General features: G+C 72.2%; 93 protein-coding genes, 2 tRNA genes and 1 riboswitch (2 of these 96 cut by a window edge). Of the genes, 52 read left to right on the top strand and 43 right to left on the bottom strand.

Annotated features, from left to right (window positions below):
* From N4G70_RS24155 to N4G70_RS24140, 4 genes are all read left to right on the top strand, one after another.
* A protein-coding gene (locus N4G70_RS24155; protein ID WP_261714793.1) for an ABC-F family ATP-binding cassette domain-containing protein crosses the window boundary here: on the top strand, nucleotides 1–1535 show its 3' portion. Its footprint begins 271 nt before the window's first position; 1535 of the gene's 1806 nt are visible here — the last part of the coding sequence; its start codon lies off the left edge, out of view; its stop codon occupies nucleotides 1533–1535.
* Nucleotides 1536–1839: 304 nt separating this feature from the next.
* The gene (locus tag N4G70_RS24150; RefSeq protein ID WP_261714792.1) at nucleotides 1840–3573 is read left to right on the top strand and encodes a PQQ-binding-like beta-propeller repeat protein; all 1734 of its coding nucleotides are present in this window, start codon (nucleotides 1840–1842) and stop codon (nucleotides 3571–3573) included.
* A gap of 46 nt (nucleotides 3574–3619) precedes the next feature.
* Nucleotides 3620–5485, top strand: coding sequence for a PQQ-like beta-propeller repeat protein (locus tag N4G70_RS24145; RefSeq protein ID WP_261714791.1), 1866 nt, complete (start codon nucleotides 3620–3622; stop codon nucleotides 5483–5485).
* Nucleotides 5486–5841: 356 nt separating this feature from the next.
* Nucleotides 5842–6513 carry a LuxR C-terminal-related transcriptional regulator gene (locus N4G70_RS24140; RefSeq protein ID WP_261714790.1) on the top strand — a complete coding sequence of 224 codons (672 nt, stop codon included), beginning with the start codon at nucleotides 5842–5844 and terminating at the stop codon, nucleotides 6511–6513.
* Nucleotides 6514–7061: 548 nt separating this feature from the next.
* Here N4G70_RS24140 and N4G70_RS24135 read toward each other — a convergent pair.
* Nucleotides 7062–7340, bottom strand: coding sequence for a hypothetical protein (locus N4G70_RS24135; RefSeq protein ID WP_261714789.1), 279 nt, complete (start codon nucleotides 7338–7340; stop codon nucleotides 7062–7064).
* A 27-nt stretch (nucleotides 7341–7367) separates the two neighbouring features.
* Nucleotides 7368–9038, bottom strand: a complete 1671-nt coding sequence (locus tag N4G70_RS24130; RefSeq protein WP_261714788.1) for a sodium:solute symporter family protein — start codon at nucleotides 9036–9038, stop codon at nucleotides 7368–7370.
* A 216-nt stretch (nucleotides 9039–9254) separates the two neighbouring features.
* Between N4G70_RS24130 and galT the strand changes: the two genes are divergently transcribed.
* The 3 genes from galT to galK are packed head-to-tail and all read left to right on the top strand — an operon-like array spanning nucleotide 9255 to nucleotide 12413.
* Entirely contained in the window at nucleotides 9255–10310 is a 1056-nt protein-coding gene (gene galT / locus N4G70_RS24125; RefSeq protein ID WP_261714787.1) for a galactose-1-phosphate uridylyltransferase, read from the top strand.
* Nucleotides 10307–11275, top strand: a complete 969-nt coding sequence (gene galE / locus N4G70_RS24120) for a UDP-glucose 4-epimerase GalE (protein WP_261714786.1) — start codon at nucleotides 10307–10309, stop codon at nucleotides 11273–11275. Before galT ends, galE begins: the two co-directional genes overlap by 4 nt.
* Entirely contained in the window at nucleotides 11268–12413 is a 1146-nt protein-coding gene (gene galK, locus N4G70_RS24115) for a galactokinase (RefSeq protein WP_261714785.1), read from the top strand. The genes galE and galK overlap by 8 nt, the downstream gene beginning before the upstream one ends.
* 418 nt (nucleotides 12414–12831) lie before the next feature.
* Here the strand turns inward: galK and N4G70_RS24110 are convergent, their stop codons facing one another.
* Nucleotides 12832–13275, bottom strand: coding sequence for an N-acetyltransferase (locus N4G70_RS24110; protein ID WP_261714784.1), 444 nt, complete (start codon nucleotides 13273–13275; stop codon nucleotides 12832–12834).
* 262 nt (nucleotides 13276–13537) lie between these two features.
* Between N4G70_RS24110 and N4G70_RS24105 the strand changes: the two genes are divergently transcribed.
* Nucleotides 13538–14305, top strand: a complete 768-nt coding sequence (locus N4G70_RS24105) for a response regulator transcription factor (RefSeq protein WP_261714783.1) — start codon at nucleotides 13538–13540, stop codon at nucleotides 14303–14305.
* Here N4G70_RS24105 and tamR read toward each other — a convergent pair.
* Nucleotides 14264–14761 (bottom strand): MarR family transcriptional regulator TamR, encoded by a 498-nt coding sequence (tamR, locus tag N4G70_RS24100; protein ID WP_053724556.1) that lies wholly within the window; start codon nucleotides 14759–14761, stop codon nucleotides 14264–14266. The two genes, N4G70_RS24105 and tamR, sit on opposite strands and share 42 nt — an antisense overlap.
* Before the next feature lie 131 nt (nucleotides 14762–14892).
* Here tamR and N4G70_RS24095 point away from each other — a divergent pair, with 131 nt between their 5' ends.
* On the top strand, nucleotides 14893–15741 hold the full coding sequence (locus N4G70_RS24095; protein ID WP_261714782.1) for a trans-aconitate 2-methyltransferase: 849 nt from the start codon (nucleotides 14893–14895) through the stop codon (nucleotides 15739–15741).
* A 107-nt stretch (nucleotides 15742–15848) separates the two neighbouring features.
* On the opposite strand, the gene N4G70_RS24090 is transcribed toward N4G70_RS24095, so the two are convergent.
* The 3 genes from N4G70_RS24090 to N4G70_RS24080 form a co-directional block, all read right to left on the bottom strand.
* Entirely contained in the window at nucleotides 15849–17585 is a 1737-nt protein-coding gene (locus N4G70_RS24090; protein ID WP_261714781.1) for a VCBS repeat-containing protein, read from the bottom strand.
* A 258-nt stretch (nucleotides 17586–17843) separates the two neighbouring features.
* Nucleotides 17844–18566: a TetR/AcrR family transcriptional regulator gene (locus N4G70_RS24085; protein ID WP_261714780.1), complete on the bottom strand. Its 723-nt coding sequence runs from the start codon at nucleotides 18564–18566 to the stop codon at nucleotides 17844–17846.
* Nucleotides 18563–19558, bottom strand: a complete 996-nt coding sequence (locus tag N4G70_RS24080) for a fatty acid desaturase (protein ID WP_261714779.1) — start codon at nucleotides 19556–19558, stop codon at nucleotides 18563–18565. The genes N4G70_RS24085 and N4G70_RS24080 overlap by 4 nt, the downstream gene beginning before the upstream one ends.
* 268 nt (nucleotides 19559–19826) lie before the next feature.
* On the opposite strand from N4G70_RS24080, the gene ppc reads away from it, so the two are divergent.
* On the top strand, nucleotides 19827–22556 hold the full coding sequence (gene ppc / locus N4G70_RS24075; RefSeq protein WP_261714778.1) for a phosphoenolpyruvate carboxylase: 2730 nt from the start codon (nucleotides 19827–19829) through the stop codon (nucleotides 22554–22556).
* 521 nt (nucleotides 22557–23077) lie between these two features.
* On the opposite strand, the gene N4G70_RS24070 is transcribed toward ppc, so the two are convergent.
* The 3 genes from N4G70_RS24070 to N4G70_RS24060 form a co-directional block, all read right to left on the bottom strand.
* Complete coding sequence (locus N4G70_RS24070) at nucleotides 23078–23545, bottom strand: hypothetical protein (RefSeq protein WP_261714777.1); 468 nt, start codon at nucleotides 23543–23545, stop codon at nucleotides 23078–23080.
* 186 nt (nucleotides 23546–23731) lie between these two features.
* Nucleotides 23732–24325, bottom strand: a complete 594-nt coding sequence (gene pth, locus N4G70_RS24065) for an aminoacyl-tRNA hydrolase (RefSeq protein ID WP_261714776.1) — start codon at nucleotides 24323–24325, stop codon at nucleotides 23732–23734.
* Between the two features lie 169 nt (nucleotides 24326–24494).
* Nucleotides 24495–25082 carry a 50S ribosomal protein L25/general stress protein Ctc gene (locus N4G70_RS24060; RefSeq protein ID WP_261714775.1) on the bottom strand — a complete coding sequence of 196 codons (588 nt, stop codon included), beginning with the start codon at nucleotides 25080–25082 and terminating at the stop codon, nucleotides 24495–24497.
* 293 nt (nucleotides 25083–25375) lie between these two features.
* Between N4G70_RS24060 and N4G70_RS24055 the strand changes: the two genes are divergently transcribed.
* Together N4G70_RS24055 and N4G70_RS24050 are read left to right on the top strand one after the other, a co-directional pair.
* Complete coding sequence (locus tag N4G70_RS24055) at nucleotides 25376–26326, top strand: LysR family transcriptional regulator (protein ID WP_261714774.1); 951 nt, start codon at nucleotides 25376–25378, stop codon at nucleotides 26324–26326.
* Nucleotides 26323–27207 (top strand): serine hydrolase, encoded by an 885-nt coding sequence (locus N4G70_RS24050; protein ID WP_261714773.1) that lies wholly within the window; start codon nucleotides 26323–26325, stop codon nucleotides 27205–27207. The genes N4G70_RS24055 and N4G70_RS24050 overlap by 4 nt, the downstream gene beginning before the upstream one ends.
* A 154-nt stretch (nucleotides 27208–27361) precedes the next feature.
* On the opposite strand, the gene N4G70_RS24045 is transcribed toward N4G70_RS24050, so the two are convergent.
* From N4G70_RS24045 to N4G70_RS24030, 4 genes are all read right to left on the bottom strand, one after another.
* Nucleotides 27362–28336, bottom strand: coding sequence for a ribose-phosphate diphosphokinase (locus N4G70_RS24045; protein ID WP_114039280.1), 975 nt, complete (start codon nucleotides 28334–28336; stop codon nucleotides 27362–27364).
* Nucleotides 28337–28453: 117 nt separating this feature from the next.
* A complete protein-coding gene (gene glmU, locus N4G70_RS24040) occupies nucleotides 28454–29902 on the bottom strand; it encodes a bifunctional UDP-N-acetylglucosamine diphosphorylase/glucosamine-1-phosphate N-acetyltransferase GlmU (protein ID WP_261714772.1) in 1449 nt (482 codons plus the stop codon).
* A gap of 128 nt (nucleotides 29903–30030) precedes the next feature.
* Nucleotides 30031–30101: transfer RNA gene (locus tag N4G70_RS24035), tRNA-Gln, on the bottom strand.
* A gap of 11 nt (nucleotides 30102–30112) precedes the next feature.
* On the bottom strand, nucleotides 30113–30988 hold the full coding sequence (locus N4G70_RS24030; protein WP_261714771.1) for a hypothetical protein: 876 nt from the start codon (nucleotides 30986–30988) through the stop codon (nucleotides 30113–30115).
* 165 nt (nucleotides 30989–31153) lie between these two features.
* Between N4G70_RS24030 and N4G70_RS24025 the strand changes: the two genes are divergently transcribed.
* A complete protein-coding gene (locus N4G70_RS24025; protein ID WP_261714862.1) occupies nucleotides 31154–32470 on the top strand; it encodes a sensor histidine kinase in 1317 nt (438 codons plus the stop codon).
* A gap of 427 nt (nucleotides 32471–32897) precedes the next feature.
* Here the strand turns inward: N4G70_RS24025 and N4G70_RS24020 are convergent, their stop codons facing one another.
* Both N4G70_RS24020 and N4G70_RS24015 read right to left on the bottom strand, forming a co-directional pair.
* Nucleotides 32898–33386: an SUKH-3 domain-containing protein gene (locus N4G70_RS24020; protein WP_261714770.1), complete on the bottom strand. Its 489-nt coding sequence runs from the start codon at nucleotides 33384–33386 to the stop codon at nucleotides 32898–32900.
* Nucleotides 33387–33852: 466 nt separating this feature from the next.
* Nucleotides 33853–34365: a YwqJ-related putative deaminase gene (locus N4G70_RS24015; RefSeq protein ID WP_399036672.1), complete on the bottom strand. Its 513-nt coding sequence runs from the start codon at nucleotides 34363–34365 to the stop codon at nucleotides 33853–33855.
* A gap of 290 nt (nucleotides 34366–34655) precedes the next feature.
* Here N4G70_RS24015 and N4G70_RS24010 point away from each other — a divergent pair, with 290 nt between their 5' ends.
* Nucleotides 34656–35642, top strand: coding sequence for an SMI1/KNR4 family protein (locus tag N4G70_RS24010; protein WP_261714768.1), 987 nt, complete (start codon nucleotides 34656–34658; stop codon nucleotides 35640–35642).
* A 22-nt stretch (nucleotides 35643–35664) separates the two neighbouring features.
* On the opposite strand, the gene N4G70_RS37180 is transcribed toward N4G70_RS24010, so the two are convergent.
* Nucleotides 35665–36060: a hypothetical protein gene (locus tag N4G70_RS37180; protein ID WP_399036676.1), complete on the bottom strand. Its 396-nt coding sequence runs from the start codon at nucleotides 36058–36060 to the stop codon at nucleotides 35665–35667.
* Here N4G70_RS37180 and N4G70_RS24005 point away from each other — a divergent pair.
* Both N4G70_RS24005 and N4G70_RS24000 read left to right on the top strand, forming a co-directional pair.
* Nucleotides 36014–38431: an SUKH-4 family immunity protein gene (locus N4G70_RS24005; RefSeq protein WP_399036669.1), complete on the top strand. Its 2418-nt coding sequence runs from the start codon at nucleotides 36014–36016 to the stop codon at nucleotides 38429–38431. The genes N4G70_RS37180 and N4G70_RS24005 overlap by 47 nt on opposite strands.
* Nucleotides 38432–38677: 246 nt before the next feature.
* Nucleotides 38678–39574, top strand: coding sequence for a cellulose-binding protein (locus N4G70_RS24000; RefSeq protein WP_261714766.1), 897 nt, complete (start codon nucleotides 38678–38680; stop codon nucleotides 39572–39574).
* 630 nt (nucleotides 39575–40204) lie between these two features.
* On the opposite strand, the gene N4G70_RS23995 is transcribed toward N4G70_RS24000, so the two are convergent.
* Nucleotides 40205–41791: an MFS transporter gene (locus N4G70_RS23995; RefSeq protein ID WP_399036609.1), complete on the bottom strand. Its 1587-nt coding sequence runs from the start codon at nucleotides 41789–41791 to the stop codon at nucleotides 40205–40207.
* Between the two features lie 262 nt (nucleotides 41792–42053).
* Here N4G70_RS23995 and N4G70_RS23990 point away from each other — a divergent pair, with 262 nt between their 5' ends.
* A complete protein-coding gene (locus N4G70_RS23990; protein WP_261714765.1) occupies nucleotides 42054–42842 on the top strand; it encodes an ABC transporter ATP-binding protein in 789 nt (262 codons plus the stop codon).
* Nucleotides 42839–45415, top strand: coding sequence for an ABC transporter permease (locus N4G70_RS23985; protein ID WP_261714764.1), 2577 nt, complete (start codon nucleotides 42839–42841; stop codon nucleotides 45413–45415). Before N4G70_RS23990 ends, N4G70_RS23985 begins: the two co-directional genes overlap by 4 nt.
* 23 nt (nucleotides 45416–45438) lie before the next feature.
* On the opposite strand, the gene N4G70_RS23980 is transcribed toward N4G70_RS23985, so the two are convergent.
* Genes N4G70_RS23980 through N4G70_RS23970 form a run of 3 tightly spaced genes read right to left on the bottom strand, consistent with a single transcriptional unit; the run spans nucleotide 45439 to nucleotide 47880 of the window.
* Nucleotides 45439–46887, bottom strand: coding sequence for a DUF2079 domain-containing protein (locus tag N4G70_RS23980; protein ID WP_399036606.1), 1449 nt, complete (start codon nucleotides 46885–46887; stop codon nucleotides 45439–45441).
* 29 nt (nucleotides 46888–46916) lie between these two features.
* Nucleotides 46917–47399 carry a hypothetical protein gene (locus N4G70_RS23975; protein ID WP_261714763.1) on the bottom strand — a complete coding sequence of 161 codons (483 nt, stop codon included), beginning with the start codon at nucleotides 47397–47399 and terminating at the stop codon, nucleotides 46917–46919.
* A complete protein-coding gene (locus tag N4G70_RS23970) occupies nucleotides 47392–47880 on the bottom strand; it encodes a SigE family RNA polymerase sigma factor (protein ID WP_261714762.1) in 489 nt (162 codons plus the stop codon). Before N4G70_RS23970 ends, N4G70_RS23975 begins: the two co-directional genes overlap by 8 nt.
* Before the next feature lie 497 nt (nucleotides 47881–48377).
* On the opposite strand from N4G70_RS23970, the gene mfd reads away from it, so the two are divergent.
* Entirely contained in the window at nucleotides 48378–51911 is a 3534-nt protein-coding gene (mfd, locus tag N4G70_RS23965; RefSeq protein WP_261714761.1) for a transcription-repair coupling factor, read from the top strand.
* A 188-nt stretch (nucleotides 51912–52099) separates the two neighbouring features.
* A complete protein-coding gene (locus tag N4G70_RS23960) occupies nucleotides 52100–52777 on the top strand; it encodes an HNH endonuclease family protein (RefSeq protein WP_261714760.1) in 678 nt (225 codons plus the stop codon).
* Between the two features lie 26 nt (nucleotides 52778–52803).
* On the opposite strand, the gene N4G70_RS23955 is transcribed toward N4G70_RS23960, so the two are convergent.
* A complete protein-coding gene (locus N4G70_RS23955; RefSeq protein ID WP_261714759.1) occupies nucleotides 52804–53511 on the bottom strand; it encodes a hypothetical protein in 708 nt (235 codons plus the stop codon).
* A gap of 197 nt (nucleotides 53512–53708) precedes the next feature.
* On the opposite strand from N4G70_RS23955, the gene N4G70_RS23950 reads away from it, so the two are divergent.
* The 3 genes from N4G70_RS23950 to N4G70_RS23940 all read left to right on the top strand — a co-directional run bounded on the left by N4G70_RS23950 (nucleotide 53709) and on the right by N4G70_RS23940 (nucleotide 58215).
* A complete protein-coding gene (locus tag N4G70_RS23950; protein WP_261714758.1) occupies nucleotides 53709–55895 on the top strand; it encodes an N-6 DNA methylase in 2187 nt (728 codons plus the stop codon).
* A gap of 176 nt (nucleotides 55896–56071) precedes the next feature.
* Entirely contained in the window at nucleotides 56072–56668 is a 597-nt protein-coding gene (locus tag N4G70_RS23945; protein WP_261714757.1) for a hypothetical protein, read from the top strand.
* Nucleotides 56665–58215, top strand: a complete 1551-nt coding sequence (locus N4G70_RS23940) for a serine/threonine-protein kinase (RefSeq protein WP_315904286.1) — start codon at nucleotides 56665–56667, stop codon at nucleotides 58213–58215. The genes N4G70_RS23945 and N4G70_RS23940 overlap by 4 nt, the downstream gene beginning before the upstream one ends.
* 43 nt (nucleotides 58216–58258) lie before the next feature.
* Here N4G70_RS23940 and N4G70_RS23935 read toward each other — a convergent pair whose 3' ends face one another.
* A complete protein-coding gene (locus tag N4G70_RS23935; RefSeq protein WP_261714756.1) occupies nucleotides 58259–60766 on the bottom strand; it encodes a YfhO family protein in 2508 nt (835 codons plus the stop codon).
* Between the two features lie 247 nt (nucleotides 60767–61013).
* Between N4G70_RS23935 and N4G70_RS23930 the strand changes: the two genes are divergently transcribed.
* The 11 genes from N4G70_RS23930 to N4G70_RS23875 all read left to right on the top strand — a co-directional run bounded on the left by N4G70_RS23930 (nucleotide 61014) and on the right by N4G70_RS23875 (nucleotide 73648).
* Nucleotides 61014–61688, top strand: a complete 675-nt coding sequence (locus N4G70_RS23930) for a SurA N-terminal domain-containing protein (RefSeq protein ID WP_261714755.1) — start codon at nucleotides 61014–61016, stop codon at nucleotides 61686–61688.
* A 22-nt stretch (nucleotides 61689–61710) separates the two neighbouring features.
* The gene (locus tag N4G70_RS23925; protein ID WP_261714754.1) at nucleotides 61711–62667 is read left to right on the top strand and encodes a nucleoside triphosphate pyrophosphohydrolase; all 957 of its coding nucleotides are present in this window, start codon (nucleotides 61711–61713) and stop codon (nucleotides 62665–62667) included.
* Nucleotides 62668–63134: 467 nt separating this feature from the next.
* The gene (locus N4G70_RS23920) at nucleotides 63135–64385 is read left to right on the top strand and encodes a cytochrome P450 (RefSeq protein ID WP_261714753.1); all 1251 of its coding nucleotides are present in this window, start codon (nucleotides 63135–63137) and stop codon (nucleotides 64383–64385) included.
* 143 nt (nucleotides 64386–64528) lie between these two features.
* Nucleotides 64529–65563: a transglycosylase family protein gene (locus tag N4G70_RS37050; protein WP_315904285.1), complete on the top strand. Its 1035-nt coding sequence runs from the start codon at nucleotides 64529–64531 to the stop codon at nucleotides 65561–65563.
* Between the two features lie 257 nt (nucleotides 65564–65820).
* Nucleotides 65821–65990: riboswitch (cyclic di-AMP (ydaO/yuaA leader) on the top strand.
* Between the two features lie 3 nt (nucleotides 65991–65993).
* Nucleotides 65994–66689 (top strand): LysM peptidoglycan-binding domain-containing protein, encoded by a 696-nt coding sequence (locus tag N4G70_RS23905; RefSeq protein ID WP_261714752.1) that lies wholly within the window; start codon nucleotides 65994–65996, stop codon nucleotides 66687–66689.
* Nucleotides 66690–66945: 256 nt separating this feature from the next.
* A complete protein-coding gene (gene eno / locus N4G70_RS23900) occupies nucleotides 66946–68232 on the top strand; it encodes a phosphopyruvate hydratase (RefSeq protein WP_261714751.1) in 1287 nt (428 codons plus the stop codon).
* A gap of 137 nt (nucleotides 68233–68369) precedes the next feature.
* Nucleotides 68370–68858 carry a septum formation initiator family protein gene (locus tag N4G70_RS23895; protein ID WP_261714750.1) on the top strand — a complete coding sequence of 163 codons (489 nt, stop codon included), beginning with the start codon at nucleotides 68370–68372 and terminating at the stop codon, nucleotides 68856–68858.
* A 30-nt stretch (nucleotides 68859–68888) separates the two neighbouring features.
* Nucleotides 68889–69422 (top strand): DUF501 domain-containing protein, encoded by a 534-nt coding sequence (locus tag N4G70_RS23890; protein WP_261714749.1) that lies wholly within the window; start codon nucleotides 68889–68891, stop codon nucleotides 69420–69422.
* A complete protein-coding gene (locus N4G70_RS23885) occupies nucleotides 69419–70333 on the top strand; it encodes a Ppx/GppA phosphatase family protein (RefSeq protein ID WP_261714748.1) in 915 nt (304 codons plus the stop codon). The genes N4G70_RS23890 and N4G70_RS23885 overlap by 4 nt, the downstream gene beginning before the upstream one ends.
* Before the next feature lie 369 nt (nucleotides 70334–70702).
* Nucleotides 70703–72094, top strand: coding sequence for an NAD(P)/FAD-dependent oxidoreductase (locus N4G70_RS23880; RefSeq protein WP_261714747.1), 1392 nt, complete (start codon nucleotides 70703–70705; stop codon nucleotides 72092–72094).
* A 261-nt stretch (nucleotides 72095–72355) separates the two neighbouring features.
* Nucleotides 72356–73648, top strand: coding sequence for a class I SAM-dependent methyltransferase (locus tag N4G70_RS23875; RefSeq protein ID WP_261714858.1), 1293 nt, complete (start codon nucleotides 72356–72358; stop codon nucleotides 73646–73648).
* 81 nt (nucleotides 73649–73729) lie between these two features.
* Here the strand turns inward: N4G70_RS23875 and N4G70_RS23870 are convergent, their stop codons facing one another.
* Together N4G70_RS23870 and N4G70_RS23865 are read right to left on the bottom strand one after the other, a co-directional pair.
* Nucleotides 73730–76258, bottom strand: a complete 2529-nt coding sequence (locus N4G70_RS23870) for an ABC transporter permease (protein WP_261714746.1) — start codon at nucleotides 76256–76258, stop codon at nucleotides 73730–73732.
* Nucleotides 76259–76625: 367 nt separating this feature from the next.
* On the bottom strand, nucleotides 76626–77396 hold the full coding sequence (locus tag N4G70_RS23865) for an ABC transporter ATP-binding protein (protein WP_261714745.1): 771 nt from the start codon (nucleotides 77394–77396) through the stop codon (nucleotides 76626–76628).
* A 445-nt stretch (nucleotides 77397–77841) separates the two neighbouring features.
* Between N4G70_RS23865 and N4G70_RS23860 the strand changes: the two genes are divergently transcribed.
* Nucleotides 77842–77923 (top strand) — tRNA-Leu (locus N4G70_RS23860).
* Nucleotides 77924–78078: 155 nt separating this feature from the next.
* A complete protein-coding gene (locus tag N4G70_RS23855) occupies nucleotides 78079–78954 on the top strand; it encodes a Bax inhibitor-1/YccA family protein (RefSeq protein ID WP_261714744.1) in 876 nt (291 codons plus the stop codon).
* 78 nt (nucleotides 78955–79032) lie between these two features.
* On the opposite strand, the gene N4G70_RS23850 is transcribed toward N4G70_RS23855, so the two are convergent.
* Both N4G70_RS23850 and N4G70_RS23845 read right to left on the bottom strand, forming a co-directional pair.
* Nucleotides 79033–79491 (bottom strand): nuclear transport factor 2 family protein, encoded by a 459-nt coding sequence (locus N4G70_RS23850; protein WP_261714857.1) that lies wholly within the window; start codon nucleotides 79489–79491, stop codon nucleotides 79033–79035.
* Nucleotides 79492–79505: 14 nt separating this feature from the next.
* Entirely contained in the window at nucleotides 79506–80144 is a 639-nt protein-coding gene (locus N4G70_RS23845) for an HD domain-containing protein (RefSeq protein ID WP_261714743.1), read from the bottom strand.
* Nucleotides 80145–80311: 167 nt separating this feature from the next.
* Between N4G70_RS23845 and N4G70_RS23840 the strand changes: the two genes are divergently transcribed.
* On the top strand, nucleotides 80312–81313 hold the full coding sequence (locus tag N4G70_RS23840; protein ID WP_261714742.1) for a GlxA family transcriptional regulator: 1002 nt from the start codon (nucleotides 80312–80314) through the stop codon (nucleotides 81311–81313).
* Nucleotides 81314–81316: 3 nt separating this feature from the next.
* Here the strand turns inward: N4G70_RS23840 and N4G70_RS23835 are convergent, their stop codons facing one another.
* The 3 genes from N4G70_RS23835 to N4G70_RS23825 form a co-directional block, all read right to left on the bottom strand.
* Nucleotides 81317–82513: a glycoside hydrolase family 64 protein gene (locus N4G70_RS23835; RefSeq protein WP_261714741.1), complete on the bottom strand. Its 1197-nt coding sequence runs from the start codon at nucleotides 82511–82513 to the stop codon at nucleotides 81317–81319.
* Between the two features lie 17 nt (nucleotides 82514–82530).
* Nucleotides 82531–83937 carry a glycoside hydrolase family 16 protein gene (locus tag N4G70_RS23830; RefSeq protein WP_261714740.1) on the bottom strand — a complete coding sequence of 469 codons (1407 nt, stop codon included), beginning with the start codon at nucleotides 83935–83937 and terminating at the stop codon, nucleotides 82531–82533.
* A 271-nt stretch (nucleotides 83938–84208) separates the two neighbouring features.
* Nucleotides 84209–84439, bottom strand: coding sequence for a DUF4287 domain-containing protein (locus tag N4G70_RS23825; RefSeq protein WP_261714739.1), 231 nt, complete (start codon nucleotides 84437–84439; stop codon nucleotides 84209–84211).
* A gap of 101 nt (nucleotides 84440–84540) precedes the next feature.
* Between N4G70_RS23825 and N4G70_RS23820 the strand changes: the two genes are divergently transcribed.
* The gene (locus N4G70_RS23820) at nucleotides 84541–84867 is read left to right on the top strand and encodes a hypothetical protein (RefSeq protein ID WP_261714738.1); all 327 of its coding nucleotides are present in this window, start codon (nucleotides 84541–84543) and stop codon (nucleotides 84865–84867) included.
* A 45-nt stretch (nucleotides 84868–84912) separates the two neighbouring features.
* Here the strand turns inward: N4G70_RS23820 and N4G70_RS23815 are convergent, their stop codons facing one another.
* The 3 genes from N4G70_RS23815 to N4G70_RS23805 all read right to left on the bottom strand — a co-directional run bounded on the left by N4G70_RS23815 (nucleotide 84913) and on the right by N4G70_RS23805 (nucleotide 88591).
* Complete coding sequence (locus N4G70_RS23815) at nucleotides 84913–85713, bottom strand: hypothetical protein (RefSeq protein ID WP_261714737.1); 801 nt, start codon at nucleotides 85711–85713, stop codon at nucleotides 84913–84915.
* Between the two features lie 404 nt (nucleotides 85714–86117).
* Nucleotides 86118–87338: an acetyl-CoA C-acetyltransferase gene (locus N4G70_RS23810; protein WP_261714736.1), complete on the bottom strand. Its 1221-nt coding sequence runs from the start codon at nucleotides 87336–87338 to the stop codon at nucleotides 86118–86120.
* Between the two features lie 227 nt (nucleotides 87339–87565).
* Nucleotides 87566–88591 carry an SGNH/GDSL hydrolase family protein gene (locus N4G70_RS23805; RefSeq protein ID WP_261714735.1) on the bottom strand — a complete coding sequence of 342 codons (1026 nt, stop codon included), beginning with the start codon at nucleotides 88589–88591 and terminating at the stop codon, nucleotides 87566–87568.
* A 125-nt stretch (nucleotides 88592–88716) separates the two neighbouring features.
* On the opposite strand from N4G70_RS23805, the gene N4G70_RS23800 reads away from it, so the two are divergent.
* Nucleotides 88717–90114 (top strand): cystathionine beta-synthase, encoded by a 1398-nt coding sequence (locus N4G70_RS23800; protein WP_261714734.1) that lies wholly within the window; start codon nucleotides 88717–88719, stop codon nucleotides 90112–90114.
* A gap of 413 nt (nucleotides 90115–90527) precedes the next feature.
* Here N4G70_RS23800 and N4G70_RS23795 read toward each other — a convergent pair whose 3' ends face one another.
* A complete protein-coding gene (locus N4G70_RS23795; protein ID WP_261714733.1) occupies nucleotides 90528–90971 on the bottom strand; it encodes a hypothetical protein in 444 nt (147 codons plus the stop codon).
* 231 nt (nucleotides 90972–91202) lie between these two features.
* Between N4G70_RS23795 and N4G70_RS23790 the strand changes: the two genes are divergently transcribed.
* Both N4G70_RS23790 and N4G70_RS23785 read left to right on the top strand, forming a co-directional pair.
* Nucleotides 91203–91580, top strand: a complete 378-nt coding sequence (locus tag N4G70_RS23790; RefSeq protein ID WP_261714732.1) for a hypothetical protein — start codon at nucleotides 91203–91205, stop codon at nucleotides 91578–91580.
* An 11-nt stretch (nucleotides 91581–91591) separates the two neighbouring features.
* The gene (locus N4G70_RS23785; protein ID WP_261714731.1) at nucleotides 91592–92431 is read left to right on the top strand and encodes a MurR/RpiR family transcriptional regulator; all 840 of its coding nucleotides are present in this window, start codon (nucleotides 91592–91594) and stop codon (nucleotides 92429–92431) included.
* Nucleotides 92432–92539: 108 nt separating this feature from the next.
* Here N4G70_RS23785 and N4G70_RS23780 read toward each other — a convergent pair whose 3' ends face one another.
* The 5 genes from N4G70_RS23780 to N4G70_RS23760 all read right to left on the bottom strand — a co-directional run bounded on the left by N4G70_RS23780 (nucleotide 92540) and on the right by N4G70_RS23760 (nucleotide 96216).
* Nucleotides 92540–92914 carry a hypothetical protein gene (locus N4G70_RS23780; RefSeq protein WP_120723015.1) on the bottom strand — a complete coding sequence of 125 codons (375 nt, stop codon included), beginning with the start codon at nucleotides 92912–92914 and terminating at the stop codon, nucleotides 92540–92542.
* Between the two features lie 56 nt (nucleotides 92915–92970).
* On the bottom strand, nucleotides 92971–93372 hold the full coding sequence (locus N4G70_RS23775; protein WP_261714730.1) for a roadblock/LC7 domain-containing protein: 402 nt from the start codon (nucleotides 93370–93372) through the stop codon (nucleotides 92971–92973).
* Between the two features lie 38 nt (nucleotides 93373–93410).
* Nucleotides 93411–94208 (bottom strand): transcriptional regulator, encoded by a 798-nt coding sequence (locus N4G70_RS23770; RefSeq protein ID WP_261714729.1) that lies wholly within the window; start codon nucleotides 94206–94208, stop codon nucleotides 93411–93413.
* A gap of 5 nt (nucleotides 94209–94213) precedes the next feature.
* Nucleotides 94214–94648 (bottom strand): hypothetical protein, encoded by a 435-nt coding sequence (locus N4G70_RS23765; RefSeq protein ID WP_261714728.1) that lies wholly within the window; start codon nucleotides 94646–94648, stop codon nucleotides 94214–94216.
* 221 nt (nucleotides 94649–94869) lie between these two features.
* Entirely contained in the window at nucleotides 94870–96216 is a 1347-nt protein-coding gene (locus tag N4G70_RS23760; protein WP_261714727.1) for a diaminopimelate decarboxylase, read from the bottom strand.
* A gap of 115 nt (nucleotides 96217–96331) precedes the next feature.
* Here N4G70_RS23760 and hutU point away from each other — a divergent pair, with 115 nt between their 5' ends.
* The 4 genes from hutU (at nucleotide 96332) to hutI (ending at nucleotide 102408) form a co-directional block, all read left to right on the top strand.
* The gene (gene hutU / locus N4G70_RS23755) at nucleotides 96332–97996 is read left to right on the top strand and encodes a urocanate hydratase (RefSeq protein WP_261714726.1); all 1665 of its coding nucleotides are present in this window, start codon (nucleotides 96332–96334) and stop codon (nucleotides 97994–97996) included.
* A gap of 233 nt (nucleotides 97997–98229) precedes the next feature.
* Nucleotides 98230–99420: an allantoate amidohydrolase gene (locus tag N4G70_RS23750; RefSeq protein WP_261714725.1), complete on the top strand. Its 1191-nt coding sequence runs from the start codon at nucleotides 98230–98232 to the stop codon at nucleotides 99418–99420.
* Nucleotides 99411–100751: a formimidoylglutamate deiminase gene (locus N4G70_RS23745; protein ID WP_261714724.1), complete on the top strand. Its 1341-nt coding sequence runs from the start codon at nucleotides 99411–99413 to the stop codon at nucleotides 100749–100751. The genes N4G70_RS23750 and N4G70_RS23745 overlap by 10 nt, the downstream gene beginning before the upstream one ends.
* Nucleotides 100752–101235: 484 nt before the next feature.
* A complete protein-coding gene (hutI, locus tag N4G70_RS23740; protein ID WP_261714723.1) occupies nucleotides 101236–102408 on the top strand; it encodes an imidazolonepropionase in 1173 nt (390 codons plus the stop codon).
* 450 nt (nucleotides 102409–102858) lie between these two features.
* Here the strand turns inward: hutI and N4G70_RS23735 are convergent, their stop codons facing one another.
* Nucleotides 102859–103170 carry a hypothetical protein gene (locus N4G70_RS23735; protein ID WP_261714722.1) on the bottom strand — a complete coding sequence of 104 codons (312 nt, stop codon included), beginning with the start codon at nucleotides 103168–103170 and terminating at the stop codon, nucleotides 102859–102861.
* Nucleotides 103171–103501: 331 nt separating this feature from the next.
* Between N4G70_RS23735 and N4G70_RS23730 the strand changes: the two genes are divergently transcribed.
* The 5 genes from N4G70_RS23730 (at nucleotide 103502) to N4G70_RS23710 (ending at nucleotide 110112) form a co-directional block, all read left to right on the top strand.
* Nucleotides 103502–104620 (top strand): GNAT family N-acetyltransferase, encoded by a 1119-nt coding sequence (locus N4G70_RS23730; protein WP_399036665.1) that lies wholly within the window; start codon nucleotides 103502–103504, stop codon nucleotides 104618–104620.
* Between the two features lie 262 nt (nucleotides 104621–104882).
* Nucleotides 104883–106136, top strand: coding sequence for a glycosyltransferase family 2 protein (locus tag N4G70_RS23725; protein WP_261714855.1), 1254 nt, complete (start codon nucleotides 104883–104885; stop codon nucleotides 106134–106136).
* Nucleotides 106133–106963 (top strand): polysaccharide deacetylase family protein, encoded by an 831-nt coding sequence (locus N4G70_RS23720; protein ID WP_261714721.1) that lies wholly within the window; start codon nucleotides 106133–106135, stop codon nucleotides 106961–106963. Before N4G70_RS23725 ends, N4G70_RS23720 begins: the two co-directional genes overlap by 4 nt.
* A gap of 183 nt (nucleotides 106964–107146) precedes the next feature.
* Nucleotides 107147–109381, top strand: a complete 2235-nt coding sequence (locus N4G70_RS23715) for a hypothetical protein (protein WP_261714720.1) — start codon at nucleotides 107147–107149, stop codon at nucleotides 109379–109381.
* Nucleotides 109382–109710: 329 nt separating this feature from the next.
* Nucleotides 109711–110112 (top strand): hypothetical protein, encoded by a 402-nt coding sequence (locus N4G70_RS23710; RefSeq protein ID WP_261714719.1) that lies wholly within the window; start codon nucleotides 109711–109713, stop codon nucleotides 110110–110112.
* A gap of 22 nt (nucleotides 110113–110134) precedes the next feature.
* Here N4G70_RS23710 and N4G70_RS23705 read toward each other — a convergent pair whose 3' ends face one another.
* From N4G70_RS23705 to N4G70_RS23695, 3 genes are all read right to left on the bottom strand, one after another.
* Complete coding sequence (locus N4G70_RS23705; protein WP_261714854.1) at nucleotides 110135–112219, bottom strand: lipopolysaccharide biosynthesis protein; 2085 nt, start codon at nucleotides 112217–112219, stop codon at nucleotides 110135–110137.
* Nucleotides 112220–112376: 157 nt separating this feature from the next.
* The gene (locus N4G70_RS23700; protein ID WP_261714853.1) at nucleotides 112377–113522 is read right to left on the bottom strand and encodes a DegT/DnrJ/EryC1/StrS family aminotransferase; all 1146 of its coding nucleotides are present in this window, start codon (nucleotides 113520–113522) and stop codon (nucleotides 112377–112379) included.
* Between the two features lie 144 nt (nucleotides 113523–113666).
* A complete protein-coding gene (locus tag N4G70_RS23695; protein ID WP_261714718.1) occupies nucleotides 113667–114569 on the bottom strand; it encodes an RNA polymerase sigma factor SigF in 903 nt (300 codons plus the stop codon).
* A 247-nt stretch (nucleotides 114570–114816) separates the two neighbouring features.
* On the opposite strand from N4G70_RS23695, the gene N4G70_RS23690 reads away from it, so the two are divergent.
* Together N4G70_RS23690 and N4G70_RS23685 are read left to right on the top strand one after the other, a co-directional pair.
* Nucleotides 114817–115185, top strand: coding sequence for an STAS domain-containing protein (locus tag N4G70_RS23690; RefSeq protein ID WP_261714852.1), 369 nt, complete (start codon nucleotides 114817–114819; stop codon nucleotides 115183–115185).
* Nucleotides 115186–115268: 83 nt separating this feature from the next.
* Nucleotides 115269–115343 carry the start of an ATP-binding protein gene (locus N4G70_RS23685; protein ID WP_261714717.1) on the top strand. Its footprint extends 435 nt past the window's final position, so only the first 75 of its 510 coding nucleotides appear in the window; the start codon lies at nucleotides 115269–115271; the stop codon falls past the right edge of the window.

Raw genomic sequence — 115343 nt, 5'->3', positions numbered from 1 at the left:
GCGACCTGGCCGACCACGAGTGGGCCGGCAACGCCAAGATCCGCGATGTGCTGACGGGCCTGTTCGGCGGGCTCGACCTGGCCGGGTTCGCGCAGGGCCTGGACACCGTGATCGCCCCGCTGTCCGGCGGCGAGCGGCGGCGCATCGCGCTCGCCAAGCTCCTCATCGGCGAGCCGGATCTGATCGTGCTCGACGAGCCCACCAACCACCTCGACGTCGAGGGCATCTCCTGGCTGGCCGGCCACCTCCAGGCCCGCCGCTCCGCGCTCGTCTGCGTCACCCACGACCGCTGGTTCCTCGACCAGGTCTGCACCCGCATGTGGGACGTCCAGCGCGGCTCCGTCTTCGAGTACGAGGGCGGCTACTCCGACTACGTCTTCGCCCGCGCCGAGCGGGACCGCATCGCCGCCACCGAAGAGGCCAAGCGGCAGAACCTGATGCGCAAGGAGCTGGCCTGGCTGCGCCGCGGCGCCCCGGCCCGTACCTCCAAGCCGCGCTACCGCATCGAGGCCGCCAACGAGCTGATCGCCGACGTGCCGCCGCCGCGCGACACCAGCGAGCTGATGAAGTTCGCCAACGCCCGGCTCGGCAAGACCGTCTTCGACCTGGAGGACGTGACCGTACAGGCCGGGGAGAAGCTGCTGCTCAAGCACCTCACCTGGCAGCTCGGCCCCGGCGACCGCATCGGTCTGGTGGGCGTGAACGGCGCGGGCAAGACCTCGCTGCTGCGGGCGCTCACCGAGGCCTGGCGCACCGCGGGCGAGGCCCAGCCGGTCGCCGGCAAGGTCTCCGTCGGCAAGACCGTACGGCTCGCCTACCTCTCCCAGGACGTCGCCGAACTCCCGCCCACGCTGCGGGTGTTGGAGGCCGTCCAGCAGATCCGCGACCGCGTGGACCTCGGCAAGGGCCGCGAGATGACGGCCGGTCAGCTCTGCGAGCAGTTCGGGTTCTCCAAGGAGAAGCAGTGGACGCCCGTCGGTGACCTTTCCGGCGGTGAGCGCAGGCGGCTCCAGCTGCTGCGGCTGCTCATGGACGAGCCCAATGTGCTCTTCCTCGACGAGCCCACCAACGACCTCGACATCGAGACGCTGACCCAGCTCGAAGACCTCCTCGACGGCTGGCCCGGCTCCATGGTGGTCATCTCCCACGACCGGTTCTTCATCGAGCGCACCACCGACCACGTGTGGGCGCTGCTGGGCGACGCCACGCTGCGGATGCTGCCGCGCGGCATCGACGAGTACCTGGAGCGCAGGCAGCGGATGATCGCCGCCGCGCCGGCCCCGGCCGCGGTGGCCGCGGCGAAGGCGGCGCCCGCCGTCTCCGCGCAGGACGCCCGCGCCGCGAAGAAGGAACTCCAGAAGCTCGAGCGCCAGCTCAACAAGATCAATGAGCGCGAGACGAGTCTGCACGCGCAAATCGCCGATAACGCCACGGACTTCGGCAAGGTGGCCAAACTGGATGCCGAACTGCGTGAACTGATCGTCGAGCGCGACGCGTTGGAGATGCGCTGGCTCGAACTGGCCGAGGACTCCTGAGGCACAGCGGTAAGGACGTCGTGCGGCGCTCGCGTAGAGACGGCGTACAGAGTCAGTAACGGCGGCATTACGGGCCGGTTCTCCCTTGGGAACAGGGATGACCGGCCCGTGGCGCGCCGTGCTCCGAGTGATAGAAAGTAGCTCCGTTCGACTGACGTAAAGACGCAAAGACGCAAATTCGGGGGATCTCGTTGTGACCCAGCCGCCCAGTTCTCAGCCGCCGCAGGGGGGCTTCGGAGCACCGCAGGACAAGCCTCAGGGCCCGCCCGCCCAGCCCCAGGGGCCGCCGCCCCAGCCGCCGCACATGCCGCCCGCGCCGCCCGCCCAGCCGCCGCAGATGCCGCCGGGCCCGCCGGCCGGAGCACCTGGCTACGGCTATCCGCAGGCGCCGGGCCAGCAGCCGGGTTACGGCTACCCGCAGGGCCCGCCCCCGCAGCCGGGCTACGGCTACCCGGGCGCCCCGGGCCAGCCGCCGACGCAGGGCAACCCCTATGCGCAGACCCAGCAGGGCGGTTACGGCTACCCGGGTCAGCCGCAGTACCCGGGCGGCCCGGTGCCGCCGCAGGGCGGGGGCGGCAAGAACCCGTTCAAGGGCAAGCCCGCGATGATCGTGGCCGCGGCGGTCGCGGGCCTGCTGGTCGTCGGCGGCGGCGTGTTCCTCGCGACGAGCGGCGGCGACGACGACAAGAAGCCCGTCGCCGACAAGACCAACAGCGCGACGCCCTCGGGCTCGCCCTCGGTCGACAAGGGCGACGGCAAGGGTGACGGACGCCCCGACGACAGCGGGGACGTCAACGCGGGCATCAAGCCCGGCGAGGCCCGCGTCTGGTACCACGAGAACGAGACCCCGCTGACCCAGAACGGCGCCGCGCAGTACGGTCCCTGGCGCGTCGGCGACGTCGTCGTCAAGGCCATGTACAAGGAGGCCGTCGGCTACTCGGTCGCCGACGGCAAGGAGAAGTGGAAGGTGTCTCTGGACACCCCCATCTGCGGCGCCCCGCACGACACCACCGCGGACGGAAAGATCGTCTTCGGCGTCCAGGAGAACAACACCAAGGACGCCAAGTGCAACCAGCTCCAGATGGTCGACTTCGCGGCCGGCAAGGCGGGCTGGAAGGCGCCGGTGCCGTCCGAGAACACCTTCGACATCATGGTCAGCTTCGACATGGCCATCAGCGGCAACACCGTGGCGCTGGCCCGCATGGGCGGCGCGAGCGGCTTCTCCATCGCCGACGGCAAGAAGCTCTACGGCACCCCGAAGACCGGTAACTGCCGCTCCGACGCGTTCGCGGGCGGCCCCAAGCTCATCTCGGTGGGCACCTGCACCGACCCGAACGACAACAATCTGGACTCCCCGCCGTCGGAGCTCCTCCAGGAGCTGGACCCGGCCACCGGCAAGAGCAAGTGGAACTACCAGTACGACAAGGGCTGGACGATCCGCCGCGTCTACTCGATGGACCCGCTGGTGGTGTACGCCACCAACAAGGACAAGAAGACGTGGAACATCTCCACCTTCACCGCTGACGGTAAGGTCCGGTCGCAGGTCGACTCCAAGGCGCAGCTCACCGCCAATTGCAGCGGCTTCGGCATCGTCGACCGCCAGCTCCAGGACTGCTCGGGCACGGCCGCCGACGCCAACACCCTCTACATCTCCACCGAGGGCAAGCGGTCGGACGACCTCGGCGTGGGCCGCAGCAACGAGGTGATCGCCATCGACCTCGCCACCGGCAAGGAGAAGTGGCACTCGGCCGCACCCAAGGGCCGCATGATGTCGCCGCTGGCCGTCGACGGCGGCCAGGTCGTGCTCTACATCGAACCCGGCATCGACGACGCGGGCGCCGCCGTCGCGACCCTGCCGGCCACCGGCGGCACCCCGCAGATCACGCTCCAGAGCCCGGGGGCCGCCTCCGGCACCGAGCGGAACTTCTACAGCCCCCACACGGTATGGGCGGGCGGACGTCTCTTCCTGCTCAACGGGCGGGTGAAGAGCCCGAAGGGCGACGAGCGGGACAACTCGATCCTGTCCTTCGGCAAGTGACGCCCCAACTCCCCTTCCCCGCCTTCCAGTCAGAGGTCCGTTCGGCATGAGCCAGCCACCCCAGCCACCCCAGCAGCCCCCGCGACCCGAGGACACACCCCCGGGCTTCGGCGCCCCGCAGCAGCCCCCGGCCCCCGGGTTCGGCGCGCCCCAGCAGCCCCCGGCCGGCGGCTTCGGCGCGCCCACCCCGCCGCCGCCCCCCGGCCCGCCGAGCACCCCGCCGCCCGCGGGGCCCCCGGCCTACGGCTACCCGCAGACGCCTGCGCAGCAGCCGGGCTACGGCTACCCGGCGACCGCGCCGCAGCAGCAGCCGGGCTACGGCTACCCGAACCAGCCGGGCCAGCCGGGCCAGCCGGGCCAGCCCGGTCAGGCCGGATACGGCTACCCGGTGCAGCCGCCCACCCAGCCGATGCAGCCGCAGTACCCGGCGCCGGGCGCGCCCGGGCCCGGGCAGCCCGGCGGCAAGAAGCCGAACACCCAACTGACGATCATCATCGCGGCGGTCGTCGCGGTCGCGCTGATCGTCGGCGGTGGCATCTGGTACGCCTCCGGCAAGGACGACGGCAAGAGCGAGGCCGGCAAGGGCGACACCGGCGGTGCCAAGGGCAGCGGCGGCAGTGCGACGGGAGGCGGCGGCAAGGAGAAGGCGCCCGCCAACACCGCCGCCCACGTGCTCTTCCAGACCCCGCAGCCCGTGGTCAAGGACCTCACCGCGGTGCGCGGCTCCTGGCTCACCGACAAGGCGTACGTCAAGTCCGGAGTCAAGGAGATCGTCGGCTACGACCCCGCCAAGGGCACCCAGCTCTGGAAGCTCCCGCTGACCGGCAACGTCTGCCAGTCGACCACGCACGTCTCGGCCGACGGCAAGACCGCGTTCGCCTTCGAGAGCCAGGACAACGGCGCCAAGTACGCGTCCTGCACCGAGGTCGCCGGCCTCGACCTCAACACCGGCAAGCTGCTGTGGCAGGCCGACATCAAGGGAGCCAACGGCGACCGCAAGACGCGCTTCGACGAGGTCACCCTCGGCGCGGGCACCGTCGCGGCCGGTGGCCTCGACGGCGGCGCGGCCTGGGACCTGAACACCGGCAAGGAGCTGTGGAAGCCCACCACCACCGCCGACCAGTGCAAGGACGTCGGATACGGCGGCGGTGACGCGCTCGTGGCGGTCCGCAAGTGCGGCGACTACGAGAAGCCCACCATCAATGTGCAGCCCCTCGACCCCAAGAGCGGGCAGCCCATCTCCACGTACAAGATGCTGCCCGGCATCCAGTACGCGCACATCGTCTCCACCAAGCCGCTTGTGCTGGCCGCCGACGTCGGCGACAGCGCGGGCGACGGCAGTGGCATCTCGGACTTCTTCTCCGTCGACGACAAGACGGGCAAGCTGCTCGCGCGCATCCCGGCCCCCGGCGACAAGTATGCCGCCGATTGCGACAGCACCTCCGTCGAGAAGTGCACGATGGTCGTGGCGGGCGGCGGCAAGCTGTTCGTGCCGTCCGAGGAGCACGAGAACGCCTCGACCGGCTCCGGTTCGCTGGGCCGCACCAACGAGGTCGTCGCCTTCGACCTCGCCACCGGCCAGGCCGTACCCGGCAAGACGGACGCCGGTGACGGCTACAAGCTGTACCCGCTGCGCATGGACGGCAACAACGTCATCGCGTACAAGGACGCCCCCTACGACAAGGGCACCCAGGTGGTCAGCATCGACGGCGGCAGCCTCCAGTCGACGCTGCTCCTGGAGAACCCGGCCGAGCGCTCGGTGCGCGGCGCGATCACCTCGTTCTCGACGAAGTTCTCCGAGATCCTCTACGGCAACGGCCGCCTGTACCTGGGCGCGACGCTCCTGAGCAAGCCGTACTCGGCGAGCGATTCCGACAAGAAGTTCCTGTTCATGGCGACCGGCACGAGCTGAGCCGCCGCCCGGTGAGGGCCCCGCCCGCGGAGAACTCCGCGGGCGGGGCCCTCACCTTTTTCCCGGCCCTTTCGAGCCAGCTTTCCGTGCGTCCTTCGCCGCAGGTCGGGGGCGCGCGCGGGCGCCGGAAAACGGCCGAGATGGACGTTTCACTTCCGTTCCCACTTCCTCGTACTTCCTCAACCCCGCCCGAATGCCGGAGAATTCGGCATTCTGGGGGCTTCTCGGCGGTAAGAGGCGCGCGGCGTCGAACAAGCGTGTAGCTTGCCGGGGCATGAGGGGCTGGGGAGCGGGGCCCGAGCGGGCTGCCGTCGGCTCGAAGAGCCGGGGAGGGCCCGGGGGATGGGGGTAGCTCGATGGGCGTGCGGCTCATGGTGGTCGACGACCACCGGCTGCTCGCCGAGGCACTCGCCTCGGCGCTGAAACTGCGGGGCCACCGGGTGCTCGCCGCGGCGGCGCCGGTCGCGGGCGCGGCCGAGCTGGTGGTGAGCCGGGCGCCCGAGGTGTGTCTGCTCGGCACGGCGTCGCCCGCCGAACCGGGGGTGTTCGACCCGATCGTACGGATCAAACGGGAGCGGCCGCAGGTCGCCGTGGTGGTGCTCGGCCCGGTCCCCAGCCCGCGCGGGATCGCGGCGGCGTTCGCGGCCGGGGCGTCCGGCTATGTGCGCCACGACGAGCGCATCGAGGGCGTCGAGCGGGCGATGGTGAAGGCCAGGGCGGGGGAGGCGGCGGTCGCGCCGGGGCTCCTCCAGGGCGCGTTCGCCGAACTCCTCAACCCCGCCGCGCAGCCCGACGACGAGGGGCAGCGGCTGTTGCGGCTGCTCACGCCGCGGGAGGTGGAGGTGCTGGTGCGGGTCGCCGACGGCGAGGACACGCGGGTGATCGCGGCGGGCATGGGTATAGCGCCCTCCACTGCCCGCACCCACGTGCAGCGGGTCCTGATGAAGCTCGGGGTGGGTTCCCGTCTGGAGGCCGCGGCCCTGGCCGCCCGAACCGGCCTCCTCGACCGAGCCACCCCCCCAACCTAGGCACGCCCCTCCCTGGGGCTCCGCCCCAGACCCCGTTCGCGCCTGAACGGCGCTCGTCCTCAAACGCCGGACGGGCTGAGGTGTCCTGCGCCGGCCCGCACCGGGTAGCTAAGGGGCGCGGGGAACTGCGCGAGAAGCGACCACGATCCGCAGGCGACGACGGTTCTTGGGGGCGCGGGGAACTGCGCACCAGCCACGCACGGTCCGCACCCGAAGCCGGGGCCCCTGGGGCTCCGCCCCAGACCCCGTTCGCGCCTTAAGGGCGCTCGTCCTCAAACGCCGGACGGGCTGAGGTTGCCCGTGCGGGCCCGCACCGGTCCTGCCAGGGGCGCGGGGAACTGCGCGAGAAGCGACCACGATCCGCAGGGTCGAGAGGGTTTAGGGGCGCGGGGAACTGCGCGACCAGCCACCGGTGGTCCGCAGACCGAAGGGCTTTTAGGGGCGCGGGGAACCGCGCGAGAAGCGACCCCGGGCCGCAGGCCGAGAGGCATTTGGGGCGCGGGGAACTGCGCAGGGGGTCGGGGGCGGGCCCGCGCCCGAAGGCGGGGCTAGGACGGGTCGGCCGGGGGTGGGGGAGCCGTGGGGCGGAGCTTCAGCCAGGTCAGGAAGAAGACGCCCAGGACCAGCATCCCCACCCCCGTCCAGAGGTTGATGTTCACCCCCTGCGCCTTCTCCAGATCCGCGTCGGAGACGAACACCCCCGCCCCGCCCACGATCACCCCGTACAGGGTGAACAGGCCGCCAATGATCCGGCGGATGTCGAAGAGCCGCGCCGCCGACGCGGACTTGCGCTCCAACTCGGAGACTTCAGCGTGCAGTTCGGACATGTCGGTACCTCCGGATCGGAACGGGCGTCAGAACGAGTAGGGGACGTAGCAGAGCGCGGCCAGCGCGATCGCGCCCCAGCCGAGCAGGGCCGGGCTTCGGTACCAGGCGCTGTCGCCCTCGGCCGGCGGCTCCTCGACGCCGGGCGACTTCGTCCCGTACACCAGACCCGCGAGCTCCGCCGCGGGCTTGGGCGCCGTGAACAGGGTGACGGCCACCATCACCACCGCGCCCGCGACGAAGCCGACGATCGCGGAGACGAAGTTGGCGCCCTGGTCGGTGGGGATCGAGATGACGCCCTGCTTGTAGATCCAGAAGTAGTTGACCATCGCGGCCGCGGTGCCCGCGAACAGGCCCCACACCCCGGACTTGACCGAGGCCCGCTTCCAGAACATGCCGATCACGAACACCACGAACATGGGGACGTTGAAGAAGGAGAACAGGGTCTGGAGGTAGCCCATGATGTTGGAGAAGGAGGAGGCGATGAACGCCGTGCCGATGGAGGCGAGCACACCGATCGCGGTGATCAGGCGGCCGAAGCGCAGGTAGTAGGCGTCCGGCCGGTCCTTCTTGACGTACTTGGCCCAGATGTCGTACGTGAACACGGTGTTGAAGGACGACACGTTGGCCGCCATGCCCGCCATGAACGCGGCGAGCAGTCCGGTCACCGCGATGCCGAGGACGCCGTTGGGCAGCAGGTCCTGCATGAGCAGCGGGATCGCGTCGTTGTACGTCAGGTCCGAGCCCGGTGTGCCGATCTTCGGCACGAGCACCGCGGCGACCAGGCCGGGGATCATCACCAGGAACACGATGAACATCTTCGGGAACGCGGCGATCAGCGGGGTCCGCCGGGCCGCGCTCAGGTTCTTCGCGGACAGCGCGCGCTGCACCTCGGCGAAGTTGGTCGTCCAGTAGCCGAAGGAGAGCACGAAGCCGAGGCCGAGGACGATGGTGAGCCAGTTGGCGCCCAGCGGGTTGGCCTGGCCGATGCCGGTGCCGCCCCACGCGGACAGGAAGTTGTCGCCGTGGCTCGCCTTGAGCGACCCGGTCAGGCCGTCCCAGCCGCCGACCCGCTTGAGGCCGAGGATGGTCAGCGGTATGAGCGCCGCCAGGATCACGAAGAACTGGAGCACCTCGTTGTAGATGGCCGAGGAGAGTCCGCCGATGGTGATGTAGGCGAGCACGAACAGACCGGCGACCACGATCGCCACCCACTGCGGCCAGCCGAGCAGCGCCTCCACGACGATCGACAGGGCGTAGAGGTTGACGCCCGCGATCAGCACCGCGGCGAACGCGAACAGGGCCGAGGCGAGCAGATGCGCGGACTTGTCGAAACGCTGGAGCAGGAACTCCGGTACGGAGCGCACCTTCGAGCCGTAGTAGAAGGGCATCATCACGAGCCCCAGGAACACCATGGCCGGGATCGCGCCGATCCAGTACCAGTGCACGACCGCGACGCCGTACTGGGCGCTGGTCGCGGACATGCCCAGGATTTCGGTGGCGCCCAGGTTCGCCGCGACGAAGGCGAGGCCGGTCACCCAGGCCGGCAGCGAGCGGCCCGACAGGAAGAAGTCGAGGCTGGTCTTCACGCTGGCGCGGGCGGCGAAGCCGATGCCCAGGACGACGATGAAGTAGATCGCCAGGATGGTGTAGTCGAGCCCGTTGGTGGGGAGCCGGAGCCCCACGGCCAGATATTGCATGCGTACCCGCTTCGTCGCGCTTACTGATCCGGACGGGAACCTACGCCTCCGCGGTCGGAAACTGAACAGTTCTGGTGAGATTGTTTGTTGGATTGTGATCGAGCGTGACGCCTCGGCCGTGCTCGCTTCCGCACAGCAACCGCTTGCGCGCCCATTGACGGTGACTGTTGGCTTGTGGTTTGTTGTGTGCGATTCTGTTGGATGGTGGAGGTTGCAGTGAAGAAGACGTCGACCCGGCTCGCCGACGGCCGCGAGCTGCTCTACTACGACGCGCGGGACGACCTCGTACGGGACGAGAGCGACCGCCGCCCGCTCGACCCGGTGTCCACCGCGTCCGAACTGCGCCACGACCCCCTGCTCGGCGACACGGTGGTCGTCGCCTCGCACCGCCAGGGCCGCACCTATCTGCCGCCCGCCGACGCCTGCCCGCTGTGCCCGTCACGTGAGGGCCGCGACAGCGAGATCCCGGCCGCCGACTACGACGTCGTCGTCTTCGAGAACCGCTTTCCCTCGCTCGCGGGCGACTCCGGCCGCTGCGAGGTCGTCTGCTTCACCTCCGACCACGACGCGTCCTTCGCCGACCTCACCGAGGAGCAGGCCGCCCTCGTCCTGGAGGCCTGGACCGACCGCACCGCCGAACTCGCCGAACTCCCGCAGGTGCGCCAGGTGTTCTGCTTCGAGAACCGGGGCGCCGAGATCGGCGTCACCCTCGGCCACCCACATGGCCAGATCTACGGCTACCCCTTCACCACCCCCCGCACCGCCCTCATGCTCCGCTCGCTGGCCGAACACCGCGCACGCACCGGCGGCCGCAACCTCTTCGACGACGTGGTCGAGCGGGAGCTCACCGAAGGCACCCGGGTGGTGCTCGAAGGCGAGCACTGGGTGGCGTTCGTGCCGTACGCGGCGCACTGGCCCTACGAGGTCCATCTGCACCCCAAGCGGCGCGTCCCGGACCTGCGGGCCCTCGACGAGGCCGCGCGCACAGAGTTCCCACAGATCTACCTGGAACTCTTGAGGCGCTTCGACCGGATCTTCGGACCCGACGAACCCCCCACCCCCTACATCTCCGCCTGGCACCAGGCACCGTTCCGGGGCGAGGAGGCCGTCGACCGCGCGGAGTTCGGGCTCCATCTCGAGCTTTTCACCATCCGACGCACATCCGGCAAGCTCAAGTACCTCGCGGGTTCCGAGTCCGGCATGAACGTGTTCATCAACGACGTGCCGCCGGAGGCCGCGGCCGAGCGACTGCGAGAGGTGGCCAGCAAGTGAGCAAGTATCTGGTGACGGGCGGGGCGGGCTACGTCGGCAGCGTGGTCGCGGCCCACCTGATCGAGGCCGGCCACACGGTGACCGTCGTGGACGACCTCTCCACCGGCTTTCGCGAGGCCGTCCCGGCCGGGGCCGCGTTCATCGAGGGCCGCGTCCAGGACACGGCGAAATGGCTGGACGCCACCTACGACGCGGTCCTCCACTTCGCCGCGTTCTCCCAGGTCGGCGAGTCGGTGGCGGTCCCGGAGAAGTACTGGGCCAACAACGTCGGCGGCACCATGGCGCTGCTCGCGGCGATGCGGGAGGCGGGAGTGGGCCGACTGGTCTTCTCCTCCACGGCGGCCACCTACGGCGAACCGGTCTCCACCCCGGTCACCGAGACCGACCCCACGGCCCCGACCAGCCCCTACGGCGCCTCCAAGCTGGCCGTGGACCACATGATCGCCGGGGAGTGCGCGGCGCACGGCCTGGCCGCGGTGTCCCTGCGCTACTTCAACGTGGCCGGCGCCTACGGAGACCGCGGCGAACGCCACGACCCCGAATCCCACCTCATCCCACTCGTCCTCCAAGTGGCCCTCGGCGAGCGGGAGTTCATCTCCGTCTACGGCGACGACTACCCCACCCCCGACGGCACCTGCGTCCGTGACTACATCCATGTCGCCGACCTCGCCCAGGCCCACCTGCTGGCGCTCACGGCCGCCACGGCGGGCGAGCACCTCGTGTGCAACCTCGGCAACGGCAACGGGTTCTCGGTCCGTGAGGTCGTCGAGACCGCCCGCGAGGTGACCGGCCACGAGATCCCCGAGGTCGTCGCGCCCCGGCGCGCCGGGGACCCGGCGATCCTGGTGGCCTCCGCCGCCCGGGCCCACGAACGCCTGGGCTGGCGGCCCACCCGCGCCGGCCTCGCCGACATCGTCGCGGACGCCTGGGCGTTCGCACGGCGGACGGAGCGGTCCGGTGCGTGAAGTCGCCTCCGCCTTCCGGGAGTTGTACGGGTACGAGCCGGAGGGGGTGTGGGCGGCGCCCGGCCGGGTCAACCTCATCGGCGAGTACACCGACTTCAACGAGGGCTTCGTCATGCCGCTCGCCCTGCCGCACACGGCGGTGGCGGCGGCGGCCCGACGCTCCGACGGGGTCCTCAGGGTCCACTCGGCCGACATCGACGGCCCCGTGGTGGAGCTGCGCGCCGACGAACTGACGCCGCTGTCCGGCGCGGGCTGGGCGGCCTATCCGGCGGGCGTGGTGTGGGCGCTGCGCGAGGCGGGCCACGTGGTGCCGGGCGCCGACATCCACCTCGCCTCGACGGTGCCGACGGGTGCGGGCCTGTCCTCCTCGGCGGCCCTGGAGGTCGTCACCGCGCTCGCCCTGCGCGACCTGTACGAACTCCCCTTGTCGCTGCCGGAGTTGGCCGCGCTGGCCCAGCGCGCGGAGAACGCGTTCGTCGGGGTGCCGTGCGGAATCATGGACCAGACGGCGTCGGCGTGCTGCACCGAGGGCCACGTCCTGCACCTGGACGCGCGCGACCTGACGCGCCGCCAGATTCCCTTCGACCTGCCCGCGCACGGGCTGCGACTCCTGGTCGTCGACACCCGCGTGCAGCACGCGCTGGGTGACGGCGCGTACGCCGAGCGGCGCGCCGGATGCGAACGCGGTGCGCGGGAGCTGGGTGTACGCACCCTGCGCGAACTGCCCTCCACGCGACTCCCCGAGGCGCTGAAGGAGCTGTCGGACGCGACCGTCCGGGGCTATGTGCGGCACGTGGTGAGCGACAACGCCCGGGTGACGCGGGTGGCGGAGCTTTTGGCGGCCGGTGAGATCCGCGCGGTCGGCCCCGTCCTCACCGAGGGCCATGCCTCCCTCCGCGACGACCTGCGGGTGTCCTGTGCGGAGCTCGACCTCGTCGTCGACACGGCGGTGGGGGCGGGGGCGCTCGGGGCGCGGATGACGGGTGGGGGGTTCGGGGGGTCGGCGATCGTGCTGGTCGAGGAGTCGGGGGTGGGGGCGGTCTCGGGGGCGCTGCGGTCGGCGTTCGCCGGGGTGTCGCTCGCCCCGCCCCGCCTCTTCGAGGCGACCCCCTCGGCGGGGGCGCGCCGCGTCTCCTGACCCCGGGCCCCCTCGGCCCGGCCGCGGACCGCGGTTCCCCGCGCCCCCAACCCGCCTTAGCCCGCGGGCGGCTTTTCGCGCAGTTCCCCGCGCCCCCTGACCCTGCCTTCGGCTGCGGGCCGTGCGTGGCTGGTCGCGCAGTTCCCCGCGCCCCTAACCCCTCTCGATCCAGCGGGCCGTGGTCGCTTCTCGCGCAGTTCCCCGCGCCCCTAAACCCCGCCTTCGGCCTCGCGCCGTGGTCGCTTCTCGCGCAGTTCCCCGCGCCCCTAACCCCTCTCGATTCCGCGGACCGTGCCCGCGTCTCGCGCAGCCTCGCGCCCCTCAACTGTTCGATGCTGGGGCACTTTCAGCCCGTCCGGCGATTGAGGACGAGCGCCCTTAAGGCGCGATCGGGGTCTGGGGCGGAGGCCCAGGGAGGTCAGGGCAGGGGCTTGGTCAGGGTGTATTCGGTTACGCCCGGGGGGTAGTCGGGGACCACGCCCACCACTTCGTACCCCCGCCCGCGGTAAAAGCCGGGCGCCTGGAAGTCCCACGTCGAGACCCGCGCGAACCCGCACCCCCGCTCGGAGCGGGCCAACTCCTCCGCGCGGCACAGGAGTTGCGTACCGAGGCCGGACGACCGCACCCCGGGGTCGATCCACAGGAGGTCGACGTGGAGCCAGCTCGCCCAGGTGCGGCCCACCAGGCCCCCCGCCAGGAGCCCCGCCTCGTTCAACCCCCAGACGTGCAGCGGCACTTCCTTGTCCGACGGCGTCCCCCGCAGCGCCCGCAGCACCTCGGAGCGCTCGGTGTTGGTGTCCCGCAGCCGTCGATGGAGCTGCGCCTGCCGGTCCTTGTCCACTTCCGTTTCCAAACGAAACATGGACCCCACCCTAAACAGGTGCGCACGCCAAGTGGCCAGGCGGTTTCCATCAGTTCTGCAAAGTGCCTTCCACGCACCGCCCACCGCCCTACGCTGATGCACAGCACCGGTGGGGGCCGGTGTTGATCAGGGGGCGAGACAGTCGGGTGCGTCGCCCGGGGTGGGGTAGTACTCAGTACACGGCGGCGGCCGTGCGACTGCGGTGGCCCCGACTCCGGGCGCGTACCCGTACCGGACCGTCCCCCGACCCTGGGGGTGTCACGTGGTACGTATCCGAGTTCTCGTGGTGGACGACCACCGCATCTTCGCCGAGTCGCTCGCCGCGGCCCTCGCGGCGGAGCCCGACGTGGACGTCGCCGCGGCCGGCAGCGGCCCCGCGGCGCTGCGCTGCCTGGAGCGGGGCGCGGCCGAGGGCCGCCGCTTCGACGTGATGCTGGTCGACGCCGACCTCGGCGCCTCGGCCTCGGTCCCGGTGGCCCGCGCGGTGCCGGAGGGCGGCGGCGCGGAGGGCCTGGTGGACGGGATCTCCCTGGTGGCGGGCGTGCGCTCGGGCCAGCCCGCGGTGCGGACCGTCGTCCTGGCCGAGAAGGACGACCCGCGCCGGGCCGCCCTCGCCCTCCAGGCCGGCGCGTGCGGCTGGGTCGCCAAGGACTGCTCGCTGCAACGACTGCTCGCCGTCATCCGGGGCGTACTGCGCGAGGAGACACATCTGCCGCCCGCGCTGCTCACCGGCGTCCTGCGGGAGCTGACGGCCGCGCGCAAGCACCGCACGGAGTCCGAGCGGCTCGTCGAGTCGCTCACCCCGCGCGAGCGCGAGGTGCTGCGCTGCATGGTGGCCGGACTCGGCCGCAAGGCGGTCGCCGAGCGCCTGTTCCTGTCCCCGCACACCGTGCGCACCCACATGCAGAACGTCCTGGGCAAGCTGGGCGTGCACTCCACGCTCGCCGCCGTCGCGCTGGCCCGCCGCGCGGGCGTGGGCCCGGTCGACCTAGCCGGGGATGTTGTCGAACGGGGCGGTCAACTGGCGTAGCAGGGCCGCCAGTTCGCCCCGCTGGTTGCGGCTGAGCTCGCCGAGGATGGCCCGTTCCTGCTCCAGGAGGCCCGCGAGCGCCTGGTCGGCGCGGTCGCGCCCCTCGGGGGTGAGCCGCACCAGCACTCCGCGCCGGTCACTGGGGTCGGGCAGCCGCTCGACCAGGCCCTTCTTGGCGAGCCGGTCGATCCGGTTGGTCATGGTGCCCGAGGTGACCAGCGTCTGCGTCAGCAATTGGCCGGGAGAGAGCTGGTAGGGCGCGCCCGCGCGCCGTAGCGAGGTCAGCACGTCGAACTCCCAGGGCTCCAGGCTGTGCTCCGCGAACGCGAGCCTGCGGGCCCGGTCGAGGTGGCGGGCCAGCCTGCTGACCCGGCTGAGCACCTCGAGTGGTTCCACGTCGAGGTCCGGGCGCTCTCGGCGCCATGCTGCGACCAGTCGGTCGACCTCGTCCTCCATGACGATCAGTGTAAAGGGTCCCTCGACGTGAAGTCTCTTGACGTCAAGATATATATCGAGCCACCATTGGGCATGGAGGGGCCGGGACCCTGTTCCGCTTCGCCCAGCCGTACCTGCAAGGGGGCTCGAACATGCATTCCGAATCGTCGTCGGCCACACCGCCCGGTCCACCGGTCTGGGACCCACAGCAGTATTTGCGCCACGCGGGCCACCGCACCCGCCCCTTCCTCGACCTGCTCACCCGCATACCCGAGCTGCCCTCGACCGGCGGCCTCTCGCCCCGGATCGCCGACCTCGGCTGCGGCCCCGGCAATGTCACCGTCCGCCTCGCCGACCGCTGGCCCGACGCCCGCATCACCGGCTTCGACCTCTCCCCGCACATGCTCGCCCAGGCCGACAAGGACCACGCCGGCACCACCGCGGGTGGCGGCTGGCTCGACTTCCAGGTCGCCGACGCCGCGCACTGGACGCCCGGCGAACCCTTCGACCTGATCGTCTCCAACGCGGCGCTGCAATGGGTCCCCAACCACCCCGAGTCGTTCCCCGCGTGGATCGACGGCCTCGCCCCCGGCGGCACCTTCGCCTTCCAGGTCCCGGGCAACTTCACCTCGCCCAGCCACGCGATCCTGGACGAACTCTGTGCTTCCCCGCGCTGGCGCGGCCGCCTCGGCGACCACCGCCGCCGCTATGTCCACATCCTGGACACCGCCGACTACCTCACCAGACTCGCCGACCTCGGCTGCGAGACCGATGCCTGGGAAACCGTCTACTGCCAACTGCTCCCGGGCCCCGACCCGGTCCTGGACTGGGTGAAGGGCACCGCCCTGCGCCCGGTGCTCACCGCTCTCGACGGCGACCACGAGGCCGCCGACGCCCTGCTCGCCGAGTACCGCGACCGCCTGCGCGAGGCCTACCCGCCCGGCCCGCACGGCACGGTCTTCCCCTTCCGCCGCATCTTCGCCGTGGCCAGGAAGAAGTAGCCCTCCCGGGCGGCCTGCGCGGCTTCCCCGTCCGGGCCGGCCGAAAACGGGAGCGCCCTGCCCCCTCGCGTGGAGGGGGCAGGGCGCCCGGTGCCGCTGGGGACGGCCTAGTAGATGCCGTACTGGTACAGGTTCCAGCCGTAGCCGATCTTCACCCGGCCCTTGAAGCCGCCCGAACCGTTGGCGTCGTAGCGCCACAGGTCGCCCGCGGAGTCCACCGCGACGATGTCGGAGCGGCCGTCGCCGGTCAGGTCGCCGGAGACAGCGATCTTGCTCGCGTTGTACATGTTCCAGCCGGTGCCCACCTTGACCCGGCCCTGGAAGGGAACCTTCGCGTTGCCGGTGCCGGCGTACAGGTACAGGTCGCCGCCGGGCGTACGGGCCAGCAGGTCGGGCCGGCCGTCGCCGTTGACGTCACCGGCGCCGAAGAGCTTGTCGTAGATGTTCCAGCCGCCGCCGACGTCGATGCGCGAGTAGACGCCGGTGCCCTGGCCGTTGCCGGGATACACGTACAGGTGGCCGTTGCCGCCCTGGCGGGCGATCAGGTCGCCGTTGCCCTCACCGGTGAGGTCGCCCACCCCGATGACCGTGTTGTAGATGCCCCAACCGCTGCCGACGCGGTTGCCGTTGACGACCAGCTCGCCGTCGGAGGTGACCTCCAGAACGCTGGCCCAGCGCTCGGAGGTGACGAGCGAGGACGGGTGGGAGACATAGTGCGCCCCTGCCCAGCCGCCCTTGGTGCCGCGGAAGGGCGCCGACAGATAGCCGTCGCCCGGCCCCCAGTACGAGGACATCGTCCCCGCGCCGTCGATCCCGAACAGGTCGTTCTTGCCGTAGGCCGGGTTGCCGCCGGACGTGAAGAACTGGGCACTCTGCCAGCCCGTGCCCAGCGCGCTGCGGGACTTGAGGTGGCCGTCGGCCTGGGACGGGTAGAACCAGAGCTTGCCCGCCAGGTCGCGGCCCACCAGGTCGCCGAGGCCGTCGTTGTTCTGGTCGTCGACGGCGATGATCTGGTTGTACATGTCCCAGCCGGTGCCGGACTTCACGCCGGGCTTCAGCGGGTTGGCCACCTGGCCGGTGCCCGCGTAGAAGTACAGTTCGCCGTTGGGCCGGCGGCCGTAGACATCGCCGAGGCCGTCGCCGTTGACGTCGCTCGCGCCGACGACCTGGTCGAACATGTCCCAGCCGGTGCCGAACTTGTGGCCCGCCGAGAACGGGGCCGACAGGTCGCCGGTGCCCGCGTACAGGTAGAGCTCGCCGGCGGGCGTGCGGGCCAGCAGGTCGTTCTTGCCGTCGCCGGTGACATCGCCGGCCGCGAAGACCTTGTTGAACATGTTCCAGCCGGTGCCCGACCAGCCGCCGTAGCCGATGCCGCCGGAGGTGACGTCGGCGTGCAGCGTCAGGACGCCGCCGGGGGACAGGTCCAGGACCTCGGGAGCGGAGCCGCCGCCCAGGTCACCGGGGAAGACCAGGTCCTTGTAGGCCCCGAGGCCGTTGGCGAACGCGGAGTTGGCCTGGGGACTCCAGTCCTCCAGGTACAGCTTGTCGTCGGGCTCGCGCACGAGCAGGTCGGTGAACCCGTCGCCGCTCACATCGAAGCGGGGCTTGGGCGCGTGCGGCCCGGCCACGGCCACGGCCGAACGCCGCGCCTTGCTCGGCGCCGTGCGCGCGGGCGCGTCGTGCGCCAGGGTGGCGGACGGGGAAGCGGCGGACTTCGGCGCCTTCACGACGGAGTGCTGACCCGCCGGGGTGGGGTCGGCCGAGGCCGGCCCGGCGAGCAGCATGCCCGCCGACAGAACGAGGGCGGTGCAGGCCGCGAGGCGGCTCGCGCGCTGGATGCGCACAGAGGACAAAATTCCCCCCATGGGAATAAGCGGGTGACCCGGGGAGAATTGATTCGCTGGGCATATGTCGTCGCATGGGCACACGGAAGGCCGCGGCGCGCACACCGTGGGGGCACAAAGGCGGCCACGGGTGGGGGCATGCGAGAAAAGGCGAGAATCCCCCCCGGGATAGTGGGTGAAGACTACCGCCGATTCTTGTGTGGTTGAAGTGAAAATCGCGACTGGTCTCGACCAGTTCTGTCCGAGAGGGGTGCCCGGTCAGCGCTTGCGGTGTCCTATGAGGCGCGGCTTCGGCTCAAGACCGTCCAAACCGTGCCAGGCCAGATTCACCAGGTGCGCCGCGACCTCCGCCTTCTCGGGCTTGCGCTCGTCCAGCCACCACTGCCCGGTCAGCGCCACCATGCCGACCAGCGCCTGCGCGTACAGCGGCGCCAGCTTGGCGTCGAATCCACGGGCCTTGAACTCGAGACCCAGAATGTCCTCGACCTGGGTGGCGATGTCGGAGATCAGCGAGGCGAAGGTGCCGGTCGACTGCGCGACGGGGGAATCGCGCACCAGAATGCGGAATCCGTCCGTATACGTCTCGATGTAATCGAGCAGCGCGAATGCGGCCTGCTCCAGGAGCTCCCGGGGGTGGCCCGCGGTCAGCGCGCCCGTCACCCCGTCGAGCAGCGAGCGCATTTCGCGGTCCACGACGACCGCGTACAGGCCCTCCTTGCCGCCGAAGTGCTCATAGACCACCGGCTTGGAGACGCCCGCCTTGGCGGCGATCTCCTCGACCGAAGTGCCCTCGAAGCCCTTCTCGGCGAAGAGCGTGCGACCGATGTCCAGCAACTGCTCCCGGCGCTCGGCCCCGGTCATCCGGGTCCTTCGGGTGCGCCGGGGCTTGTCGGCGGAGCCGGGGACCCCGGCGGAGCGGGGAGAACCAGTGGTGCTGGTGGTACGGGTGGTGCTGGAGTCGGTCGCCACGTCCTCCATCATGCCGCCTCGGCGGCCTTTTCCTTGCGCCGGGACCGGCCGCCCTCATTCCGCTTGGAGGCGATACGGGCCGCACTCGGCCAGCGCACGTCGTAGGCCAGACCCAGCTGCTCGCACCAGCGGATGATCCGGGCGCTGGAGTCGATCTGCCCCCGCATCACCCCGTGCCGGGCCGACGTCGGGTCCGCGTGGTGCAGGTTGTGCCAGGACTCACCGCACGAGAGCACGGCCAGCCACCACACGTTGCCCGAGCGGTCCCGCGACTTGAAGGGCCGCTTGCCGACCGCGTGACAGATCGAGTTGATCGACCACGTCACGTGGTGCAGCAGCGCGACGCGCACCAGGGAGCCCCAGAAGAACGCCGTGAACGCGCCCCACCACGACATCGTCACCAAACCCCCCACCAGCGGAGGGATCGCGAGCGACAGGATCGTCCAGTACACGAAGTCGCGCGAGATGCGGCGGATCGCCGGGTCGTCCAGGAGATCCGGTGCGTACTTCTCCTGCGACGTCTGCTCCTCGTCGAACATCCACGCGATGTGCGCCCACCACAGGCCCTTCATCAGGGCGGGCAGCGTCTCGCCGAAACGCCACGGCGAATGCGGGTCGCCCTCCGCGTCCGAGAACTTGTGGTGCTTGCGGTGGTCGGCCACCCAGCGCACCAGCGGGCCCTCCACCGCCATCGAGCCCGCCACCGCGAGCGCGATCCGCAGCGGGCGCTTCGCCTTGAACGAGCCGTGTGTGAAGTACCGGTGGAAACCGATCGTGATGCCGTGACAGCCCAGGTAGTACATGAAGACGAGCAGGCCCAGATCCAGCCAGCTCACCCCCCAGCCCCAGGCCAGCGGCACCGCCGCGAGGAGCGCCACGAAAGGCACCGTGATGAACAGCAGCAGGGCGAGCTGCTCGATGGAGCGTTTGTTCTCGCCGCCCAGCGTCGCGGACGGCTGGGGAGCTTCGTCGGACGACTTCAGCAGATCAGGAGTGGTGGTCATTGGGGAGTACCCCCGGCAGGGTGAGGAAACAGATCGGGAGCGGTGGTCATTGGGGAGTACCCCCGGCAGGGTGAGGAAAACGAGCGGGATCGCCTGGCTACGGATGCGTAACCTACGGCAACGTAAGTATGGCAGTGCCGTGGCCCGGGACAAGAGCCCGTGACGGCGGGGCGGAAGGGGACACCTATCCTGTGTCTCGTCGGACAGCGCGGTCCGCAAGCCTCCAGAACCCTCCAGACGTGCTCAAACACTGCAAGGAGCCGCACCTGTGAGCAGTGCCGACCAGACCCCCGCCGCCAGCAACGAGCTGCGCGCCGACATCCGCCGACTGGGTGACCTCCTGGGCGAGACCCTCGTCCGACAGGAGGGCCCCGAGCTCCTGGAGCTCGTCGAGCGCGTCCGCGCGCTGACCCGCAGCGACGGCGAGGCCGCCGCCGACCTCCTCGGCGGCACCGAAGTCGAGACCGCCGCCAAGCTGGTGCGCGCGTTCTCCACCTACTTCCATCTCGCCAACGTGGCCGAACAGGTCCACCGCGGCCGTGAGCTGCGCGCCCACCGCGCCGCCGAGGGCAGCCTGCTCGCCCGCACCGCCGACATGCTCAAGGACGGCGACGCCGAGCACGTCCGCGCCAGCGTCAGGAACCTCAACGTCCGGCCGGTCTTCACCGCCCACCCCACCGAGGCCGCCCGCCGCTCCGTCCTCAACAAGCTGCGCCGCATCGCCGAACTCCTGGAAACCCCGGTCATCGACTCCGACCGGCGCCGCCACGACCTGCGCCTGGCCGAGAACATCGACCTGATCTGGCAGACCGACGAGCTCCGCGTCGTACGCCCCGAACCGGCCGACGAGGCCCGCAACGCCATCTACTACCTCGACGAGCTGCACGCCGGCGCCGTCGGCGACGTCCTGGAGGACCTCGCCGCCGAGCTGGAGCGCGTCGGCGTCGAACTGCCGCCCGGCACCCGCCCGTTGACGTTCGGCACCTGGATCGGCGGCGACCGCGACGGCAACCCCAACGTGACCCCCAAGGTCACCTGGGACGTGCTGATCCTCCAGCACGAACACGGCATCAACGACGCGCTCGAAATGATCGACTTCCTGCGCGGGCTGCTCTCCAACTCCATCCGCTACGCGGGCGCCACCCAGGAGCTGCTCGACTCGCTCCACGCCGACCTCGAAGCGCTCCCCGAGATCAGCCCCCGCTACAAGCGCCTCAACGCCGAGGAGCCCTACCGGCTCAAGGCCACCGCGATCCGCCAGAAGCTCGTCCACACCAAGGACCGGCTCGCCCACGGCACCGCCCACCAGCCCGGCCGCGACTACCTCGGCACCGCCGAGCTGATCGCCGACCTCACCCTCATCCAGACCTCCCTGCGCGAACACCGCGGCGCCCTGTTCGCCGACGGCCGCATGGACCGCACGATCCGCACCCTCGCGGCGTTCGGCCTCCAGCTCGCCACCATGGACGTACGCGAACACGCCGACGCCCACCACCACGCCCTCGGCCAGCTCTTCGACCGGCTCGGCGAGGAGTCCTGGCGCTACGCCGACATGCCGCGCGAGTACCGCCAGAAGCTCCTCGCCAAGGAACTCCGCTCGCGCCGCCCGCTCGCCCCCACCCCCGCACCCCTGGACGCGGCCGGCGAGAAGACCCTCGGCGTCTTCGGCACCATCAAGGAAGCCTTCGAACGGTTCGGGCCCGAGGTCATCGAGTCGTACATCATCTCGATGTGCCAGGGCGCCGACGACGTGTTCGCCGCCGCCGTCCTCGCCCGCGAGGCCGGCCTCATCGACCTGCACGGCGGCTGGGCCAAGATCGGCATCGTGCCGCTCCTGGAAACCACCGACGAGCTGCGCGCCGCCGACGTCATCCTCGACGAGATGCTCGCCGACCCCTCCTACCGGCGCCTGGTCTCGCTCCGCGGCGACGTCCAGGAAGTCATGCTCGGCTACTCCGACTCCTCCAAGTTCGGCGGCATCACCACCTCCCAGTGGGAGATCCACCGCGCCCAGCGCCGGCTGCGCGACGTGGCCCACCGCTACGGCGTGCGGCTGCGCCTCTTCCACGGCCGCGGCGGCACCGTCGGCCGCGGCGGCGGCCCCTCGCACGACGCCATCCTCGCCCAGCCCTGGGGCACCCTCGAAGGCGAGATCAAGGTCACCGAGCAGGGCGAGGTCATCTCCGACAAGTACCTCATCCCGTCGCTGGCCAGGGAGAACCTGGAGCTGACCGTCGCGGCCACCCTCCAGGCGTCCGCCCTGCACACCGCGCCCCGCCAGTCCGACGAGGCGCTCGCGCGCTGGGACGCGGCCATGGACACCGTCTCCGACGCGGCGCACTCCGCCTACCGGCGGCTCGTCGAGGACCCCGACCTGCCCGCGTACTTCTTCGCTTCCACCCCCGTCGACCAGCTCGCCGAACTGCACCTCGGCTCCCGGCCCTCGCGCCGCCCCGACTCCGGCGCCGGCCTCGACGGACTGCGGGCCATCCCGTGGGTGTTCGGCTGGACCCAGTCCCGGCAGATCGTGCCCGGCTGGTACGGGGTCGGCTCCGGGCTCAAGGCGCTGCGCGAGGCGGGCCTTGACGCGGTGCTCGACGAGATGAGCGAGCAGTGGCACTTCTTCCGCAACTTCCTCTCCAACGTGGAGATGACGCTCGCGAAGACGGACCTTCGGATCGCGCGGCACTACGTCGACACGCTCGTGCCGGACGAGCTGAAGCACGTGTTCTCGATGATCGAGGCGGAGCATGAGCTGACGGTGCGGGAAGTCTTGCGGATCACGGGGGGCAAGGAGCTGCTCGGGGCGCACCCCGCGTTGCAGCAGACCTTCGCGATCCGGGACGCCTATCTCGACCCGATCTCCTACCTTCAGGTGGCGCTGCTTGCGCGGCAGCGGGCGGCGGCGGACCGGGGTGAGGCGCCGGATCCTCTGCTTTCGCGGGCGTTGCTGCTTACGGTGAACGGGGTTGCGGCGGGGCTGCGCAACACGGGTTGATCCCCCACCCCGCCCCTTCCCGAAACCCTCCGGGGCCCGGGAGGGGGCGGCCCTGGGGCTCCGCCCCAGACCCCGTTCGCGCCTTAAAGGCGCTCGTCCTCAAACGCCGGACGGGCTGAAATGCCCCGATGCGGGCCAGCACCGGTCCCTCCAGGGGCGCGGGGAACTGCGCGAGTAGCGGGCACGGTCCGCAGCCGAGAGCGGGGTTGTCTGGGGCTCCGCCCCAGACCCCCATCGCGCCTGAACGGCGCTTGTCCTCAATCGCCGGACGGGCTGAAATGCCCTGATGCGGGCCCGCACCAGCACGGCCAGGGGCGCGGGGAACTGCGCGAGAAGCGGGCACGGTCGGCGGCCGGAGGCGGGTGCCTTGGGGGCGCGGGGAACTGCGCGAGAAGCGGGCACGGTCCGCAGGCCGAGAGCGGGTTCAGGGGCGCGGGGAACCGCGCGAGAAGTCACCGCGGCCGAAGCCGGGAGCGGGGCTAGGGGTCGCGGGGCACCCCCGGCCACCAGGGACGCCGGGCCTACAGGGCGATGAACGCCGACACCATCGCCCCCGCCCCCACCAACCCCACCACCCACGCCACCCGCCCCATCCGCAAACCCCCCGCGATCAGCAACGACGCCAGGAGCAGCGCCCCGGCCAGGGGCAGCCAGGCGTACAGGAATCCCGCCACCCCGCTCCGTACCGCCTCGTCCGTGCCCGGCTTGAGCACCACCGGCAGGTGGTCGCCCCGGTGGGCCGCCACGGACTCCGCGATCGTCACGCGGGCGTGCGGCGCCGAGCCCGGCCGCGGCACATAGCCCCCCGTGCACACGTCGTCCGCGCAGCCCGTCACCGTCAGCGTGCCGTGGTCGCGGCCCTTCGCGAGGACCACGTGCTGGGCCGTGCCCCACGACGACCAGAACCCGGCGACCACGAGCAGCGCGGCGACCAGCGCCGACGCGGCCCGGCGCCCGAACAGCAGGAAGGTACGGCTCCGCTTCGTCATGGGGCGCGATCCTGACGGCAATGACCGCGCACGGTCAAACCCGCGCGACGGAAACGACCCCCCGACGACGGCGCCCGAGCGCCCCCAGCACCCCGCCCACCCCGGTCACCCGGGCCATCCGGTCACCCGGACCATCCCGCCCACCCGGACCATCCGGTCACCCGGACCGCCCCCACCACCCCCGCCTCAGGAGTTGTACGTGGACTGCGCCCGCTCCAACCCCTCGATCACCAGCGCCTCCGCCGCGTCCGCCGCCCGGTCCACGAAGTAGCCCAGCTCCTTGCGTTCCGTCGAGGAGAAGTCCTTCAGGACGAAGTCCGCCACCTGCATCCGGCCCGGCGGACGCCCGATCCCGAACCGCACCCGGTGGTAGTCCGCGCCCAGCGACTTGGTGATGGACTTCAGACCGTTGTGCCCGTTGTCCCCGCCGCCCAGCTTCAGCCGCAGCACCCCGTAGTCGATGTCCAACTCATCATGAATCGCAACGATGTTGGCGACCGGCACCTTGTAGAAGTCGCGCAGCGCCGTCACCGGACCGCCCGACAGGTTCATGTACGACATCGGCTTGGCGAGCACCACCCGGCGGTTCAGCGGGCCCGGCGGACCGATCCGCCCCTCCACGACCTGCGCCCGCGCCTTGTGCGCCTTGAACCGGCCGCCGATCCGCTCGGCCAGCAGGTCGGCGACCATGAAGCCGACGTTGTGCCGGTTCGCGGTGTACTCCGGGCCCGGATTGCCCAGGCCTACGATCAGCCAGGGGGCGTTGGCGTCGGTCGTCATGGGGGCTGCGTCTCCTCACTCAGGTCCAACTCAGGTCAACTCAGGTCCACAGGAAAAATCGCGTACGCGGGAAACTCGCGTACACAGGAAAACGGGGCGGCGGGCCAAGTGTGGCCCGCCGCCCCGTCGAAGTCCGTGCCCGGCACGGATCTCAGGCAGAGCGCACGGCTCAGGCCTCGGCGCCCTCGGAGCCCTCGGCGTCGGCGGCCGGCTCCTCGGCCTGGGCCGAGAGGATCTGGATGACGACGGCCTCGGGGTCGGTGGCCAGGGTGGTGCCCGCCGGCAGCTCGATGTCCTTGGCGTGGATCGCCGCGCCGGCCTCCAGGCCCTCGATGGACACGGTGACGGAGGTCGGGATGTGGGTGGCCTCGGTCTCGACGGAGAGCGTGTTCAGCACGTTCTCGACGAGGAAGCTGCCCGGGGCCAGGTCGCCCTCGGTCTCGACCGCGACCTCGACCGTGACCTTCTCGCCCTTCTTGACGAGCAGCAGGTCGACGTGGACCAGGTAGCCCTTGATGGCGTCGCGCTGGACGGCCTTCGGGATGGCGAGCTCGGTCTTGCCGTCGATGTCCAGGGACAGCAGCACGTTCGCGGTACGCAGCGCGAGCAGCAGGTCGTGGCCCGGAAGGGTGACGTGGACCGGCTCGGTGCCGTGACCGTAGATGACACCGGGAACCTTGTTCTCACGGCGGATGCTGCGGGCGGCGCCCTTGCCGAAGCTGGTACGGACCTCAGCGGCGAGCTTGACCTCGGACATGTGCACTCCTCGTAAAAGTGATCCAGAAATGGCGGTCACCCGGCCACGACTGGCCTGCTACGAAGAGCGCGTCGATAACGGACCGCCGTACCTCAGGTACGGCCTCCCTCGCCGAGCAACTGCCCCAGACTACCCGGCCACCCCCCGACCGCCCAATTGGATCAATGAGGGGGATCGAAAGGGCGGGAGAGAGGGGATCGAAGGGGCGGGAGAGGGTGGGGATCGAAGGGGCGGGAGACGGGGGATGCCTTATCGGAACGCGTTCCATAGGCGTTCGCCTATCCTTGCCGTTCATGGACCTGCTGCTGCACCTCAGGTACTTCCGCGCCGTCGCCGAAGAACAGCACTTCGGCCGCGCCGCCGAACGCCTGCGCGTCGCGCAGCCCTCCCTCTCCCAGCGCATCCAGCGCCTGGAACGCGAACTCGGCGTACGCCTCCTGGACCGCGGCCGCGCCGGCGCCACCCTCACCCCCGCCGGCCGCCTCGTCCTGGCCGAGACCGACGCCCTGCTCGACGCCGCCGACCGGCTGCGCACCCTCGTCACACACGTCCAGGGCGGCGCCGCCGGCACCCTGCGCGCCGCCGTCCCGCCCCAACTCGGCGGCGCCACCATCGCCGCCCTCCTCACCGCCTACCGCGAACGCAGCCCCGGCGGCGAACTCGACCTGCGCGAACTGACCACCCCCGAACTCACCGCCGAACTCGCCGCCGGCACCCTCGACGCCGGAATCGTCCGCCACCCCTGCCCCGCCACCGGCCTCGGCTTCGGCCCCCAACTCCACCAGCCGCTCGGCGCCCTGCTCGCCGACCACGACCCGCTCGCCCAGCACACCGAGGTCGACGTCGCCGACCTCGACGGCCGCGAACTCGTCCTGTTCCCGCGCCCCACCGCCCCCGCCCTGCACGACGAGACCCTTACCGCCTGCGCCCGCCACGGCTGCACCCACAGCGCCGTACGCGAAGTCGCCGGCATCGAGTTCACCCGCGCACTCCTGCTGTCCGGCACCGACGTCGTCGCCCTGCTGCCCCGGCCCGCCCCCGAACCCGGCACCACCTGGCGGCCCCTGCGCGGCAACCCCCTCACCTGGCGCACCTCCACCGCGTGGCCCGCCGGACGCGACGGCCCCGCCGTCCGCCTGTTCACCGAAGCCGCCCACGACGTCCTGCGCGAACACGCCGGGCTCCGGCCCACCGCCACCCCGCGGCGCCTGTTCCCCCGCCCCGCATCGGAGTTCCCGCTGTGAACACCCCCGTACGCAGCCGCATCACCGCCGCCTTCACCGACGCCGGCCTCAGCGGAGCCCTCTGCGCCACCGACATCGACCACGGCACCACCGTCACCCTGGCCGCCGACACCCCCGTCTCCACCGCCAGCGTCCACAAGCTGTGCCTCGTCGTCACCCTCTACCGCGAAGCCGCCGCCGGCCGCCTGGACCCCACCACCCCCGTCGACATCCCCGCGGCCGCCCGCGCCCCCGGCCCCACCGGACTCGCCGTCATGCGCGACGCGGCCCGCCTGTCCCTGCGCGACCTCGCCTCCCTCGCCATCGCCGTCAGCGACAACGCCGCCGCCGACATCCTCTGGGACCACCTCGGCCTCGACACCGTCAACGCCGCCATGGCCGCCCTCGGGCTGACCCGCACCCTCGCCGTCCACAACCAGGCCGGGCTCTACGCCACGATGGTCGACGACACCGGCTCCAGCGGGCCCGCCGCCCTCGTCGACCCCGCCGCCGTCGCCCGCCTCACCGTCCTGGACCCCCATCGCACCAACCGGTCCACCCCCCGCGAGATCACCGCGCTGCTCACCGCGATCTGGCGGGACGAGGTGTGCGGGGGAGTCTGGGGGGAGGAACTGCGCGCCGTCCTCGGCGTCCAGGCCTGGAGCCACCGCCTGGCCTCCGGCTTCCCCTTCGACGACGTACGCGTCAGCGGAAAGACCGGCACCCTGCCCACCCAGCGCCACGAAGCGGGCGTCGTCGAATACCCCGACGGCGGGCGCTACGCCGTCGCCGTCTTCACCCGCGCCGCCTCCACCGCCGCCACCCTGCCCGCGGCCGACGCCGCCATCGGCCGCGCCGCCCGCATCGCCGTCGACGCGCTCAGAGCACGGCGTACCGGCTGACAAGGAGGCCGGGCATGAGGCCGGGCATGAGGCCGGGCGTGAGGCCGGGCCTGAGGCCGGGCATGGAGAAGGGCATGAGGCCGGGCATGAGGCCGGGCATGAAGAAGGGCCGCGCCCGATGCCGGACGCGGCCCCAACTCCCGTGCGCTACAAGCTAGTTCTCCTCGAAGAGGCTCGTCACCGAACCGTCCTCGAACACCTCGCGCACCGCGCGGGCGATCGACGGGGCGATCGAAAGCACCGTGATCTTGTCGAGCTCCAGGTCGGACGGGTCCGGCAGCGTGTTCGTGAAGACGAACTCGCTCACCTTGGAGTTCTTCAGACGGTCCGCGGCCGGACCCGACAGGATGCCGTGCGTGGCCGTCACGATGACGTCCTCCGCGCCGTGCGCGAACAGCGCGTCCGCGGCGGCGCAGATCGTGCCACCCGTGTCGATCATGTCGTCCACCAGGACGCAGACGCGGCCCTTCACGTCACCGACGACCTCGTGCACCGTCACCGTGTTGGCGACGTCCTTGTCGCGGCGCTTGTGCACGATCGCCAGCGGCGCGTCCAGACGGTCGCACCAGCGGTCGGCGACCCGCACCCGTCCCGCGTCCGGGGAGACGATCGTCAGCTTCGAGCGGTCGACCTTCGCGCCCACGTAGTCCGCGAGGACCGGCAGCGCCGTCAGATGATCCACCGGGCCGTCGAAGAAGCCCTGGATCTGGTCCGTGTGCAGGTCCACCGTGAGGATGCGGTCCGCACCGGCGGTCTTCAGCAGGTCGGCCACCAGACGCGCCGAGATCGGCTCACGGCCCTTGTGCTTCTTGTCCTGACGGGCATAGCCGTAGGACGGAATGATCACGGTGATGGATCGCGCCGACGCCCGCTTCAGGGCGTCGATCATGATCAACTGCTCCATGATCCACTTGTTGATCGGAGCCGTGTGGCTCTGGATCAGGAAGCAGTCCGCACCTCGCGCCGACTCCTGGAAACGAACGTAGATCTCACCGTTCGCGAAGTCGAAGGCCTTCGTCGGCACGAGGCCCACACCCAACTGGTGCGCAACCTCCTCGGCCAGCTCGGGGTGGGCGCGGCCGGAGAAGAGCATCAGCTTCTTCTCGCCGGTCGTCTTGATCCCGGTCACAGCACAGTCTCCTCAGACGTGTTCGATGCTGCTGCACCCGCGCGGTCCCTCTCGCGGCGAGCCAGCCGAATATGTGCACCTATCACGGTACGCCGTGAAAGACGCACCCGAATCCGGTCAGTTCTCCCCGGCCGGACGCTCGGCCGCAGCCTGAGCGGCCTGCGCGGCAGCACTTCCCGGACGCTTGCGCTCCACCCAACCCTCGATATTCCGCTGCTGGCCACGGGCCACGGCCAGCGAACCGGGCGGCACATCCTTCGTGATCACCGAACCCGCGGCGGTGTACGCACCGTCCCCCACTGTGACAGGAGCAACAAACATGTTGTCCGAACCCGTCCTGCAATGAGAGCCGATCGTCGTGTGGTGCTTCGCCTCACCGTCGTAGTTCACGAACACACTGGCCGCGCCGATGTTCGAGAACTCCCCGATCGTCGCGTCCCCCACATACGACAGATGCGGAACCTTCGACCCATCACCGATCGTCGCGTTCTTCGTCTCCACATACGTACCCACCTTGGCCTTCACACCAAGACGCGTACCAGGCCGCAGATAGGCGTACGGACCCACCGTCGCCCCCTCACCCACCTGCGAGTCGTACGACACCGTGTTGTCGACCCGGGCACCCGCACCCACCACCGTGTTCATCAGCCGCGCGTTGGGACCCACCTCGGCACCCGAAGCCACATGCGTCGCACCCAGCAACTGCGTACCCGGAAGCACCACCGCGTCCTGCTCGAACGTCACCTGCACATCGACGAACGTCGTGGCCGGATCCACCACCGTCACACCCGCCAGCATCGCCCGCTCCAGCAGACGGTCGTTCAGCAACCGCCGCGCCTCGGCCAACTGCACCCGGTTGTTGATCCCCAGAATCTCCCGGAAATCCCCCGCCAGCGACGCACCGACCCGGTGCCCCGCCTCACGCAGAATCCCCAGCACATCCGTCAGGTACTCCTCGCCCTGACTGTTGTCCGTCCGCACCTTGCCCAACGCGTCCGCCAGGAGTGCCCCGTCGAACGCGAACACACCCGAGTTGATCTCACGGATCGCACGCTGCGCGTCGGTGGCGTCCTTGTGCTCGACGATCGCGGTGACCGCGCCGGAGACGTCGTCGCGCACGATGCGGCCGTAACCCGTGGAGTCGGCGACCTCGGCGGTCAGCACGGTGACCGCGTTGCGGTCCGACTCGTGCGTACGGGTCAGCTCCGCCAGCGTGGCGCCGGTCAGCAGCGGGGTGTCACCACAGACCACCACGACCGTGCCCTCGATGGACTGGCCCAGCTCCTCCAGCGCCATCCGCACCGCGTGCCCGGTGCCGTTCTGCTCGTACTGCACCGCGGTCCGCACATCGGCGTCGATCGCACCCAGGTGGGCGGAGACCTGCTCGCGGGCGTGGCCCACGACCACGACGAGGTGCTCGGGGTCCAGCTCACGGGCGGCCGCCACGACATGGCCGACGAGCGAGCGCCCGCAGATCTCGTGCAGAACCTTGGGAGTGGCCGACTTCATGCGGGTGCCCTCACCCGCGGCGAGGACGACGACGGCGGCCGGGCGGGTTGCGCTCACGGAGGTGCCCTTCGGCTTCGGGGGGTGGACACCCGAAGGATACCGGGGGGTTTCGTGGATGAAATCGGGGTGGGGGCTGGGGAAATGCGGGCGGGTCCTGACTGGGACAGTCAGGACCGAACTTTGAGCTCCCAGGGAAGGAATCGAACCCTCATTCAATGGACCAAAACCATTTGTCCTGCCATTAGACGACCTGGGATGGTCTGCCCTCTATGTCCGTTTCGGCTCACCGGTCGCGAGGGCAGCCCCTACTATGCCGTACCAGGCGCCTTCCATGCGACGGTACAGATCGACGCTATCCCGTACATAGATGGCGAGGCAGCCCCGATAGTTCTCGCCGGTGTTCTTCCGGCGTGTCTTCGGGTTGTGCCGTTTGATGACCGCCTTGTTGAAGCTCTCGGAGCCGAGGCCCGTCAGCTCGGCCCAGAAGCGCGTGGCTTCCTCGGCGTCGGCCGATTCGTGGATGTTGACGCACAGGCGCAGCCGCTCCGGCGCCACACCCTGGAGGGCCAGCCACTCCAGGTAGAGCTTGATCACGTTCGGGTCGCTGTTGATGAACTTCAGGGACTCCCGGCGGGCCCACGGTTTGTCCTTGGCGCCCTCCGCCCAATACAGGACCACGCCCGCAAGGAACAGCTCCCGTTCGGACAGGCCCCCGACGTCGCTCGCGGCTTCCTCCTTCGCGGTCCGCCGCTCCTCCTCCCGCCGCGCGAGCGTCGCCTCCCACCCCCGCCTGGCAATGGCCGACGCCTCCTCGGGGGTGCGGGTGCGGTCCGGCTTGGGGAGGTCGCGGACCCAGAGGGATATCGAGCTCTTCGAGCAGCCCAGCTCGACCTGGATCTGGTCGTACGTCATGCCCTGTGTGCGCAGTTCGCGGGCACGGTCGCGGAGGTCGTCCTTGGCGTTGGGGCGCTTGGTCCACTCCGGCGGCGGCTCGCCCTTCACCAGGCGGTGGAGGAGGTCGTTGTTGTCAACGTGCAGGCGGTCGCGAATCTGGCGCAGGCTCAGCCCCTCGCGTCGGAGCGCGATCGCCTGGCGGCGCAGGCCTTCGAAGTCGGCGTACTTGCCGGGTGTGGTCGATGTCATACGGACACGCTCGTCCGGAATGCGGACGCCCGGTCGAATTCGGGGACGATTCACCGGATCGTGGGATCCATGCCGGATTACGGCGTGTTCGGCGGCTTTTCGTGCTGCGCGCCGCGCGCGCAAGGGGCAGGAAAATCGTTCGCGCTCGCCCGTACGCTGGGAGCCATGACCGCAACGGGGGCTGACCAGGAAGCCACGGGGTTGACCTCCCGTGGCTGGTGGTGGTGGGAGCGCAGGCGCAGCGCGGTGCTGGATGTCTCGCTCGGGGTGTTCTCCGCGCTGGAGTGTGCGCTGGAGGGTGTGAATTTCGCCGGGGACGCGGGGATCGCGGTGCCGGCCGGGGTGTTGTTGGGGCTGGCGGCGGGGGGGTCGCTGGTGTTGCGCCGGCGGTGGCCGATCGCCGTGGTGCTGGTGTCGATCGCGGTGACCCCGGCCAGCATGGGTTTTCTGCTGAGCGTGGTGGGTCTGTACACGCTGGCCGCCTCGGATGTGCCGCGCCGGATCACTGCGGCGCTGGCGGGGATGTCGGTGGCGGGGACGTTCATCGTCACGTTCGTACGGATGCATCAGAGCGTGGCGCGGGGTGATTACGACCCGGGGCTCTGGTACGTGCCGCTGGTGTCGGTGGTGATGTCGCTCGGGATCACGGGTCCGCCGCTGTTGTACGGGCTGTATATAGGGGCGCGGCGGCGGTTGATGGAGTCGTTGCGGGAGAGGGCGGATTCGCTGGAGCGGGAGTTGTCGCTGCTCGCGGACCGGGCGGAGGAGCGGGCGGAGTGGGCGCGTACGGAGGAGAGGACGCGTATCGCGCGGGAGATGCACGACGTGGTGGCGCACCGGGTGTCGTTGATGGTGGTGCACGCGGCGGCGTTGCAGGCGGTGGCGCGCAAGGATCCGGAGAAGGCGGTACGGAACGCGGCGCTGGTCGGTGACATGGGGCGGCAGGCGCTGACGGAGTTGCGGGAGATGCTCGGGGTGTTGCGGGCCGATCAGCAGCCGGTGGCGGTGCGGCTGGATCCGGTGCCGCTGGCGGCGGTGGGGGCGGCTGCGGCCGCGGCGGCCGCGGCGGTGGAGGAGGGGCCCTGTCTCGCGGACATCGAGGCGTTGGTGGGGCAGTCCCGGGAGGCCGGGATGGTGGTGGAGCTGCTGGTGCAGGGGGAGGCGCGGGGGTGTGACGCGCTGGTGGAGCAGACGGCGTACCGGGTGGTGCAGGAGGCGCTGACCAATGTCCACAAGCATGCGGCGGGCGCGAAGGTGATGGTGCGGCTGGCGTATCGGGAGGCCGAGGTCGCGATGCAGGTGGAGAACGGGCCTGCGGATGGGGTCACGGCGGATGCGGGGTTGCCCAGTGGGGGGAATGGGCTGGTGGGGATGCGGGAGCGGGTGTTGGCGCTGGGTGGGGTGTTTGTGTCGGGGGTGACGGAGTCCGGGGGGTTCCGGGTGTCGGCGGTGCTGCCGGATGGGGCGGCGGGGGTGGGTTAGCGTCTTGGGCTCCGCCCCGGTGCGGGGGTTTTCCCACCCACCCGCCCGTGCGGCGGGGTTGGTTGGTTCCGGCCCTCCTGGGGCTCCGCCCCCAGACCCCGTGTCGCGCCTTAAGGGCGCTCGTCCTCAATCGCCGGACAGGCTGGGTATGCCTGCGCTGCCCGGCACCGAGCAGTTAAGGGGCGCGGGGAACTGCGCGAGAAGCGGGCACGGTCCGCAGGCCGAGAGCGGGTTCAGGGGCGCGGGGAACTGCGCGAAGAGCGACCACGGCCCGCGGGCGAAGACGGAGTTGTTCAGGGGCGCGGGGAACGGCGCGAGCAACCACGCACGGCCCGCCCCCCCCAAGGGGGCTCAGGGGCGCGGGGAACTGCGCGAGAAGCGATCGGGGCCCGCACCCGGACGGCGCCGGGGGCGCGCGGCGCCCACCTCAGCCCGAGGTCAGACGGATCGGCTGCGTCCCGGTGATCAGCGTGGTCAGGGCGTGGTCGATGTCGGGCCCGAGATACCAGTCCCCCGTGTGGTCGAGGGAGTACACCCGCCCCCCGGTGTCGATCGCCAGGACGGCCTGCTGATCACCCTCTTCCCCCAGCGGCGCGATGTCGGTGTCCAGCGCCCGCCCGAGGTCGGCCAGCGTGCGGGCGAGGTGGAGGCCGGCGAGCGGGTCGAAGCGCAGGGTGGCGGGCGCGTTGCGGCGTCCGGGGCCCGGGGCCGTGAGGTGCAGCCCGCCGAATTCGGCCCAGGCCTCCACGGCGGCGGGGAAGACCGTGTGGCGGTGTCCCGCTGGGGAGGTGTGGGCGCGCAGGACGTCGGCCCAGGCCTCGGCCTGGCGGATGTCCCAGCGCCCGGGCTGCCAGCCCGCGGTGCGCAGGGCGGCGTCGACGGGGACGGGGAAGCGGGTGGTGGAGACGTCCGGCATCGGCCGCGGCCTTTCCGTGCGGGGTGGTGAGGGGGTTCGGCGGCCACGGTTGAGGTGAGGACGCCGAGGTGGTCGATCGGAGTGGGTGGGTGCGGAGCCGGTAAGGGGACCGGTAAAGCGATGCGAGGGCGGGGTCGGAACATGGGGCCGTAGCTGTACCCGCAGGGACGGAGCCCGAGTGGTACCCCGATCCCGGAAGGGGACCGGACCGGACCAAACCGGACCGGCGCCCGAGCCGTACCTGGAGGCCGAACCGGGCCGTACCGATCCCAGTCCCGAGCCGTACCCCGATCCCGGGCCGGAGCCCGGCCCCGAACCAGGTCGGGGCCCGAAGGTTGGAGCCCGAGCCGAGCCAGGTCGGGGCCCGAAGGCCGGAGTCCGAGCCGAGCCGGGTCGGAGCCGTACCCCGACCCCGGGCCGAACCGGGCCCGTACCCCGCCCCCACCCCCGCCGGAGGCCCGCGGCGTCAGGGCTCGATCGTTCGGACGCCGAAGTGGTCCAGCAGGGCCGTGCAGGAGCGGCACGGTGGGGCGTAGCTGCCGTGGAGGGGGTCGCCGTCCTCGCGTATGCGGCGGGCCGTGAGCTTCGCGTGTTTGAGGGAGCGGCGGGCCTCGCCGTGGGTGAGGGGTTTGCGCTGGGCGCGTTTGGAGCGTCCTGTCTCGACGGCGGTCAGGTGTCGGGAGAGCAGGATCGCTTCGGGGCAGCGGCCGGTGAAGCGTTCGCGTTGGGTGCTGGTGAGGGTGTCCAGGTAGTCCTGGACGAGGCTGTGCAGGACGGGTGGCTGTTCGCCTTTGCCCGCGGTGCAGGTGAGCGTTTCGCCGCGTACGGACAGGGCGGCGGCGATGGCGGGGAGGATGCCGTCGCGGCGGTGGCGCAGTAAGGGCGCGGGGCCGGCCGTGGTGGCGCTCCACCGCAGGCGCGGGTCGCCCGGTGCTTCGTGCGGCGCGGTGCCCGTATTCACCGTGTCTGTCGCGTTGATCGCGTTTGTTGCTGATGTTTCGCCTGGTGCGGTGTGCATGGTGCTGTGTTCCTCCCACTGGCGGCGGCTTCAGCCGCACGTGTCAGCGCCCCCGAGTTGCGGGGACAGCCTGCCAAATGCGCGTGCTGGTACGGAAGCTGGGGCGTGATAAGCCGCGCGTCGCGGGCGCAGGGTGATATGGGCGTGACGGTTGGTGACCGAATCGCGGGGCCGGTCCCCGGTATTGCCCCACCGCATAGTCTGGTTCCTCATCAGCCGGACGCAGGAGCACGCAGCAGGGGGCAACCGCCATGACGACAGGTCGGCTCGGGCAGCACGCCGCGCCACCGAACGCGGCCTATGCCGGGCAGGTCGTGCACTTCCCGGATCCGGTCCGGGCCGCCCGGCACCCCCGTGGGGTGCGGATGGACGAGACCGGCTTCCCGGACTTCTCGCCGTACGCCCGTGCGGCGGCGGAGATCGCGGAGCCGCCCGAGGGTTTCGGGGTGGACGAGCTGCGGTTGACCGACTACGTGTCGGCGAACGCGGCGCTGTCCGCGGCGGGGCACGAGTTGTGGGACACGGTGGCGCCGGTGGCGACGCCGCACGGCTGGACGTGGCACCACGTGCCCGGCGGCCGTCGTCTTGAGCTGGTGCCGGTCGAGGTGAAGGCGCTGCTGCGGCACTACGGCGGTCTGGCGACGGCGCCGGTGGAGCACGACAAGCGCGGTACGCGTCCGTTGCAGGAGACGCGGCCCGCGCACTTCGGTCTTCCGAAGGGCGCGGTGTCGGTGACGGAGTCCCAACTCCTGGGTGTGGAGGAGGACTTGGGGTACCGGCTGCCGGGCGCCTACCGGTCGTTCCTGAAGGCGGCGGGGGGTTGCGCCCCGGTGGGCGCGGCGCTCGACGCGGAGCTGGGTCTGCTGGTGGACCAGCCGTTCTTCACGGTGCGGGACGAGGCCGCGGTCAATGACCTGGTGTACATCAACAAGTGTCTGCGCGATCACCTCACCAAGGACTATCTGGGCGTCGCCTTCGTGCAGGGCGGGATCCTCGCGGTGAAGGTGAAGGGTTCGGTGGTCGGTTCGGTGTGGTTCTGCGCCTACGACGACGCGCGCGACCAGGACGGGCTGAGTGTGAACGAGCGGGTCGAGCGGCTGCTGCTGCCCTGCGGTGACGATTTCGACGCGTTCCTCGCGCGGCTCGCGGGCAATCCGCCGGAGCTGGAGACCGTGGCGAATCTGATGGTGGACGGCGGCTTCGCGCACGCCGTCGGGACGACCTCGGTAGGGGAGTGAGCCGGCCGATGGTGACTTTCGCTCAGGCGCAGGAGCGCGCGGAAGAGTGGATCAATGGCGATGTGCCCGCGTACCAGCACCGTGAGGTGCGGGTGCGGGAGTTCGAGCTGGGCTTCGTGGTGTGGGCGGAGGACCGTGAGAACGGCCCTTCGGGCGGTGGCGGTGCGCAGCGTCTGGTGATCGCCCGGGACAGCGGCGAGGCGTCGTTGTGGCCGGGGCTGCCGGTGGGTGAGGTGATCCGCCGGTACGAGGAGGAGTACGGGGTGCCCGAGGACGCGCCGGCGGCGCCGGAGCCCGCGGCGCGGATCGACCTGAACCAGACGTCGTTCCTGTTGAGTCCGCCGGAGTGGCTCCAGGAGGCGGCGGACAGGCTGGGGATCCCGGACCGCCGGGGCGAGGGCAGCAGCGCTGCTGACACTCCCGCTGGTGCTGGTGCTGGTGCTGGTGCTGGTGCTGGTGCTGGTGCCGGTGTTCCGGGGGCGGGTCACGGTGCCTCGGGATCCGGGGCCGGTGAGCCGTCCGACGGGCCGGCCGCGCCCGCGTGGCCCGCGCCCGCGGCCGCGTCGTCGGCTGCGGGCCAGGGTCCGGTCTCCGGCGGGGGGACTCCCGCCGGGGGTACGCCGTGGGCGGGGACGGACACCAACGCGGGGTCCGACGACGGTTCGGTGCCGCTGCCCGCGACGGTGTACGCGCCGGCGCTCTCGGGTTCGGACGGCGAGGACGCCGAGCCGCCCAGGGTGCTGCCCGAGGCGAAGACGGCGTTGATGGCGGGCGGCAGTCAGTTGCCGCCGACCGCGCTCGCGCCCGCGTACGACCCGCAGGGTGGCCCGCCCCAGGGTGTGGCCTCCCCGCCGGCGGCCCCGGCCCCGCCCGTGGCTCCGTCTGCGCAGGCGGCCCCGTCTGCTCCCGCGCGGTCGGCGGGTCCGGTCGGGCCTTCGGGCACGGGGGACATCGCGGACGCCGCCACGAGCAAGGCGTCCGGTCCGCCGCCGGGTGCGCGGCCTGCGCGCGGCGGAGGTTCGACGACTCCGCCGCCGCCGGGCGCGCCGGGGACTCCGGGTGCCCGACCGGGTGTGCCGACCACTCCGCCGCCGGGTTCGACGCCGCCGCCGGGCGCTCCGGCGGGCGGCTATCTGCCGACGCAGCTCGTGTCGCAGCTCGGCCCGGACGGGCCGTTGCCGCCGGGGCCGCCGACCCCGCCGCCCGCGCGGGGCGAGGTGCACCAGGAGGCCACGATGTTCGCGGATCCGGGCCGGATGGGCCCCGGCGGGCAGGGTGGCCCGGGTGCGCCGATGCCTCCCGGTCCTCCCGGTGCGCCAGGTGTGCCCGGTGGCCCGGGCGCGCCGATGCCCCCCGGTCCTCCCGGCGCGCCTCAGCCTCCCGGCCCGCCGGGGGCTCCCGGTACGCCGCCGGGCGGGGTGCACCATGCCGCGACGATGTTGGCGGGTCCCGCGCAGATGGGCCCGGGCGGGCAGGGTGGCCCGGGTGCGCCGATGCCTCCGGGGCCTCCCGGTGCGCCGATGCCGCCCGGTCCTCCCGGTGGCCCGCAGCCCCCCGCCGCTCCCGGTGCGCCCGGTGGCGGGGTGCATCAGGCCGCGACGATGTTGGCGGGTCCCGCGCAGATGGGTCCGGGCGGCCAGGGTGGCCCGGGTGCGCCGATGCCTCCGGGTCCTCCGGGTATGCCGGGTGGTCCGGGTGGTCCTGGTGGTCCAGGCGCGCCGATGCCGCCCGGTCCTCCCGGTGTGCCGCAGGGCGGCCCCGTACCGCAGGCGCCGTCCGCGTACGGCTATCCGCAGCAGCCCCCGGCGGGGCTGCCGACGGTGGGGCCGGGGTACCAGGCGGTGTTGCGCTACCGCGCGCCCGACGGGTCCGAGCAGCAGCTCATCCGCCGGTCGGCGCCGGGCACTCCGCACCCGGAGTGGCAGATCTTCCATGAGCTGCGGGCGATGAACGTGCCCGCGGACCATGTTCTGGAGCTGCACACGGAGTTGGAGTCGTGCGAGCTGCCGGGTGGTTACTGTGCGCGGATGATCCGTGAGCAGTGGCCGCAGGTGCGGATCACGCATGTGGCTCCGTACGGCAAGGACCACGGTTCGCGTCGGCAGGGTGTCCAGCATCTGCTCACCCACCAGGGCGAGTTGGCGCAGGTCGCGGACGGTCCTGCACGGCCTCAGCCGGTACGGGCGCCGCTCGTTCCGGTGCAGCCGCTGCCCCCGTTGCCGCCGGAGGGTGTGGCGCACGAGCTGGCGGGGGCGTTCGGCCCGCAGGGCACGTTCCGTTTCGATCAGCGGGCCGTGTCGCGTCAGGGTGTGCCGGAGGTCGTGGCGGTCACCTTGGTGTGGGCGGGGCTTCCGGTGGACTTCGGTCCGTTCTTCTGGGCGCAGGCCGTGCCCGGGCAGCCGGTGCCGACGCTGGCGGAGCTCGCGCAGCAGCGCGGTGTGCAGCCGGCCGCGGACGCGGGTTCGTATCTGGTGATGGGTTCGGACTTCGGTCGGGCGATCTGTGTCCAGTACGGGACCGCGAACATCGTGGCGGTGCCGGTGGAGGCGGGTCCCGGCGGGCAGTCGGTGCCGCCGCAGTTCGTGAACTCGGGGCTGCCCGAGTTCGTACGGTCGCTGGCGCTCCTTGGCCGGATGTGGCGGCTGCGGTTCGGGCTCAACCCCGAGCAGGCGGGCCGCTGGACCGTCGACTTCCAGGCCCAGCTCGCGGCGCTGGACCCGGCGGCGCTGGCGTCGCCGGAGAGCTGGTGGTCGGTGCTGCTCGAGCAGATGTGGGACGGGCTGCTCTGACCGTCGTCCTGGCCGTACCGAGGCGCTCACCGTGCGGGTCGCGGTGGGCGCCTCGGCGTGTGGCACCCGGGTGATTCCCGCTTTTGGCGGTGATTGACGCATCCTTGACCGTGCCGTGTGGGCGGAGTGTCGCGTTATGACCATTTCGCTTCGATCGGCCAGGATGAGCGCCGGGCGGCCCGACGAGCCCGCCGGGCCGCCACAACGGGTACCGGGTCGCCAGTGGTGCGGGAGAGAGGCTTCAGGATGAGCGCAGCATCGACGCCACCGCCGGCGCAGCCGTTCGGGTTCGGCCGGGGCCGTGGCTACCGTCCCGACCAGGTCGACCGCACCCTGGCCCGGATCTCGGGGGAGCGGGACGCGGCGTGGGAGCGGGCCGCGCGGCTCACCGTCCTCGCCAAGCAGATGAGCGCCCAGGCCACCGCCCTCGGTGAACAGGTCGCGGGCCTCGCCCCGCAGACGTACGACGTGCTGGGCGAGCGGGCCGCGTCACTGTTCGCGCTGACGGTCGAGGAGGCCGACGCGGTACGGGCCGGCGCGGAGGAGGACGCGGCCGGGCAGGTACGGGCCGCCGAGGAGGCGGGGCGGGCGCTGCGGGACGCGGCGCGCACGCGCAGCGAGGCCCTGCTGGCGGCGACCGAGGCCTGGGTGCAGCGGACGCTGCTCACGGCCCGTACCGAGGCGGACGCGCTGCGGGACGCGGCCCGCGCGCAGGCCAAGGAGTGGCGCGAGGAGGCGGCCGACGAACTGGACGGGATGCGCCGGCGCTGCGAGACGTATCTGGCCGGGCAGGACCAGGAGCGCGCCGAGGCGTTCGCGGCGGACGAGCGTGAACGGGCCGGGCGCGAGGCCGAGTTGGAGTCCCGCCTCGCCGAACTCACCGCGGCCGCGCAGACGACCCTCGACGAGGCGCGGCGCGCGTTCGCCGCGGCGGAGGACGAGGCGCGCCGCACCCAGGAGGCCGCGGAGGCGCGCGCGGCCGAGCTGGTCTCCACGGCGCGGGCCCACGCGGACCGGATCGCGGCGGAGACGGAGCGGGTGCTGCGGGAGCATGCGGGTGTGCGGGAGGAGGTTCAGGCGCACATGACGCATGTACGCAACAGTCTGGCGACGCTGACGGGGCGGGCGGCGGAGGAGAGCTGACGCGTCCGCGTCGCGCACCCCGGGCAACCGTGCCGTCGTCCGCGGGTCGTGCTCGCTTCTCGCGCAGTTCCCGGCGCCCCTTAACAGCGCCGGTGCTGGGGCGCCTTCACTGCGGACCGTGCTCGCTTCTCGCGCAGTTCCTCGCGCCCCTTAACTGCTCGGTGCTGGTCGGCACTTCAGCCTGTCCGGCGTTTGAGGACGAGCGCCGTTCGGGCGCGATGCGGGGTTTGGGGCGGAGCCCCAAGGAACCCCGCCGTCGGCTGCGGACCGTGGTCGCTTCTCGCGCAGTTCCCCGCGCCCCTTAACAGGGCCGCGCCTTCAGCCCGTCCGGCGTTTGAGGACGAGCGCCCTTTAGGCGCGACGGGGTTTGGGGCGGAGCCCCAAGGAACCCCGCTGTCGGCTGCGGGTCGTGGTCGCTTCTCGCGCAGTTCCCCGCGCCCCTTAACAGGGCCGCGCCTTCAGCCCGTCCGGCGTTTGAGGGCGAGCGCCCTTTAGGCGCGACGGGGTTTGGGGCGGAGCCCCAAGCAACCCCGCTGTCGGCTGCGGACCGTGGTCGCTTCTCGCGCAGTTCCCCGCGCCCCTTAACAGGGCCGCGCCTTCAGCCCGTCCGGCGTTTGAGGGCGAGCGCCCCTAGGCGCGATCGGGGTTTGGGGCGGAGCCCCGGGCGGGGTGGTCCAGGGTGGGGAAGCGGCGGGGGGCCAGGGTCAGGAGGGCGAGGAGGGAGGCGGTGGCCGCCAGCGCGGCGCCGAGGTAGACGTGGTCGACCGCACTCGCCACCGCCCGCCGCAGCACGTCCGCCGCCTCGGCGCTGAGGTCCGCCGGGTGGCGCAGGGCATGGGCGACGGAGTCGAGGTCGCCGGTCGGCCCCGGCCCGGGGGCGTGGGCCAGACGCGCCGCGAGGGTGGCGTTGGCGACGGCGCCGAACAGGGCCGCGCCGACCGACTGGCCGACCTGGCGGCAGAACAGGACGGACGCGGTCGTGGTGCCGCGCTCGGACCAGCCCACCGTCGACTGGACGCCGACGATCAGCGGGAGTTGGAAGAGGCCGAGCGCCCCGCCGAGCAGCAGCATGAGCAGCGCGGGTTGCCAGGCCCGGCCGGGGAAGGGCAGCAGGGGGAAGGCGAGCAGGATGAGGAGGGCGAGCGTGATGCCGGTGATGGCGGTGTCGCGGAAGCCGATGCGGGTGTAGAGGCGGCTGGAGAGGGCGGCCGACAGCGGCCAGCTCAGCGTCATCACGGACAGGACGAATCCGGCGGCGGTCGGGTTCAGGCCGAGGACCGACTGGGCGTAGGTGGGCAGGAACACGGTCGGGGCGACCATGAGGAGGCCGAGCCCGCCGAGGGCGAGGTTGACGGCGGCGATGGTGCGCCGGCGCCACACCCAGCCGGGGATGACGGGTTCGGCGGCCCGGCGCTCCACGTACACGGTGAGGGCCGCGCAGCCGGCGCTGCCCGCGAACAGGGCGAGCGAGGGCGGCGAGAACCAGGCCCAGGCGACCCCGCCCTGCACGAGGGCGGTCAGGAGCAGGGCGCCGGTGGCGAAGACGCACAGCGCCCCGGCCCAGTCGACGCGGGGCCGGCCGGCGGGGGCGGTGCGGGCGGGTTCGGTGAAGTACCGGCCGACGAGGTACAGGGTGATCATGCCGACGGGCACGTTGATGAGGAAGATCCAGCGCCAGCCGGCACTCTCGGCGAGGAGGCCGCCGAGCGCGGGCCCGGCGACGGCGGAAGCGGCCCAGACGGTGGACAGCCGGGCCTGGATCCTGGGGCGTTCCTTGAGGGGGTACAGATCGGCGGCGATGGTCTGGATGGTGCCCTGGAGCGCGCCGCCGCCCAGGCCCTGGACGATGCGGAACGCGATGAGCGCGGCCATGTTCCAGGCGAACGCGCAGAGCACGGAGCCGGTGAGGAAGACGATGACGCCGGCGATGAGGACGGGTTTGCGGCCGAAGGTGTCGGAGAGCTTGCCGTAGACGGGCAGGGTGACGGTCACGGCGAGCAGATAGCCGGAGAACAGCCAGGAGAAGACGGCGAATCCGCCGAGGTCGCCGACGATCTGGGGGACGGCCGTGGAGACGATGGTGCCGTCGAGCGCGGCCAGGGCCATGCCCATCATGAGGGCGGCGACGACCGGGCCGCGGCCGCGCGCGGGCACGGCGTCCGGAGCCCCGCCGGGTATCGCCGCGTCGGTGCCGGGTGCTTCGTCGAAGACGCTCACCGAAATCCCTTCACTGGGCACGTATATGGGGGCTTCACCTTCTCACCCGGGCCTGGAGCCGCGGCAGGGGTGGAGGCGGCCCTGACACGTACCGATACCTGGGGCGGAGACCCCTTAGGGGACGGGCCCTACTTGGGGGGAGGGGGCGTTCGTCCCGGCGGAGGAGGTGGCGGGCGGGGTCGGCTCCCTACCGTGGATGTACGCCGATGGGGGCGTCGGCGTTCGCCGGCGACCGGCGGGGAGAAGACTTAGGAGAATCACCGTGACTACGGCTGTGACCATTCCTCGACACGGGGGCACTGGAGGGGGTACGGCGGTCGCGGCGCGGGCCCGCCAGGTCGTGAAGGCGTACGGCTCGGGCGAGACCAGGGTGGTGGCCCTGGACCGGGTCGACGTCGACATGGCGCGCGGGCAGTTCACCGCGATCATGGGGCCTTCGGGTTCCGGCAAGTCCACGCTCATGCACTGCCTGGCCGGGCTCGACACCGTGACGAGCGGCCAGATCTACTTGGACGACACCGAGATCACCGGGCTCAAGGACAAGCGGCTGACCGAGCTGCGCCGGGACCGGATCGGCTTCATCTTCCAGGCATTCAACCTGCTGCCGACGCTGAACGCCCTGGAGAACATCACGCTGCCGATGGACATCGCGGGCCGCCGGCCGGACGAGAAGTGGCTGGCGCGCGTGGTGGAGACCGTGGGGCTCGCGGGGCGGCTGAAGCACCGGCCCACCCAGCTCTCCGGCGGCCAGCAGCAACGCGTCGCCGTGGCACGGGCGTTGGCGTCCCAGCCGGAGATCATCTTCGGTGACGAGCCGACCGGAAACCTGGACTCGCGGGCGGGCGCCGAGGTGCTGGGCTTCCTGCGCCGCTCCGTCGACGAGCTGGGCCAGACGATCGTCATGGTCACCCACGACCCGGTGGCCGCCTCCTACGCGGACCGGGTGGTCTTCCTGGCCGACGGCCGCATCGTGGACGAGATGTTCCGGCCGACCGCCGACGCCGTCCTCGACCGCATGAAGGACTTCGACGCGCGGGGGCGGACGTCGTGAGCGTGCTCAAGACCTCGGTGCGCAATGTCCTCGCGCACAAGGGGCGGATGGCGCTCTCGGCCGTCGCGGTCCTGCTGTCGGTGGCGTTCGTGTGCGGCACGCTCGTCTTCACCGACACCATGAACACCACCTTCGACAAGCTGTTCGCGGCGACCGCGTCCGATGTCACCGTGAGCCCCAAGTCGGCCTCCGCCGACGGCGCCCCCTCGGGGACCGGCAAGCCCGAGGCGCTGCCCGCCGCGCTCGTCGAGCGGATCGCCAAGGTGTCCGGGGTACGCGGCGCCGAGGGCGCCGTCACCAGCACCAACGTCACCGTGGTCGACGCCGGGAACGAGAACATGGGCTCCACCACCGGCGCCCCGACCATCGCCGGCAACTGGACCGGCAACGACCTCAAGGCGATGGCGATCACCTCGGGCCGCGCCCCGCGCGGGCCGACCGAGATGATGGTCGACGCCGACACCGCCGACAAGCACCACCTCAGGATCGGCGACGAGCTGCGCACCATCGCCGTCACCGGCGACTTCACCGCGAAGATCACCGGCATCGCCACCTTCAAGGTGACCAACCCCGGCGCGGCCGTCGTCTACTTCGACACCGCGACCGCCCAGAAGCAACTGCTGGGCGCCACCGGCCAGTTCACCCAGATCAACGTCACCGCCGCGGACGGCGTCAGCGACAGTGCGCTCAAGCGGGACGTGGCGGCCGCGCTCGGCTCGGGCTCCTACAAGCTCCAGACGGCGCAGGAGGCGAAGGACGCGGGCCGCGACAGCGTCGGCTCGTTCCTCGACGTGATGAAGTACGCGATGCTCGGTTTCGCCGGGATCGCCTTCCTCGTCGGCATCTTCCTCATCATCAACACGTTCTCGATGCTGGTCGCCCAGCGCACCCGTGAGATCGGCCTGATGCGCGCCATCGGCTCCAGCCGCAAGCAGGTCAACCGCTCGGTGCTCGTGGAGGCCCTGCTGCTCGGCGTGTTCGGCTCCGTCCTCGGCGTCGGAGCGGGCGTCGGCCTCGCGGTCGGCCTGATGAAGCTGATGGGCCTCATCGGCATGGACCTGTCCACCGACGACCTCACCCTCAAGTGGACCACTCCGGTGGCCGGCCTCGCCCTCGGCGTCGTGGTCACCGTCGTCGCCGCCTATGTCCCGGCCCGCCGGGCGGGCAAGATCTCGCCGATGGCCGCGCTGCGCGACGCGGGCACCCCGGCCGACGGCAAGGCCGGCGCGATCCGGGCCACCCTCGGTCTCATCCTGACCGCGGCGGGCACCGCCGCCCTGTTCGGCGCCGCCAACTCCTCGGACGCGGCGCCCGGTTCGGGCCTGCTGGCCCTCGGTGTCGTCCTCACCCTGATCGGCTTCGTGGTCATCGGACCGCTGCTCGCGGGTGTCGTGGTGCGGGTGATCAGCGCGGTGATTCTGCGGATGTTCGGCCCCGTGGGGCGGATGGCCGAGCGCAACGCGCTGCGCAACCCGCGGCGTACGGGGGCGACGGGCGCGGCGCTGATGATCGGGCTGGCCCTGGTGGCCTGCCTCGCGGTGGTCGGCTCCTCGATGGTCGCCTCGGCCACCAGCGAGCTCGACAAGTCGGTCGGCGCGGACTTCATCGTCTCCTCCAACGGCCAGCAGCCCATCGTGCCGCGGGCGGCCGACGCCGTGAAGAAGACGCCGGGCCTCGCCCACGTCACCGACTACACGATGGTGGACGCCCGACTGACCGCCCCGGACGGCAAGTCGGTCAGCGGCAACGTCACCGCCGCCGACGCCACCTACCAGCAGGACGTGCGGCGCAAGACGGTGGCCGGCGACCTGGCGGCTGCGTACGGCAAGGGCGCGATGTCGGTGGGGGACACCTACGCCAAGGAGCACGGCGTCAAGGTCGGTGACACGGTGAGCGTCGCCTTCAAGGGCGGCAGCACCGCGCGGCTGAAGGTCGCGGCGATCACCTCGGACGACACCAACATCGACAAGGGCGCGATGTACACCGCCATCACGACCGTCGAGCAGTATCTGCCGACCGACCGGATGCCCAAGAACACGAACATGTTCGCCAAGGCCGAGGACGGCAGGGCCACGGAGGCCTACGCCGCGCTCAAGGCGTCCCTGAAGGCCTATCCCCAGTACAAGGTGCAGAACCAGACCGACTTCAAGCAGGACCTGAAGGACCAGGTCGGTCAGCTCCTGAACATCGTGTACGGGCTGCTCGCCCTCGCCATCATCGTGGCGGTGCTGGGCGTGGTGAACACCCTCGCCCTGTCGGTGGTCGAGCGGACCAGGGAGATCGGCCTGATGCGGGCGATCGGCCTCTCGCGCCGGCAGCTGCGCCGGATGATCCGGCTGGAGTCGGTGGTGATCGCCCTGTTCGGCGCGCTGCTCGGCCTCGGGCTCGGCCTGGGCTGGGGCACCACGGCGCAGAAGCTGCTGGCCCTGGAGGGCATGGGCGTCCTGGACATACCGTGGTCGACGATCGTCACCGTGTTCGTGGCCTCCGCGTTCGTCGGCCTGTTCGCCGCGCTGGTCCCGGCGTTCCGTGCGGGCCGGATGAACGTACTGAACGCGATCGCCACGGACTAGCGCCGACGGGCCGGGCCGATCGGCTACGGACCGAGTTCGAGCAGGACGTAACCCCCTGCCACCCCGGTGACCGTGTACACGGCGCCGGGGTGCAGGCTCTTCGCGTACTGGACGGGGTCGCCCGCCCAGCCGTCGGAGTTGTCGATGGCGATGTAGCGGGGCGTCACCGGGCGCGCGGCGCCCACCCAGAAGACGCGGCAGCGGGAGGTGAGGCGGGCGATCGGCCCGATGTCCGCCTCGACCGTCGCCCCGTCCGGGATCCTCGCCAACAGCCTCTCCACCGCTGTCACTTGAGGGCTTGTGCGGTACGCGGCCGGCTCGGTCAGGGCGGCCAGGGGCAGCGAAGGCGTCAGGGCGAGGGCGGCGGCCGCCGCACAGCCGGGCAGGGCGCGGGCGTACGAGCGCAGCCAGGGCCGGGGGCTGGTGCGCGCGGTGGCCACCGCGTCGGCCAGGGCGAGCGCGAGGACCGGCATCAGGACCGCGCTGTAGTGCCAGTCGGTCGACCAGTAGTGGTCGTCGAAGGACAGGAAGCGCCAGCCGAGGGTGGGCAGCGCGACGAGCAGCAGCGGGGAGCGCAGCGCGAGGAGCCCGGTGGTGGGGACCAGCGTCCACAGCAGGGTGCGGAGCTTGACGTCCCAGGCGGCGAACGGGCCCGCGCCGTCGCTCATCTTCTCCCAGTAGTCGTAGGTGTCCGTGGAGTTGAACGCGGGGATGACGACGGTGAGCGTGACCAGGGTGGCCACCGCGCCGAACGCGGCCACGAGGGCCGCCCCGCGCACGACCCGCGGCGCGGTGCGACGGGCGCGCACCGCGACCACGACGGCGATCGCGGCCGTGGTCAGTCCGAGGTCCTCCTTCACCAGGGTGAGCGGCAGCGCGTACAGCAGGGCCGCCCGCCACCGCCCGCGCAGTACGGCCTCCAGGCCGAAGGCGATCAGGGGGACGGCGAAGCAGATTTCGTGGAAGTCGAAGTCGACGGCGCGCTGGATGCCCCAGGAGAGCCCGAAGGCGGCGCCGATCGCGAGCCCGGGCCCGCGTCCGAGCAGCCGGGCCGAGGCGCGGGTCACGGGAACGACGGCCAGCGCGAACAGCGCGGCCTGGGCGACGAGCAGGGTGACCGGGGTCGGGAACAGCCGGTAGGCGGGGGCGAGCAGGGCGGTGACCGGGCTGAAGTGGTCCCCGAGGACATTGGCGCCCGGCCCCTTCAGATCGGCGACGGGCGCCTGGAGGTGGGCGTAGGCGCGGACCACCTGCTCGAAGATCCCCAGGTCCCAGGAGAGGGTCTCCATCCGGCGGTACCGCAGGACGCTGAGCGCGGTGTACGCGGCGAAGAACGCGGCGGCGAGCAGATACGGATCGGCTGCCGGCCGCGATCGTATGTGCGGGGGCGCCGCGCGGCCCCCGTCCGCCTGCGGCCCCTCGCCACCCCTGCGGGAGGCGGCGTCGGGCAGGGCGAGGAGAACTCCGGACACGGGCGGTGCTCCTTGATTGAGCGGGGACTTCAGCGGGCGGGGGTGGTCGGGGTGACGGAGGAGCCGGACGGGGGTGCGGACAGGGACGGAGTGGGGGAGCCGTAGCGGGAGGAGGCGGAGGGGAAGAGGCCGGAGGGGGTCGCGGTGACGCTGTCCGTCGAGGCCGAGGCCGAGGCCGGCCCCGACTCCGACTCCGACGAGCCGGAGAAGGAGGGGCTGGGCCGCAGCGACGGCGTGCCCGAGCCGTCCCCCGGGGAGGGCGAGCCGTACGTGGGGACGGACGCGGGCGGGGCCGGTTCGCTCTGCTGGAGGCGCAGGCCCAGCGCGGCGCCGGACCCGGCGAGCAGACACACCGCGCAGGCGGCGAGCGCGGCCGCGTTGCGCCGGCGGCGCCGCAGCCCCCGGGCGGCCACGCGGTCGGCGGGTTCGGGCAGGCAGGCGCGGCCGCCCGCGTCGGCGGCCCGCTTCAGGGCGCGGGCCAGGGACTCCTCGTCCCGGTGGCGGTCAGACACCGTGTTCCTCCAGGAGACGGGGCGCGAGGGCGGCCCGGGCGCGCGAAAGGTGCGTCTTGACGGTGCCGGCGGAGATGCCGGTCTCGTGGGCGACCTGGTCCACGCTCAGGTCGCACACGTAGTGCAGTACGGCGACCCGGCGCTGGCGGTCGGACAGGCCGCGCAGGGCGTCGATCAGGGCGACGGTGCCGGGGTCCGGGGCGGGGGCCTCGGCGGGGTGCGTCCGGGTGTGGCGGCGCCACGCCTCCGCGGTGCGGCGGCCCCGGTGCCAGCGGCTCACCGCGAGTCGCCACGCGGTGGTACGCACCCAGGCCTCCGGGCCCGCGCCCGCGTCCAGCCTCGCGCGGCGGGACCAGGCCCGGACGAAGGCCTCCTGGACTACGTCCTGGGCCTCGTGGAGGTCGCCGGTCATCAGGTACACCTGGCCGACCAGCGGTTTCACGGAGTGCGCGTAGAACTCCTCGAACTCGGGGTCGGTCAATGCGGCTCCTGATGCTGGCTGGGTCTCACGGGGTATACCCCCCGAACCCTCCCCCCGGTTGACACCCCACCCCAACTTTCCCCACCACCCGCCCTCTGGGGCTCCGCCCCAGACCCCGTATCGCGCCTGAACGGCGCTCGTCCTCAATCGCCGGACGGGCTGAGGTGCCCGATGCGGGCCGGCACCGAGCAGCTAAGGGGCGCGGGGAACTGCGCGAGAAGCGACCACGGTCCGCAGTCGAGAGGGGGTTAGGGGCGCGGGGAACTGCGCGAGAAGCGACCACGGTCCGCAGGCGAGAGGGGGTTAAGGGGCGCGGGGAACTGCGCGACACGCGGCCCCGGGGTGAGGGCGCGGGTGGGCCGGGGCGGGCGGGGCCGTGGAGGGGGACGCGGGGACGCGGAGGCGGCTGGGGGTGGGGCGTCGTACGCTGGAGGACCCCGGCCCGTACGACGTGTCGGGCGGTTCGCGTTGCCCACTCCCCGGGATGGATGCCCTTCATGAGCCTGCACGGTCTGCTGGATGCCGTCGTACGAGACCCCGCGCTCGCCGAAGCGGTGAGGGCCGCCACCGACGGCCACCGGACCCACCTCGACCTGGTCGGCCCGCCCGCCGCCCGCCCCTTCGCGATCGCCGCGCTGGCGCGCGAGGCGGGCCGCCCCGTGCTCGCCGTGACCGCCACCGGCCGCGAGGCCGAGGACCTGGCCGCCGCCCTGCGCTCGATGCTGCCGGCCGAGGAGATCGTCGAGTACCCGTCCTGGGAGACGCTGCCGCACGAACGCCTCTCGCCGCGCAGCGACACCGTGGGCCGTCGCCTCGCCGTGCTGCGCCGGCTGACCCACCCCAGCAAGGACGACCCCTCGGCCGGCCCGGTGAGCGTCGTCGTCGCACCCATCCGGTCCGTATTGCAACCGCAGGTCAAGGGGCTCGGGGATCTGGAGCCCGTCTCCCTGCGGTCCGGGCAGTCCGCCGATCTGAACGAGATCGTCGAGGGGCTCGCCGCCGCCGCGTACGCCCGGGTCGAACTCGTCGAGAAGCGCGGGGAGTTCGCGGTCCGAGGCGGCATCCTCGATGTGTTTCCGCCGACCGAGGAACATCCGCTGCGCGTGGAGTTCTGGGGCGACGACGTCGAGGAGATCCGCTACTTCAAGGTCGCCGACCAGCGTTCCCTGGAGGTCGCCGAGCACGGTCTGTGGGCGCCGCCCTGTCGTGAGCTGCTGCTCACCGACGAGGTGCGTACCCGCGCGGCCGCCCTCGCCGAGCAGCACCCCGAGCTCGGCGAGCTGCTCGGGAAGATCGCCGAGGGGATCGCGGTGGAGGGCATGGAGTCCCTCGCCCCGGTCCTGGTCGACGAGATGGAGCTGCTCATCGACGTGCTGCCGCAGGGCGCGATGGCCGTGGTGTGCGACCCGGAGCGGGTGCGGACCAGGGCCGCGGACCTGGTCGCCACCAGCCAGGAGTTCCTCCAGGCGTCCTGGGCGGCCAGCGCGGGCGGAGGCCAGGCGCCCATCGACGTGGACGCGGCCTCGCTGTGGGGCATCGCCGACGTCCGCGACCGGGCCCGCGAGCTGAACATGATGTGGTGGTCGGTGTCGCCGTTCGCCGCCGATGACGCCGACCTGGACGACGAAACCCTCAAGCTCGGCATGCACGCCCCCGAGAGCTACCGGGGCGACACCCAGCGGGCGCTCGCCGACACCAAGCAGTGGCTCGCCGACGGCTGGCGCACGGTGTATGTGACCGCGGGCCACGGCCCGGCCTCGCGCACCGTCGAGGTGCTCGGCGGCGAGGGCATCGCGGCCCGGCTCGACGCGGAGCTCGACGAGCTGACCCCGTCGGTGGTCCAGGTGACGTGCGGCGCCATCGACTTCGGCTTCCTGGACCCCGCGCTCAAGCTGGCCGTCCTGACCGAGACCGACCTCACCGGCCAGCGCACCGCCACCAAGGACCTGGGCCGGATGCCGGCCCGCCGCCGCAAGACCATCGACCCGCTCACCCTGGAGGTGGGCGACTACATCGTGCACGAGCAGCACGGTGTGGGCCGCTACATCGAGATGGTGCAGCGCACGGTGCAGAACGCGACCCGCGAGTACCTGCTGGTCGAGTACGCGGCCGCCAAGCGCGGCCAGCCCGGTGACCGGCTCTACATCCCCACCGACCAGTTGGAGCAGGTGACCAAGTACGTCGGTGGCGAGGCCCCGACGCTGCACCGGCTGGGCGGCGCCGACTGGACCAAGACCAAGGCGCGCGCCAAGAAGGCCGTCAAGGAGATCGCCGCCGACCTGATCCGGCTGTACTCGGCCCGGATGGCCGCGCCCGGCCACGCCTTCGGCGCGGACACTCCTTGGCAGCGCGAGCTGGAGGACGCGTTCCCGTACGCGGAGACCCCCGATCAGCTCTCCACGATCGCCGAGGTCAAGGAGGACATGGAGAAGACGGTCCCGATGGACCGGCTGATCTGTGGCGACGTCGGCTACGGAAAGACCGAGATCGCGGTGCGCGCCGCGTTCAAGGCCGTCCAGGACGGCAAGCAGGTCGCGGTCCTGGTGCCGACGACGCTCCTGGTGCAGCAGCACTTCGGCACCTTCACCGAGCGCTACGCCCAATTCCCGGTCGTGGTAAGGGCGTTGAGCCGCTTCCAGAGCGACACCGAGGCGAAGGCCACGCTGGAGGGCCTGAAGGACGGGTCGGTCGATCTCGTCATCGGCACGCACCGGCTGTTCTCCTCGGAGACCAAGTTCAAGGACCTGGGCCTGGTCATCGTCGACGAGGAGCAGCGCTTCGGCGTCGAGCACAAGGAGCAGCTCAAGAAGCTGCGCGCCAATGTGGACGTCCTGACGATGTCCGCGACCCCCATTCCCCGTACGCTCGAAATGGCGGTCACCGGCATCCGCGAGATGTCGACGATCACCACCCCGCCGGAGGAGCGCCACCCCGTCCTCACCTTCGTCGGGCCGTACGAGGAGAAGCAGATCGGCGCGGCCATCCGGCGCGAGCTGCTGCGAGAGGGCCAGGTCTTCTACATCCACAACCGGGTCGAGTCCATCGACCGGGCCGCGGCGCGGCTGCGCGAGATCGTGCCCGAGGCGCGCATCCAGATCGCGCACGGGCAGATGGGCGAGAGCCAGCTGGAGCAGGTGGTGGTCGACTTCTGGGAGAAGAAGTTCGACGTGCTGGTCTCGACGACGATCGTCGAGTCGGGCATCGACATCTCCAACGCCAACACCCTGATCGTGGAGCGCGGCGACAACTTCGGCCTCTCCCAGCTCCACCAGTTGCGCGGCCGGGTGGGCCGGGGCCGCGACCGCGGTTACGCCTACTTCCTGTATCCGCCGGAGAAGCCGCTGACCGAGACGGCGCACGAGCGGCTCGCCACGATCGCCCAGCACACCGAGATGGGCGCGGGCATGTATGTGGCGATGAAGGACCTGGAGATCCGGGGCGCGGGCAATCTGCTCGGCGGCGAGCAGTCCGGGCACATCGCGGGCGTCGGCTTCGACCTGTACGTCCGCATGGTGGGCGAGGCCGTCGCCGACTACCGGGCGCAGATGGAGGGCGGCGAGCAGGAGGAGGCGCCGCTCGAAGTGAAGATCGAGCTGCCGGTCGACGCGCATGTCCCGCACGACTACGCGCCGGGCGAGCGGCTGCGCCTCCAGGCCTACCGGGCGATCGCCGCGGCCAACTCCGAGGACGACGTCAAGGCGGTGCGCGAGGAGCTCACCGACCGGTACGGCAAGCTGCCCGAGCCGGTCGAGAACCTGCTCCTGGTCGCGGGCCTCAGGATGCTGGCCCGCGCCTGCGGGGTCGGCGAGATCGTGCTCCAGGGCCCCAACATCCGCTTCGCGCCGGTGGAGTTGAGGGAGTCGCAGGAGCTGCGCCTCAAGCGGCTGCACCCCCGTACGGTCATCAAGGCGGCGACCCGGCAGATCCTGGTGCCGCGCCCCACCGCCGGGAAGATCGGCGGCAAGCCGGTCGTCGGGCGGGAACTGCTGGCCTGGACGGGCGAGTTCCTCACCACGATCCTGGGGGGCTGAGGCCCGGCGGGTGGAGGGCGTCCCGCGCGCCGGGCCGTGCGGGGTGCGCCCCGTCCCGTACGCCGGTCGTGCCGGGGTGATCACGGGTGCGGGGCTGTCCTTGCCGGGATTTTTGGCCGGCGGCGAGCCGGGTAGGAGTACCTAGGATTGCGAGGTTCCGCCAACTGCTGCCAGGACGGCCCGCTTTGATGCGTATCCACCGAATTGCCCTGCCCGCGACCGCCCTTGCGGCTTCGCTCGTGCTCACCGGCTGCGGGGGTGACGGCGCCGGGAAGGGCGGTGCTCCCGGGCCCAAGGGCGCGGCCGGCGCCGCGTTGTCCGCGGTCGACGCGCTGCCCGTCAAGGGGCGGGCGCCGAAGACCGGTTACAGCCGGGACCAGTTCGGCAAGGGCTGGACCGACACCGACCACAACGGCTGCGAGACCCGCGAGGACATACTCAAGCGGGATCTGGTGGACGTGAAGCTCAAGGACAAGTGCGACATTGCGTCCGGCAGGCTCGTCCACGACCCGTACACGGGGGAGTCCATCACCTTCACGCGCGGCGCCAGCAAGATCGACATCGATCATGTGGTGGCGCTCTCGGACGCGTGGCAGAAGGGCGCCCAGCAGTGGGACAAGCAGAAGCGGACCGCGTTCGCCAACGATCCGCTGAACCTGATCGCCGTCGACGCGAGCGCCAACCGCCGCAAGTCCGACGGCGACGCGGCGACCTGGCTCCCCCCGTACAAGGCGTACCGCTGTACGTATGTGGCGGATCAGGTGGCGGTGAAGAAGAAGTACGGCGTGTGGCTGACCGACGCCGAGAAGGCCGCCATGAAGACGGTCCTTGACGGATGCCCCGACCAGAAGCTCCCGGCGGGCTGAGCCGCCGGGAGCCAGGGGCGCTCGTATCAGCCGGCGGTGACGGAGGACTTCGGCGGGGCCACCGCGTGGACCGGCTTCTCGAAGTCGGAGAAGGCGAGGGTGCCGGGGCTGTCGCCGCCCACGGTGACCATCTTCAGGAGGTAGGGCTTGCCCGTGGTCGCCACGTCGATGATGTAGCTCTCTTTGCCGTCCTTCTCGGTGAGCACGATCGCGGGCCGTCCGTCGACGGTGGTGGTCGCGCCCTTGGTGGCCGCGTTGTCCTGGCCGGGATCGGTCAGGTAGTCGTTCAGGTCGCAGACCGAGGCGAGGTCCTTGCCGTCGGCGGACGTCGTGTCCGACTTCTTCCAGGTGTGGGTGTTGGCCGGGCGCAGATAGACCGTCTTGCCGGTCTTGATGATGCTGATGGCCTCCTTGCCCGACCCGATGGTGCCGGTGCAGTCGCCCTTGGTGTCCATCGTCAGATCCAGCTTGGTGGGGCCGTCCGTGGCGTCGGCGATGTCCGCCTTGAGCCGCAGCGAGGTGGCCTGACGGTTCGTCTTCACCGCGTCCGTGAGCACCTGGCCGCCGGTGCGGTCGGCGAAGGGGCCCTTCGGCTTGGCGGGAGCGGCCGGGCTGGAGGCGGCGGGCGAGTTCTTGGCCGATGCCGTGGGGGAGCCCGAGCTCGAACAGGCCGTCAGGGCGGTGGCGGCGCAGACGAACAGGGCGCTGGTGGTGGCTATGGTGCGGCGGCGCATGGCGTGAACTCCCCCTGGGGGCGGTAGAGCGGGGTGGGGCGGGAGCGCCGGCAGGTGGCGAGCCCGGGCACATCAGAGCAGACGGCTGTGAACCGAGTCAACCTCGTTCACACGCATACCCTTGTTCACGACGTGAATGGGTTGCTCCGGCTCGGGTTCGATAGGGTCGGGGTCCAGCACACGAGGGGAGCAGTCAGGTGCCGGACCAGGCCGTAGAGGTGACCGCCGCCGCCATCGCCCGGCTCGCGGGGGTGGGCAGGGCGGCCGTCAGCAACTGGCGCCGCAGACACGCCGACTTCCCCAAGCCCGTCGGCGGCACCGAGACCAGTCCCTCCTTCGCCCTCCACGATGTCGAGCGATGGCTGCGCGACCAGGGCAAGGTGGCCGAGGTCCCGCTGCGCGAACGGATCTGGCAGCAGCTCTCGGCCCACCCCGCGGGGGCCCTGGCCGCCCTGATCCACGCGGGCTGCGCCCTGCTCGTCGTGGCCGAACACCCGCGGTGCGGACGGGAGTTGGCGGGCCTCGGCGACACGGAGCTGGCCGAGCGGCTGCCGGCGCTCATCGACGAGGTGCTGGAGAAGCGGTTCGGGCAAGCGGGGCCCGCACCGCACGCGGGGAAGACGGGCCAAGCGGGGCTCGCATCGCACGCGGGGGAGACGGGCCAAGCGGGGCCCGCACCGCACGCGGGGGAGACGGAGCGCGGCGGGCCCGAGGAGGCCCGCGCTGTTCACGGCCGCCGTGTGAACACCCCCGGCACGGCCGAACTCCTCCCCTCCGCCCCGCTGGTGCGCGGCGCCGCCGAACTCGCCGGGGAGGTGGGGGCCCGGGAGGCCTTCGAGTTCCTGCTCGGACGCCACCTCGACGCCAACCCCCGCCAGTACACGCTCACTCCGCGCGGCCCCGCCGAGCTGATGGCCGCCCTCGCCGGACCCGCGGCCACCGTCCTCGACCCGGCCTGCGGCACCGGCACCCTGCTGTGTGCGCTGCCCGGCGCGAGCGCCCTGCACGCCCAGGACGCCGACCCCGACCTCGCCGCCCTCACCGCACTCCGGCTCGCCCTCGCGGGCTCCGCCGAGCTGCGCACCGCCGCCGCCGACTCGCTGCGCGCCGACGCCTTCGAGCACCTCGCCGCCGACGCCGTGCTGTGCCACCCGCCGTTCAACGAGCGGTCCTGGGGCCATGACGAGCTCGCCTACGACCCGCGCTGGGAGTACGGCCTGCCCGCCCGCACCGAGTCCGAACTCGCCTGGGTGCAGCACGCGTTGGCCCGGCTGCGCGAGGGCGGCACCGCCGTGCTCCTGATGCCGCCGGCCGCCGCCTCGCGCCGCTCGGGGCGCCGCGTCCGCGCCGACCTGCTGCGCCGCGGCGCGCTGCGCGCCGTCGTCGCCCTGCCCGCCGGGGCCGCGCCCCCCTACGGCATCCCCCTGCACCTGTGGGTGCTGCGCCGGCCGGGCGCCGGCGCGACCAGCTCGCCCGAGCTGCTCCTCGTCGACACCGCCGGCATCGAGGGTGTCGCGGTCGACGGCGGCCGCGACCGGCTGCCCTGGCCCGCCCTGCGCGCGGCGGTGCTCGACGCCTGGACGCCCTTCGACCGGGACGGCACGGTCGCCGAACAGGCCGGGCTCAGCCGGTCGGTGCCGGTCATCGACCTCCTCGACGACGACGTCGACCTCACCCCGGCCCGCCATCTTCCGCCGCCCGCCGCCGAGGGCACCGCCGGCCTCGACGCCGTACGCGAACGCCTCGACGCCGCCCTGCGGCGCACCACCGAGCTGACCCCGCCGCCCGCCGCACCCGCGCCCCCGGCGGGGCCGGCCGCCCGTCCCCGGCTCACCACCGTCGGTGAACTCGCCCGCGCGGGCGCCCTGTCGCTGCGGCCGGGCGGCGCGGGCGCCGGCCCCGGCGGACCCGCCGTCCTCACCGAGCACGACGTCCTGGCCGGCACCGCGCCCTCGGGAACCCTGCCCGAAGGGCCCCCCGAGGAGCCGGTGCTGACCCGGGCGGGCGACGTCGTGGTGCCCGTGCTGGGCGGCGGCACGGTCGCCCGGGTCGTGAGCGAGGCCGACGCGGGCGCCGCCCTCGGCCGCAACCTTCAGCTGCTGCGGCCCGAACCGGACGCCCTCGACCCGTGGTTCCTCGCCGGGTTCCTGCGCGGCACCGCCAACAACCGCCAGGCCAGCAGCTACGCCACCACCGCCTCCCGGCTCGATGTGCGCCGTCTGCACCTGCCCCGGCTGCCGCTGGCCGAACAGCGCCGCTACGGGGAGCGGTTCCGGGCGCTGGCCGCCTTCGAGGACGCGCTGCGGCTCGCGGGGCGCCTCGGCGAGCAGCTCGTCCAGGGCCTGCACGACGGTCTGACGGACGGCACGATCGAACCGGAGTGAGGCCGCGACGCGCCCCCGAACGAAAGCGGCGGGCCGGGTCGCGCACCGGCCGCTGATGACGGTTGGGTACCGGCCGGGGGATCGCCCGGGACGATGTCGGTGGCGATGTATACGCTCATATCCCTGACCCGTCCCAGTTCCCCATTCCAGTTCCCGTCCCAGTCCCAGGAGCAGCAATGCACGGCCCCGGCCATGGACCGCCGCAGCCACGCCCCTCGGGGGCGGGGCAGATCGTGCTGCGCGTGCTGTTCGCGCTGGTGCCGCTGCTCAGCATCGGCATGCTGTCGTGGACGGCGCTGCTGAGGCTCGCCATCGTGACCCGGCGCCGCGCGCACTGGGTGGTCTTCTGGATCCAACTGGCCCTGTGTGTCGTCGCGTTCGGCTTCGTCATGCGCGCGCCCGACGAGAACGACTGGCAGATGGACGTCGGCATGCTCGGCCTGCTCGCCCTCGCCGTGGCCAGCACGGCGTTCTATCTGTACGCCGACATCCGGCACGCCTCCCGCCCGCCGCTCGCGCCGGGCCCCTTCGGCGGGTACGCCCCGGCCGGATACGGCCCGCCGCACATACCGGCCGCGACGGCCCCCCGGTTCGGCCCGTATGTGAACCCGTACGCCGAGACGCCCGTGCCGACACCCCCGGCCCCCGTGGGCCACGCGCCCGTGCCCGCGCCGCCGGGCACCGCGGCCGCGCCCCGCATCGACCAGGTCAGGGCCGAGCTCGACGAGCTGTCGCAGTACCTGCGCAAGGGAACCGGGAGCGGGGACAGGTGACCGCGGGGCGGGTCGTCGCCGAGCGCTACGAGCTGGCGGCGATCCTCGGCCAGGGCGGCATGGGCCAGGTGTGGACGGCGTACGACCGGCGTCTGGACCGCCGGGTCGCGGTGAAACTCCTGCGGCCCGACCGGGTCGCCGGCGGCCAGGGCGCCGGCGGGGACGCCGACGAGCTGCGGCGCCGGTTCGTACGGGAGTGCCGGGTGACCGCACAGGTCGACCACCCCGGCCTCGTCACCGTGCACGACGCGGGCAGCGACGGCGACGACCTGTACCTCGTCATGCAGTACGTCGAGGGCGCCGACCTCGCCGATCACCTCGCCGAGCACGAGCCCTACCCCTGGCCGTGGACGGTGGCCGTCGCCGCCCAGCTCTGCGCGGTGCTCTCGGCGGTGCACGCGGTGCCGATCGTCCACCGCGACCTGAAGCCGCGCAATGTGATGGTGCGCCCCGATGGCACGCTGACCGTCCTCGACCTGGGCGTCGCCTCCGTCCTGGACTCCGACACGACGCGCCTCACCCACACCGGTTCCCCCATCGGCTCGCCCGCCTACATGGCGCCCGAACAGGCGATGGGCGGCGCCGTCGGCCCGGGCACCGATCTGTACGCGCTCGGCGTGCTGCTGCACGAACTGCTCAGCGGGGACGTCCCGTTCGCGGGCTCCACCGCGCTCGGCGTCCTGCACCGCCATCTGTACGAGCCGCCGGTTCCGGTGCGCAGGCTGCGGCCCGAAGTGCCCGAGGCCCTCGAAGCGCTGGTGCTGCGCCTGCTCGCCAAGGACCCGCAGGCCAGGCCGAGTTGTGCGCAGGAGGTGTACGAGCATCTGGTGCCGCTGCTTCCGTCGCGCGGCGGCCTCGGCCCCTCGGGCCCGCTCGACCCGACCCGGCCGTTCCTGCGCCCGCACGCGCCCTGGCCCGACCGGCCGGGCCCCGCGCCCGCCCCGGCCCCCGGCACCCCGCCACTGCCTCCGGCGCCGCCGCGGCCCGATGTGGCGGGCGCGGTCGACGAGGTCAAGCGGCTGCTCGGCGAGGGCCGCATCACCCAGGCCGTCGACATCCTCGGCTCGATCCTGCCCGCCGCCGCGGCCGAGCACGGCGAACGCTCGCCGGTGGTGCGGATCCTGCGCAAGCAGTACGCGGCGACGCTGATGGACGACGGCCAGTACCGGCGCGCGCTGCCGGAACTGAGCCGGCTCGCCGCCGACCGGGCGGCCGAGGCGGGCCCCGCCGACCCGGGCGTCCTGGACTTCCGCCACGACGCGGCGCAGTGCCTCGAACAGCTCGGCGAGGCGGGCGCCGCGCTCGCCGAGTACCGGTCGGTGCTGCCCGGCTTCGAGGCGCTGTACGCGGCCACCGACCCGTCCCGCCCGTTCGGCATCCGCCACCGGATCGGCCATCTGCTGCTCGCCGTCGGGGAGCACACGGCGGGCCACCAGGAGCTCCAGTCCCTCCTGTGGGACGCGGAACGGGTGTACGGCCCGCAGCACCCCTACCCCGCCGAACTGCGCCGCGCCCTCGCCCGCCAGCGGGAGGTGCGGGGGGCGTAGCCCCGGCCCACTCGCCAACTGGGCTCGTTTCAGTGGCAGTTGGTCACCTGTTCAGGCCGGCCCCGCGCGCCTCCCCCGATCGCGTACCGCGCAGGCGCGCGCCACCGCGGCGCAGCCGTCCCCACCCCGCCACGCCCAGCAGCGCGAGCAGCGCCGCGCCGCCCACCAGCGAGCCCGAACGCAGGCCCGGCGGGCGGAAGGAGCACTCCACCGCGTGGGCCCCGGCCGGCAGGGCGACGGCGGTCAGGCCCAGGTAGTCGCCCGCCGGGGCCGCCGCCGCGCCGTCGACGCGGCAGCCCCAGCCTGCGATGCGGGGCATCGCGAACACCGCCGTTCCGGTGGCCCCGGCGGGGAGTTCGGCACGGATCGAGCTGTCCGAGACCGTGACCTTCGCCGCGCCCTTCGTCCGCAGGGCGTCGACCGCGCGGGCCAGCGCCGCCCGGTCGAGGCAACCCAGCTCGGCGCGCCGGTCGGCGGGGCTCAGGGTGAGGTGCGAGGCGGGGCCCGGTCCCGCCGAGGTGCCGAACGGCAGCATCGGGGCCCGGCGGCTGGGCGCTCCGCCGCGCATCTCGACGGCGGGCCCCCCGCCCAGACGGGCGCTGCCGAAGTGCTCCGGCGCCCACAGGAAGATGTCGGTTCCGGCGGGGCAGCCCTGGGCGAGGGTGCGCCTCGTGTAGACGCGGGCGCCCAGCAGGAGCTCCTGGTTCGTGAACGGGTCGTCGCCGTAAGCCGGTTGGGGCCCGGCCGGGCGGAGCGTGACCAGCGGCGGGGTCGCGGCGGCCCGGACCAGTACCGGCTCGCCGTCCTTGCCCTCGACACGGATCCGCGCGCCCACCGAGAAGATCGCGTCGGTCACCGGGTTGTCCAGGCTCTGCACCGCCCGGCCCCGCGAGGTCCAGCCGCCGCCGAGCGCGGTCAGCGTACGGTTCAGGACCTCGGGGGTGAGGCTGGAGTAGTAGGCACCGCCCTCGCCGCCGAGCAGCAGCGGGTCGTTGTTGGTGATCTGGCGCCGGCCCGGGTCGGTGCGGTGGGCGGGCCAGCCCGAGGCCTGCGACTCCAGGGCGGCCCGCGCCGTGTGCTCGGCGTCCCAGGCCGGATAGCCGTCCATGCGGGCCGCCCGCTCCTGGTCCCCGTACGCCACCGTCACCCCCGCCTGCGCGATCTGCGCCCCGGCCAGCAGGGCGAGCGCGGCGAGGGTGAGCCCGCGCCGGCCGCGCCGGGCCAGCGCGAGACCGCCCACCGTCGCGGCGAGGCCCGCCGCGAGCAGGGGGTAGGTCCACGCCGAGACGAGTTCGCTGAAGGCCGCGCCCAGCGCGATCACGGCGAGCACACCGCCCCCGCCGAGCAGCGCGCGGCGCCCGGGTGTCCCGTACGACAGGGAGATCCAGGCGGCGATCACCAGCAGTCCGCACAGGACGAACGTCTGGCGGTAGGGGCTGCCGTTGGGGGTGGCGAAGGCGTGCCAGGCCAGATGGGCCGGCTTCCACTGGAAGGAGAGCGCGACCGCGAGGACGAGCCCGCTCCACGCGAACCGTTCGCGGCGCGGCACCGCGCTGTGGAAGCCGAGGGTGCAGGCGAGGAACAGCGCGCCGGTGCCGAGGAAGACGGCGGGGGAGGAGAAGGAGTAGGTGCCGGGCAGGGTGCGGGCCAGATAGTCCGGCCAGGACACCGGCGCGAACTCCCGCACCCAGCCCGGATGCGCGTGCCGGGTGCCCAGATAGATGGTGAACAGAATCGGCGCCGAGAGCCCGACCCCGATCGCCACCGACCGCGTGGCAAGGAGCGCCGCCCGGATCCTGCTGTACGTGGGCTGCGTGTCCGTGGCGCGGTCCACGTACAGGAGGAGGAGCAGGACGAGGCCGGCCCCGATCGTCGCCATGTACGCGGTGTAGAAGTTGGCGATCCAGGCGAGCGCCACGATCAGCGGGCCGAGCACCGGCCGGCGGCCGCTCCGGGCCCAGTGGCCGACCAGGCAGAGCAGCGGGAAGGCGATCAGGCCGTCCAGCCACATCGGGTTGTAGATGGACTCCAGGACCGACCAGCCGCACAGCGCGTACGCGGCGCCGAGCACCCCCGCCGCCCAGCGGTGGCGGGCCACCGGGCGCAGCGCGAGCAGCAGCACCGTCATCGCGGCGGCCGCGGCCGCCATTTTGAGGACGGTGATCGTGTACACCGCGAGGTCGATCCGGTCGCGCGGGAAGAGCGCGACGAGCAGGGCGAACGGGCTGCCCAGGTAGGTGCCGAGGTCGGGCAGGAACGAAGTCCCGTACCCGGATTGCCAGTTGAGGAGCAGTCCGCCCTCGGCGCGGCCGTGCAGCAGATCCCACAGGTGCGCGTGGAAGGGGACGAACTGGTTGCCCAGATCGTTGATGGCGCGGGTGTGCCGCTGAAGGGGGCCCAGCGGGATCACCCCGGCGACGGCATCCGCGCCGCACACCGCGACCAGGGTGATCAGGGCGGAGAGGGCGGCGGCGTGGGTGCGGGGGCGGCGGGCGGCGGGGCCGCGTACCGGGGCCACCGGCGGGGCGGGGGCGGCTTCGAGGGTCGGCATCGAGGTCCTTTGCTGTGCGCTGCCTCGAATATGCCGGACCCGTGCGGGCAACACAGCGGGCCCGGGCGTCCGTTCACGCGATGGACGGCGCCGCTTCACCCGGCTTCACCCCCGCGACCGATGGGGGCCCCGAATCGTTGGGCGAATCAGTGGCCCCGGCCACGTCGACTGCCTACCATCGATCATCGCAAGGTCTTAGCAAGGTTCGTCGCCATGCCGCACGTATCTGCTCCGCCGGGAGGCTCCTTTGCACCGCCGCCGTCGTACCGCGCTCTCCGTCTCCGTCGCCCTGCTCGCCGCGGGTCCGCTCCTCGCGGCCTGCGGGAGTACGGCCCATCCTGGGGCCGCAGCCGTCGTCGGGGGCGAGCGGATCGAGGTCTCCGCGCTCCAGGCCGAGGTCAAGGACGTACGGACGGCACAGCAGAACTCCCCGCAGTCCGCCCAGTTGATCAAGGACTCGGGGCAGCTCGGCAAGGTGAAGCTCAGCAACATGATCTTCGACCGGGTCCTGGCGCGCGCCGCCGAGCAGGCCGGGGTGAGCGTCAGCCCCAAGGAGGTCCAGGACGCGCGGGCCGCGATGGTGCGGCAGGCCGGCGGTGAGGACCAGCTGCGCGAGCAGGCGCTCGGCAACGGCGGGCTCGCCCCCGACCAGATCGACACCTATGTCCGGCGCCAGGTCACCGAGCAGAAGCTGGCCGGCGCGATCGGCGCCCGCACCCAGCAGGATCTGCTGCCCGCCCTGGTCAAGGCGTCCAAGGACCTGAAGGTGGACGTGAACCCGCGCTACGGCAGTTGGAACGCGAGCCAGATCCAGCTCGCCGACTACCAGGCCCCCTGGATCGCCAAGACCAAGGTCGCGCCCGTCCAGGGCGCCACCGACGACCAGCAGGTCGACCCCGAGGACTCCGCGTCGACCGGCTGAGCCGCCGGGGTAGGTTCGAGGGGTGACCGCTGCTCAAGAACCCGGCCGAATCGTTCTGCTCACCGCGAGCCACCGGGTCGCCCCCGGCCTGTTGTCCTGGCCCGCGTGGGAGACCCTGCGCGCCGCCGACCTCGTCCTGTGCCCCGACGCCGGGCACCCGCAGCTTCCGTATCTGCGGGAGGCCGGCGTCGCGGTGGAGATCTCGGTGCCCGAGGCGCGCGAACTGGTCGAGGTGTGCGCGGGCGGCCGCACCGTCGTCGTGCTGCCCTCCGGCGAGGGCGACCGCGACCTGACCGACGGCCTCGCCCGGCTCGCCGGCTCCGGCCGGGTCCAGATGCCGAACCTCGAACTGCTCCCCGGCTCCTACGATCTGCCGGGCGCGCGCCTGCTCGACCTCGTCCAGGTCATGGACCGCATCCGGCGCTCCTGCCCCTGGTCCTCGCAGCAGACCCACAAGGGCCTCGCCAAGTACGCGCTGGAGGAGGCGTACGAACTCGTCGAGGCGGTGGAGGAGGGGGACCGCGACGAGCTGCGCGAGGAGCTCGGCGACGTGTTGCTCCAGGTCGTCTTCCACGCGCGGATCGCCGAGGAGGACGCGGAGGAGCCGTTCTCCGTGGACGACGTCGCGGCCGGGATCGTGGAGAAGCTCATCCACCGGCATCCGCATGTGTTCGGCTCCGAGACGGCCGAGACGCCGGAGGAGGTCAAGGAGCACTGGCTGCGGATGAAGGCGGTCGAGAAGCGGCGGGCGTCGGTGACGGACGGGGTGCCGCTGGGCCAGCCGGCCCTGGCCCTCGCGGCCAAGCTGTCCGCCCGCGCGCACACGGCGGGCCTCGAGGTCCCGCTCCCCTCCGGGGAGGGCGTGGGCTACCGGCTGCTGGAGCTGGCGGCGGAGGCGGAGCGGGTGGGGGTGGACCCGGAGGCGGCGTTGCGGGCGGCGGCCCGGGCGTACCGGGAGGCGATCCGCGCGGCGGAGTAGCCCCCACCCCGCCCCTTCCCTAAACCCTGCGGGGGCCGGTCGCCTGCGGGCCGTGCGTGGCTGGTCGCGCAGTTCCCCGCGCCCCTAACCCCTCTCGATACTGCGGGCCGTGGTCGCTTCTCGCGCAGTTCCTCGCGCCCCTGACTGCCCGGTGCGGGGGCACCTTCAGCCTGTCCGGCGTTTGAGGACGAGCGCCGTTCAGGCGCGATACGGGGTCTGGGGCGGAGCCCCAGGGCGCCTGCGGGCCGTGTGTGGCTGGGCGCGCAGTTCCTCGCGCCCCTTGGCTGCTCGGTGCGGGGCAGTGCAGGCATACCCAGCCCGTCCGGCGTTTGAGGACGAGCGCCGTTCAGGCGCGATACGGGGTCTGGGGCGGAGCCCCAGGGCGCCTGCGGGCGCAGTTCCCCGCGCCCACGCGGGGTCGGTGCGGGCCGGCACGGGCGGGGAGGGAGCCGGGATACCGTCGAGCCGTGCAGGACAACCCCACCCCACCCACCGCCCCGGAACTCTTCACCTGGGAGTTCGCCACCAACCCCTACCCCGCCTACGCCTGGCTCAGAACGCACGCCCCCGTGCACCGCACCCGGCTGCCGAGCGGCGTCGAGGCGTGGCTGGTGACGCGGTACGGGGACGCCAAGCAGGCCCTCGCCGACCAGCGGCTCTCCAAGAACCCCGCGCACCACGACGAGCCCGCCCACGCCAAGGGCAAGACGGGCATCCCGGGCGAGCGCAAGGCCGAGCTGATGACGCATCTGCTCAACATCGACCCGCCCGACCACACCCGGCTCAGGCGCCTCGTGTCGAAGGCGTTCACTCCCCGTACGGTCGCCCAATTCGCGCCCCGCGTACAGGAGTTGACCGACCGGCTCATCGACGCGTTCGCGGAGAAGGGGGAGGCCGACCTCATCCACGAGTTCGCCTTCCCGCTGCCCATCTACGCCATCTGCGACCTGCTGGGCGTACCGCGCGAGGACCAGGACGACTTCCGCGACTGGGCGGGCATGATGATCCGGCACGGCGGCGGCCCGCGCGGCGGCGTCGCGCGCTCGGTCAAGAAGATGCGCGACTACCTCGCCGAGCTCATCCACAAGAAGCGCGAGAACCCGGGGGACGACCTCATCTCGCGGCTCATCGAGGCCAGCGACCACGGCGAGCACCTGACGGAGAACGAGGCCGCCGCCATGGCCTTCATCCTGTTGTTCGCCGGGTTCGAGACGACGGTCAACCTCATCGGGAACGGCATGTACGCCCTGCTGCGCGATTCCGGGCAGCGCGAGCGCCTCCAGCGCTCGCTCGCCGCGGGGGAGAGCGACCTCCTGGAGACCGGGGTCGAGGAGCTCCTGCGCTTCGACGGGCCGGTCGAGCTGGCGACCTGGCGGTTCGCCATGGAGCCGCTGACGCTCGGCGGGCAGGACATCGCGGCAGGCGACCCGGTCCTCGTGGTGCTGGCCGCGGCCGACCGCGACCCCGACCGCTTCGCCGACCCCGACACCCTCGACCTCGGCCGCCGCGACAACCAGCACCTCGGCTACGGGCACGGCATCCACTACTGCCTCGGCGCCCCGCTCGCCCGCCTCGAAGGGCAGACCGCGCTTGCGACCCTGCTGCGGCGCCTTCCGGACCTGAGGCTCGCGGTGGACCCCGACGACCTGCGCTGGCGCGGCGGGCTCATCATGCGAGGTCTGCGCACCCTGCCGGTCGCGTTCACGCCGCCGCGCTGAGGCCCCGTACCCGCGCGATTTCTGACGGACCGTCAAGACTGTGACTTTTATGTGATCGTGGGGGCATCGACTTGTGACAAACGTTCGAGTGCGGCTACCTTCACCGTTCATTCGGCTCAGCAGTCACACGGAAGGCTTTTCGCATGCGCTCCGGGAATGGACGGCATCGTCGACCCCGCCAGGCACCCGCCCTCGTCGTCGCGGCAGGAGTGACCGGATCCGCTCTCGCGCTTCCGCTGCTCGCCGCGACCGGCGCGAACGCCGCGGACGCGAACACCTGGAACGAGGTGGCCGCCTGTGAGTCCGGCGGAATGTGGAGCGCCGACTTCGGCAACGGCCTGTACGGCGGACTCCAGTTCTCGCAGGCGACCTGGGAGGCGTACGGCGGCAACGAGTACGCCCAGCGTGCCGACCTCGCCAGCCGCGCCCAGCAGATAGCCGTCGCCGAGAAGGTGCTCGCGGCCAAGGGCGCCCAGGCCTTCGCGAACTGCGGTACCGGCGCCGGGCTCACCACGGGCGGCGGCGCGGCGGACGTCGACCCGGGCGTGCCCCGCACGCCCGCCGGCACGGCCTCGCCCGTCCCGACGGCCCCCGCGACCAAGGCGCCCGACGCGACCCGGCCGCCGGCCGGTTCGACCCCCGCCAAGCCGTCCCCGGACGCCGTCCTGCCGGTCGACCCGGCCAAGTCCCCGGCGCCGTCCGGGTCCACGCCGGAGGGCCCCGGCAAGCACCGGGGCACGCCCGCGCCGGAGGGGAGCGCCGGCACCGCGCCCCGGGGGACCGGCACGGACGCCCCGGCCGGCCCGGGCAACTCGACGGCTCCGGCGGGTTCGGCCGGATCGACCGGATCGGCCGGATCGACCGGTCCGGCCTCGGGCGCCGCGGACGGGTCCGCCCCGAGCCGCGACTCCGGACAGCACGCCTCGCGGGGTGACGGTGCCTCACGTGAGGCCGGTAACGCCCCTGCGGCCAACGGCGACTACACCGTCCGCCCCGGCGACAATCTGTCCGCCATCGCCGACGCGAACAAGATCCAGGGCGGCTGGCCCGCGCTCTACCACGCCAACGAGCAGCTCATCGGAACCGACCCGAACCTCATCCTGCCTGGCCAGAGCCTGGCCCTGACGGACGCGAAGGCCGCTCCGACGACCCCGAACTCGGTCCCGAAGCAGGGGTAGTTCGAAGGCCTATGTCCGTGTTGTGCAAGTGAGACATGGGTCTCTTCGCTCCAACTGGCGTGTCCTGTCTGCCCGGTCCGTCCACCCCGCCCCTCACCTGCGAAAACACCCGTTCTGTGCAGGCAAGTAGGGGGGATTTCTCCCCGATGTGCCTCTTTGAACATTGGCGGGGCGTGTGTTTTCGTCGGACTCGCTCGTCACCGCGAGCCCCGTCGACCGAGCACGCCGAATCCTGCCGTCGGCCGATGGGAACAGTCGACGCTTATGCGCCGTAGGCAGGAGCGGGGGACCCAAGGTAAGTGCCGGGCCCGGCAGTTCACGTGACTGCCGTCAACGGCTTGGGGTGAAGACGGGCGCATCGTCGCTCGGCCGGGCAGCTCACGCCCGAACCCGACAGCTCACCTCGCAGGCGTCGGTGAGGAGAACTTCCATGCTGCTTTCCGGCAAGGGCAAGCACCGCCGCCCGTCCAAGGCCGTCCGTGTCGCCACGCTGGCCGGCGTCACCGGTGTCGCTGTCGCCGCTCCGCTGATGGCGGCCGGCAACGCTTCCGCCGCCTCCGTCTCGACCTGGGACGCCGTCGCCCAGTGCGAGTCCGGCGGCAACTGGTCCATCAACACCGGCAACGGCTACTACGGTGGCCTTCAGTTCTCGCAGTCCTCCTGGGCCGCCGCCGGCGGCACCCAGTACGCCTCGCGCGCCGACCTCGCCACCAAGGGCCAGCAGATAGCCGCCGCCGAGCGGCTGCTCGCGATCCAGGGCCCGGGTGCCTGGTCCTGCGCCGGCGCCGGCAACCTGACGTCCGGCGGCAGCAAGGCCGACGTCGACACCTCCGGCTCCTCGGCCGCGAAGCCCGCCAAGCCGGCCAAGCCGTCGAAGCAGAAGGCCGCCCCGCAGCAGAAGTCGCAGCGCGCCGAGTCCGCGCCGAAGGCGAGCCGCAGCGAGGAGCGCAGCGAGCCGGTCAAGCAGGGCGATGGCGAGTACACCGTCAAGTCCGGCGACACCCTCGGCACCATCGCGGCCACCAACAGCACCAAGGGCGGCTGGCAGCACCTGTTCGAGCTGAACAAGGACATCGTCAAGGACGCGAACCTGATCTTCCCGGGCCAGAAGCTGCACCTCGGCTGAGTCCGGCCCACCCAGGTCCCCCCGGCCCGGCGCGCATTCCCCCGTACGCGCCGGGCCGGGGTTTTCGCTATTACCGGGCAGTAGGGTTGTGGTCCTTTGCCCCGGAATCCGCGCTCTTGGGCCCTTTTTCGTCCCAGGAGGCGGGCACGGGGCCGACCGGAGCCCCGGAGCCGGTTAGGCTCTTGTCGCAAGGCGAAGCGACCCCGCCCGGACCTTGCATGCTTGCGTCACATCTAGCGTCACATCCCAGAAGGAGATGCTCGTGCCGTCCATCGACGTCGTCGTAGCCCGGGAAATCCTGGACTCCCGAGGCAACCCCACGGTCGAGGTCGAGGTCGGCCTCGACGACGGCAGCACCGGCCGTGCTGCAGTTCCGTCCGGCGCCTCCACCGGTGCCTTCGAGGCCATCGAGCTTCGCGACGGCGACCCCAACCGCTACGGCGGCAAGGGTGTCGAGAAGGCCGTCCTCGCCGTCATCGAGCAGATCGGCCCGGAGCTCGTCGGCTACGACGCCACCGAGCAGCGCCTGATCGACCAGGCCATGTTCGACCTGGACGCCACCGACAACAAGGGCTCGCTCGGCGCCAACGCCATCCTCGGCGTCTCGCTCGCCGTCGCGCACGCCGCCTCCGAGGCCAGCGACCTGCCGCTCTTCCGCTACCTCGGCGGCCCCAACGCGCACCTGCTGCCCGTCCCGATGATGAACATCCTCAACGGCGGCTCCCACGCGGACTCCAACGTCGACATCCAGGAGTTCATGATCGCCCCGATCGGCGCGGAGTCCTTCTCCGAGGCCCTTCGCTGGGGTGCCGAGGTCTACCACACGCTGAAGGGCGTCCTGAAGCGCAAGGGCCTGTCCACCGGCCTCGGCGACGAGGGCGGCTTCGCGCCGAACCTGGAGTCCAACCGCGCCGCCCTCGACCTCATCGTCGAGGCCATCAAGGAGGCCGGTTACGCCCCGGGCAAGGACGTCGCGCTCGCGCTCGACGTCGCCGCGTCCGAGTTCTACAAGGACGGCAAGTACGAGTTCGAGGGCAAGTCCCGCTCGGCCGCCGAGATGACCGAGTACTACGAGGAGCTCGTCGCCGCGTACCCGCTGGTCTCCATCGAGGACCCGCTGTTCGAGGACGACTGGGCCGGCTGGAACACCATCACCTCGCGTCTGGGCGCCAAGGTGCAGATCGTCGGCGACGACCTGTTCGTCACCAACCCCGAGCGCCTCGCCCGCGGCATCGAGGAGGGCTCCGCCAACGCCCTGCTCGTCAAGGTCAACCAGATCGGCTCGCTGACCGAGACGCTGGACGCCGTCGAGATGGCCCAGCGCAACGGCTTCAAGTGCATGATGTCCCACCGCTCGGGCGAGACCGAGGACGTCACCATCGCCGACCTCGCCGTCGCGGTGAACTGCGGCCAGATCAAGACCGGCGCCCCGGCCCGCTCGGACCGCGTCGCCAAGTACAACCAGCTGCTGCGCATCGAGGAGATCCTCGACGACGCCGCGGTGTACGCGGGCCGCAGCGCCTTCCCGCGCTTCAAGGGCTGAGCAGCTTCACGGGCTGAGCCGCTTCGAAGGCTGACGCTTTTGAAGGGCTGACGCCCTAGCCAGTCGTCCGTACGTCCCCGGCCGCGGTCCCGTACCGTGTCCGGGGACGTACGTGTGTGATGGGGAGGCGGAGAGCGATGGGCAAGGAAGCCAAGGTCAAGGACCGTGACCGGTTCTCCACCGCGGCCCGGCTCAAGGTGCTCGGCGAGCAGACCGCGGCCCGCGTCTACCGCTCGCAGAACAAGCGCCAGGCCCGCCGCTCGCGCCTCACCGGCCGCGCGGCGCTGCTGGCCCTGGTGCTCTGCTCCCTGATCGTGGCGCTCGCCTACCCCATGCGGCAGTACGTGTCGCAGCGCGGCGACATCGCCGACCAGCAGCGCAAGGCCGCCGACGCCCAGCAGGCGGTCGAACGGCTGCGGGACGAGAAGGCGCGCCTCCAGGACGACGCGTACATCGAGAAGCTGGCCCGCGAGCATCTGCACATGCAGTTCCCGGGGGAGACCGGCTTCACCGTCGTCGACCCGGGCGCGGCCGACAAGCACCGCGAGGACAAGGGCGCGACCGGCCGCGCCTGGCACTCCAACCTCTGGGACGGCGTCGACAAGGCCGACCGTTCTTCCAACTGACCACCGCTAGCGATAGAGACTGACCCAGGCATGGAAACGCCCCCGCCCCAGACCGACCGCACCGAGCCCACCGACGCGGACATCGCCGCCTTCAAGCAGCAGTTGGGCCGCCCCCCGCGCGGTCTGCGCGCGATCGCGCACCGCTGCCCCTGCGGCAACCCGGACGTCGTCGAGACGGCCCCGCGCCTGGAGGACGGCACGCCCTTCCCGACGACGTACTACCTGACGTGCCCGCGTGCCGCCTCCGCGATCGGCACCCTGGAGGCCAACGGCGTCATGAAGGACATGACGGAGCGCCTCGCCGGCGACCCCGAACTCGCCGCGGCCTACCGCGCGGCGCACGAGGACTACATCGCGCGCCGTGACGCCATCGAGGTCCTGGAGGGCTTCCCGAGCGCCGGCGGCATGCCGGACCGGGTCAAGTGCCTGCACGTCCTGGTGGGTCACTCGCTGGCGGCCGGCCCGGGTGTGAACCCGCTCGGCGACGAGGCGATCGCGCTGCTTCCCGAGTGGTGGGCGAAGGGCCCGTGCGTGACGCCGTGCGGCGAGGGGGACGAGAAGTGACGCGGGTCGCCGCGATCGACTGCGGCACCAACTCCATCCGCCTGCTGGTCGCCGACGCCGACCCGGCCACCGGGGAGATCACCGACCTCGACCGCCGCATGACCATCGTGCGGCTCGGCCAGGGTGTGGACCGCACCGGCCGACTGGCCCCCGAGGCGCTGGAGCGGACGTTCGCGGCGTGCCGCGAGTACGCCGCCGTCATCAAGGAGCTCGGCGCGGAGCGCATCCGCTTCGTGGCGACCTCCGCCTCGCGCGACGCGGAGAACCGCGACGAGTTCGTGCGCGGGGTCCTGGAGATCCTGGGCGTCGAGCCCGAGGTGATCTCGGGCGACCAGGAGGCCGAGTTCTCCTTCGTGGGCGCCACCAAGGAGCTGTCCGGCGACGGCGACTATCTGGTCGTCGACATCGGCGGCGGCTCCACCGAGTTCGTGGTCGGCTCCACCGGTGTCGAGGCCGCCCGCTCGGTCGACATCGGCTGTGTGCGGATGACGGAGCGTCACCACCCCGGCGACCCGGCGACGCCCGAGCAGATCGCCGCGATCCGGGCCGACATCGAGGCGGCCCTGGACCTCGCCGAGCGAACCGTGCCGCTGCGGGAGCCGCGCACGCTGGTGGGCCTGGCCGGTTCGGTCACCACCATCGCCGCGATCTCGCTCGGTCTGACCGGGTACGACTCGGCCGCCATCCATCATTCACGGATCTCTCACGAGGAGGTCGCCGCGATCACCGCGCGCCTGCTCGCCTCCACCCACGAGGAGCGCACCGCGATCCCCGTGCTGCATCCGGGCCGGATCGACGTGATCGGGGCCGGAGCGCTGGTCCTGCTGGCCATCATGGAGCGGACCGGAGCCCGTGAGGTCGTGGTGAGCGAGCACGACATTCTGGACGGAATCGCCTGGTCGATCGCCTGATCGCGGTCTCTGCGGGGCCGCTGGGCCGCGCTCCGCGAGAAAGTTCGTGAAGTTCTTCACAAGGAATGGGGGCCCTCGGGCCGAAGAAAGTGGTCCGAGTACCGCTTTCCGAGGCCCGGGGGCGTCTTCCCCGGGCATTCCCCACGGTGCTGACCGTGTTACGCCTGCGTTTCTCCCGGCAGTGGTCCACCACGCCCGAGGCGGGGGAGGCCAGTTCAGGAGGGGTGAACAACGTTCCCCCGTACACCGTGGTTCCCTCCGGGCGCCATGACCTCGGTCACGTGGGCCGCGCAGTGTAGCAGAGGGCCTTGCGATCCTTGTGAAGGGGCGCACGAGCAGGGGGCCCCGGGCGGGTGGATACTCGATGGCATGAGCACCACGGAGCGTCCCAGGATCCTCGTAGTAGGTGGCGGGTACGTAGGCCTGTACGCAGCGCGACGCATTCTCAAGAAGATGCGTTACGCGGAAGCGACCGTCACGGTCGTCGACCCGCGCTCGTACATGACGTACCAGCCCTTCCTCCCCGAAGCCGCCGCAGGCAGCATCTCGCCGCGCCACGTCGTCGTCCCGCTGCGACGCGTCGTGCGTGGAGCCGAGGTGCTCACCGGCCGGGTCACCAGCATCGACCAGGACCGCAAGGTCGCCACGGTCGCGCCGCTCGTCGGCGAGGCCTACGAGCTGCCCTTCGACTACCTGGTGATCGCGATGGGTGCGGTCTCCCGCACCTTCCCGATCCCCGGCCTCGCCGAGCAGGGCATCGGCATGAAGGGCGTGGAAGAGGCCATCGGCCTGCGCAACCACGTCCTGGAGCAGCTCGACAAGGCCGACTCCACCACGGACGAGGACGTCCGCCGCAAGGCGCTGACCTTCGTCTTCGTGGGCGGCGGCTTCGCCGGCGCGGAGACCATCGGCGAGGTGGAGGACATGGCCCGCGACGCGGCCAAGTACTACACCAACGTCAAGCGCGAGGACATGCGCTTCATCCTGGTCGACGCCGCCGACAAGATCCTTCCCGAGGTCGGCCCGGAGCTCGGCCGCTGGGGCAAGGAGCACCTCGAGGGCCGTGGTGTCGAGATCTACCTCTCGACCTCCATGGACTCCTGCGTCGACGGCCACGTGGTGCTGAAGAACGGCCTCGAGGTCGACTCCAACACCATCGTGTGGACCGCCGGCGTCAAGCCCAACCCGGCGCTGTCCCGCTTCGGCCTCCCGCTCGGCCCGCGCGGCCACGTGGACGCCCAGCCGACCCTCCAGGTCACCGGCACCGACTACATCTGGGCCGCCGGCGACAACGCCCAGGTCCCCGACCTCGCCTCGCGCAAGGCCGGTGTCGAGAACGCCTGGTGCCCGCCGAACGCCCAGCACGCGCTGCGCCAGGCGAAGGTCCTCGGCGACAACGTGGTCTCCGGCATGCGGGGCTTCCCGCAGAAGGAGTACTCGCACGCCAACAAGGGTGCGGTGGCCGGTCTCGGCCTCCACAAGGGCGTCGCGATGATCGTCATGGGCAAGATGAAGATCAAGCTCAAGGGCCGTCTCGCCTGGTACATGCACCGTGGCTACCACGGTCTGGCCGTGCCGACCTGGAACCGCAAGATCCGTGTGATCGCCGACTGGACGCTCGCGATGTTCCTCAAGCGCGAGGTCGTCTCCCTCGGCGCGATGGAGACCCCGCGCGAGGAGTTCTACGAGGCGGCCAAGCCCGCCCCGGCTCCCGCGGCCAAGGTCGAGGGCAAGAACGAGCAGAAGGCCAAGGCCTCCTAGCTCCGGTCCCGGCTCCATCCGCTCCCTCCCGAAGGGGTCGCCCGCCATCCGTGGTGCGGGCGGCCCCTTCGGGCGTGCCCGCCCCCTTTCGGCGTGCCGTGCCGGTTCCCGCGCCCTCGCGCCCGGAGCCGGGTTTCGGCCACGGAAGATGCTGTATGAAGCCACCTCGTCACCTCCCTGCGCGGTAGCGGGATTGCCGCGCGCCCGGGCAGTGTTGTCCAGGGTGCTGTGACATTTCTGCGAGGTACGGAGGTGTGCGCGATGGCCGACGCGGCGCTGCGGCTGACCGCTCTTGCCGAGGATGTGCTGGGGGAGGCCCTGCCGATACGGATCAGGGCGTGGGACGGCAGCGAGGCGGGCCCGCCCGGAGCCCCCGTTCTGGTCGTACGCCATCGGCGCGCGCTGCGCCGACTGCTGTGGAAACCGGGCGAACTGGGCCTGGCCCGCGCCTGGGTGGCCGGTGAACTCGACGTCGAGGGCGACCTGTACGCCCTGTTGGGCCGGCTGTCCGGGCTGATCTGGGAGCGCGAGGAGGAGCCCGGCAAGCGGGTGCACCCGGCGCGCGACCCGCGCCTGCGGGCCGCCGCCAAGGAGCTGGTGAGACTGGGTGGCGCGCTGCCTCCGCCGGCCCCGCCCGCCGAGGAGGTGCGCCGGCGCACGGGACGGCTGCACACCAAGCGGCGCGACAAGGAGGCGATCAGCCACCATTACGACGTCGGCAACGACTTCTACGCGCTGGTGCTCGGCCCCTCGATGGTCTACTCGTGCGCGTACTGGGAGAGCCCCGGGGCCACCCTCGAAGAGGCCCAGCGCGACAAACTCGACCTGGTCTGCCGCAAGTTGGCCCTCAAGGAGGGCGACCGGCTCCTGGACGTCGGCTGCGGCTGGGGCTCGATGGCCATCCACGCGGCCCGCGAGTACGGCGCCCGTGTCGTCGGCATCACGCTCTCGCGCGAGCAGGCGGCGTACGCCCGCAAGCGCATCGCGGAGGAGGGCCTGACCGACCGGATAGAGATCCGCGTCCAGGACTACCGGGACGTCAAGGACGGTCCCTACGACGCCATTTCGTCCATCGGGATGGCCGAGCATGTCGGCTCGGAGCGCTACGCGGAGTATGCGGCCATCCTGTACGCCCTGCTCAGGGACGGCGGCCGGCTGCTCAACCACCAGATCGCCCGGCGCCCCGAGCGGGACGAATCGGCGTACCACATCGACGAGTTCATCGACGCCTACGTCTTCCCCGACGGCGAGCTGGCCCCGGTCGGGCGGACCCTGTCGGCCCTGGAGGAGGCCGGGTTCGAGGCGCGGGACGTCGAACCCATCCGGGAGCACTACGCCCTGACGCTCCGTCAGTGGGTGGCCAACCTGGAGTCCGACTGGCCGCGCGCCGTGCGCCACACCAGCCCCGGCCGGGCCAGGATCTGGCGGCTCTACATGGCGGCCTCCGCGCTCTCCTTCGAACGCAACCGGATCGGCGTCAACCAGATCCTCGCGGTGAAGACCCCGGTGAGCGGCGCCTCGGGGATGCCGCTGCGGGCCCGCACCTGGAACTGAGTACCCGCACTAAGGGCCTCCGGGAAGCGCGAACGCTCCCGGAGGCCCTTCAACTGCCTTGTGTGCAACCGCAGTTGACCGCTATTCGGTCTTGATCGCCGTGAGCATGTTCAGCTTCGCGGCGCTGCGGGCCGGCCACATCGCGGCGAGCACGCCCACCAGCCCGGCGAGCAGCAGGAAGACGGCGATCCGGTCCCACGGCATGACCAGGACGTAGCCCGGGATCGAGGTCTTGATGGTCTGGCCGATGGCCCAGGCGAGGAAGGAGCCGAGGCCGACGCCGATCGCCGCGCCGAACAAGGAGATGACCACGGCCTCCAGGCGGATCATGGTCTTGACCTTGCGACGGTCCAGGCCGATCGCCCGCAGCATGCCGATCTCCTGCTGGCGCTCGAACACCGACATCGCGAGGGTGTTGATCACGCCGAGCACCGCGATGATCAGGGCCATCGCGAGCAGGCCGTACATGATGTTGAGCATCGCGTTGATCATGCCGCCGGCTTCGTTGCGGATGTCCTGCCGGTCCATGAACTTGATCGCCGGGTTCTGTCCCAACGCGTCGACCAGGGCCTTCTCGTGGGCGCTCGTGGCGCCGCCGTCCACCTTGACGTAGACCTCGGGAATGTAGGCCTTGCTCTGGTGCGCGTCGAGCACGGAGGTCGGGGCGAGGACCGAGTCCAGGAACTCTGTCTCCTTGTAGGTCGCGCCGATCGTCAGCTCGCCCTTCTTCTTGTCCGCGAACTCGACAGCGACCTTGGCCCCCGCCGTCCAGCCGTGCTTGGCAGCCGTCTTGTCGTCGACGGCGAGCTGCCCCCGGCCGAGAGTGGCCAGCGAACCGGAGACCGGCTCGATCTTGATGAGCTTGTCGATGTCGGGCGTGACGCCGGCCACCGACTGCTCGGAGTCACCGATCTTCAGGTACGAGGACTGCTTGGGCGAGACCGCCGAGACGCCGGGCGCCTTGCGCAGGGAGGAGACGACCTCCGGGTCGAGCCCGGAACCGCCGGCCGCCATCTGGACCAGGTAGTCGGCCTTGAGGTTGTCGGTGGTCATCTTGTCGACGGCCGTGCCGATCGTGATGCCCAGCACCGAGAGGCCCGTGACCAGGGTCAGGCCGATGGCGAGCGCGGAGGCGGTGGCGCCGGTGCGGCGCGGGTTGCGCACCGCGTTCTGGCTGGCGAGCTTGCCCGAGACGCCGAAGACCTTGCTCAGAGCGGGGCGTACGAGGGCGATGACCGGGCGCGACAGCAGCGGGATCAGGATGATGATGCCGATCAGGGCGAAGAAGGCACCCGCGCCGATCATGTACTTGCCGTCCTTGCCCGTGGCGGCACCGGCCACGATGGCGGCGGCGCCGGCGAGCGTGATGACGCCGCCGATGGAGTTCCGCACGACCAGGGACTTGGTGGTGGCCACGCCGTGCACGCTGTTCATGGCGGCGACCGGCGGGATCTTCGCGGCGCGCCAGGCGGGCAGCAGGGCGGCGACCATGGTGACGAGGATGCCGACCGCGAGCGAGGCGATCACCGGCGTGGCCGTGACGATCAGCGGGCCCGCGGGCATCTTGGCGCCGAACATGTCGATCACGGACCGCAGCCCGGTCGCGAGCCCGATGCCGAGCGCGAAGCCGATGACGGAGGCGAGGGCGCCGACCACCAGCGCCTCGGCGAGCACCGAGCGCCGGACCTGGCCGCGCGAGGCGCCCACGGCGCGCATCAGGGCGAGTTCACGGGTGCGCTGGGCGACCAGCATGGTGAAGGTGTTGGAGATCAGGAAGATGCCGACGAACAGGGAGATGCCGGCGAAGACGAGCAGCATCTGGTTGAGGCCGCTGAGGCCCTCCTTGATGCTCTTGGCCTCCCGGTCGGCGAGCGCCTGGCCGGTCTTGGCGTCGGCGTTCTTGGGCAGGAGCGGCTTGACCTCGTCGAGGATCTTCTGCGCGTCGGCGCCGGGGGTGGCGGCCAGGTTCACGTTCTGGAAGTAGCCCGGCTTGAGGTAGAGGCGCTGGGCGACGGCGGTGTCGAAGAGGACGAGGCTGCCGCCCGCGTTGACCTGGCCGTCCTCGGTGGTGAAGACACCGGCGAGCTTGTACGTCCTGACCGGCCCGTTGGTGGCGACGCGCACGCTGTCGCCCACCGCGTACTCACCCTTGTCGGCGCTGTCCTTGTCGAGGGCGATCTGGTCGTCCCGTACCGGGCCCGCGCCCTGGACGAAGGTGTACGAGGGGTCCTTGCCGTCCTTGCCGGGGGCGAAGTTGCCCCCCTTGTTGGCCCAGCCCTGCCCGATCAGCTTTCCGTCGGTGCCGGCCACCCCGGCGAAGCCGTCCACGCGCCCGGTGGCGGAGGCGACCCCGTCGAGCGCGGCCATCTTCTGGAGGGTCCGCGTGCTGATGCCGGGCTCCCGCTCGGTGTCCTCGGCACTGCCGTACGAGCTGACGGCCACGGCCACCTTGTCGTAGCTCTTGGACGACTGGTTGCGGAAGGCGCTGCCGAGGGTGTCGGTGAAGATGAGCGTGCCGGAGACGAAGGCGACGCCGAGCATGACGGCGAGCACCGTCATCAGCAGCCGGGCCTTGTGCGCGAGCACGTTGCGCAGGGCGGTCTTGAACATGGGGTCTTCTCAGTCCTGGTGAGTTCTCTGGAGCCGGCCCCTCCGGGGAGGGTGCGGTGCGAGCCCCTCCGGGGAGGGGGCGGTGCTGGATGGGTGCGGGCCGTGCGGGGCCGCGGGGCCGTTCGCGCAGTTCCCCGCGCCCCTGAGGGCCCTTCGGTCTGCGGGCCGTGCGTGGCTGGTCGCGCAGTTCCCCGCGCCCCTTAAATATTCGGTGCGGGGCAGCATGGGCATACCTAGCCCGTCCGGCGATTGAGGACGAGCGCCGTTCAGGCGCGAACGGGGGTGCAGGGGGCGGAGCCCCCGCCGGTGCGGGGCGCGGGCGAAACACGCCCAGGGGGTTCGGGGGCAGCGCCACCGACGGCTCGGGCTAGCTGGTGCGGCCCTTCGCCTCGAACGCCTTCATCCGGTCGAGCACCCCATCCGCACTGGGCCGCAGCATCTCGTCCACGATCCGCCCGTCGGCGAGGAAGATGACCCGGTCCGCGTAGGACGCGGCGACCGGGTCATGGGTCACCATGACCACCGTCTGCCCGAGCTCGCGCACCGAGTTGCGCAGGAAGCCGAGAACCTCCGCGCCGGAGCGCGAGTCCAGGTTTCCGGTCGGCTCGTCGCCGAAGATGATCTCCGGCTGGGAGGCGAGCGCGCGGGCCACGGCGACGCGCTGCTGCTGGCCGCCGGAGAGCTGGGTGGGACGGTGGCCGAGGCGGTCCGCGAGGCCCACCATGGAGATGACCTGGTCGAGCCACTGCTTGTTCGGCTTGCGGCCCGCTATGTCCATCGGCAGCGTGATGTTCTCCAGGGCGGTCAGCGTGGGCAGCAGGTTGAACGCCTGGAAGATGAAGCCGATCTTGTCCCGGCGCAGCTGGGTGAGCTGCTTGTCCTTGAGGGAGCCGAGCTCGGTCTCGCCGATGCGGACGGCGCCGGAGCTGAAGGAGTCCAGACCGGCGACGCAGTGCATCAGCGTGGACTTGCCGGAGCCCGAGGGGCCCATGATCGCGGTGAACTCGCCCTGCCGGAAGTCGACCGTGACCTGGTCGAGGGCGACCACCTGGGTCTCGCCCGTGCCGTAGACCTTCGACAGTTCGATGGCGCGGGCGGCCACCGCGGTCGCGCGGTGTGCGGTGGGGATGGTGGTCACGGAGGTGCTCCTGTCGAACGGCTTTCGGGGACGTTCCCATCCTTGCCGCCCACCGCCGCCGGATCGTCAGTCCCTGTGCCCGTTCGGGGGCCCTCTTGAGTCGGACGCGGGAGCCGCTTCCGTCCTCCTGAGGTATGACGGCGTCCCTGAGACGGTCACCGGATCCAGGCGCCCGCGACCGCCGCTCCGGGCGGACTCCCGCGGGGCGTGCCAACCTCTGCGCGAATGGTGTGACGGGGCATCGACTTTCCGTCATTCCCATTCCGCGTTCCGGGACGGCCCGGACGCCCGGCCAACCGCCTCCGGCATGTGCCAACACCGCTCCGAGCTGTGCTGACGCACCCTCAAGCGCCAATAAAATAAGACAACATCGGATAGCTGTTCCGCTGTTCGAGGGACACGCCCGGCTAGGCTCGTCCCGCGAAACGCGGAGCCGCGCGCCCTTGCCCGGATGGTGGAACGCAGACACGGCGAGCTTAAACCTCGCTGGCCTTCGGGCCGTGCCGGTTCGAGTCCGGCTCCGGGCACTCACGCAGGCTCCGGCCGCCCCGCGCGTCGGGGTGTCGGACCCTTGCACACCCCTCCTCCCCGCGTGAAGATCCTCCCTAGGCAGTACGTGGTTTCTTTGCATGCCCATTACCCTTGACGGCAAGGCCGCGCACGGTGGCCATGGAGGAGTGAGATGAGGAGCAGCAACCCGGTCTTCTCGCGACGGGGGTTCAGCCGCGACAACGGCTACGCCGGTTTCGACACCGCGCAGCAGCCGCAGGCCGGGGGCAACCCGTACGCGCAGGCGCCCACGAACCCGTACGCGACGAATCCGTACGCCCAGCAGGACACGCAGCAGGGCGTCCCGCAGGCGCCGGCCCGTTCCGGCGCGATGACGATCGACGACGTGGTCTCGCGCACCGCGATCACGCTCGGCACGGTCGTCGCGGGTGCGGTCGTCGCCTGGCTGGCGCTGCCGGTCGACGCGGCGAACATCAACAAGTCCTACGGCATCGCCATCGGTTCCGCGCTGATCGCGTTCGTCCTCGCCATGGTGCAGTCCTTCAAGCGCAGGCCGACGCCGGCGCTGATCCTCGGGTACGCGGCCTTCGAGGGCGTCTTCCTCGGCGTGATCAGCTCGGTCGTCACGACGTATGTGTCGGCGGGCGCGGTGCCGCAGGCGGTGCTGGGCACGATGGCCGTCTTCGCCGGCGTGCTCATCGCCTACAAGACCCGGCTGATCCGGGTCAACCGCCGCTTCACCGGTTTCGTCATGGCCGCGGCCATCGGCTTCGTGCTCCTGATGCTGGTCAACTCGCTGTTCGCCGTCTTCGGCGGCGGGGACGGCCTCGGCTTCCGCAGCGGTGGCCTCGGCATCCTCTTCGGGATCATCGGCATCATCCTCGGTGCGTGCTTCCTCGCCCTCGACTTCAAGCAGGTCGAGGACGGGATCACCTACGGCGCCCCGCGCGAGGAGTCCTGGCTGGCGGCCTTCGGCCTCACCATGACCCTGGTGTGGATCTACCTGGAGGCGCTGCGGCTGATCTCCATCCTCCAGGGCAACGATTGACCCCGGGGTAGCGAACACCACGAGGGGCCCCGCCCGGCGCACTGCCGGGCGGGGCCCCTCGTGCGACCGGGCCCCGCGTCACTCCAGCGGCAACGCGGCCCCGTCCTCCCCGGGCCGCCGGGGTCCGAGGATCCGCCGGTCCTCGGCCCGGATGGGTACGTCGTTGATGCTCGCCTCACGTCGCCGCATCAGGCCGTGCGCGTCGAACTCCCACAGTTCGTTGCCGTACGAGCGCCAGTGGCGGCCGTCCGCGTCACGCCACTCGTACTGGAAGCGGACCGCGATCCGGTCGTCCCCGTACGCCCACAGGTCCTTGCGCAGCGCGTAGTCGAGCTCCCTGCGCCACTTCGCGGCGAGGAAGGCGCGGATCTCCGCCCGGCCGGTCAGGAAGGAGTCGCGATTGCGCCACACCGAGTCCTCTGTGTAGGCGAGCGCGACCCGTTCGGGGTCACGCGTGTTCCAGGCGTCCTCGGCGGCCCGCACCTTCGCGCGCGCCCCGGCCTCGGTGAACGGCGGCACGGGAGGCCGGACGGGGATCTCCTCGGCAGGGCTCATGCGGACCACCGCGAGTTCTCGATGACGGAGACGAAGTCGGTACGGACGAAGCCCGGCGAGAAGCGGGCGAGCACGTCGGCCTTGACGTTGCCGAACGCGGTGTCCGGGCGGTGGGCGATGCCCTCGGTGAACGCCGCGAGGATCCGCCGCTTGAAGTCCGGTCTCGGGTGGGCGGCCACGACCGCCTCCCGCTGGGCGTCCGTGAGCTCGTCGAAGCCGAACCCCAGGACGTCGACCTCGACGCCCGCGGTGACCAGCGCGATCTCCGGCTCCATCCGGTGGGGGATCTCCGGCGTCGTGTGCAGGGCGATCGCCGTCCAGGCGGTCCGGGCCCGCTCGGCCGGCAGGCCGTGCCGCAGCAGGAAGTCCCGGGCGGCGCCCGCGCCGTCGAGTTCGAAGCGCTGCTGGGACGTGGCGTACGTCGGTGTCAGCCCCAGGTCGTGGAAGAGCGCCGCCACGTACAGGAGTTCCGGGTCGAAGGCCAGGCCGCGCCGGTGGCCGCGCAGCGCTCCGAAGAGGAAGACGCGGCGCGAGTGGGCGTAGAGCAGCTCGCCCGCGAGGTCGCGGACCAGCTCGGTCGCCTCCTGGGCGAGTGCGCTGTCGGGGATCGCGACATCGGCGATACGTGGGGTCACTTCGGCTCCTGTTCGGGTGCGGCGGCCGGGTCCGCGACGGGTGCCGGGGCCCTGTCGGCATCTCTGCCGTGCTCCCCTCAACCTGCCGCCCGCGCACCCCCACCCGCCATGTCCATCCGGACAGGAATCCCACACATCTGGCCATGGCACGGCGCTAACCTGGGGAGATGAGCACGCGCGAACTCCCCTTGCCGCGGTCCCTCTCTCGCACCATCGCCGTCCTCGCGTACGACGGCGTACGACTGCTCGATGTCTCGGCCCCGCTGGAGGTGTTCAGTACGGCGGCCACCCTGGGCGCCCGCTACGAAGTGACCCTGTTCTCCCCCTCGGGCGGGCCGGTCACCACCTCGGCCGGTACCCGGCTGCTCACGGACCCGGTCGACGCGTGCGCGGGGCGCGTCCACACGCTGATCGTGCCCGGGTCTCCCGGTCTCCCCGAGCGGATGCCGGCCGGACTCGTCGACGCCACCCGCGCCCTGCACGCGGTGTCCTGGCGCACCGCGTCCGTCTGCACCGGCGCCTTCGCGCTCGCCGAGGCGGGGCTGCTGCGCGGTCGCCGCGCCACCACGCACTGGCGGCACACGGCCACGCTCACCCGACGCCATCGCGACATCGACGTGGACGGCGACGCGATCTTCGTGAAGGACGGGCGGATCTACACCTCGGCGGGGGTGAGCGCGGGACTCGACCTGTCGCTGGCCCTGGTCGAAGCCGACGAAGGGCCCGACCTCACCCGCGAAGTCGCCCGCGACCTCGTGGTCTTCCTCCAGCGCCCGGGCGGCCAGTCCCAGTTCTCCGTCGCCTCCCGCACCCCCGCCCCGCGCCACGGCGCGCTCGCCGCACTCCTGCGCTCCATCGCCACGGACCCGGCAGCCGACCACTCCCTTCCCCACCTCGCCCGCAGGGCCGGCCTCAGCGCCCGCCATCTGACCCGGCTCTTCACCGAGGAGGTCGGCTGTACGCCGGGCGGCTATGTCGAGTCGATGCGCCTCGAAGCCGCCCGGGCACTCCTCGACGCGGGCGGGACGGTCACGGAGGCGGCCCACCGCAGCGGCCTGGGCAGCGACGAGACCCTGCGCAGGGTGTTCCTGCGCCACCTGGGGGTCACCCCCTCGGCCTACCGCGCCCGCTTCAGCACGACGCACCCGAGCGGGCGACGACCACGTTGACCCTCACCAGCCGATCGAGAGCGTCAGCTCCGTCGGCGGGTTCGCGTTGCCCAGGATCTGCACCGAGGACTGGTCGTCGATGTCGTCGTACGGGAACCCGTACGCCCGGCCGGCCAGGCCCACCGTGTGGAAGAACGCCGCGTAGTCGTTCTTCGGGGTGGTGCCCGGGTAGTACGCGGACGGGGTGTGCCACAGCGCGGTGTTCTGGGCCACGCCCCGGTTGAACGCGGCGCAGAACTCCGCGCCGAGCCGCTTCTCCACGTCGCTGCCCGAGGCGAGCGTCCCCGAGCAGGCCATGACCTCGCGCGAGCTCGGCCTGCGCAGGGTGTAGGGGCCGGCCCCGTTCCTGGTGAAGGTCAGGGTGTCGCCCGAGACCCGCCCGGAGAACGTCTCGCCCGGCAGGCTCAGGGTGAACGGATGCGCGGCGTAGTAGCTCCACGTGCCGTTCACCGTCGCCGTCAGATGGTCGGCGGGGAAGGCGGCGGCCGAGCGCGGGGCCACGATGCGATAGGTGGACCGCAGCGGCTGGAACGCCGCCCCGACGCTCGACGCGTACGCCGACATGACCTCGGCGCGGGAGCGGCTGATGCCCCGCGTCGTGTCGTAGCCGCTGGAGGTCTGGCGCAGCCGCGCGGTCATCGGGAAGCCGAACTGGTCGACCTGGGTGGTGTTCCCGCCGAACGCCGCCTGCCCGTCGACGAAGGTGTACTCGTACCAGTCGTAGTACACGTCGTTGTTGGGGTCGGAGGGGTTGTTGGGGTCGGGGCCGCCCCAGCCCTGGTCGTCGGGCGCGACGGGGATGTAGAGCGGCGAGCCGAGGGAGAGGTAGACGCGGCCGCCGCGGATCGAGGACGGGGAGGGCACCGTGCCGCCCACCTGGGCCAGGGTGAACGACATGTTCGGGAAGTTCACGCCGTGCTTGGTGAGGTGGCCCGGCGCGTTCGCGTCGAGGTGGTTGATGTGGGCCGTCGTGCCGTCGGGCTTGAGGTACGACCACTGGCCGGGGGTGATCTGGCCGAGCACGGTGACGTAGATCTGGCCGTCGGCGTACGCGCCATGGGTGTTGTTCTGGAACACGATCGGGAAGCCGGCCGCGACGGCCCGCGGGGCGTCGGACGCCGTCGCCGTGGTGGTGCCCGCGCCGAGGAACAGCAGGGCGCTCGTGGTCGCGGCCGCGAGGAGCAGCCGTACGGTCTTCATGGCTGTGCCCCTCCTCATCAGTGGCCGAACGTGAACCAGTTGACGTTCACGAAGTCCGCGCCCTGGCCGCTGGTGAAGGTCAGGTACACGTCGTGGGTGCCGGTGACGCCGCTGATGTTGGCGGGGACGGTGCGCCAGCTCTGCCAGCCGCCCGTGTTGGCGACGGCGAAGCTGCCGACGGGCGCGCTGCTCGGGCTGTCCAGGCGTACCTCCACCAGACCGCTGACCCCGCCGGACGCGCCGCTCGCCACCCTCGCGGAGAACTGCCGGGCCGGCGTCGTACCGAAGGCGACACCCTTGTAGAGCGCCCAGTCGCCGTTGGCGAGGGAGCCGAGGTCCTGGCCGCCGCCGCTGTCGGTGGTGGCCTCCTTGACCACGCCCGACTGCTGGTCGTACGACTCGGCCTGGAGGGTGCCGTAGGCGTCGCGGTTACCGCTGGGCGGGGTGGTGGGAGGCGTGGTGGGGGGTGTCGTGCCGGAGCCCGCCTGGAGCACGGTGACGTAGTCGACGAACAGGGAGTGGCCCGGCTGGGTGCCCGCGTCGGGGCCGCCACCGAACGCGTCGGGGAAGCCGCCGCCCATGGCGACGTTGAGGATGACGAAGTAGCCGTGGTTGGTGGCGTTCGTCCAGGTCGCCGCGTCCACCTGATTCTGGTTCACGGTATGGAAGTTGACGCCGTCCAGAGAGAAGCGCATCTGCGCCACCGACCCCGAGCGGTCCCACTCGACGGCGTAGGTGTGGAAGCCGCCCTGGCAGGTGGATCCGTCGCAGGCCTTCTGGCCGCCGATGCCGGTGGTCTCGTTGCAGGGGCCGCCGGGGCTGGTGCCGCAGTGCATCGTGGACCAGTTGTTGTTCAGGCCCTGGACGTTCTCCATGACGTCGAGCTCGCCGATGCCGGGCCAGTTCCACCAGTTGCCGCGGAAGGGTGCGCCCAGCGCCCAGAACGCGGGCCAGTAGCCCTTGGCGGCGGCGCCCGTCACATCGGGCATCCGCAGGCGCGACTCGATGCGGAGCTTGCCGCCGGCGGGGGGCTGGAAGTCGGAGCGGCGGGTCTCGACGCGGCCCGAGGTCCAGTGGCCCGAGGCGTCGCGCTGCGGGGTGATGCGCAGGTTCCCGGCGCCGTCGAGCGCCACGTTGCTGGTGGACGAGGTCATCGTCTCGACCTCGCCGGTACCGAAGTTGGCGGGGCCGCCGGGGTAGCTGGTGCCGGTCGTGTACTGCCAGTTGTTGGTGTCCACCCCCGACCCGGCCGGGCCGTTGAAGTCGTCGCTGAACACGGTGGACCAGCCCGCGGGGGGTGGCGGGGCGGAGGCGCTGGCGGGCAGGGCGACGACCGCGGCCGAGGCGGCGGCGAGGCCGAGGGTGGAGAGGACGGCGACCAGGGCGCGTCGGGCCGGGCCGCGTCTGTGGGGTGTGGGGCGCATGTGGGGGGCCTCTCTCGGAAAGAGAGCGCTCTGAGAGCGCTCTCAACGACGGGCTGCGCGGTCACTGTGCTCCCCGTCGCCGGGAGCGTCAAGAGGTAAAGCGGTGAAAGGCCTTGCCAGGAAAGGGAGTTCACCTACTGAAGGCGGCCCGGGACGCGTGGTGCGGGCGGGGCCGCGGGCAGCGCTTCGCCCCGCCGACGCGTTGCCGACGGGGCGAAGGAGCGGTGCGCTTCCCTCGGGGGTGCGGGAAGCCGAACGATTCCTTTCGGAACTAGAGCAGCCGGCGGGCGGCTCGCCTCAGGTCGTACTCATGGATGATCGCCTTGGCGTGTCCATAGGCGAGATCGTGCTCGCTCCGGAGCCAGCTCACCTTCTCCTCGAAGCGGCAGAGGGAGGGGCCTTCGTCGACGGTGCGGAGCCAGTCGGACACCTCACGACCGGTGCAATGGGGGATGCGGGAGAGCAGGTTGCGGTGGGTCTCATCGGAGAAGACTTGGGACATCGGCGCCTCCGGGGGCATTGCGCGCGAACTGGCCTTCACTGCACCGTGCCTGAGCGTTCGCGTATTGGCAACAGTGCGGGGGAGGCGCGTAGGGTCGCGGCGTGCTCGATGTGAACCCCCTGATCTTGGCCGTGGACCGCTTCGCCGACCGGCTGCGTGCCGCTCCCGAGAGCCGCCTTCGCCGCGGCGCCGCCGCCGAAGGGCTCGCGCTCGCACGGGAGTTGGCGATCCTCGCGCAGCGCGTCGAGAACCCGGAGCGCGAGCCGCTGGTGATGCCGGACGCCGGGGTGTTCGCGGTCGCCGACCAGGTCATGGTCGCCGGACGGGATCTGGCGCAGGCCCTGCACCACGCGAAGACCCCGCCCGGCGGGGAGCCGGACGGGGCCGTGAAGCGGGTGGAAGCCGCGGGGGAACGGGCCTTCGGTTAGCGGCGGAGCGCCCTCGGTCATGCGCCGAGGGCGTCCGGCGCGGCCTCAGAGCGAGGCGATGACCCGGTCCGCGAGGATGTAGACGCTCTCCTCGCCGCAGGAGAAGGTCAGCGCATACGCCCCGGACACCCCGGAACCGCCGAGCAGCACCGGGGCCTCGCCGTCGCGCAGGGCGTCCGCGAGGCGCTCCGCGGTCTCGCGGTGGCCCGGGGTCATGCAGAGCGTGGTGCCGTCGGCGAAGACGTACACGTCGAGCGTGCCGAGCGGCCCCGGACGCACGTCCGCGAGCTCGGTGCGGGACTCGGCGAGCTCCTCCAGGCGCGAGACGGTGGCCTCGTGGTCGGCGACGACGGGCGTCTGGACCGGCACGAAGTCGGGGTGCGAGGGATGGCGGCGGCGGGCCGCGGCCAGCTCGGGGGAGTCCTCGGGGAACTCCTCGGCCAGCTCCAGGGCCTCGGCCTCCAGACCCACGAAGTCCGCCTGGCGGGGCAGGAAGAACGCGGCGTCCTCGCCGAGCCCCGGGAGCCCGCCCAGCATCGGGGAGGGCGCGTCGGCGGCGTCCCTGGCCTCCTGGGCGGCCCAGAAGGCGCGCGCCTCGGCCAGCTCGCGCTCCCGCTCCTCGGCGAGCGCCTCGGCGACGGCGGCGCGTATTTCGGCGGCCGGTGTCGCGGCGGAGCGGGCCTGCTGGGGCAGGGTCACGGCGGTGTCGGCGCGGTGTTCGGCACGGGCGGCTGCCAGGTCTTCGCGCAGGGCCACGACCTGCTTGCGCAGCCCGTGGGCAGCGTGCAGGGCAGCGGCGCCCACGGCCGTGGCAGCGGCCGTGGTCAGCAGTAGGGCAAGAGGCATGGCGCTCACTGACGTACTCCCGGATTCAAACGATTCCCCGACTTCCTACATCAGCTTGTCGTGAGCCCGCTCCCGCTGTCAGTGCATTACGTCACGAAATGGACAGGTCTTTCGGCCTCGCGTTTATCCCTGCACCGCATCTGACCTGGGGAAACGGTGTTTCCGCAGGAGATACGTCACATCCTGGGGGAGATTCGGTCACGGTTAGGACGCGGCAGGGTTGGCCGTGAGCGCCCCGTGGGAGGCGAGTGGCCTGGTCAGGGGGCCAGGGGTGGTGTCCAGGGGCCCGGCGGGGACGGCCGGGGCGTCAACGCTGCGTCGACCGGGCGTCAACGCTGCGTCGACCGGGGGTCAACGCTGCGTCGACCGGGGGTCAACGCAGCGCTCCCGCCGCCTCGTTGGCGTCAGCTGAGACGCTCGATGACCATCGCCATGCCCTGGCCGCCGCCGACGCACATGGTCTCCAGGCCGAACTGCTTGTCGTGGAACTGGAGGCTGTTGATCAGCGTGCCGGTGAGGCGGGCGCCGGTCATGCCGAAGGGGTGGCCGACCGCGATGGCGCCGCCGTTGACGTTCAGCTTGTCCAGCGGGATGCCGAGGTCCTGGTAGGACGGGATCACCTGGGCGGCGAACGCCTCGTTGATCTCGAAGAGGTCGATGTCGTCGACGGTCAGACCGGCGCGCCTGAGCGCCTGGCGGGACGCCTCGACCGGGCCGAGGCCCATGATCTCGGGCGACAGGCCGGTCACGCCGGTGGAGACGATGCGGGCCAGCGGGGTCAGACCCAGCTCGCGCGCCTTGGTGTCGCTCATGATGACCAGCGCGGCCGCGCCGTCGTTCAGCGGACAGCAGTTGCCCGCGGTGACGAGTCCGTCGGGGCGGAAGACGGGCTTGAGGCCCTCGACGCCCTCGACGGTGACGCCCGCGCGGGGGCCGTCGTCCTTGCTGACCACGGTGCCGTCCGGGGTCGTCACGGGCGTGATCTCGCGCTCCCAGAAGCCGTTCTTGATGGCTTCCTCGGCGAGGTTCTGCGAGCGCACGCCGAACTCGTCCATCTCGCGCCGCGAGATGCCCTTGAGGCGGGCGAGGTTCTCGGCGGTCTGGCCCATCGCGATGTACGCGTCCGGCACCAGGCCGTCCTCGCGCGGGTCGTGCCAGTCGGAGCCCTCGGACTGCGCGACGGCGGCGGTGCGCGCCTCGGCGTCCGCGAAGAACGGGTTGTGGGTGTCGGGCAGGCCGTCGGAGGAGCCCTTCACGGAGCGGGACACCATCTCGACACCGGCCGAGATGAACACGTCGCCCTCGCCCGCCTTGATGGCGTGCAGGGCCATGCGCGAGGTCTGGAGCGAGGACGAGCAGTACCGGGTGATGGTGCAGCCCGGCAGGTGGTCCATGCCCATCTGCACGGCCACGATGCGGCCGAGGTTGTGGCCCTGCTCGCCGCCGGGGAGGCCGCAGCCGAGCATAAGGTCGTCGATGTCGCGCGGGTCCAGGCCCGGCACCTTGGCGAGGGCGGCCTCGATGATCGTGGCGGTCAGGTCGTCCGGGCGCAGGTCCTTGAGGGAACCCTTGAAGGCGCGGCCGATGGGGGAACGGGCGGCAGAGACGATCACGGCTTCGGGCATCACGGCTCCAGGGGATGGGAAGGCAGGACTCTCTGGGAAGTTACCCGTACGTACTGGATTGGTCATCCGGGGTGGCGTGTGATGCCGGACTCTTTTCTAAGCGGTTGCTCAGGACCGGTCCGGCGGCCGGGAGGCGGGCCGTTCCCGCGACCCGCCCGCGCGTGGCCGCACCGCCTGCGCCGGTGCTCGCCCGTACCGCCTCCGTCCCTGTTGGCCGGCCCGCCCCCTCAGGGCCCCGTGCGCGAACCGTTGGGGGTGGGCTCCACCGGGGCCGGAAGGCGACGCCTGCGGCGGTACTTGAGCAGGGCCCAGGGCGCACGCACGCCCGTGACCTCGGTGCCCGCCTGGGCCGCCGCCGCCGAGGCCGCCTTCGCCACCGGCAGGATGTCCTCGTTGCGCGAGGCGTCGGGGTGGTCGGACTCGGGCCACAGGCCGAGCGCGGCGCACAGCGTGGGCAGCACCGCCATCGCCGCGGTCGCGTACCCCTCGGCCGAGGGGTGGTAGTTGTCCGGCCCGAACAGCTCCCGGGGGTTCGCCGCGAACTCGGGGCCGAGCAGATGGCCGAGCGAGACCGTACGGCCGCCCTGCTCCACCACCACGATCGTCTGCGCGGCCGCGAGCTGGCGCGAGACGCGGCGGGCCAGCCAGCGCAGCGGCTGGTAGACGGGTTCGATGGTGCCGAGGTCCGGGCAGGTGCCGACGACCACCTCGGCTCCGGCCGTACGCAGTCTGCGCACCGCGGTGGACAGGTAGCGCACCGAGGTGGTGGGTGCCATCCGGGTGGTGACGTCGTTCGCGCCGATCATGATCACGCAGACGTCGGGGACGCGGTCGGGGTCCGCGAGCAGCAAGGACACCTGGCGTTCCAGATCGTCCGAGCGGGCCCCGGGCAGCGCCACGTTCCGCAGCGTCACCATGCGCTCGGCGACCGCCGCGAGCCCGGAGGCCAGCAGCGCCGCCGGGGTCTGGCCCGCTCTGCGCACCCCCTGGCCGGCCGCCGTCGAGTCGCCCAGCATGCCGAGCCTGAGCGGCGGCGTGCCGTCCGCGTAGGCCGTCCCGTACAGCCCGTCCGCGTTCGGGGCCTGCGGGGACCCGCTCCCCACCGAGCGCTTCGCGAGCGCCACCTCGGCCAGGACGACGCCGACCGCGGCCCCCGCGATCAGCCCGATGCCACCGCCGCCGAACGCCGCGCCCGTCGCGATCCGCCGTGCCGCTCTCGCCCTGGAACCCGTCCCCGCCACCGCCACCTCCATGGAACGTGCAGTCGTACAAGAGCTAACTGCCCGGTAGCGGGTGTCGCTCAATCCCGTGCAAAGGTGAACACCCCCTCGGGGGCCGCATACGCTGGCGGTACCTAATCGGAGACCCGGAGACAACGGTGCGATTCCACGACTCGATGATCAGCCTCGTAGGCAACACCCCGCTGGTGAGGCTCAACAGTGTGACCCAGGGCATTCAGGCAACGGTCCTGGCCAAGGTCGAGTACTTCAACCCGGGCGGCTCGGTGAAGGACCGGATCGCCGTCCGCATGATCGAGGCGGCCGAGCAGTCCGGCGCGCTCAAGCCCGGCGGCACCATCGTCGAGCCGACCAGCGGCAACACGGGTGTGGGCCTGGCCATCGTGGCCCAGCAGAAGGGCTACAAGTGCATCTTCGTCTGCCCTGACAAGGTGTCCACGGACAAGATCAACGTGCTGCGCGCGTACGGCGCCGAGGTCGTGGTCTGCCCGACCGCCGTCGACCCCGAGCACCCGGACTCGTACTACAACGTCTCCGACCGCCTGGTGCGCGAGACGCCCGGCGCCTGGAAGCCGGACCAGTACAGCAACCCGAACAACCCCCGTTCGCACTACGAGACCACCGGTCCCGAGCTGTGGGAGCAGACCGAGGGGAAGATCACCCACTTCGTCGCGGGCGTCGGCACCGGCGGCACCATCACCGGCACCGGCCGCTACCTCAAGGAGGCCAGCGACGGGAAGGTGCGCATCGTCGGCACGGACCCGGAGGGCTCCGTCTACAGCGGCGGCTCCGGCCGCCCCTATCTGGTGGAGGGCGTCGGCGAGGACTTCTGGCCGACCGCCTACGACCAGAGCGTCACCGACGAGATCGTCGCCGTGTCCGACAAGGACTCCTTCCAGATGACCCGTCGTCTGGCCAAGGAGGAGGGTCTCCTGGTCGGCGGCTCCTGCGGCATGGCCGTGGTGGCCGCGCTCAGGGTCGCCGAGGGTCTCGGCCCCGACGACGTGGTGGTCGTGCTCCTGCCGGACTCCGGCCGCGGCTACCTCTCGAAGATCTTCAACGACGAGTGGATGGCGGACTACGGCTTCCTGGAGGAGGCCGGCCCCTCGGCGCGCGTCTCCGACGTGCTCGGCTTCAAGGAGGCCGGACACCTGCCCTCGCTGGTCCACATGCACCCCGAGGAGACGGTCGGCCAGGCCATCGAGGTGCTCCGCGAGTACGGCGTCTCGCAGATGCCCATCGTCAAGCCGGGCGCGGGACACCCCGATGTGATGGCCGCCGAGGTCATCGGCTCGGTCGTCGAACGCGAGCTGCTGGACGCCCTGTTCACCCAGCGCGCCCTGCTCGACGACCCGCTGGAGAAGCACATGAGTTCGCCGCTGCCGCAGGTCGGCTCGGGCGAGCCGGTCGGCGACCTGATGTCCGTGCTGGGCAAGGCGGACGCGGCGATCGTGCTGGTCGAGGGCAAGCCGACCGGTGTGGTCAGCCGGCAGGACCTGCTGGCCTTCCTGGCCCGCACCCCGCAGCAGGTTCCGTAGCACCCCCTCCCCGGCTCCCTCAACTCCCTTGCGGGGGGCGGGAGTCGGGGCCTGGGGTGGGTGGGGCGACAGGCGCGGCGGACAGAGTCGGGGCGCCCCGCGCGTCGCGCAATCGGTACGCGCGTGACATGTGCGCGCAGCACCGGCTTAACACGGCTCATGCACAGTGGTGGATGTCGGCCGAGCAACCCTGGCAGGGGGACCCGGTCGGCACCACCAGCGGCGTCAGGAACCTCCGGAGCGGCTCCCGGACCCCGGCGCCCAGGACGCGCAGGCCCGGCCCGACCGGGCCCGTGTCCCTCGCGGGGACCGCCGTCGTCCCGCCCCCTGGGCAACCGGGGGTGCGGCGGTCCCCGCGATCACCCTGCCCTCCGGGGCCGGTCAACCAGGCTTTCCGCCAAGCGAGTCGGTGCTCAGTCGTCCCGGTCGGTACGCCCCGGGCGCAGCCAGGGCCAGCGGTGCGCCGCGTGGACGGCGTTGACGGCGACGATGCCGAACCAGGTCACAAGCAGGCCCTTGAAGCCGGCGTTGACCCCGCCGATCGCGGAGAGCGGCACGGCGAGGATCAGCGAGACCATGGCGAAGCCGAACCGCTCGCCGAAATGGCTCTCCGAGCCGTCCCGCGCCGGATGCCCGCCCCGGGCCACGACGATCTGCTGCTCTGCCAACTGCCGCCGCACGCGGCGGTCCACCGAGGCGTCGACCCGCTGCTCGACCTTCTCCAGGAAGGAGTCGACGAGGGCGGGCTCGTACTCGGGGCCGAGCTCCCTGCGGGCGTGCAAGGTGGCGTCGAGTTCCTTCTTGAGCTCGGCGTCCTTCAGAAGGCTGGGCCGGGGCTCGGCGTCACGGGCGTCCATGGTTGTCACGGTACGCAGCGCCGCCCCGTTCCACAGGGGGGCTAGCCCCCGTATTCCGCCTTCGTGGCAGCACGAACCGTCCTCGTGGCAGCACGAACGGGAGCGGGTCCGCGAGGGGTCCGGGCTTGCCCGGCTGTATATCGTCATGCAGAGTTCTGGATGACTGAATAAGTTGTCGATGGCTCGCCCCGGGCCCTTGGCGCCGCGTCCGGGAGAGGGTGGTGGTGGCGCATGACCGCGCGCGTGAAGCCGCCCCGCGTCGCGGCCGGCGCCGCCCCCGCCGTCCCCCCGGCCTCCGTCGCGCCGGCCCCGCTCGGCCACGCTGTACTCTCTCGGGGCGTCGGGGAGCGGGCCGGCTCCGCCTCGCTCGCGGCCCGGCGCACACCGCGGCCCGGTGGGGCGCCCCGGCCCGGGGCGGGACACGAACTCGGCGCGGGGACAGGGGTGTTGGGCCGACCTGGTCCGCGCCCCGATCCGGACCGAACGGCAGGGCAGGCGGGTGCGCTCACCGGCGCGGTGCGCGCCGAGGGGGCCCCCGAGGGGCCGCCGGCCGATGGCGCCGACCGGGCTGCCGCACCGCTCGACCGGTTCAAGGACGTGGACGTATGAAGGGGGACGGCATGAGCGAGGGCCCTGCCGCACGGTTGCAGCAGCTCTTCGAGGGGCACCGGCTGACCCCGACCCAGCGGCGCATCGCGCACTGCATGGTGCGCCAGGCCGCCGACGTGCCCTTCCTGTCCAGCGTCGAGCTCGCCGAACTCGCCGGGGTCAGCCAGCCCTCGGTGACCCGGTTCGCGGTCGCCCTCGGCTTCGACGGCTACCCGGCGCTCCGCCGCCATCTGCGCGAGGTGGCCCCGGCCGCGGCCGACGAGTCCGCCGAGACCTCGTACAACGAGTACCAGCAGGCCGTCCGGGCCGAGATCGAGAACCTCCAGCACCTGGCGGGGCTGCTCGCCGATCCTGGCCCGGTCGAGAACGCGGGCCGGCTGCTCGCCGCGTCCCGGCCGCTGCCGGTCCTCGGGCTGCGCGCGGCGTCCTCGCAGGCCCGTGGCTTCGCCTACTTCGCGGCCAAGGTCCACCCCGATGTGCGGCTGCTCGACGAGGGCGGCACCATGCTGGCCGACCGGATCGACGCGGCCGTGCGGGCCGGGGCCTCGGCGCTCTTGTGCTTCGCGCTGCCGCGCCACCCCAAGGAGGTCGTGGAGGCGCTCGCCCACGCGCAGTCCGCCGGGCTCACCGTGGTCACGGTCGCCGACTCGGCGTTCGCGCCGGTCGCCAAGTACAGCGATCTGCTGATCCCGGCGGCCGTGGGCACCGGGCTCGCCTTCGACACGGCGTGCGCGCCGATGCTGCTCGGCCGGGTCCTGTTGGAGGCCATGTGCGACGACCTGCCGGACGCGCAGGCGCGCCTGGAGGAGTTCGACGCGGGGGCCGCCGCGCGCGGACTGTTCGTGGAATAGCCCGCTCGGCGCGGCCCCTCGCCGATCGGCTCGGGGTGTCCGGGGCCGGTGGCGCCGCGCCCCACCGGGCGCGCGGCGTCACCGGTCGGCCCCGCGCCGGGCCCCGGTTCACACCTCCAGTTCGTTCTCGATCTTCTTCAGCTGGTGGCGCGCCATCGCGAGATTGGCGCGCTTCTTGTCCAGCGCGAGATAGAGGAACAGACCGGTGTTGCCCCGGCCCTTGAGGAGCCGGATCAGGTGGTACTGGCCGTCGAGCGTGATCAGGATGTCCTCGATCTCTTCCTTGAGGCCGAGCATCTCCATGGTCCGCAGCTTGGCGCGCACCACATCGGTGTTGCCCGCGGCGGCCACCGTCAGGTCGAGGTCCTTGCCGCCGCCCAGGGTGCCCAGGGCCATGCCGCTGCTGTAGTCGACGAGGGCCGCGCCCAGGGCGCCCTCGATCGAGGTCATCGCTTCCTTGAGCGTGGTTTCGGTGTTGCTCATCGGGGTCGTACTCCCTTTCCTTCGGGGGCTGTTCCGGCTCGGTGTGCCGGGGCCGTTCATGGGGTCTCCTGCCGGTCGAGGGCGCCGTCGATCAGCTCGCCGACGCGCGTGCTGGAGCGGCGGGCTTCGAGATGCAGCCGGCCGACGTTGACGCGGGGCTCGGCGAGGAGGGTCAGCACGGCGGTGGTCCCCGCCGCGTAGGTGGCGACGTAACCGGACTCGCCGCGCACAAGCAGTTCGCGGAAGGCGCCCTGCCCGGTGCTCTCGGTCAGCCGCTGGGCGACGCCGAGCGCCGCCGCGGTGAGGGCGGCGACGCTCTCGACGGCCTGTGCGGCGCCGTCCTGGGCGAGCACGAAACCGTCCGAGCTCGCCGCGAGCACGCCGGTGAGCTGGGGCAGCCTCGCCCTCAACCTCCTTAGTTCTTCGAGGACTTCAGCGACTTCCGCCTCCGCCGCCATGAGCTGTCTCCTCTCGGCGCGCTGCCGCAGTGCGCGTATCACAGCGTGGCCTCCAGCGCGTCGCGCAGCCGTTGCAGCAGCGCGACATCGGGGGCGGTGGTCTCCGCCGCCAGCCGGGCGGCCCATTCGAGGCCCGCCGCCGGCGCGGGCGGTGCGGTGCGCGGGGACTCGACGGCCCCGACGGCCGCCAGCCTGCGCACGTCGATCAGGGTGTGGAAGGCGGGCCGGCCGATCTCCCGCGCGATGTCCTGGGGGGTGCGCGCCCCGTCGACCCGGCTCAGGACCGCCCGCTGGCGCACGGTGAGCGGGATGTCCGGCAGGCGCCGACCGCGCACCAGGGGGGCGGTGTCCAGGTCCGGGCTGGGCCAGATCCGGTCGAGGAGCTCCCTGCGGCGGGCCGCCTCCCGCTCCACCGTCTCGGCGGACACGGGGCGTACGGGGCCCATCCAGTGGGCCACCCCGTACCGGAAGCGGGTGGGGCCGCTGGAGGGGGCCAGGGCGAAGAACGCCGCGTCGTGCAGGGCGCCCAGATGGCAGATCTCCAGTTCGCCGTCGCCGACCTGGCCGCTCTCCACCAGGAACCGGGCCACCCGGCCGCGCGGGCCCGCCCGGTCGACGGCCTCGCGCCAGCCCTCGGGCCGCAGCCGCCCGGCGGCGGTGAGCAGCACGTCGATGCCGGGCGCGGCGGGGCTCTCCGCGTGCACCACCTGACCGTCGCAGAGGTAGAGGGTGCCCCGGTCGCGCAGCAGGGCGCCGGTGGCCCGCTCGGCGACGAGCCGAACGAGCATGGGGGAGACGGCCGTTCGCGTCTCGGGGGCGGGTCTGTCCATCGCCATGGCCCTCACAGCACCAGCCGTTCGGCCAGATCGCGCAGGCGCAGCCGGGCGAGGGCGAGATTGCCCTCGTCGCGGTCGAGCCACAGATGCAGAAAGACGCTGCTGTCGAAGGCCGTCTCGACGAAACAGAGCAGGTGATAAGCGGTACGGGTGGTGATGATCAGGTCCTCGACGGGTGGGCCCGTGGCCGACAGGCCCTGGCTGTCGAGGGCGGGGGCGCCGAGGGCGGAGGCGTCGAGGGAAGAGGCCGCGCCGAAGCCCGGGTGTTCGGCGGCCATCCGGGCCAGCTCGGCGGTCTCGGCGGCGGTGGCCTCGTGGTCGCCGCCGGGGGACTGCCCGATGGCGCCGAGGGCGAGCCCGCTGGTCCAGTCGGCCACGCCCGCCCCGAGCGCTCCCGGCAGCAGCATCGCCTCAAGCAGGCACTCGTCGATTCCGGGCACGCGGAACTCCCTCCCGGCGCGGCACATGGATGGTCTTCGGTGCCACCGAACGAGCGTGCGGCAGCGACGGAGACGTTACGCACGGTGGCAACCGCTGGTGGGAGTTCTGGCATTTTCCAGCGGCGCATGCCCGGCTTGGCTAGGGTGCGGCCCTTTGGGCAGAGCCGAACTCCGGGTGGGGGCGCGGGAGTTCGTCGTCGTGGCCGATTATGTGCGGGCGGTCAGAGCAGGGCGTCGGCGTGGGCGCCGCCCGCCTCCGCGATCAGGTCCTCGATCGGCTGCGGGGTGCGCACGGGCGCGAACCGGACGCCTTCGGGAGGGTCGGTGAAACCGTAAATCCCGGGCCTGGCAAGGGAGTTGTAGGAGTAGTGGTGGGCGAAGTAGTACGCCCCGGTGTCCAGGACCGCCGTGTAGTCGCCCTGTTCGAGCAGGGGCAGCGGGCGGTTCTCGGCGAGCAGGTCCCCCGCGAAGCAGGCCGGTCCCGCGATGTCCTGGGCGACGGCCGGGCCCTTCTTGGGCCGGCCCTTGGCGTCGTACGCCTCGATCCGCAGCGGCCAGGAGGCGGGTGCGTACACGGTCCGGGCCGCGATCTGCACCCCGGCGTGGGTGACCGCGATGGGGCGGCCGCCCGAGCTCTTCGCGTACTCCACCCGGGCGAGGACCGTGCCGTGCTTCGCCAGCAGCGAGCGGCCGAATTCCGTCACCAGGCCGTACCGTCCGTCGAACAGACCCGGCACCTCCTCCTTCAGCAGACGGGCGTAGGCGGCGTACGTCGGCGTCTCCTCGTCGGAGCCGAAGTTGACCGGGAGCCCGCCGCCGATGTCGAGGGTGTCGACCTGTCGGCGCCCGACCGCCGCGTTGATCTCCTCGGCGAGCTCGTACGCCACCCGGACGCCCTGCGCCATCAGGGGGAGCGCCACGCCCTGGGAGCCCGAGTGGGTGTGCAGACGGGTCAGCCAGGGGCGCTCCGCGTACGCCCGCACCACCCACTCCCGGGCGCCGTCGTCGAGCAGGGCCACCCCGAACTTGGAGGTGGCGGTCGCCGTGGACAGCGCGTCGATGGACCCGGCGCCGAGCTGCGGATTGACCCGCAGGCCGATCGGCGAGGCGCTGGGCGAGGCCTCGACGAGCGCGTCCAGGCGGGCCAGCTCCTGGGGGTTGTCCGCGTTGACGGCGATGCCCAGGTCGAGCGCCTCGCGCAGTTCGGCGGGGGTCTTGGCGGGCGAGTCCAGCACGGTGTCGGCGGGGCCGATGCCCGCGGCCCCGGCCAGCGCGAGCTCGCCCGGACTCGCCACCTCGGCGCCCAGGCCCTCGGCGCGCAGCAGCCGCAGGACCGGCACCAGCGGGCAGGCCTTCACGGCGAAGGCGTGCAGGACGGGGGCGTCGGTGACGGCGGCGAAGGCGGCGCGCAGGGCGGCGGCGCTCGCACGGATGCCGGTGGTGTCGAGGAGGGCGACGATGGGGGCGTCGGGCCCGGCCAGGCCCTGTTCCACCGCGGCCCGCACGGCCTGTTCGCGGCGCCGCGCCGCGGCGGCCCCGACCGTGGGGGACGTTGCCTGGGTAGTCATGCGATCCAGCCAATCACCGGCCGGCGGCGGGCGCAGACCCACAGGACGTATTGACTAGTTCTATTCAGTGACCCAGGATGTGAATATCTGGATCAGGTCACGAGGAGGCAGCGCCATGTCAGGACCCCGCCCCGTACGGGCACCGCGCGGTACGGAACTGAGCGCCCTGGGATGGCAGCAGGAAGCCGCGCTGCGCATGCTCCAGAACAACCTCGACCCCGAGGTCGCCGAACACCCCGACCAGCTCGTGGTCTACGGCGGCACCGGCAAGGCCGCCCGCGACTGGCGCTCCTTCGACGCCATGGTGCGTACGCTGCGCACGCTCAAGCAGGACGAGACGATGCTCGTGCAGTCCGGCCGCCCGGTCGGCGTGATGCAGACCCACGAGTGGGCGCCGCGCGTCCTGATCGCCAACTCCAACCTGGTCGGCGACTGGGCCAACTGGGAGGAGTTCCGCCGCCTGGAGGCGCTGGGCCTGACCATGTACGGCCAGATGACGGCCGGCTCCTGGATCTACATCGGCACGCAGGGCATCCTCCAGGGCACGTACGAGACGTTCGCCGCGGTCGCCGCCAAGAAGTTCGGCGGCACGCTCGCCGGGACGATCACGCTGACCGCCGGCCTCGGCGGCATGGGCGGCGCCCAGCCGCTCGCCGTCACCATGAACGACGGCGTCGCGATCTGTATCGACGTCGACCCGCGCGCCATCGAGCGCCGCATCGAGCACCGCTACCTGGACGTGAAGGCCGACTCGCTGGAGCACGCGCTCCAGCTCGCCGTCGAGGCCCGCGACGCCCGGCGCCCCCTCTCCATCGGCCTCCTCGGCAACGCGGCGGAGCTGCTGCCGCGGATGCTCGCCGAGGGCGCCCCGATCGACATCGTGACCGACCAGACCTCGGCCCACGACCCGCTCGCCTACCTCCCCGTCGGCGTCGCCTTCGACGACATGGCGGCGTACGCGGCGAAGGACCCGGCGGGCTTCACCACCCGCGCGCGCGAATCCATGGCCCGGCACGTCGAGGCGATGGTCGGGTTCATGGACGCCGGGGCCGAGGTCTTCGACTACGGCAACTCCATCCGCGGCGAGGCCCAACTGGCGGGCTACGAGCGGGCGTTCGCCTTCCCCGGCTTCGTGCCGGCCTACATCCGGCCGCTGTTCTGCGAGGGCAAGGGCCCCTTCCGCTGGGCGGCCCTTTCGGGCGAGGCGTCCGACATCCACAAGACCGACAAGGCGCTGCTCGACCTCTTCCCGGAGAACGAGTCCCTGCACCGCTGGATCAAGATGGCCGGCGAGCGCGTCCACTTCCAGGGTCTGCCCGCGCGCATCTGCTGGCTCGGCCAGGGCGAGCGCGACAAGGCGGGCGACATGTTCAACGACATGGTCGGCAACGGCACGCTCGCCGCGCCGCTCGCCATCGGCCGCGACCACCTCGACTGCGGCTCCGTGGCCTCCCCGTACCGCGAGACCGAGGCGATGCTCGACGGCTCCGACGCGATCGCCGACTGGCCGCTCCTGAACGCCATGGTCAACGTCGCCTCCGGCGCGTCCTGGGTCTCGATCCACCACGGTGGCGGTGTCGGCATGGGCCGCTCCATCCACGCGGGGCAGGTCTCGGTGGCGGACGGCACGAAGCTGGCGGGCGAGAAGATCCGCCGCGTCCTGACCAACGACCCCGGGATGGGCGTCATCCGCCACGTCGACGCCGGGTACGACATCGCGGAGCGGGTGGCGGACGAGAAGGGCGTACGCGTCCCCATGCGGGAGGGCGACCCCGCGTGACCTCCTCGCCGCCCCCGCCCCCCACTCCCGGGGCTCCGCCCCAAACCCCGTTCACCCCTGAAGGGCGCCCGTCCTCAAACGCCGGACGGGCTGAAACTTCCCGCCCGGGCCCCGCCCCCAACCCCGCCAGGAGCGCGGGGAACTGCGCGAGCGACCCGGCACGGTCCGCGGGCGGACGTATCCCCCCGGAGGGTCTCGGGAAGGGGCGGGGTGGGGAGAGCTCCTTTCAGGAGATGTGGCGCGAGCTCGCGCCCATCGGGCGCGACGCCGACACCCGCGGCTACCGCCGCCACGCCTGGACCCCCGCCGACGCCGACTGCCGCGCCTGGTTCCGCGCACAGGCCGAAGCCCGCGGGCTCGGCTACGAGGTGGACCGGAACGGGAACCAGTGGGCCTGGGCCGGCGACCCCGCGGCCGGGGACGCCGTCGTCACCGGCTCGCACCTCGACTCCGTACCGGACGGCGGCGCCTTCGACGGCCCCCTGGGCGTCGTGTCCTCCTTCGCCGCGCTCGACGAACTGCGGGCCCGGGGAGCCGAGTTGGCACGGCCGCTCGCCATCGCCAACTTCGGGGACGAGGAAGGCGCCCGGTTCGGCCTCGCCTGCGTCGGCTCCCGGCTCGCCGCCGGACAGCTCAGCGTGGAGGCCGCGCACCGTCTGCGCGACCAGGACGGAATCAGCCTGCCCCAGGCGATGGAGCGGGCCGGGTACGACCCGGAGACCATCGGCCCCGACCCCGAACGCCTCGCCCGTATCGGCGCGTTCGTCGAGCTGCACGTCGAACAGGGCAGGGCGCTGGACCTGAGCGGCGACGCCGTAGGCATCGCCTCCGCGATCTGGCCGCACGGCCGCTGGCGGTTCGACTTCGCCGGCGAGGCCAACCATGCCGGCACCACCCGCCTGGTCGACCGCCGCGACCCGATGCTGACGTACGCCGAGACGGTCCTCGCCGCCCGCCGCGAGGCCGAACTCGCGGGCGCCGTCGCCACGTTCGGCAAGATCTCCTGCGAGCCCAACGGCGTCAACGCCATTCCGTCGATGGTGCGCGGCTGGCTGGACTCGCGCGCCGCCGACCAGTCCACCCTGGACACGGTCGTCACCGCGATCGAGCGGGCCGCCCGCGAGCGCGCCGAGCGCGACGGCGTGGATCTCAACGTCGTACGCGAGTCGTTCACGCCCGTCGTGGAGTTCGAGCACGCCCTGCGGGACGAGATCGCCAAGATCCTCGGCGGCGGCATCCCCGTCCTGGGGACCGGCGCCGGACACGACGCCGGAATCCTGTCCGGCTCGATCCCGACCGCCATGCTGTTCGTGCGCAACCCCACCGGCGTCTCGCACTCGCCGGCCGAGTTCGCCGGCGAGGACGACTGCGTCGCCGGCGTGCTCGCACTCGCCGATGTACTGGAGGGTTTGGCGTGCAGGTGACGTACTGGCTGGAACATGCCTGGCTCGACCCCGAGGTCGAGCCGGGCGTGCTCGTGGAGGTCGCCGACGGCGGGCGGATCGCGGCCGTCCGCAAGGGGATCGAGGCGCCGCCCCCCGGCGCCGTCGTGTTGCGCGGGTTCACGATTCCCGGCCTCGCCAACGCCCACTCGCACGCCTTCCACCGCGCCCTGCGCTCCACCGTGCAGGTCGGCTCGGGCACGTTCTGGACCTGGCGCGAGACGATGTACCAGGTCGCCTCCCGGCTCACCCCGGACACCTACCACGCGCTCGCCCGCGCCGTGTACGCGGAGATGGCGCTCGCCGGGATCACCGCCGTCGGCGAGTTCCACTATCTGCACCACGCGCCGGGCGGCACCCCCTACGACGACCCCAACGCGATGGGCGAGGCCCTGATCGCCGCAGCCGCCGAGGCGGGCATCCGCATCACGCTGCTCGACACGGCGTACCTCTCCTCCGGTTTCGGGGCCGCCCCCAACCGACACCAGACGCGCTTCTCCGACGGCACCGCCGAGGCCTGGGCGCACCGCTGCTCCGCCCTCAAGGAGCGGGACCACGCCAGGATCGGCGCGGCCATCCACTCCGTACGGGCCGTCCCCGCACGGGAGTTGGGTACGGTGGCCCGCTGGGCCGAGGAACGCCGGGCCCCGCTCCACGTCCACCTCTCCGAGCAGACCGCCGAGAACGAGGCCTGCCTCGACGCGTACGGCATGACGCCCACGCGGCTCCTGTCCGAGCACGGGGTGCTCGGGCCGCGCACCACCGGCGTCCACAACACCCACCTCACCGACGACGACATCGCGCTCCTCGGCGCCACCGGCACGGGCACCTGTATGTGCCCCACCACCGAACGCGACCTCGCCGACGGCATCGGACCCGCGCTCGCCCTCCAGCGGGCCGGGTCCCCGCTCTCTCTCGGCAGCGACAGCCACGCGGTGATCGACCTCCTCGAAGAGGCCCGGGCGATGGAACTCGACGAGCGGCTCCGTACGCGGACGCGCGGCCACTGGACGGCGGCGGCGCTGCTGCGCGCGGCGACCGTCGACGGGCACGCGGCGATCGGCTGGGACGAGGCGGGCCGCATCGAGCCCGGCGCGCTCGCCGACCTCGCCACGGTCGCGCTGGACTCCGTCCGTACGGTGGGGGCGGTGCCTCGGCTGGCGGCGGAGACGGTCGTTTTCGCGGCGTCCGCGGCGGATGTGCGGCATGTCGTGGTGGGGGGCCGCCACGTCGTCCGCGACGGCGCCCACGCGCTCGTCCCCGACGTCCCCTCGTCCCTCGCGTCGGCGATCGCGTCCCTGCGGCACGGGTGACCCATCCCTGGGGCGCCTTGCCCAGAGGGTTTGTCGCCCCCGGCCCTCCTGGGGCTCCGCCCCAGACCCCGTTCGCGCCTTAAGGGCGCTCGTCCTCAAACGCCGGACGGGCTGAAATGCCCGATGCGGGCCAGCACCAGCACCGCTAAGGGGCGCGGGGAACTGCGCGACCAGCCACCTGCGGCCCGCAGACGAAAACGGGTTTTCAGGGGCGCGGGGAACCGCGCGAGAAGCGACCACGACCCGCAGAGGGCCAGCGCTTTTAGGGGCGCGGGGAACTGCGCGACCAGCCCCCTGCGGCCCGCAGACGAAAACCGGTTTTCAGGGGCGCGGGGAACCGCGCGAGAAGCGACCACGGCGCGCAGGCCGAAGAGGATTCAGGGGCGCGGGGAACCGCGCGAAAGGACCACCGCCCGCAGCGGAGAGCCACCCCACCCCCCGGAGGGTCTCGGGAAGGGGCGGGGTGGGGGATAGAAAGGAAGCCATGCGCACCACCCTCGTACGGAACATCGCCACCCTCGTCACCAACGACCCCGACCCCGACCGCGGCCCCGGCCCCCTCGGCCTCGTCCAGGACGCCGCCCTCGTCATCGAGGGCGACCGCATCGCCTGGACCGGCCGCACCGCCGACGCCCCCGCCACCGACGACGCCGTCGACGCGCAGGGCCGAACCGTCCTGCCCGGCTTCGTCGACTCCCACTCCCACCTCGTCTTCGCGGGCGACCGGACGCAGGAGTTCAACGCCCGCATGAGCGGCCAGGCGTACGCCGCCGGAGGCATCCGCACCACCGTCGCCGCCACCCGCGCCGCGAGCGACGAGGCGCTGGGCGCCAACGTGGCCCGCTATCTCGCCGAGGCGCTGCGGCAGGGCACCACCACCCTGGAGACCAAGTCCGGCTACGGCCTGACCGTCGACGACGAGGCCCGCGCGCTGCGCGTCGCCGCCGAGCACACGGACGAGGTCACCTACCTCGGCGCGCACATCGTGGCGCCCGAGTACGCCGACGACCCGGCCGGCTACGTGGACCTGGTCACCGGCGAGATGCTGGACGCGTGCGCCCCGTACGCCCGTTGGATCGACGTGTTCTGCGAGAAGGGCGCGTTCGACGGCGACCAGGCGCGAGCCATCCTCACCGCGGGCCGGGCCAAGGGCCTGCTGCCGCGCGTCCACGCCAACCAGCTCACCTACGGACCCGGTGTGCAGCTCGCCGTGGAGCTGGAGGCCGCGTCCGCCGACCACTGCACGCACCTCACCGACGCGGACGTCGACGCGCTCGCCAACAGCGCCACGGTGGCGACGCTGCTGCCCGGCGCCGAGTTCTCCACCCGGGCCCCATGGCCGGACGCCAGGCGGCTGTTGGACGCGGGGGTGACCGTCGCGCTGTCCACCGACTGCAACCCCGGGTCGTCGTTCACGTCGTCGATGCCGTTCTGTGTCGCGCTCGCGGTGCGCGACATGAAGATGACCCCGGACGAGGCGATCTGGTCGGCCACCGCGGGCGGGGCGGCCGCCCTGCGCCGCACCGACATCGGCCGCCTCACCCCGGGCGCCCGCGCCGACCTGGCGTTCCTGGACGCGCCCTCGCCCGTGCACCTCGCCTACCGGCCGGGTGTGCCGCTGGTGAGCGAGGTCTGGCGGGCGGGCCGCAGGGTCTGAGCCGTTCACGCCGGCGCGGCCCGCCACTCCGGGCGGGCCACCAGCGACGGCGTCGCGGTGGAGTGGAGGGGCCCGGCCAATGGCGTGGAAGCGCCGGGCCCCGGCGTGGAACCAGAGGCGCGGAGCCGACCGCGGCGGCCGTCGCCGTCATGGTCACCGTGGGCTCGGGCACCGCCGGATCCGGCACCCCGACGACGGCCGGCAGCACTGCCGCCGTGCACACCGTCACCCACAGACTCCGCTGCCACGGCCTCTTCTCCGTAGGCCGCACCCCCTGGACCCGCGCGGCCCTCCCCGGACCGTTGCGCCTTCCGGTTACCTGCCCTGAGACGCGCGTGGGGCGGGGGGCCGGTTCCGGGGAGGGGAAGGCGCACGGAAGCGCGATCGCCTCATGGATATGCGCCCCGCGCCCCTCGGGGAGCGAGGGCCGGACCGTTCAGGGCCGCTCGCTCACGAGGCGGCCCGGCGCTCGATCTCCTCCGTCTCCCCCTTCGCCAGCAGGCCGAACAGCCGCAGCACCTCGTCCTTGGACACGCCCGAGAGCTGGCGCGGGGGCGCGTCCGGCTCGTCCAGGTTCTCCCACAGGAGCCAGAGCAGCTCGCCGCTCGGGAAGGCGCTCAGGGACCAGCCGTTCTCATGGGTGAGGGAGACATCGGGGTGCTCGTCGTCGGCGTCGGCCAGGCCGTCGAGGATCGTGCGCATCGTCGCCTCGTCGGGCTCCTCGACGGACGTGCCCGACAGATCGGTCATGAAGTAGCTCATGCCTTGCATTAGCTCACGAGGAGCTCATGAGCTCGCGCGGGGCGCCCCCACCCGCCCCTCCGGGCCCCGTCCAGCCCGTCCGACCCACCCGCCCCTCCGGGCCCCGTCCGGCCCGTCCGCCCCCGCCGTCGCCGCACCGGGAAAGGCCCGGCATGACGATGCCGTCCCGAGCTTCACCGGACGGTCACAAACCGCGCCGCCGTACCTACCGTCGGGCGAAATCGACCGGTACCGTCCAGGTTCAGCGGGGCTCGGGGGAGACCGGGGGGTCGAAGTGGGCAGTCTGCGAAGTCCGCGCGCCAGGGGCGGCGTCGAGGGGGCGGCGGGCCGGATCCGGGTGGTGCGGCCCGGCGATCTGAGCGCCGGGCATCTGGAGATCTGGCGGGAGCTGCGGGCGAAGGCTCAAACGCCGGAGAACCCTTTCATGGAGCCGGAGTTCACCCTGGCGGTCGGCCGGGTGCGCTCCTCGGCGCGGGTGGCCGTCCTGTACGACGGAGGGGAGCCCGCCGGGTTCTTCCCGTACGAGAGGGGCGCGTTGGGGCGGGGCCGTGCCATCGGGTTCGGTGTATCGGACCGGCAGGGCGTGATCGGGTCGCATCAACTCGCGCTCGCCAGAGGTGAGTTGATGCGTCGCTGCGGACTGTCGGCGTGGGAGTTCGACAATCTGGAGGCCGGGCAGTCGCTGTTCGTGCCGGACGCGGCCGCCGAGTACGCCTCCTTCGTGATCGATGTCGGGGCGGGGTACGCGGCGTACGAGGCGGCCCTTCGCCTGCGGTCGCCGAAGTTCCTCAGGACCACCACCGCCAAGGAACGCAGGCTCGGCCGGCAGGCCGGGGAGGTCCGGTTCGTCTTCGACGAGCGGGACCCGGCGGCGCTGGCCCGGCTCATGGAGTGGAAGTCGGCGCAGTACCGCCGCACCGGGCGCCGCGATCGGTTCGCCAAGGACTGGATCGCCTCCCTGGTGCACCAGCTCGCCCACACCCGCGCGCCCGGCTGCTCGGGGGTGCTCTCCGTGCTGTACGCGGGAGGCCGGCCGGTCGCCGCGCACTTCGGACTGCGCTCGCGCACGCTCCTGGCCTGCTGGTTCCCGGCGTACGACCCGGAGTTCGCGAAGTACTCGCCGGGCCTGGTGATGCATCTGCGCATGGCCGAGGCGGCGGCCGCGGCGGGCATCGGGACGCTGGACCTCGGCCGGGGGGCCGCCGAGTACAAGGACGCGCTGAAGACCGGCGAGATCCCGGTGTACGAGGGGGCGTACACGCGGCCCGGCGCGGGCGCGGTGCTGCACTGGATCGGCCGGGAACCCTCCCGCCGCGCCCACGGCTTCGTACGGGAACGGCCGAGGCTCGCCGCGTTCGCGCAGCGCGGTCTCAAGCGGGCGGGGCGGGTGCGCGACGGCTGGTCGCGCGAGGGCCGGCCCCGCACCGGCGGGCAGCCCACCGGAAAGTAGCGGCCCGCGCGGGGCGGCCCGGCCGTCGAGGCCTCCACGGGACAGGGAGCACGGGGGAAACACAGTGTCGAAGCGGACCTCACACACAGCGAAGCCGCCGCAGGCCGGGAGCCTCGCGAGACGGCGGGGTGCCGGGCAGGGCATCGGGCCCGACATCGGGCAGGGCGGCGAACGGAATGCGGGGCGGGGTGCCGGGCAGGGCATCGGGCCCGGCAGCGGGCAGGGCGGCGAACGGAATGCGGGGCGGGGTGGCGGACAGGGCATCGGCGTAGGAGAGCTGGATCTCGACGGGCTCGACGGGGGCGTGCTGTCCCTGCGGCCCGCGCCGGGCGGCCCGCCGATCGGGCCCGGCGAGGCGTACGTCCTGGTCAGGCTGCGAGGGCGGCCGGTCGGGACGGTGCTCGGACGGATCGGGCAGGGTGACGACGCGGCCGAGGTGCTCGCGGGCGCGGCCCGCGCACAGCTCACCGGGTTGGTGCCCGCCGAGGCACCCGCGCCCGCGCCGGTTCCGCCGCGCACGAGCGTCGTCGTGGCCACGAGGGAGCGGGCCGGTCAACTCGCCCGCGCACTGGACTCGTTGCTCGAACAGGACCACCCCGACTACGAGATCCTCGTCGTCGACAACAACCCCGTCACCGACCAGACCCGCGCACTCGTCGAGCGGCACTACGCCGCGCTCGGTGTCCGCTACGTCGCCGAGCCCGTGCCGGGCCTGGCCGCCGCCCACAACCGGGGCGTCGCGGCCGCGCGGGGCGAGATCCTCGCGTTCACCGACGACGACGTGATCGCCGACCGGCGCTGGCTGTCCGCGCTGGCCGCGCCCTTCGCGGGCGACGCCGAGCTGGGCTGTGTCACCGGCCTGATCCTGCCCGCCCGGCTCACCACGCCCGCGCAGATCCTCCTGGAGAGCCACGGCGGCTTCACCAAGGGCTTCGCGCCCCGCCACTTCGACCCGCGCAGACCCCCGGCCGACGAGCCGCTGTTCCCCTTCACCGCGGGCCGCTTCGGCTCCGGGGCCAACATGGCCTTCCGCGCGGCCGCCCTGCGCGCGGTCGGCGGCTTCGACCCGGCGACCGGCACCGGAACCCCGGCGAGGGGCGGCGACGACCTGTACGCCTTCGCCCGGATCGTCGTCGCGGGCCACCGCCTCAGCTACACGCCCGAGGCGCTGGTGTGGCACCACCACCGCGAGACCTGGCGGGACCTGGAGAACCAGGCGTACGGATACGGCGCCGGGCTCACCGCCTACCTCACCGCGATCATCGCCCGCCGCCCGGCGCTGCTGCCCGCCCTGCTGGCCCGGGTGCCGCGCGGTCTCGCGCACGCGCTCGCGATCAGCGCCCACCGCGCCGACGGGTCCCCGTCCGTGCCCGGCGAGCACGGCTCGCGGAGCCACCCCTGGCCGCGCTCGCTGTCCCGCCTGGAGCGCAGGGGCATGCTGTACGGGCCGCTCGGCTATCTGCGCGCCCGGCGCCGGGTGCGCGGCCACCGGCCGCCGTGGGAGACGGCGCGATGAGCACCGTCACGGAAGGCGGCGCCAGGAGCGCCGCGGCATCCCGCATCCCGGTGCTGCTGTACCACGCGGTGATGGACGAGCCGCCCCGCTGGATCGCCGAATTCACCGTCACACCACGGCAGTTCGCGGCCCAGCTCGACGTGATACGCGACAGCGGGCGTACGCCGGTGACCGTCGGCGCGCTCGCCGCCCACTTCGCGGGAACGGCTCCGCTGCCGCCCCGGCCGGTCGTGCTCACCTTCGACGACGGCTTCGCCGACCTGCCGGGCCGTACCGCCGAGGCGCTCGCCGCCCGCGCCCTGCCCGCCACCGCCTATCTCACCACCGGTGCGATCACGCCCCGGGGGCGGAGCCTGCTGCCGCCCGCGCCGATGATGCCCCTGGGCCAGGCGCGGATCCTGGAGGAGTACGGGATCGAGGTGGGCGGGCACACCGTCTCGCACCCCCAGCTCGACACCCTCGCGGGGGCCGCCCTGCGACGTGAACTCACCCAGTCCAAGGCCGAGTTGGAGGACGCGCTGGGGCACCGGATCCGCCACCTCGCCTACCCACACGGCTACAACAGCCCGGCCGTGCGCAGGGCCGCGCGGGCCGCGGGCTATGCGACGGGCGCCGCGGTGCGGCACGCGTTCAGCTCGGAGCGCGACGAGTCGTACCGCATCGCCCGGCTCATCGTGCGCCGCCGCCACACGCTCGCCGACGTCGCGGCGTGGATGCGGGGGGAGGGCGCGCGGGCCGCCCCATACAACGACGCGCCCCGGACGGTGGGTTGGCGGTTCTACCGGCGGACCAGGGCCTGGGTGAAGGGCCCCGTCTTCGCCGGGTGACGGCCCGGCGCGGCGGGGGCGACGAAGGAGCGTTCCTGTACGTCTCTTTCGCCCCAAGAGGCCGCGCGGGGAACCTTTAGCCGGTATTCGGGAGACGTCGGCGGCACCTTCGCGGGATCGTCGGGAGACAGCCGGGGACGGCGGCGTGACGGCCGCGACCACATTGGCGGGGGGAGTCGCACTGTGCAGCAACGTGTGCCGACGCCGGCCGGGGGCAGTGCGCTACGGGCCCCCGAGGACGCGGCCGGGGAACAAGCGGCGGGCGGCCGGTCGAGAGCCCGCGAAAGCCTGCGCCTGGCCCATCTGATGTCCCCTCAAGTCCTCTTCACCTGGCTCCCGTTGGCGGCGGCGACCGCACTGTGGACGTACGCACTGGGGCACATCGACTACCGGCACATGGGGGACTGGGGCCTGATCGACCGGCTGCCCGCCGCCTTCTACCTCTCCCTCGCCGTGCTGACCGGGGGCTTCGTCGTCAGTCTGCGGCGGGCGGGTACCGCGCCCTGGTGGCCGGGCCTCTACGGCATCGCGCTGCTGTTCGCCCTCAAGGCACCCCCCGCGATCCTGTACGACTCGGTGCGCTACCCGTGGGCGTCCAAGCACGACGCGGTGGTCAGCCATCTGCTGGCCAACCAGGAACTGCGGCCGGACGTGCCGCTCTCCGGCAACATGGCGGCGTACGATCAGTGGCCCGGCTTCTTCACCCTCAACGCGGGCCTGGTGCGCGCCTTCGGCGTGGACGCCGCGACCTCGTACCTCAACTGGGCCCCGCTGTTCTACGGCGTCGTCCTCATCCCGGTACTCGTGCTGATCTACCGCACCTTCGCCGAGGACTGGCGCCTGGTGTGGACCGGGGTGTGGATCTTCGAGGTCGCCAACTGGGTCGGCCAGGACTACTTCTCGCCGCAGGGCTTGGCGCTGATCCTGGACCTGTCGGTGCTCGCCGTGGTGTTCCGCCATTTCGTACGCCCCCGGGCCGCGGGCGGACTGCGCTCGCGGGCCCACCTCGACCCGGCGGCGGCCACCGTTCCGCCGCCCACCACCAGGCGTCAGCGGGCCGTCTGCGTCGTGATCCTGGCCCCGCTGATCGCCGCCATCAACTTCACCCACCAGCTCACCCCGGTGATGCTGTGCGTCGCCCTGCTCGCGCTCAATCTGACCCGGCGCTACCGCAACCCGGGGCTGCTCGTCGTCACCGCCGTGATCATGCTGATCTGGGACGTCACGATGGGCCGCCCTCTGTTCGTGGAGACGCTCGCCTCCCTGAAGGAGTCCGTGGGCAACCTCCTCAACAACTCCCGGGCCGGGTACGCCGGTGAACTCACCGGCCCCGGGCCCGTGGTGCAGGGCCGGGCCGACATCGTGATGGTCCTGGTGGTCGCGGCGCTCGCCGCGGTCGCGGTCGTCCTGCGGCGCCGGCTGACCAGGAGCGCGCTGCCGCTGCTCCTGGTCTCGGTGGCGCCGGTCCCGCTGTTCGCCGTCAACGACTACGGCGGCGAAATGCTCTTCCGGGTCTATCTGTTCGGGCTGCCCGGCGCGGCGTTCTTCGCCGCGGCAGCGCTGGTGCCGGCGGGAGTGGGCGGGCGGCGCGGGCGGGCCGGCTCCGTTGCGCGGCGGCGGGCCGCGGCCGTCGCGCTGCCGCTGGTGCTCGTCCTGCTCGTCGCCGGATTCGTGCCCGCGTACTACGGCAAGGAGCGGATGTACTACACCCCGCCCGCCGAGACGGCGATGGTGACCAAGATCCTGGACACCGCGCCCCGGGGCTCGATGATCCTGGCCGTCACCGGCTCCTTCCCCCAGGCGCTGCGCCGCTACGACCAGTTGGAGCACTGGTACGTGGCGGAACAGGAGGAGCCGCAGAACGCGATCATGCTGCGGGATCCGGTGGGATATCTGGAGCCGGGGCTGCCGCGGGACGGGCGGCCGGTGTACTTCGTCCTCACGCGGACGCAGGACGTCTATACGGCGGGGGAGGGGTTGTTGCCGGCGGGGGGCTTCGCCGAGCTCAGGACGAAGCTCGAGGCGTCCCCCCGGTTCCGGGTGCTCGACCGCTCCCGCTACGGAACCGTCCTCCAATACGTCCCCCCACCCCCTGGGGCTCCGCCCCAGCCCCCGGGCCCCTCGCCCACCCACCCGCCCGTGCAACGGGTTGGCTGGTTCCGGCCCTCCTGGGGCTCCGCCCCAGACCCCGTATCGCGCCTGAACGGCGCTCGTCCTCAATCGCCGGACGGGCTGAAGGTGCCCCAGCACCCTCGGGCGGGGGCTCCGCCCCCTGCACCCCCGTTCGCGCCTGAAGGGCGCTCGTCCTCAATCTCCCCCAAGGCCTTAAGGGCCAGGGGGGACCCCCATGACGGGCTGAAATGCCCCGATGCGGGCCAGCACCGACCCCGCCAGGGGCGCGGGGAACTGCGCGAGTAGCGACCACGGTCCGCAGGGTCGAGAGGGTTGAGGGGCGCGGGGAACTGCGCGAGTAGCGGGCACGGTCCGCAGGATCGAGCGGGGTTAGGGGCGCGGGGAACTGCGCGAGAAGCGGGCACGGTTCGCGGACGGAGGCAGGTTTTTGGGGGCGCGGGGAACTGCGCGAGACGCGGGCACGGTCCGCAGCCGAGAGGGGGTTTTCAGGGGGCGCGGGGAACTGCGCGAAAAGCGAGCACGGCCCGCAGGGTCGAGAGGGTTGAGGGGCGCGGGGGAACTGCGCGACCGGCCACGTACGGCGTAGACGCGACACCCACGACCGGGAGGTCACCATGAGCCCCACCCAGAACTGGACCAGAGCCGCCGTGGCGATCTCAGGCTGGGCCGCCCTCGCCGGCACCGCGCTACCCGCCCCGAGCCCAGCCCGCTGGATCCCCGTACTCCTCTTCACCACCCTCGGCCCCGGCTCCGCCCTGCTCTACCCGCAGCCCCCCACCCTGCGCCCCGGCGCCCGCCTGGAGGCCCTCGCCCTGGCGGCCCCCCTGAGCCTGTCGCTGGACGCCCTCGTGTCCACCTGCCTCTTTCTCGTGCACGGCTTCTCGACGACCGCCTTCCTCGTCTCGCTGGCTGCCTTCTCCACCGTCGCCTGCGCCTTCCCCGGGCTGCCCCTGCCGGCCGCGACCCGAGGCGCCGCCGAGCGGACGAAGCGGCCCAGAACCGATCCCCGTGGCTGAACCGGCGCATAGGGCCGGCCCGTCACCCCCGCCCCCGACCCCGCCGCCCCCGGCAACCCACCGCACCCCCCGTCACCCCGCACAAGCCCACGAACACCGGCACCCCCACCCCCGCGAACGCGTGCTGCGCGGCCCAGGCGCTGACCGCCAGGGTCCAGACCGCGACCGCGGTGACGCGCCAGTGCGCCCCCAGCGCGCGCAGCGCCACCGTCACCAGAGCCAGGCAGAGCACCTGCAGTACCGGCGGCAGCCAGCGCTCCACGGCCTCGGGCGTGGCCAGGCCCGCGGTCTCGGCGAGGAAGCGGGTCAGCGGGGCGTGCCACGGGCCCGACAGCGGGTCGGGGGGTACGCCCAGAATGACCGGCGCGGTGTGCAGCGCGGCCACCGTCACGCACAGGCCCGCCGCGAGAAGCCCCGGACACGGCCGGTACAGCGACACCGCCCCGCTGCACACCACGATGAGCAGGACCCCGGCCGTCAGGCTCACCGGCGGCAGGGCGCGCAGCAGACCGGTGCCGTCGAGGTCGCCGCCGTGCGGGTCCGCGGCGCGCGACAGGGGCACCCAGAACAGGCCGGCCGCGAGCCCGAGCAGCAGCCACAGGACGGTCGTCAGGAACGACTCGTCGCTCTCGCGGGCCGCCGGGCCGGGCGGCAGCCGCAGGGAAAGAGTGGTGGCCGAGCCCTGGTCCGGGAGGGCGGCGGCGCCGGGAACGTACACGGGGATGCCGAGCGCGGGCGTCGCGGTGTCCATGCCGCCGCGCAGATACGCGGTCTGGGTCGCCCAGCGCGTGCCGTACTCCCGGGCCTCCTCGCTCCGCGCCTCCTGCGCCCTGAGGGCCCAACTGGTCCCGTAATCCGCCGACTTAGGCGTGCGGGACGCGCGGACGGTGGCGCGCCCCGCGAGCGCGCCGCGCAGGCCGGGTACGCAGCACAGCGCCATCACCGTCATCGCGCAGAGCTGGGCCCAGCCCGCGCCGGAGATGCCGTACGCGCCGAGCAGCACCGCCGCGCCGCCCAGGACCAGGGCGCACATCGCGCCCTGGAGGATGGCCAGCATGCCGGTGCGGCCCTGGACGCGCAGCACCCCGATGTACAGCTCCACGGCGACCCGGGGGATCGCGGCCGCGGCCAGCAACCGCAGGACCAGCGTGCCGTGTTCGGCGTAGTCCCCGCCGAAGGGGGCGAGGATCTGGCGGGCGAACACGAGCAGGAACAGCACCACCGGGATCAGCAGCAGTGCCATCCTGCGCAGCGCCCCGCGCACCCCGTCGGCGAGCTTGTCCGGGCTGTGGGAGGAGTGCGCGGTGAGCGAGGAGGCCATGTTGACGGCCATGAACTCCATGGTCCCGCCGACCGTGTACGCGATGAAGAAGAAGCCGTTCTGCTCGGCCGGGAAGCGCACCGCCACCATGACCGGGAGCAGGTTGATCATGGCGAGCGAGAACAGCGCGCCGACCGAGTCCCCGGCCAGGAAGCGGCCGATCTCGCGCATCCCGGGCACCGGCCGGTCGCGGTCGGCGGCGGCCTGGGCCGGGATGAGCCTGCGGAAGACCAGCCATCCGAGCGGCACGACGGACAGCGCCGTCGCCGCCGCCCAGGAGATGAAGACGCCCAGCGTGAGCACCGAGAACACCGCGAGCAGGAGCAGTTTGCCGAGCGAGAAGACGGCGTTGCCGACCGGAACCCAGATCGCCTTGCGCAGACCGGTCAGGACACCGTCCTGGAGCGTCAGGATCGCCCAGGCCACCGACGACACCGTGAAGACCGCCCCGGCGGCGGGTCCGGACAGCGGAGCGTACGAGGGCCCCCACAGCGGCAGCGTGAAGAGGAAGCCGACGCAGGCCACCGTCACCACCACGGTGCTGGCCACATAGGCGCGGCGCACCAGCATCCCGGTCGAGCGGCCGGCCCGGGGTATGTAGCGGACCACCGCGCCGATCATGGTGGTGGCGGTGATCGAGGCGAGCAGCTTCATCGCGGCGATGGCCGCCGAGCCCTGCCCGACCGCCTCCTCGCTGTAGTAGCGGGCCGCGACCAGCCAGAAGCCGAGGCCGAGGGCGGCCGAGACGGCGGTGGACAGCATGAGGGCGTAGGCGTTGCGGAACATCGAGTCACCGCCCCCGGCGTCACCGCCACCCCTGCCCTCGCCGCCGCGCCCGCCACGGCTCCCGTCGACGGCGCCGTGGCCCGGGGCCGGGGGGCCGTCCGCGGCGGCCCGGTCGGAGGGCGCCGCGGCGAGCCCCTCGATCCCGGATCTGGCCGTGTCAGACACCGGCGGGGCCGCCCCTCGCGGGCCGGACGCCCGCCGCGCGCAGCACCGCGATGGTGCGCGCCGCCTTCAGCGGGTCGACGGGCAGCGCGTGTCGGGCGAACCAGCGGGCGCCCTCGGGGGCGGGCGAGGGTTCGGTGAAGTCCTCGCCCGCGTAGTCGTCGAGCGGGGGGTCGTACAGATGGCCCACCGTGATCCGCTCCCGGGCGAGCGCCGCGCGGGCAGCGTCGCGGTCCTCGACGAGCAGCGGCACCCGGAACAGCGGCTGGACGGGTCCGGGGCCGGGCCGCGCCCACTCGGTGGCGAGCAGCCGCCCGGCGCCCCGGCGGTGGGCGTCGAGGACGGCGTCGAGGCGGCTCACCTTCCGTGCGATCCGGGCGAGCCGGCCCCGCCCGGGGGTCGCCCGGTAGTCGTGCAGATCGACCCGGGCCCAGGAGTGGAAGGCCGCCAGGTTCGGCGCGACGCCGACGGCGCGGTGCAGTTCAGCGGGGCGCAGCGGCATACGGATGTCGTCGCGCTCCCGCTGTCCGAGCAGGCGGAGCACCGCCCACGCGGTGGGCGCCAGACGCAGCCCGCGTACGGCGGCCTCCGCGTACGGCCGTGCCCAGTAGGCGAGTTCGGCGCGGGAGCTGCGGGGCGCGAGGAGCGTGTCGCGGGTCTTGGTGAGGGCGTCGCGCAGGCCCGGGTCGTCGATCGCGAGGAAGCCGCCGGCCCGGGCGGCGGTGTGCTTGGAGAGGCTGAAGACGGCGGCCCGGCCGAAGGTGCCGACCTTGCGCCCGCCCGTCTCGCTGCCGATGGCATGGGCCGCGTCCTCGATGAGCGGGATCCCCAACAGGGCGCAGCGGGCGGCCAGTTCGGGCGCCGGATCGGGGTTGCCGTACAGATTGGTGGTGAGCACGGCGGACAGCTCGGGCCAGAGGGCTTCCGGTACGGCGGCCGGGTCGAGGGAGCCGTCGCGCGGGTCGAGCGGCGCCTGCACCGGTCGGAGGCCGGCCGCGAGCACCACGAAGAAGATGACGTCGTCGTTGACCGGGGACATGAGCACCCGGCCGCCCGGCGGGCACCAGTGTCTGAGCGCGATGTAGAGGCCGAGCCGGCCGGACGGTACATAGAGGCACTCGCGCCCCAGCCGTTCACGCATCGGCGCTTCGAGATGTTCGTACGCCATGAAGTCCCCCCAGACCCCGCGCATCCCCAGCGCTCAATGTGACCTAGGCCGCATCACCGCGTCAACCACGCGAAAGGGTCCGTACCCCGACGGTACGGACCCTTCGGACGCGTGTGCTCACTCGTCGAGCGTCAGCCCCTTGCGGAGCTTGCACAGGGTGCGCGAGAGCAGCCGGGAGACGTGCATCTGGGAGATGCCGAGCTCCTCGCCGATCTCGGACTGCGTCATGTTGGCGACGAAGCGCAGCGACAGGATCTTCTTGTCGCGCGCGGGCAGTTCGGCGATCAGCGGCTTCAGCGACTCGATGTACTCGACGCCTTCGAGGTCGTGGTCCTCGTAGCCGATGCGGTTGTTGAGCGAGCCTTCGGAGTCGTCCTCCTCGGGCTGCGCGTCCAGCGAGCTCGCGGTGTACGCGTTGCTCGCCGCCATGCCTTCGACGACTTCTTCCTTGGTGATGCCGAGGCGTTCGGCGAGCTCGCCCACCGTGGCCGAGCGGTCCAGCTGCTGGGCGAGTTCGTCGCCCGCCTTGGCGAGGTCCAGGCGGAGCTCCTGGAGTCTGCGCGGGACCCGCACCGACCAGGAGGTGTCGCGGAAGAAGCGCTTGATCTCGCCGACGATGGTCGGCATCGCGAAGGTGGGGAATTCCACACCGCGGTCGAACTCGAACCGGTCGATCGCCTTGATCAGGCCGATGGTGCCGACCTGGATGATGTCCTCCATCGGCTCGCTGCGGGTGCGGAAGCGCGACGCGGCGAACTTGACCAGGGCGAGGTTCAGTTCGACGAGGGTGTTGCGTACGTAGGCGTGTTCGTGGGTGCCCTCTTCGAGGGTGTCGAGACGGGCGAACAGCGTCTTCGACAGCGCCCGTGCGTCGACGGGACCGACCTCGGTGAAGGGCGGGATCTCGGGAAGGCCCTCAAGTCCCTCTGTTTCGTGCGATCGTGCGTGTGGGGGGCGGATGTCCTGCGGGTCCTGCTTGATCGACGTATCCGCGTACGATTCGTCGAGCCGGGGTGACATGGGGTCTCCTCCATCGTTCTCGGCATATGGCTGCCGATGCCCATACATGTTGTCCGCGGTGTGCGGCGCCTCCGTGGCCGGTCGTGTTGAAATAGCTGTCACTACTACCCCTACCCGCTTTAAGTAGGCTCCCGCAAGGCTTTTTTGTTGGTATATGTCCGCTTTGGTGTGATGTTCGGCTTCCGGATGACGTAGGGAAGGCGTAGTGTTCTTGGGAAGTTACGACGAATCGGCGAAGAGGGACGGCATGGACCGCGGCACGGTCGGCAGCACGAATCGGGGCCGGCTCCGGGTCGGAGTCCGGACCGTTGGCCTCAGTGAGGTTCTGACACCCGCGGGTGAGTTGGATCACCACACCGCGGATCTGCTCAGGGAACCCCTGGAGGAGGCCATCGCCCAGGGGCGCACCCGGCTGGTCGTGGACTGCTCGGAGCTGGAATTCTGTGATTCCACCGGACTCAACGTGCTGCTCGGCGCCCGCCTCAAGGCGGAAGAGGTCGGCGGCGCGGTCCACCTGGTGGCGATGCAGCCCGTAGTGGCGCGCGTCTTTGAGATCACCGGGGCCGAGGCGGTCTTCACCGTGCATGACTCGCTCGACACGGCTCTCTGTGACTGACCCCGATCTGTGTGACTGACCCCGATTCGTCCGGGCAGGAGAGCAGACTGAAGACGTTGGCGAATCGGTGAGGTGAAGCGCTGATGAGCACCACCCGGGAACAGGCTCCGGGCGACCGTGGGCCCGAGTCCCACGGCGCAGGGCCTGGCGCCGTGCCG

Source organism: Streptomyces sp. ASQP_92 (genome assembly GCF_025399895.1).
Classification (GTDB): domain Bacteria; phylum Actinomycetota; class Actinomycetes; order Streptomycetales; family Streptomycetaceae; genus Streptomyces.
Note: the sequence above shows the minus strand (reverse complement) of the source record. Positions and strands in the feature narration are given on the sequence as shown.

What these genes read in the sequence shown, in the direction of transcription:
- N4G70_RS24150 (WP_261714792.1), top strand. Translation starts at nt 1,840, where the DNA reads ATGCCGCCCGCGCCGCCCGCCCAGCCGCCGCAGATGCCGCCGGGCCCG.
- N4G70_RS24145 (WP_261714791.1), top strand. Translation starts at nt 3,620, where the DNA reads ATGAGCCAGCCACCCCAGCCACCCCAGCAGCCCCCGCGACCCGAGGAC.
- N4G70_RS24140 (WP_261714790.1), top strand. Translation starts at nt 5,842, where the DNA reads ATGGGCGTGCGGCTCATGGTGGTCGACGACCACCGGCTGCTCGCCGAG.
- N4G70_RS24135 (WP_261714789.1), bottom strand. Translation starts at nt 7,340, where the DNA reads ATGTCCGAACTGCACGCTGAAGTCTCCGAGTTGGAGCGCAAGTCCGCG.
- N4G70_RS24130 (WP_261714788.1), bottom strand. Translation starts at nt 9,038, where the DNA reads ATGCAATATCTGGCCGTGGGGCTCCGGCTCCCCACCAACGGGCTCGAC.
- N4G70_RS24110 (WP_261714784.1), bottom strand. Translation starts at nt 13,275, where the DNA reads ATGTTTCGTTTGGAAACGGAAGTGGACAAGGACCGGCAGGCGCAGCTC.
- tamR (WP_053724556.1), bottom strand. Translation starts at nt 14,761, where the DNA reads ATGGAGGACGAGGTCGACCGACTGGTCGCAGCATGGCGCCGAGAGCGC.
- N4G70_RS24095 (WP_261714782.1), top strand. Translation starts at nt 14,893, where the DNA reads ATGCATTCCGAATCGTCGTCGGCCACACCGCCCGGTCCACCGGTCTGG.
- N4G70_RS24085 (WP_261714780.1), bottom strand. Translation starts at nt 18,566, where the DNA reads ATGATGGAGGACGTGGCGACCGACTCCAGCACCACCCGTACCACCAGC.
- N4G70_RS24080 (WP_261714779.1), bottom strand. Translation starts at nt 19,558, where the DNA reads ATGACCACCACTCCTGATCTGCTGAAGTCGTCCGACGAAGCTCCCCAG.
- N4G70_RS24070 (WP_261714777.1), bottom strand. Translation starts at nt 23,545, where the DNA reads ATGACGAAGCGGAGCCGTACCTTCCTGCTGTTCGGGCGCCGGGCCGCG.
- pth (WP_261714776.1), bottom strand. Translation starts at nt 24,325, where the DNA reads ATGACGACCGACGCCAACGCCCCCTGGCTGATCGTAGGCCTGGGCAAT.
- N4G70_RS24060 (WP_261714775.1), bottom strand. Translation starts at nt 25,082, where the DNA reads ATGTCCGAGGTCAAGCTCGCCGCTGAGGTCCGTACCAGCTTCGGCAAG.
- N4G70_RS24055 (WP_261714774.1), top strand. Translation starts at nt 25,376, where the DNA reads ATGGACCTGCTGCTGCACCTCAGGTACTTCCGCGCCGTCGCCGAAGAA.
- N4G70_RS24030 (WP_261714771.1), bottom strand. Translation starts at nt 30,988, where the DNA reads ATGACATCGACCACACCCGGCAAGTACGCCGACTTCGAAGGCCTGCGC.
- N4G70_RS24025 (WP_261714862.1), top strand. Translation starts at nt 31,154, where the DNA reads ATGACCGCAACGGGGGCTGACCAGGAAGCCACGGGGTTGACCTCCCGT.
- N4G70_RS24020 (WP_261714770.1), bottom strand. Translation starts at nt 33,386, where the DNA reads ATGCCGGACGTCTCCACCACCCGCTTCCCCGTCCCCGTCGACGCCGCC.
- N4G70_RS24010 (WP_261714768.1), top strand. Translation starts at nt 34,656, where the DNA reads ATGACGACAGGTCGGCTCGGGCAGCACGCCGCGCCACCGAACGCGGCC.
- N4G70_RS24000 (WP_261714766.1), top strand. Translation starts at nt 38,678, where the DNA reads ATGAGCGCAGCATCGACGCCACCGCCGGCGCAGCCGTTCGGGTTCGGC.
- mfd (WP_261714761.1), top strand. Translation starts at nt 48,378, where the DNA reads ATGAGCCTGCACGGTCTGCTGGATGCCGTCGTACGAGACCCCGCGCTC.
- N4G70_RS23960 (WP_261714760.1), top strand. Translation starts at nt 52,100, where the DNA reads ATGCGTATCCACCGAATTGCCCTGCCCGCGACCGCCCTTGCGGCTTCG.
- N4G70_RS23955 (WP_261714759.1), bottom strand. Translation starts at nt 53,511, where the DNA reads ATGCGCCGCCGCACCATAGCCACCACCAGCGCCCTGTTCGTCTGCGCC.
- N4G70_RS23945 (WP_261714757.1), top strand. Translation starts at nt 56,072, where the DNA reads ATGCACGGCCCCGGCCATGGACCGCCGCAGCCACGCCCCTCGGGGGCG.
- N4G70_RS23935 (WP_261714756.1), bottom strand. Translation starts at nt 60,766, where the DNA reads ATGCCGACCCTCGAAGCCGCCCCCGCCCCGCCGGTGGCCCCGGTACGC.
- N4G70_RS37050 (WP_315904285.1), top strand. Translation starts at nt 64,529, where the DNA reads ATGCGCTCCGGGAATGGACGGCATCGTCGACCCCGCCAGGCACCCGCC.
- N4G70_RS23905 (WP_261714752.1), top strand. Translation starts at nt 65,994, where the DNA reads ATGCTGCTTTCCGGCAAGGGCAAGCACCGCCGCCCGTCCAAGGCCGTC.
- eno (WP_261714751.1), top strand. Translation starts at nt 66,946, where the DNA reads ATGCTCGTGCCGTCCATCGACGTCGTCGTAGCCCGGGAAATCCTGGAC.
- N4G70_RS23895 (WP_261714750.1), top strand. Translation starts at nt 68,370, where the DNA reads ATGGGCAAGGAAGCCAAGGTCAAGGACCGTGACCGGTTCTCCACCGCG.
- N4G70_RS23890 (WP_261714749.1), top strand. Translation starts at nt 68,889, where the DNA reads ATGGAAACGCCCCCGCCCCAGACCGACCGCACCGAGCCCACCGACGCG.
- N4G70_RS23880 (WP_261714747.1), top strand. Translation starts at nt 70,703, where the DNA reads ATGAGCACCACGGAGCGTCCCAGGATCCTCGTAGTAGGTGGCGGGTAC.
- N4G70_RS23875 (WP_261714858.1), top strand. Translation starts at nt 72,356, where the DNA reads ATGGCCGACGCGGCGCTGCGGCTGACCGCTCTTGCCGAGGATGTGCTG.
- N4G70_RS23870 (WP_261714746.1), bottom strand. Translation starts at nt 76,258, where the DNA reads ATGTTCAAGACCGCCCTGCGCAACGTGCTCGCGCACAAGGCCCGGCTG.
- N4G70_RS23855 (WP_261714744.1), top strand. Translation starts at nt 78,079, where the DNA reads ATGAGGAGCAGCAACCCGGTCTTCTCGCGACGGGGGTTCAGCCGCGAC.
- N4G70_RS23840 (WP_261714742.1), top strand. Translation starts at nt 80,312, where the DNA reads ATGAGCACGCGCGAACTCCCCTTGCCGCGGTCCCTCTCTCGCACCATC.
- N4G70_RS23835 (WP_261714741.1), bottom strand. Translation starts at nt 82,513, where the DNA reads ATGAAGACCGTACGGCTGCTCCTCGCGGCCGCGACCACGAGCGCCCTG.
- N4G70_RS23830 (WP_261714740.1), bottom strand. Translation starts at nt 83,937, where the DNA reads ATGCGCCCCACACCCCACAGACGCGGCCCGGCCCGACGCGCCCTGGTC.
- N4G70_RS23825 (WP_261714739.1), bottom strand. Translation starts at nt 84,439, where the DNA reads ATGTCCCAAGTCTTCTCCGATGAGACCCACCGCAACCTGCTCTCCCGC.
- N4G70_RS23815 (WP_261714737.1), bottom strand. Translation starts at nt 85,713, where the DNA reads ATGCCTCTTGCCCTACTGCTGACCACGGCCGCTGCCACGGCCGTGGGC.
- N4G70_RS23810 (WP_261714736.1), bottom strand. Translation starts at nt 87,338, where the DNA reads ATGCCCGAAGCCGTGATCGTCTCTGCCGCCCGTTCCCCCATCGGCCGC.
- N4G70_RS23805 (WP_261714735.1), bottom strand. Translation starts at nt 88,591, where the DNA reads ATGGAGGTGGCGGTGGCGGGGACGGGTTCCAGGGCGAGAGCGGCACGG.
- N4G70_RS23795 (WP_261714733.1), bottom strand. Translation starts at nt 90,971, where the DNA reads ATGGACGCCCGTGACGCCGAGCCCCGGCCCAGCCTTCTGAAGGACGCC.
- N4G70_RS23790 (WP_261714732.1), top strand. Translation starts at nt 91,203, where the DNA reads ATGACCGCGCGCGTGAAGCCGCCCCGCGTCGCGGCCGGCGCCGCCCCC.
- N4G70_RS23785 (WP_261714731.1), top strand. Translation starts at nt 91,592, where the DNA reads ATGAGCGAGGGCCCTGCCGCACGGTTGCAGCAGCTCTTCGAGGGGCAC.
- N4G70_RS23780 (WP_120723015.1), bottom strand. Translation starts at nt 92,914, where the DNA reads ATGAGCAACACCGAAACCACGCTCAAGGAAGCGATGACCTCGATCGAG.
- N4G70_RS23775 (WP_261714730.1), bottom strand. Translation starts at nt 93,372, where the DNA reads ATGGCGGCGGAGGCGGAAGTCGCTGAAGTCCTCGAAGAACTAAGGAGG.
- N4G70_RS23770 (WP_261714729.1), bottom strand. Translation starts at nt 94,208, where the DNA reads ATGGCGATGGACAGACCCGCCCCCGAGACGCGAACGGCCGTCTCCCCC.
- N4G70_RS23760 (WP_261714727.1), bottom strand. Translation starts at nt 96,216, where the DNA reads ATGACTACCCAGGCAACGTCCCCCACGGTCGGGGCCGCCGCGGCGCGG.
- hutU (WP_261714726.1), top strand. Translation starts at nt 96,332, where the DNA reads ATGTCAGGACCCCGCCCCGTACGGGCACCGCGCGGTACGGAACTGAGC.
- N4G70_RS23750 (WP_261714725.1), top strand. Translation starts at nt 98,230, where the DNA reads ATGTGGCGCGAGCTCGCGCCCATCGGGCGCGACGCCGACACCCGCGGC.
- hutI (WP_261714723.1), top strand. Translation starts at nt 101,236, where the DNA reads ATGCGCACCACCCTCGTACGGAACATCGCCACCCTCGTCACCAACGAC.
- N4G70_RS23735 (WP_261714722.1), bottom strand. Translation starts at nt 103,170, where the DNA reads ATGAGCTACTTCATGACCGATCTGTCGGGCACGTCCGTCGAGGAGCCC.
- N4G70_RS23720 (WP_261714721.1), top strand. Translation starts at nt 106,133, where the DNA reads ATGAGCACCGTCACGGAAGGCGGCGCCAGGAGCGCCGCGGCATCCCGC.
- N4G70_RS23710 (WP_261714719.1), top strand. Translation starts at nt 109,711, where the DNA reads ATGAGCCCCACCCAGAACTGGACCAGAGCCGCCGTGGCGATCTCAGGC.
- N4G70_RS23705 (WP_261714854.1), bottom strand. Translation starts at nt 112,219, where the DNA reads ATGTTCCGCAACGCCTACGCCCTCATGCTGTCCACCGCCGTCTCGGCC.
- N4G70_RS23700 (WP_261714853.1), bottom strand. Translation starts at nt 113,522, where the DNA reads ATGCGTGAACGGCTGGGGCGCGAGTGCCTCTATGTACCGTCCGGCCGG.
- N4G70_RS23695 (WP_261714718.1), bottom strand. Translation starts at nt 114,569, where the DNA reads ATGTCACCCCGGCTCGACGAATCGTACGCGGATACGTCGATCAAGCAG.
- N4G70_RS23690 (WP_261714852.1), top strand. Translation starts at nt 114,817, where the DNA reads ATGGACCGCGGCACGGTCGGCAGCACGAATCGGGGCCGGCTCCGGGTC.